92 protein-coding genes and 1 tRNA gene (1 of these 93 running past the window's edge) are annotated in these 115,343 nt (G+C 65.2%); 57 read left to right on the top strand and 36 right to left on the bottom strand.

Annotated features, from left to right (window positions below; genetic code table 11):
• The 13 genes from tolA to AC56LR_RS13435 form a co-directional block, all read left to right on the top strand.
• Positions 1–727, top strand: partial view of a cell envelope integrity protein TolA gene (gene tolA / locus AC56LR_RS13495; protein ID WP_497131062.1) — the 3' portion only. The gene continues 209 nt to the left of window position 1, outside the view; 727 of the gene's 936 nt are visible here — the last part of the coding sequence; its start codon lies beyond the left edge, outside the window; it ends in the stop codon at positions 725–727.
• 26 nt (positions 728–753) lie between these two features.
• The gene (gene tolB / locus AC56LR_RS13490; protein WP_497131060.1) at positions 754–2,016 is read left to right on the top strand and encodes a Tol-Pal system beta propeller repeat protein TolB; all 1,263 of its coding nucleotides are present in this window, start codon (positions 754–756) and stop codon (positions 2,014–2,016) included.
• 49 nt (positions 2,017–2,065) lie between these two features.
• Complete coding sequence (gene pal, locus AC56LR_RS13485; RefSeq protein ID WP_497131058.1) at positions 2,066–2,587, top strand: peptidoglycan-associated lipoprotein Pal; 522 nt, start codon at positions 2,066–2,068, stop codon at positions 2,585–2,587.
• 102 nt (positions 2,588–2,689) lie between these two features.
• A complete protein-coding gene (ybgF, locus tag AC56LR_RS13480; protein ID WP_497131056.1) occupies positions 2,690–3,445 on the top strand; it encodes a tol-pal system protein YbgF in 756 nt (251 codons plus the stop codon).
• A gap of 60 nt (positions 3,446–3,505) precedes the next feature.
• Positions 3,506–3,581 (top strand) — tRNA-Lys (locus AC56LR_RS13475).
• A gap of 127 nt (positions 3,582–3,708) precedes the next feature.
• Complete coding sequence (locus AC56LR_RS13470) at positions 3,709–3,957, top strand: hypothetical protein (protein WP_497131054.1); 249 nt, start codon at positions 3,709–3,711, stop codon at positions 3,955–3,957.
• 914 nt (positions 3,958–4,871) lie between these two features.
• A complete protein-coding gene (locus tag AC56LR_RS13465; RefSeq protein WP_497131052.1) occupies positions 4,872–7,838 on the top strand; it encodes a type VI secretion system Vgr family protein in 2,967 nt (988 codons plus the stop codon).
• Between the two features lie 9 nt (positions 7,839–7,847).
• The gene (locus tag AC56LR_RS13460; RefSeq protein WP_497131050.1) at positions 7,848–12,809 is read left to right on the top strand and encodes an RHS repeat-associated core domain-containing protein; all 4,962 of its coding nucleotides are present in this window, start codon (positions 7,848–7,850) and stop codon (positions 12,807–12,809) included.
• A 3-nt stretch (positions 12,810–12,812) separates the two neighbouring features.
• Entirely contained in the window at positions 12,813–13,064 is a 252-nt protein-coding gene (locus tag AC56LR_RS13455; RefSeq protein ID WP_497131048.1) for an Imm74 family immunity protein, read from the top strand.
• A gap of 28 nt (positions 13,065–13,092) precedes the next feature.
• Positions 13,093–13,500, top strand: a complete 408-nt coding sequence (locus tag AC56LR_RS13450) for a hypothetical protein (protein ID WP_497131046.1) — start codon at positions 13,093–13,095, stop codon at positions 13,498–13,500.
• Between the two features lie 92 nt (positions 13,501–13,592).
• Positions 13,593–13,847 carry an Imm74 family immunity protein gene (locus AC56LR_RS13445; protein ID WP_497131044.1) on the top strand — a complete coding sequence of 85 codons (255 nt, stop codon included), beginning with the start codon at positions 13,593–13,595 and terminating at the stop codon, positions 13,845–13,847.
• Positions 13,848–14,046: 199 nt separating this feature from the next.
• Positions 14,047–14,325, top strand: a complete 279-nt coding sequence (locus AC56LR_RS13440; RefSeq protein ID WP_497131042.1) for a PAAR domain-containing protein — start codon at positions 14,047–14,049, stop codon at positions 14,323–14,325.
• Between the two features lie 79 nt (positions 14,326–14,404).
• The gene (locus AC56LR_RS13435; protein WP_497131040.1) at positions 14,405–14,569 is read left to right on the top strand and encodes a hypothetical protein; all 165 of its coding nucleotides are present in this window, start codon (positions 14,405–14,407) and stop codon (positions 14,567–14,569) included.
• Positions 14,570–14,644: 75 nt separating this feature from the next.
• Here AC56LR_RS13435 and AC56LR_RS13430 read toward each other — a convergent pair whose 3' ends face one another.
• The gene (locus AC56LR_RS13430) at positions 14,645–15,064 is read right to left on the bottom strand and encodes a hypothetical protein (RefSeq protein WP_497131038.1); all 420 of its coding nucleotides are present in this window, start codon (positions 15,062–15,064) and stop codon (positions 14,645–14,647) included.
• Positions 15,065–15,606: 542 nt separating this feature from the next.
• Between AC56LR_RS13430 and AC56LR_RS13425 the strand changes: the two genes are divergently transcribed.
• The gene (locus AC56LR_RS13425; RefSeq protein ID WP_497131036.1) at positions 15,607–15,789 is read left to right on the top strand and encodes a hypothetical protein; all 183 of its coding nucleotides are present in this window, start codon (positions 15,607–15,609) and stop codon (positions 15,787–15,789) included.
• 266 nt (positions 15,790–16,055) lie between these two features.
• Positions 16,056–16,421: a hypothetical protein gene (locus AC56LR_RS13420; protein WP_497131034.1), complete on the top strand. Its 366-nt coding sequence runs from the start codon at positions 16,056–16,058 to the stop codon at positions 16,419–16,421.
• A gap of 241 nt (positions 16,422–16,662) precedes the next feature.
• Here AC56LR_RS13420 and AC56LR_RS13415 read toward each other — a convergent pair whose 3' ends face one another.
• Entirely contained in the window at positions 16,663–18,390 is a 1,728-nt protein-coding gene (locus tag AC56LR_RS13415; protein ID WP_497131033.1) for a methyl-accepting chemotaxis protein, read from the bottom strand.
• A 315-nt stretch (positions 18,391–18,705) separates the two neighbouring features.
• Between AC56LR_RS13415 and AC56LR_RS13410 the strand changes: the two genes are divergently transcribed.
• The 4 genes from AC56LR_RS13410 (at position 18,706) to AC56LR_RS13395 (ending at position 22,652) form a co-directional block, all read left to right on the top strand.
• A complete protein-coding gene (locus AC56LR_RS13410; RefSeq protein WP_497131031.1) occupies positions 18,706–20,106 on the top strand; it encodes an L-cystine transporter in 1,401 nt (466 codons plus the stop codon).
• Between the two features lie 132 nt (positions 20,107–20,238).
• Entirely contained in the window at positions 20,239–21,000 is a 762-nt protein-coding gene (locus AC56LR_RS13405) for a histidine phosphatase family protein (protein ID WP_497131029.1), read from the top strand.
• An 11-nt stretch (positions 21,001–21,011) separates the two neighbouring features.
• Positions 21,012–22,022, top strand: a complete 1,011-nt coding sequence (locus tag AC56LR_RS13400; protein ID WP_497131027.1) for an NAD(P)H-hydrate dehydratase — start codon at positions 21,012–21,014, stop codon at positions 22,020–22,022.
• 258 nt (positions 22,023–22,280) lie between these two features.
• A complete protein-coding gene (locus tag AC56LR_RS13395) occupies positions 22,281–22,652 on the top strand; it encodes a hypothetical protein (RefSeq protein ID WP_497131025.1) in 372 nt (123 codons plus the stop codon).
• A 205-nt stretch (positions 22,653–22,857) separates the two neighbouring features.
• Here the strand turns inward: AC56LR_RS13395 and AC56LR_RS13390 are convergent, their stop codons facing one another.
• The 3 genes from AC56LR_RS13390 to AC56LR_RS13380 form a co-directional block, all read right to left on the bottom strand.
• Entirely contained in the window at positions 22,858–26,058 is a 3,201-nt protein-coding gene (locus AC56LR_RS13390; protein WP_497131023.1) for an efflux RND transporter permease subunit, read from the bottom strand.
• A 4-nt stretch (positions 26,059–26,062) separates the two neighbouring features.
• Entirely contained in the window at positions 26,063–27,247 is a 1,185-nt protein-coding gene (locus AC56LR_RS13385) for an efflux RND transporter periplasmic adaptor subunit (RefSeq protein ID WP_497131022.1), read from the bottom strand.
• A 224-nt stretch (positions 27,248–27,471) separates the two neighbouring features.
• Entirely contained in the window at positions 27,472–27,894 is a 423-nt protein-coding gene (locus AC56LR_RS13380; RefSeq protein ID WP_497131020.1) for a divergent PAP2 family protein, read from the bottom strand.
• A 154-nt stretch (positions 27,895–28,048) separates the two neighbouring features.
• Here AC56LR_RS13380 and AC56LR_RS13375 point away from each other — a divergent pair, with 154 nt between their 5' ends.
• Both AC56LR_RS13375 and AC56LR_RS13370 read left to right on the top strand, forming a co-directional pair.
• Positions 28,049–29,122, top strand: a complete 1,074-nt coding sequence (locus tag AC56LR_RS13375) for a DUF475 domain-containing protein (protein WP_497131019.1) — start codon at positions 28,049–28,051, stop codon at positions 29,120–29,122.
• Between the two features lie 102 nt (positions 29,123–29,224).
• A complete protein-coding gene (locus tag AC56LR_RS13370; RefSeq protein ID WP_497131018.1) occupies positions 29,225–29,626 on the top strand; it encodes a DUF8785 domain-containing protein in 402 nt (133 codons plus the stop codon).
• 85 nt (positions 29,627–29,711) lie between these two features.
• On the opposite strand, the gene AC56LR_RS13365 is transcribed toward AC56LR_RS13370, so the two are convergent.
• Both AC56LR_RS13365 and AC56LR_RS13360 read right to left on the bottom strand, forming a co-directional pair.
• On the bottom strand, positions 29,712–32,066 hold the full coding sequence (locus AC56LR_RS13365) for a coiled-coil domain-containing protein (protein ID WP_497131016.1): 2,355 nt from the start codon (positions 32,064–32,066) through the stop codon (positions 29,712–29,714).
• A gap of 120 nt (positions 32,067–32,186) precedes the next feature.
• Positions 32,187–33,194: a serine/threonine protein kinase gene (locus AC56LR_RS13360; protein ID WP_497131014.1), complete on the bottom strand. Its 1,008-nt coding sequence runs from the start codon at positions 33,192–33,194 to the stop codon at positions 32,187–32,189.
• A gap of 106 nt (positions 33,195–33,300) precedes the next feature.
• Here AC56LR_RS13360 and AC56LR_RS13355 point away from each other — a divergent pair, with 106 nt between their 5' ends.
• Complete coding sequence (locus AC56LR_RS13355; RefSeq protein WP_497131013.1) at positions 33,301–33,996, top strand: UPF0149 family protein; 696 nt, start codon at positions 33,301–33,303, stop codon at positions 33,994–33,996.
• A 260-nt stretch (positions 33,997–34,256) separates the two neighbouring features.
• Positions 34,257–35,207 (top strand): MBL fold metallo-hydrolase, encoded by a 951-nt coding sequence (locus AC56LR_RS13350; protein ID WP_497131012.1) that lies wholly within the window; start codon positions 34,257–34,259, stop codon positions 35,205–35,207.
• Here the strand turns inward: AC56LR_RS13350 and AC56LR_RS13345 are convergent.
• Positions 35,204–37,672, bottom strand: a complete 2,469-nt coding sequence (locus AC56LR_RS13345; RefSeq protein ID WP_497131011.1) for an ATP-binding protein — start codon at positions 37,670–37,672, stop codon at positions 35,204–35,206. The genes AC56LR_RS13350 and AC56LR_RS13345 overlap by 4 nt on opposite strands.
• Before the next feature lie 140 nt (positions 37,673–37,812).
• On the bottom strand, positions 37,813–38,397 hold the full coding sequence (orn, locus tag AC56LR_RS13340) for an oligoribonuclease (protein WP_497131010.1): 585 nt from the start codon (positions 38,395–38,397) through the stop codon (positions 37,813–37,815).
• 72 nt (positions 38,398–38,469) lie between these two features.
• Here orn and AC56LR_RS13335 point away from each other — a divergent pair, with 72 nt between their 5' ends.
• From AC56LR_RS13335 to AC56LR_RS13310, 6 genes are all read left to right on the top strand, one after another.
• Positions 38,470–39,732 carry a M48 family metallopeptidase gene (locus tag AC56LR_RS13335; protein ID WP_497131009.1) on the top strand — a complete coding sequence of 421 codons (1,263 nt, stop codon included), beginning with the start codon at positions 38,470–38,472 and terminating at the stop codon, positions 39,730–39,732.
• The gene (locus AC56LR_RS13330; RefSeq protein WP_497131007.1) at positions 39,729–40,061 is read left to right on the top strand and encodes a 4a-hydroxytetrahydrobiopterin dehydratase; all 333 of its coding nucleotides are present in this window, start codon (positions 39,729–39,731) and stop codon (positions 40,059–40,061) included. The genes AC56LR_RS13335 and AC56LR_RS13330 overlap by 4 nt, the downstream gene beginning before the upstream one ends.
• Positions 40,058–40,960 (top strand): ribosome small subunit-dependent GTPase A, encoded by a 903-nt coding sequence (gene rsgA / locus AC56LR_RS13325; protein ID WP_497131005.1) that lies wholly within the window; start codon positions 40,058–40,060, stop codon positions 40,958–40,960. The genes AC56LR_RS13330 and rsgA overlap by 4 nt, the downstream gene beginning before the upstream one ends.
• Positions 40,961–41,165: 205 nt before the next feature.
• Positions 41,166–42,089: an ornithine carbamoyltransferase gene (argF, locus tag AC56LR_RS13320; protein WP_497131003.1), complete on the top strand. Its 924-nt coding sequence runs from the start codon at positions 41,166–41,168 to the stop codon at positions 42,087–42,089.
• A gap of 89 nt (positions 42,090–42,178) precedes the next feature.
• Positions 42,179–43,411 (top strand): argininosuccinate synthase, encoded by a 1,233-nt coding sequence (locus AC56LR_RS13315; protein ID WP_497131001.1) that lies wholly within the window; start codon positions 42,179–42,181, stop codon positions 43,409–43,411.
• A gap of 173 nt (positions 43,412–43,584) precedes the next feature.
• Positions 43,585–46,236, top strand: coding sequence for a sensor domain-containing protein (locus AC56LR_RS13310; protein WP_497130999.1), 2,652 nt, complete (start codon positions 43,585–43,587; stop codon positions 46,234–46,236).
• 26 nt (positions 46,237–46,262) lie between these two features.
• Here the strand turns inward: AC56LR_RS13310 and AC56LR_RS13305 are convergent, their stop codons facing one another.
• Together AC56LR_RS13305 and murB are read right to left on the bottom strand one after the other, a co-directional pair.
• Positions 46,263–46,973 carry an SDR family oxidoreductase gene (locus tag AC56LR_RS13305; protein ID WP_497130998.1) on the bottom strand — a complete coding sequence of 237 codons (711 nt, stop codon included), beginning with the start codon at positions 46,971–46,973 and terminating at the stop codon, positions 46,263–46,265.
• 9 nt (positions 46,974–46,982) lie between these two features.
• Complete coding sequence (gene murB, locus AC56LR_RS13300; RefSeq protein WP_497130996.1) at positions 46,983–48,011, bottom strand: UDP-N-acetylmuramate dehydrogenase; 1,029 nt, start codon at positions 48,009–48,011, stop codon at positions 46,983–46,985.
• Positions 48,012–48,166: 155 nt separating this feature from the next.
• On the opposite strand from murB, the gene AC56LR_RS13295 reads away from it, so the two are divergent.
• The 3 genes from AC56LR_RS13295 (at position 48,167) to AC56LR_RS13285 (ending at position 52,588) form a co-directional block, all read left to right on the top strand.
• On the top strand, positions 48,167–48,652 hold the full coding sequence (locus AC56LR_RS13295; protein WP_497130994.1) for a YajQ family cyclic di-GMP-binding protein: 486 nt from the start codon (positions 48,167–48,169) through the stop codon (positions 48,650–48,652).
• Positions 48,653–48,796: 144 nt separating this feature from the next.
• A complete protein-coding gene (locus tag AC56LR_RS13290; RefSeq protein WP_497130993.1) occupies positions 48,797–50,065 on the top strand; it encodes a nitronate monooxygenase in 1,269 nt (422 codons plus the stop codon).
• Positions 50,066–50,218: 153 nt separating this feature from the next.
• Complete coding sequence (locus tag AC56LR_RS13285; protein WP_497130992.1) at positions 50,219–52,588, top strand: putative bifunctional diguanylate cyclase/phosphodiesterase; 2,370 nt, start codon at positions 50,219–50,221, stop codon at positions 52,586–52,588.
• Positions 52,589–52,771: 183 nt separating this feature from the next.
• On the opposite strand, the gene AC56LR_RS13280 is transcribed toward AC56LR_RS13285, so the two are convergent.
• Positions 52,772–53,710 carry an exopolyphosphatase gene (locus tag AC56LR_RS13280; protein ID WP_497130990.1) on the bottom strand — a complete coding sequence of 313 codons (939 nt, stop codon included), beginning with the start codon at positions 53,708–53,710 and terminating at the stop codon, positions 52,772–52,774.
• A gap of 321 nt (positions 53,711–54,031) precedes the next feature.
• Here AC56LR_RS13280 and AC56LR_RS13275 point away from each other — a divergent pair, with 321 nt between their 5' ends.
• The 9 genes from AC56LR_RS13275 to crtB all read left to right on the top strand — a co-directional run bounded on the left by AC56LR_RS13275 (position 54,032) and on the right by crtB (position 64,915).
• Positions 54,032–55,279: a sensor histidine kinase gene (locus tag AC56LR_RS13275; RefSeq protein WP_497130988.1), complete on the top strand. Its 1,248-nt coding sequence runs from the start codon at positions 54,032–54,034 to the stop codon at positions 55,277–55,279.
• Between the two features lie 89 nt (positions 55,280–55,368).
• Positions 55,369–56,130 (top strand): LytR/AlgR family response regulator transcription factor, encoded by a 762-nt coding sequence (locus AC56LR_RS13270; RefSeq protein ID WP_497130986.1) that lies wholly within the window; start codon positions 55,369–55,371, stop codon positions 56,128–56,130.
• 120 nt (positions 56,131–56,250) lie between these two features.
• Positions 56,251–57,429: a PAS domain-containing sensor histidine kinase gene (locus tag AC56LR_RS13265; RefSeq protein WP_497130984.1), complete on the top strand. Its 1,179-nt coding sequence runs from the start codon at positions 56,251–56,253 to the stop codon at positions 57,427–57,429.
• Positions 57,430–57,576: 147 nt separating this feature from the next.
• Positions 57,577–58,590, top strand: a complete 1,014-nt coding sequence (locus AC56LR_RS13260; protein WP_497130983.1) for a porin — start codon at positions 57,577–57,579, stop codon at positions 58,588–58,590.
• A 304-nt stretch (positions 58,591–58,894) separates the two neighbouring features.
• Complete coding sequence (locus AC56LR_RS13255) at positions 58,895–59,920, top strand: polyprenyl synthetase family protein (protein WP_497130981.1); 1,026 nt, start codon at positions 58,895–58,897, stop codon at positions 59,918–59,920.
• Between the two features lie 19 nt (positions 59,921–59,939).
• Positions 59,940–61,250, top strand: coding sequence for a glycosyltransferase (locus tag AC56LR_RS13250; RefSeq protein WP_497130979.1), 1,311 nt, complete (start codon positions 59,940–59,942; stop codon positions 61,248–61,250).
• On the top strand, positions 61,243–62,433 hold the full coding sequence (gene crtY, locus AC56LR_RS13245; RefSeq protein ID WP_497130977.1) for a lycopene beta-cyclase CrtY: 1,191 nt from the start codon (positions 61,243–61,245) through the stop codon (positions 62,431–62,433). The genes AC56LR_RS13250 and crtY overlap by 8 nt, the downstream gene beginning before the upstream one ends.
• Complete coding sequence (locus AC56LR_RS13240) at positions 62,430–63,938, top strand: phytoene desaturase (RefSeq protein ID WP_497130975.1); 1,509 nt, start codon at positions 62,430–62,432, stop codon at positions 63,936–63,938. Before crtY ends, AC56LR_RS13240 begins: the two co-directional genes overlap by 4 nt.
• Positions 63,935–64,915, top strand: a complete 981-nt coding sequence (gene crtB / locus AC56LR_RS13235) for a 15-cis-phytoene synthase CrtB (RefSeq protein ID WP_497130973.1) — start codon at positions 63,935–63,937, stop codon at positions 64,913–64,915. Before AC56LR_RS13240 ends, crtB begins: the two co-directional genes overlap by 4 nt.
• Here crtB and AC56LR_RS13230 read toward each other — a convergent pair.
• Positions 64,800–65,345 (bottom strand): sterol desaturase family protein, encoded by a 546-nt coding sequence (locus AC56LR_RS13230; protein ID WP_497130971.1) that lies wholly within the window; start codon positions 65,343–65,345, stop codon positions 64,800–64,802. The genes crtB and AC56LR_RS13230 overlap by 116 nt on opposite strands.
• A 116-nt stretch (positions 65,346–65,461) precedes the next feature.
• Here AC56LR_RS13230 and AC56LR_RS13225 point away from each other — a divergent pair, with 116 nt between their 5' ends.
• Positions 65,462–65,881 carry a DUF2141 domain-containing protein gene (locus tag AC56LR_RS13225; protein ID WP_497130969.1) on the top strand — a complete coding sequence of 140 codons (420 nt, stop codon included), beginning with the start codon at positions 65,462–65,464 and terminating at the stop codon, positions 65,879–65,881.
• Positions 65,882–66,018: 137 nt separating this feature from the next.
• On the top strand, positions 66,019–67,500 hold the full coding sequence (locus tag AC56LR_RS13220) for an alanine/glycine:cation symporter family protein (RefSeq protein ID WP_497130968.1): 1,482 nt from the start codon (positions 66,019–66,021) through the stop codon (positions 67,498–67,500).
• 79 nt (positions 67,501–67,579) lie between these two features.
• Here AC56LR_RS13220 and AC56LR_RS13215 read toward each other — a convergent pair whose 3' ends face one another.
• The 3 genes from AC56LR_RS13215 to AC56LR_RS13205 form a co-directional block, all read right to left on the bottom strand.
• Complete coding sequence (locus tag AC56LR_RS13215) at positions 67,580–69,379, bottom strand: S8 family serine peptidase (protein WP_497130966.1); 1,800 nt, start codon at positions 69,377–69,379, stop codon at positions 67,580–67,582.
• 691 nt (positions 69,380–70,070) lie between these two features.
• Positions 70,071–70,739, bottom strand: a complete 669-nt coding sequence (locus tag AC56LR_RS13210; RefSeq protein ID WP_497130965.1) for a class I SAM-dependent methyltransferase — start codon at positions 70,737–70,739, stop codon at positions 70,071–70,073.
• Between the two features lie 16 nt (positions 70,740–70,755).
• Positions 70,756–71,694 (bottom strand): CysB family HTH-type transcriptional regulator, encoded by a 939-nt coding sequence (locus AC56LR_RS13205; protein WP_497130963.1) that lies wholly within the window; start codon positions 71,692–71,694, stop codon positions 70,756–70,758.
• Between the two features lie 212 nt (positions 71,695–71,906).
• Between AC56LR_RS13205 and AC56LR_RS13200 the strand changes: the two genes are divergently transcribed.
• From AC56LR_RS13200 to cobA, 6 genes are read left to right on the top strand one after another with little or no spacing between them, the layout of a single operon-like run.
• The gene (locus tag AC56LR_RS13200; protein WP_497130961.1) at positions 71,907–73,595 is read left to right on the top strand and encodes a nitrite/sulfite reductase; all 1,689 of its coding nucleotides are present in this window, start codon (positions 71,907–71,909) and stop codon (positions 73,593–73,595) included.
• The gene (locus AC56LR_RS13195) at positions 73,588–74,145 is read left to right on the top strand and encodes a DUF934 domain-containing protein (RefSeq protein WP_497130959.1); all 558 of its coding nucleotides are present in this window, start codon (positions 73,588–73,590) and stop codon (positions 74,143–74,145) included. The genes AC56LR_RS13200 and AC56LR_RS13195 overlap by 8 nt, the downstream gene beginning before the upstream one ends.
• 10 nt (positions 74,146–74,155) lie before the next feature.
• The gene (locus tag AC56LR_RS13190) at positions 74,156–74,872 is read left to right on the top strand and encodes a phosphoadenylyl-sulfate reductase (RefSeq protein ID WP_497130957.1); all 717 of its coding nucleotides are present in this window, start codon (positions 74,156–74,158) and stop codon (positions 74,870–74,872) included.
• Positions 74,873–74,895: 23 nt separating this feature from the next.
• Positions 74,896–75,834, top strand: a complete 939-nt coding sequence (gene cysD / locus AC56LR_RS13185) for a sulfate adenylyltransferase subunit CysD (protein ID WP_497130955.1) — start codon at positions 74,896–74,898, stop codon at positions 75,832–75,834.
• Entirely contained in the window at positions 75,834–77,144 is a 1,311-nt protein-coding gene (locus tag AC56LR_RS13180; protein ID WP_497130954.1) for a sulfate adenylyltransferase subunit 1, read from the top strand. The genes cysD and AC56LR_RS13180 overlap by 1 nt, the downstream gene beginning before the upstream one ends.
• A 16-nt stretch (positions 77,145–77,160) precedes the next feature.
• Positions 77,161–77,883, top strand: coding sequence for a uroporphyrinogen-III C-methyltransferase (cobA, locus tag AC56LR_RS13175; protein ID WP_497130952.1), 723 nt, complete (start codon positions 77,161–77,163; stop codon positions 77,881–77,883).
• Between the two features lie 180 nt (positions 77,884–78,063).
• Here the strand turns inward: cobA and AC56LR_RS13170 are convergent, their stop codons facing one another.
• The 4 genes from AC56LR_RS13170 to lptF form a co-directional block, all read right to left on the bottom strand.
• Positions 78,064–80,325: a DUF4214 domain-containing protein gene (locus AC56LR_RS13170; RefSeq protein WP_497130950.1), complete on the bottom strand. Its 2,262-nt coding sequence runs from the start codon at positions 80,323–80,325 to the stop codon at positions 78,064–78,066.
• 201 nt (positions 80,326–80,526) lie between these two features.
• A complete protein-coding gene (locus AC56LR_RS13165; protein WP_497130948.1) occupies positions 80,527–80,895 on the bottom strand; it encodes a sirohydrochlorin chelatase in 369 nt (122 codons plus the stop codon).
• Positions 80,895–82,079, bottom strand: coding sequence for an LPS export ABC transporter permease LptG (gene lptG, locus AC56LR_RS13160; protein ID WP_497130946.1), 1,185 nt, complete (start codon positions 82,077–82,079; stop codon positions 80,895–80,897). Before lptG ends, AC56LR_RS13165 begins: the two co-directional genes overlap by 1 nt.
• Positions 82,076–83,239: an LPS export ABC transporter permease LptF gene (lptF, locus tag AC56LR_RS13155; protein ID WP_497130944.1), complete on the bottom strand. Its 1,164-nt coding sequence runs from the start codon at positions 83,237–83,239 to the stop codon at positions 82,076–82,078. Before lptF ends, lptG begins: the two co-directional genes overlap by 4 nt.
• A gap of 72 nt (positions 83,240–83,311) precedes the next feature.
• Here lptF and AC56LR_RS13150 point away from each other — a divergent pair, with 72 nt between their 5' ends.
• Positions 83,312–84,814, top strand: coding sequence for a leucyl aminopeptidase (locus AC56LR_RS13150; protein ID WP_497130943.1), 1,503 nt, complete (start codon positions 83,312–83,314; stop codon positions 84,812–84,814).
• A gap of 112 nt (positions 84,815–84,926) precedes the next feature.
• On the opposite strand, the gene AC56LR_RS13145 is transcribed toward AC56LR_RS13150, so the two are convergent.
• The 3 genes from AC56LR_RS13145 to AC56LR_RS13135 are packed head-to-tail and all read right to left on the bottom strand — an operon-like array spanning position 84,927 to position 85,960.
• Entirely contained in the window at positions 84,927–85,373 is a 447-nt protein-coding gene (locus AC56LR_RS13145; protein ID WP_497130942.1) for a hypothetical protein, read from the bottom strand.
• A 42-nt stretch (positions 85,374–85,415) separates the two neighbouring features.
• Complete coding sequence (locus AC56LR_RS13140; protein WP_497130940.1) at positions 85,416–85,610, bottom strand: DUF1653 domain-containing protein; 195 nt, start codon at positions 85,608–85,610, stop codon at positions 85,416–85,418.
• The gene (locus AC56LR_RS13135; protein WP_497130938.1) at positions 85,607–85,960 is read right to left on the bottom strand and encodes a phiTE_015 family protein; all 354 of its coding nucleotides are present in this window, start codon (positions 85,958–85,960) and stop codon (positions 85,607–85,609) included. The genes AC56LR_RS13140 and AC56LR_RS13135 overlap by 4 nt, the downstream gene beginning before the upstream one ends.
• Positions 85,961–86,468: 508 nt before the next feature.
• Here AC56LR_RS13135 and xth point away from each other — a divergent pair.
• Positions 86,469–87,233: an exodeoxyribonuclease III gene (xth, locus tag AC56LR_RS13130; RefSeq protein WP_497131087.1), complete on the top strand. Its 765-nt coding sequence runs from the start codon at positions 86,469–86,471 to the stop codon at positions 87,231–87,233.
• A 33-nt stretch (positions 87,234–87,266) separates the two neighbouring features.
• Here xth and AC56LR_RS13125 read toward each other — a convergent pair whose 3' ends face one another.
• The 7 genes from AC56LR_RS13125 to AC56LR_RS13095 form a co-directional block, all read right to left on the bottom strand.
• Positions 87,267–89,885 carry a sensor domain-containing protein gene (locus tag AC56LR_RS13125; RefSeq protein ID WP_497130936.1) on the bottom strand — a complete coding sequence of 873 codons (2,619 nt, stop codon included), beginning with the start codon at positions 89,883–89,885 and terminating at the stop codon, positions 87,267–87,269.
• A 132-nt stretch (positions 89,886–90,017) separates the two neighbouring features.
• A complete protein-coding gene (gene prpF, locus AC56LR_RS13120) occupies positions 90,018–91,208 on the bottom strand; it encodes a 2-methylaconitate cis-trans isomerase PrpF (protein ID WP_497130934.1) in 1,191 nt (396 codons plus the stop codon).
• Positions 91,209–91,350: 142 nt separating this feature from the next.
• Positions 91,351–93,957 (bottom strand): Fe/S-dependent 2-methylisocitrate dehydratase AcnD, encoded by a 2,607-nt coding sequence (acnD, locus tag AC56LR_RS13115; protein ID WP_497130932.1) that lies wholly within the window; start codon positions 93,955–93,957, stop codon positions 91,351–91,353.
• Between the two features lie 85 nt (positions 93,958–94,042).
• Complete coding sequence (gene prpC, locus AC56LR_RS13110) at positions 94,043–95,203, bottom strand: bifunctional 2-methylcitrate synthase/citrate synthase (protein ID WP_497130930.1); 1,161 nt, start codon at positions 95,201–95,203, stop codon at positions 94,043–94,045.
• A 13-nt stretch (positions 95,204–95,216) separates the two neighbouring features.
• Positions 95,217–96,107 (bottom strand): methylisocitrate lyase, encoded by an 891-nt coding sequence (prpB, locus tag AC56LR_RS13105; protein WP_497130929.1) that lies wholly within the window; start codon positions 96,105–96,107, stop codon positions 95,217–95,219.
• 229 nt (positions 96,108–96,336) lie between these two features.
• Positions 96,337–97,998: a cation acetate symporter gene (locus AC56LR_RS13100; protein WP_497130927.1), complete on the bottom strand. Its 1,662-nt coding sequence runs from the start codon at positions 97,996–97,998 to the stop codon at positions 96,337–96,339.
• Complete coding sequence (locus AC56LR_RS13095; protein WP_497130926.1) at positions 97,995–98,303, bottom strand: DUF485 domain-containing protein; 309 nt, start codon at positions 98,301–98,303, stop codon at positions 97,995–97,997. Before AC56LR_RS13095 ends, AC56LR_RS13100 begins: the two co-directional genes overlap by 4 nt.
• 154 nt (positions 98,304–98,457) lie before the next feature.
• Here AC56LR_RS13095 and prpR point away from each other — a divergent pair, with 154 nt between their 5' ends.
• The 3 genes from prpR to AC56LR_RS13080 all read left to right on the top strand — a co-directional run bounded on the left by prpR (position 98,458) and on the right by AC56LR_RS13080 (position 102,778).
• Positions 98,458–100,065, top strand: a complete 1,608-nt coding sequence (prpR, locus tag AC56LR_RS13090; RefSeq protein ID WP_497130924.1) for a propionate catabolism operon regulatory protein PrpR — start codon at positions 98,458–98,460, stop codon at positions 100,063–100,065.
• Positions 100,066–100,223: 158 nt separating this feature from the next.
• Positions 100,224–101,609, top strand: a complete 1,386-nt coding sequence (locus AC56LR_RS13085) for a pyridoxal-phosphate dependent enzyme (RefSeq protein ID WP_497130922.1) — start codon at positions 100,224–100,226, stop codon at positions 101,607–101,609.
• A complete protein-coding gene (locus AC56LR_RS13080; RefSeq protein WP_497130920.1) occupies positions 101,606–102,778 on the top strand; it encodes a trans-sulfuration enzyme family protein in 1,173 nt (390 codons plus the stop codon). The genes AC56LR_RS13085 and AC56LR_RS13080 overlap by 4 nt, the downstream gene beginning before the upstream one ends.
• Before the next feature lie 19 nt (positions 102,779–102,797).
• On the opposite strand, the gene AC56LR_RS13075 is transcribed toward AC56LR_RS13080, so the two are convergent.
• Positions 102,798–104,105, bottom strand: a complete 1,308-nt coding sequence (locus AC56LR_RS13075) for a family 1 glycosylhydrolase (protein ID WP_497130918.1) — start codon at positions 104,103–104,105, stop codon at positions 102,798–102,800.
• 269 nt (positions 104,106–104,374) lie between these two features.
• Between AC56LR_RS13075 and AC56LR_RS13070 the strand changes: the two genes are divergently transcribed.
• Positions 104,375–104,809 (top strand): diguanylate cyclase domain-containing protein, encoded by a 435-nt coding sequence (locus tag AC56LR_RS13070; RefSeq protein ID WP_497130916.1) that lies wholly within the window; start codon positions 104,375–104,377, stop codon positions 104,807–104,809.
• Here AC56LR_RS13070 and AC56LR_RS13065 read toward each other — a convergent pair.
• The 4 genes from AC56LR_RS13065 to clpS all read right to left on the bottom strand — a co-directional run bounded on the left by AC56LR_RS13065 (position 104,806) and on the right by clpS (position 112,609).
• A complete protein-coding gene (locus AC56LR_RS13065; RefSeq protein WP_497130914.1) occupies positions 104,806–106,389 on the bottom strand; it encodes a methyl-accepting chemotaxis protein in 1,584 nt (527 codons plus the stop codon). The genes AC56LR_RS13070 and AC56LR_RS13065 overlap by 4 nt on opposite strands.
• A 120-nt stretch (positions 106,390–106,509) precedes the next feature.
• Entirely contained in the window at positions 106,510–109,875 is a 3,366-nt protein-coding gene (locus AC56LR_RS13060) for a S41 family peptidase (RefSeq protein WP_497130912.1), read from the bottom strand.
• A gap of 134 nt (positions 109,876–110,009) precedes the next feature.
• Positions 110,010–112,310, bottom strand: coding sequence for an ATP-dependent Clp protease ATP-binding subunit ClpA (gene clpA, locus AC56LR_RS13055; protein ID WP_497130911.1), 2,301 nt, complete (start codon positions 112,308–112,310; stop codon positions 110,010–110,012).
• On the bottom strand, positions 112,307–112,609 hold the full coding sequence (gene clpS, locus AC56LR_RS13050; protein WP_497130909.1) for an ATP-dependent Clp protease adapter ClpS: 303 nt from the start codon (positions 112,607–112,609) through the stop codon (positions 112,307–112,309). The genes clpA and clpS overlap by 4 nt, the downstream gene beginning before the upstream one ends.
• A 319-nt stretch (positions 112,610–112,928) precedes the next feature.
• Between clpS and AC56LR_RS13045 the strand changes: the two genes are divergently transcribed.
• Entirely contained in the window at positions 112,929–113,132 is a 204-nt protein-coding gene (locus AC56LR_RS13045) for a cold-shock protein (protein ID WP_171084635.1), read from the top strand.
• Positions 113,133–113,186: 54 nt separating this feature from the next.
• On the opposite strand, the gene icd is transcribed toward AC56LR_RS13045, so the two are convergent.
• Complete coding sequence (gene icd, locus AC56LR_RS13040) at positions 113,187–114,440, bottom strand: NADP-dependent isocitrate dehydrogenase (protein ID WP_497130907.1); 1,254 nt, start codon at positions 114,438–114,440, stop codon at positions 113,187–113,189.
• Positions 114,441–114,671: 231 nt separating this feature from the next.
• Between icd and AC56LR_RS13035 the strand changes: the two genes are divergently transcribed.
• Entirely contained in the window at positions 114,672–115,220 is a 549-nt protein-coding gene (locus AC56LR_RS13035) for a pseudouridine synthase (RefSeq protein ID WP_497130905.1), read from the top strand.
• Positions 115,221–115,343 lie beyond the last annotated feature (123 nt).

Here is a 115,343-nt window from a genome sequence, read left to right as displayed (position 1 = left end):
GCCGCCCCCGCCGGCGCCGAAGCCCGAGCCGCAACCTGAACCGGAGCCGGCCCCGCCGCCACCGCGCGCGGCCGAGCCGCCGCCCGTCGAGCGCCCTGCCCCGACCCCGCCCGACATCAACCTGCAGCGCGAAAAGAAACTGAAGGAAGAAGCGCGCAAGCAGGAGCTGGCCGAGAAACGCGAACTCGAGCGCAAGGAAGAACAGCGCAAGGAGCTGGCCGAGCAGAAGAAGCGCGACGACGCCGAGCGCAAGGAAAAGGAACTGGCCAAGAAGGAAGCGGACGACAAGAAGAAGCTCGAGAAGCTGGCCGCCGAGAAGGCCGCCAAGGACAAGGCCGAGAAAGCCGAAGCTGCCCAGCTGGCCAAGATCCGTGCTGACGACCTGAAACGCATGGCCGGCGCCATGGGCAGCACCGGCACTGCCGCCAAGTCCACCGCGCCGAAGGCCGATGCCGGCTACGTGGCCGCGATCACCGCCGCGATCAAGAGCGCCACGGCCTACGCCGGCAGCACCAGCATGCCGGGCAACCCGAAGGCGGTGTTCAAGGTCGACCAGCTGCCGACCGGCGAAATCATGTCGGTGCGCCTGGTGAAAAGCAGCGGTGTGCCTGAGTTCGACCGGGCAGTTCAAAATGGTATCAAGAATGCTTCTCCTCTCCCGAAGAAAAAAGACGGGACGGTGGAGCGCACGCTCGACGTCAATTTCTCGATGAAGGATTACGACTGACTAGTTAGTCCAATCAAACGATCAATATGAAAAAACTCCATTTCCTGCTGTTCAGCGCTACCGTCCTGATGGGCTCCGCCCAGGCCCAGCTCAAGGTTGAAATCGCCGGCGTCGGCAGCAACCAGATTCCCGTTGCCGTCGCAGCCTTCGCCGATGAATCGGTGGCCCCGGAACAAGTGTCCGCCATCATCCGAGCCGACCTCGAGCGCAGCGGCCTGTTCAAGGTCACCGATGCGGGCCAGGCTATCAGCGACAGCGCCAGCGTCGACCTCGCCGCCTTCAAGGCGCGCGGCGTGCAGGCGCTGGTGGTGGGCAGCGTGGCGCGCCAGCCGGACGGTCGCCTTGCCGTTCGCTACAAGCTGCACGACACCGTGGGCGGCACCCAGCTGTCCCAGCTCGGTGGCGAAGTCCAGCCGAAGTACACGCGCCTGCAGGCGCACCGCATCGCCGACGACGTCTACGAAAAGCTGACCGGCAGCCGCGGCATCTTCTCGACCCGCATCGCCTACGTGAAGGAAGACCGCGCCAACCGCAACTACACGCTGGCCGTGGCCGATGCCGACGGCGAGAACGAAATCGTCGCCACCCGCGGCCGCGAGCCGATCATTTCGCCGGCCTGGTCGCCTGACGGCAGCAAGGTCGCCTATGTCTCGATGGAAGACCGCAAGCCCGTGGTCTACCTGCAGGACCTGATGACCGGCCGCCGCAACGTGATCTCCAACGTCAAGGGCAACAACTCGGCGCCAAGCTGGGCGCCCAACGGCAACATGCTGGCCGTGGCGCTGTCCAAAGACGGCAATACCGAAATCTATACCGTCGGCTCGGATGGCAGCGGCCATCGCCGCCTGACCAACAGCCCGTCGATCGACACCGAGCCGCAGTTCTCGGCCGACGGCCAGACCATTTACTTCACCAGCGACCGCAGCGGCGGCCCGCAGATCTACAAGATGAGCGTCTCGGGCGGCAATCCGACCCGCGTCACCTTCAACGGCAACTACAACATCAGCCCGCGCGTGTCTTCGGACGGCAAGACCCTGGCATGGATCTCCCAGCGCGGCGGCGGTTTCTCCCTTTATGCGATGGACCTGGCCAGCGGCCAGGAGCTGCGCCTGGCCGATGGGGCCACCGAACCGAGTTTTTCGCCTAACGGCAAGTACATCATGTATGCGACCAAGGGCGGCGGGCGTGTCTCGCTGGCCGTGGTCTCGGTGGACGGACGGGTAAAGCAGCGCTTGACGACCAAAGCGGGAAACATTCGGGAGCCCAGCTGGGGTCCCTTCATGAAGTAATGATGTAAAACAAATGCAACACCCTTTTTATTAGACAAGGAGAAAAACCATGCGCCACTTCCAGAAAGTAGCCCTCATCGCTTCGGCCGCCCTGCTGACCGCTTGCTCGTCGCCGACGAAACTGAACGAGACCCCGGTGGTCGAGAAGAGCCCGACCCCGGCAGCCCAGCCTGCTGATTCGCGCGACATCCGTCCAGTCGAAACCGGCAGCGTCGATCCGCTGAACGATCCAAAAGGCGTGCTGGCCAACCGCAGCGTCTACTTCGACTACGACAGCTTCGTCGTGCGCGAAGACGGCAAGCCGGTCGTCGCCAACCACTCGGGCTACCTGACCAAGAACACCGGCCGCAAGGTCCTGATCCAGGGCAACACCGACGAACGCGGCGGCACCGAGTACAACCTGGCCCTGGGCCAGAAGCGCGCCGAAGCCGTGCGCCGCTCGATGAATTCGCTGGGCGTGTCGGACAACCAGATGGAAGCCGTGTCGCTGGGCGAAGAAAAGCCGAAAGCCACCGGCAGCGACGAAGCCGCATGGGCTGAAAACCGCCGCGCCGATATCGTTTACCAGTAATCGACTTGATTCTGTCGTAGACACGGCCGATTGACAGCGGGGCGGATCGCAGTGCAGACTGCATCCGCCCCGTTTTACTCTGCAACCGGAAAGATTCCCGCCATGATGAAATTGTCCCTGTCCCGCCTCGCCTGCCTGATCCTGATGGCCTGGATGCCATTGCAGGCCTCCGCCGGCCTGCTCGACGACGACGAAGCGCGCAAGGCCATCCTCGACCTGCGCACCAAGGTCGACGCCATTGCCCGCGACCTGAACGCCCGCATCGACACCAAGTCGGACAAGACCGTCCAGCTCGACATGCTGAACCAGCACGAGCAGACCATGCAGGAAATCTCGCGCCTGCGCGGCCAGATCGAAGTGCTGGCCAACGAGATCAGCAAAGCGCAGAACAGCCAGAAGCAGCTCTATGCCGACCTCGACGCGCGCATCAAGAAGATCGAGCCGCAGCAGGAAACCATCGACGGCCAGGCCGCCGAGGTGCTGCCGTCCGAGAAAACCGCCTACGAGAGCGCCACCGCCATGTTCCAGTCGGGCGACTACAAGGGCGCCGCCACCGCGCTGCAGGACTTCGTGCGCCGCTACCCGGAATCGCCCTACGCCTCGAACGCCCAGTACTGGCTCGGCAACGCCTATTACGCGCTGGGCGACTACAAGAAGGCCATCGCGGCCCAGGAAGTCGTCACCAGCACCTATGCCAGCAGTAACAAGGTGCCGGACGCCATGCTGAACATCGCCAGCAGCTATGCCCTGCTCAAGGACAGCAAGAACGCCAGGAAGGCGCTGCAGCAGCTGGTGGCGAAGTATCCGGAGTCCAGCGCCGGCAAGACGGCGAAAGACCGATTGGCTTCGCTGAAATAAGTTCCCGCGCGGGCCGGGATTTGACAGGATGAGTCCAGCATCCTATAATCTCGCTTCTTCGGGTCGTTAGCTCAGCTGGTAGAGCAGCGGACTTTTAATCCGTTGGTCGCAGGTTCGAATCCCGCACGGCCTACCAAGTTTCAGCAAAATCGCCAACCTTCACGGGTTGGCGTTTTTGTTTTCCGATCCCTTTTCCGGTCGATTCGAACGCGCCCCCACCGCCGTAGAATACGATCTCGACCCCTCACGTACAGAACACCAGCATGGAAACCATCGACCAGCGTTACCTCGTCCAGCAAAACAAGCTCGCCGACAAAGAGAACAAGGCGCCCGTCTTCGCCAAAGTCATGCGCAGCAAGGAAGGCAAGTTCGAAGGTGTCTCCTTTATCAGGAACAAGGAAAAAGCCACCGTGATGACGGTGGCCGACGCCCAGGAAGTGATCGATTGGGCCAGCAAGAAAAAGGGCAGCGCCCACGAATACACGACCAAGATCATTTGCGTCGGGCAGTAAGCGGTGTGGTGCAATGAATACCGCGGAGGCGCGGCAAAATAGCACCGTTTCTCAGTGTCACACCGAACATGAGCAGCGCATTCGCGAGTGCAGGTGAGCGGTTAGTTGCTTAAAGCAGCGGGAGAATATTTAGTCAAAGTGTTGCATTTCGGCTATCATTTGGGATCCTGCAAGAACTGATTCATCATCAACAACACGCCGTCGCTCATCGGCAACCGGGCGCGGCTAACTGCATCGAAAACGGCGTCTGGTCGTTCTCTGGTGGAAGCCAGATCATCAGGGGAAAGCGGCATCCATCACCGTCAAGGTCGGGTCGAACCGAGCAAAAACGAGACATTCGGCAATGACACAGGCGCGGCCAGGAAGTCCCTACCGCAATGGCTTCGGCAGCGCCTAGGAACTTCAAGCCAATAGGAGCTGCTTCAGGAACTTTTAATCCCTTGGTCGCAGGTCCAAATCCCACACGGTCTACCACGAATTTGTAGTATCAGATCAAGGCGTTACGAGCAATCGTGACGCCTTTTTTTGTACCCGCAGCAATCCCCTTCTTTACCTACTGTGCCGTATTTGTGGCGCGCAGCAGCCCGTCCACTACGGCCGCGCGACGCGCCATGTGTGCCGGCGCCAGGTGCGCCGCACCATCGCAGCCAACTTCCAACCGCCCATCTCCTGCAGGTCCCGTTGACTTCCGCACTGGCCTATCGTGATGCGTTGTGCTCGATCCCCCCTGAGACTGAAATAAATCGCGGAAACGGCTGCGTGGCGTGACTTCGCAAGGACTTGCGTTTTGTCACTAGCCAATCGCAATTTAATGACTACAGTCAAAAAGTTCGTCGCAAGTTCAGACGCGCTCTCATAGCCACTTCGAGCATCTCGAATTCAACAATGTCCAGCTCAACTAATGGGCAAATACGATGACTGACCTGCAAGCAATGCTGGAAGCCGCCCGAAGCACCCGCCTGTTGCGCTTGTCGTTCCCGAGAGGCGATGGCCCGCAAGCCAAGCTGATGGTGAACCGGTTCGAAGGCACGGAATACCTGTCGCGCGACTTCGAATTCAAGATCGAACTCCTGAGCGACGACGCCGGGATCGAGCTCGAGGCAATGCACGGCAAGCTGCTGTGCGTCTCGCTGGTACAGGACGACGGTAGCCTGCGTCCGTTCACCGGTTATGTCGCTTCATTCAAGCTGGTCGATACGGACGGCGGCGTCGTGTTCTATGAAGCCGTCCTGAAGCCATGGCTGGGCTACACGCGCCTGCGCCGGAACAACCGGTTGTTCCATGCGCAAAGCCTGAGCGAACAGACCGAGACGATCTTCGCCGGCTACGGCAGCCTGCCTGAGTGGGAGTGGAAAGTCGCCGGCGAACAGCCGCAGTTCACGATGTCCACGCAATGGGACGAGACCGACCATAACTACCTGTGCCGACGCTGGGAAGCGGCGGGCTACAGCTATTGGTACGAGCACAGCGGCGAAGGCCATACGCTCATGGTCTGCGACGACACCCGCGCCGCCGCGCCGATCGACGGGCCATCGCCCGGCATCCGCTTCCATGGCGCCGGTGGCGCGGCCGAAGAAAACTCCATCGACCAATGGAGCCCGCTGCGCCGGTGGGCGTCCGGACAGGCAGCGGTGAGCGGCTTCGACTTCAAGAATCCGCACCCGGTACATGCGGATACCGTCACCATCAACCAGCAAGGCGATATTCCGCACCTGGAGGTGCACAGCTATGAGGGGCATTACGGATTCAAGCACCAGTCGGGCGCCGACCAACTTGCGCAGTTGCGCATGGAAGAAATCGAAGCCCGCGGCAAGCTGTACGAAGGAAAGGGCAACAACCGGCAGGTTGCGCCGGGCAGATGGTTCAAGCTGCTAGACCATTACAGCGAGAGTGAAGACTGCGAATTCCTGGTCCTGGAAGTGCATCACGAAGCCAGCAACAACTACCTGCAAGGCAAAGGCGCGGTGGCAGAGTACAAGAACCGCCTGCTCTGCCAGGGCAAGTCCCTGCCCTGGCGTCCGGGACGCGGCTTCAACAGCGCGGACACCAGACTGCTGGCCCTGCAGACCGCCACCGTGGTCGGCGCGGAAGGCCAGGGCAGCCTGAACGTGGACCAGTACGGGCGCATCCAGGTCAAGTTTCACTGGGACCGGGACGAAAGCGGCAGCTGCTGGACACGGGTAAGCAGCAACTGGGCCGGCGGCGAGAAGGGCTTGACCAGCCATCCGCGGGTTGGATCGGAAGTAATCGTGCAATGGCTCGATGGCAATCCCGACCATCCAATCGTGACCGGCTCGGTGTACAACCAGAGTTATATGCCGCCGTGGAAGCTGCCTGACCAGAGGGCGCTGATGGGGATCAGGAGCCGGGAGCTGACCGCCGGGGGCGGCAACACGCCCGGTGGACGCAGCAACCATCTGGTGCTGGATGACACACTGGGGCAGATCCAGGCGCAACTCAAGAGCGACCATCTCGCCAGCCAGCTCAGCCTCGGCCATATCAACCGCATCGAAGACAATGCCGGACGCAAGGACGCGCGCGGCCAGGGCTTCGAGCTGCGCAGCGACGGCATTGGTGCGGTGCGCGCGCAGCAGGGCCTGCTGCTCAGCACCGAAGGACGGCCGAACGCCCGTTCCCATATCGCCGACATGGCCGAGACGGTGGCGCGCATGAAGCAGGGCCAGGAGTTGCACGACAGCCTGTCGCAGGTCGCGCAACAGGCGCAGGCGCACCAGCCGGGCGACCAGGACCAGGTCGTCGCCGCGCTGCAGGCGCAGGTCGAGGCCATCAAAGGCCAGGGGGGCACGCCTAGCCAAGGCGAATTCCCGGAATTCCAGGCTCCCCACCTGCTTCTAGCCAGCCCCGCCGGCATCGAAACCAGCACGCAGGGGTCCACCCACCTGATGAGCGTGGAGCACACCGCCTTGAGCAGCGGCGGCCATGCCAGCCTGAGCGCGGGCAAGAGCCTGCTCGTCAGCGTAAAGGAAGCGGTCCGCATGTTTGCCTACAAGGCCGGCATGAAGCTGGTGGCGGCCAGCGCCGACATCGACATCACCGCCTTGAAGGACAGCATCAACATCCTGGCCAAGCTCAACATCACCCATACCGCCAACCGGATCACGATCACGGCAAAGGAAGAGGTGGTGATCAACGGCGGCACCAGTTTCAGCCGCTGGAACGCATCGGGGATCGTCCATGGCACCAGCGGCAACTGGGTGCAACACGCGGCGCACCACAGCTTCGAGCCCGCCAAGAGCGAAGGCACGCCGAGCCTGCCACAGCCCGTGCAGCTGCCGCCGGGAAAGCTCGACCTGTATCACCAGTACGTGAACCCGGAAGGCGGCAAGAAGCAAGGGATCAGGCAAGGCGACTACACCGTCGTCGACGCCGAAGGTGGCGTCCACCAAGGGACGCTCGATGGCAACGGCTTTGCCAGCGTGGCCGGCCTGCCGATGGGAATGGCCACGGTCAGCTACGGCAAGGACCCGCGCGACCCATGGGATGAAGACAGCTACTTCGGCCAGGGAACCGAATGGCCGACCGTGGCGCTGTCCGAAACTGGCGCCGCTGCCCCTACCGCGCCCACGGCTGACCGGCCAGCGCCAGCGCTTAGGGCGCAGAACCCCGGACTGCCCGTCGGCGCCAAGACTGCGGCAGACAGTCTCAACGGCGCAGCCGGCAAGTTCGGCGCCGTAGCGCAAGCTGCGGAGCAAGCAGCAAACGCGGTGCAGGCGCTGCCAAAAGGCGGCGCGCAAGCATTGCTGGCAGCTGTCGGACAGACGGCCCTGGCGAAAGTCGGATCCCCCCTCGGTTTGCCCGGATCACTGCCGCGCATCGGCGCTGAAGTACCGCCCTCGATCCCGAAAAAATCCGTCATATAAAAAGCCACCATGACTGAACCCACGCAGTCCCCGTCCAAGCCCGCCCAACGCGCGCCGGAAGTCGCAGTCGCCCCGCTCAACACGATAGACCAGCAAGACATAGGCGCCGGCGCCGCCGCCTTCGACAAATGGCTGCGCAAGATCAGCTACGACTATGTGACGCTGGAACGCCTGAGCACCGTGGCTGGCAGCCTGCCGGTGATCGGCAACATCATCGCGCTGATCGACGCCATCATGGACATGGTGCAGGTAACCCAGAAATACATCGCCAGGAAGGAAGTCGATTTCCTGCTATGGGTGAGCCTTGGCATCAATCTGATCGGCGTGGTCCCGGTGCCGCCGGCGATGGGCGCGGCGCGCATGAGCCTGCGGCCGGCACTGCACCTGGTCCGGCAAAAGCTGGCGCTGGGCGTCAAGGATCTCGGCAGCGCGCTGGTTGAGGTGCTGATCGTGCACCTCAACGCCAGGCTGGCCGGCGAGATCGACACCTTTGTCGACAGCGCGATGGGCAAGCTGGCAGGCATCCTTGACGATTGCGCCAATACTGCCGATGGCATTGCCGACGATTTGATCAAGATCCTCAAGCGCTGCATCGGCAAGGAACCGCTGTTCGATGTGACATCCCCAGAGGAAGTGGAGGGAAAGCTGCACGACCCCAAGGTGGAAAGCAGCTGGCGCCGCATGCTTGGCGCCCTTGGCCGACAATACAAGAAGACCGCGAACTACGCTGTCGCTATGGCAGCCAGCCAACTGCCGCAGAGCGCGGTCGTGGGCGTAACAAGCATCATCACCCACCTGACCGCCTTCAAGCCGGCGTTTCGCGGCAAGCTCGCCGCCTTGGCCGACGAACAGGCGCAGATGAGCATCCGGTGGATACTGATGCGGCTGCGCGATGCGCTCAATAAGCACAAGAAGCGGCATCCGGCGATGGTCCCATCAAGCAAGGGCGCGGACCACAAGAAGAACAACCCTGGCCACGAACTGGGCGCCAGCGGCCGGCAAAGCCCGGCCAAGGGCGACGCCAATGCCTGCAAGCTGTGCCCCGCAAAAGGCGGCACCGCGCACTCGATCAGCTTCGCCACCGGCGCCGAAACCTTCACCCACCTTGACTTCGTACTGGACGCGCCGCTCCCTGTCGAGTGGAGCCGCACCTACCGCAGCCAGCTGATCGCCTATGATCGCGGCAACCTCGGCGCGCGCTGGCTCACCCCGTACAGCACGCGCATCGACGTAGTCGGTCAAGGCAAGCCCGCCGCCCTGCTCTATCACGCCGCCGACGGCCGCAGCCACCGCTATCCGTACCTTGGCATCGGCGAGAAGCACCACGACCCGGTCGAGCAAGTCACGCTCACCCGCATGAGCGCCACCCTGCTCACGCTCGACTTCGGCAAGCCGCTGCCAGAGGGCGAACCCAGCCCCTGGCGCGAAACCTACGAGCTGGTCGACACCGTGCGTGCCAAGGCGCTTGAGCTGGGCAAGGAGCATTTCCGGCTGATCGCGCTGCATTCCCGCGACGGCGCGGCCCTCGGCCTACGCTACGATCACGTGGTCGCGAGTGGCCCCCACGCCGGCGAGGAGGTGCTCAGCGACATCATCAGCAAGCAGGGCGAGACCATCGTCGCCCATGTCGGCACCCAGGTCGACCTTGATACCGGATGCATCCGCGCGCTCTGGGAAATCAAGGACGGCAAGCTGGTGCGCCAGCTCGCTGCCTACGACTACGACGACCACGGCGACCTGATCCGCGCCCAGGACGAAAACGCTGCAGCCTGGCAGTACCAGTACGATCGCCACCTCGTCACCCGCTACCTGGATCGCACCGGGCGCGGCATGAACCTCGCCTACGACACCAGCATCGACAGCGGGCTTCACGCCAAAGCGATCCGCGAGTGGCTTGATGACGGCAGCGACGACATCCGGCTCGAATGGGACAAGAACATCCGCCTGACCTACGTCCTTGATGCGCTTGGGCAGGAGACCCGCTACTACTACGACATCGCCGGCTATACCTATCGCATCGTCTATCCGGACGGGCGCGAGGAATGGTTCTTTCGCGACGACGCCAAGAACGTCGTCCGCCACATCCATGTCGACGGCAGCAGCGAGCACCACCACTACGATGCGCTCGGCAACCTGCTTACGCACACACGCGCTGACGGCAGCCAGGTCCACTTCGAGTATGACAGCCAGCACCGCGTCACCGGCATCCGCGACGGCGAAGGCGGCACCTGGAAGCGTGATTACAATGCACAGGGCCATCTGGTCGAGGAAACAGACCCGCGCGGCAACAAGACCCAATACGCGTACGACAAGACCGGCCGGCCGATCGAAGTCACAGACGCCAAGGGCGGCGTCAAGAAACTTGCCTACACCCGGGACGGACTGCCCGCCGGCTACCTTGATTGTTCCGGACACAGCAGTCAATGGGAGTACGATGACCGCAAGCGCCTGGTCAAGAGCATCGACGCCGCCGGCAACGTCACCCGCTATCGCTACACGCCGCTCAGCGCCGAAACGCTGGCACAGGTGCACATCGAAGGCACCGGCGACGGCAACCACCCCGGCCAGCTCGAAGCCATCATCCACCCCGACGGCAGCGAAGAGCGACTACGCCACGACGCCGAAGGCCGGCTGCTTGCGCACACCGACGCACTGCAACGCACCAGCGCCTATCGCTACACCGCGGCCGGACTGATCGCGAAGCGCACCGACGCGCTGGGACACAGCCTGCACTACAAGTGGGATGCGCTCGGCCGCCTGTCCGCGCTGGAAAACGAAAACGGCAGCGTCTACCGCTTCCAGTACGATCCGGTCGGCCGCCTGCTGCAGGAACAGGGTTTCGACGGCAAAGTCACCGAGTACCGCTATGACGAAGCCAGCGGCGTGCTGGCGGAAACCGTCGAAGCCGGCGTGACCACGCGGCTCGACTTCGACCCCATGGGCCGGCTCGTGCAACGCCGGGCCGCAGCCCCCGGCCAGCCCGAGCAGGCCGAAACTTTCGCCTACAACGCCAACGGCCAGCTGGCCGAAGCGAAGAACGAACACGCCAGGCTGCAATGGTTCTACGACGCAGCCGGTAACCTGGTGCGCGAGCACCAGCACTACCAGGGCCCGTTCCACCTTGAGAAGCGCACCGCGGTCTGGCACCATCACCACGACGAACTCAACCAGCGCACCGGCACCACGCGCCCCGACGGCCACCGCGTCGACTGGCTGACCTACGGCGCCGGCCACGTGCACGGCCTGCTGCTCGACGGACAAGACCTTGTCTCCTTCGAGCGCGACGCACTGTACCAGGAAACCGGCCGCACCCAGGCCAACGGTCTGCTGCAAACGATGAAGTACGACCCGCTTGGACGCCTGATCGAACAGAAGCTCGGCGCCATCGCGCAGGTCAGCCGGAAGGACCGGTATTCTTATCCCGACACGTACCGGCCCGACGTCCAGGTCGGCATGCAAGCCGCGATCCTGCGGCGCTACCGCTATGACCCATCCGGCCAACTGGCCAGCCTAGAAGACAGCCGCCGTGGCCGCGTCGAATACCGCTATGACCCGGTCGGACGGCTGCTGGCGGCAAACAGCGCATTGGGCCACGAAACTTTCGCCTTCGATCCGGCCGGCAACATCCTTGCAGCCGATACAGCGCAGCAGGAACCCATTACCCGCCGCGCCCCGCTGCCAAAACTGCTGGACAATCTGCTCAAGGAATATGCCGGCGTCCGCTACCGCTATGACGAACGCGGCAACGTCGTGGAGCGTACCCAGGACGGCCTTCGGTCCGAATATGAATGGGATGCGTTCAACCGGATGACGCGCGCCACGACCTGGCATGGCGTCACCACCTTTGCCTATGATCCGATGGGGCGGCGCATTGCCAAGCATAGCCAGACCGTGGAAGGTACTACCCTCCGGGAGACGGCCCGGACCATGTACGGCTGGGACGGCGACACGCTGGCGTTGGAAAGCAGCGTGCACCGGGGCCACGCGGGGGGCGAACGGACGGTGCACTATGTGTACGAGCGCGACAGCTTCGTGCCGCTGCTGCAGGCTACGCGAAGCCGGGCGCTTCGACTGGCGCCCACCACCGATGTCAAGGCGCTGATGGCGGGCAACGACGGCAAGTATGACATTGCACTCGATCCGCTATGGAACGGGGAATTCGAACAGGAAGCCGAGGCGTTCCGTAAAGATGAGATCGCCTTCTATCAATGCGATCATCTGGGGACGCCGCAGGAGTTGACGGATTGCGACGGCGAGGTCGCCTGGTCGGCGCAGTACAAGGCGTGGGGGCAGGCGAAGGAGGCGATCAGCGCGGCGGCGTACCAGGCCGGGATGCGGAATCCGATACGGTTTCAGGGCCAGTATTTTGACGAAGAGACGGGGCTGCACTATAACAGGTACCGTTACTATGACCCCGATACGACACGGTATCTGACGCAGGATCCAATCCGATTCTTCGGTGGCCACAACTTCTACAAGTACGGACCAAATCCAACTATGTGGGTTGATCCGTTGGGGTTGTCGCCGACGTGGAACTGCAAGACTAACCGATGGCATGAACGTGAGAATGGACGCTTTATTAAGCGACCAACTCATCTTATGAAGACGGAGCCAAACACCGCGTTCTTCTGGTCCGGTAGAACTGAAGGTGTCGGCGGGATGGATATCGCTGCCAACATTGCCAAGACTCACGGTGGAACGACGCTTGAAATGCTGATTGATAGCCAAGAAATACAAATGCCGGCTTGGGATGACAAGAATCCAGTGGTTGTAAAAGAATGGGGTGAAATGTCTCGAGCCTATGCCCAAGGCACGTGCGGACTCGTACGAGGCGTTGTTGGACAAGATTTACGGTCGGGAAATATCTGGGAAGGCTACGAGAAAGGCTCCCTCATGAAAAATCCAGCAGTTAACCAAATCGATATTGTTGACCCGAAATCCGGAAACTCGAAAACCATTTTCAAGAGGTAAAGTATGAATTTTGAAGTCGTTCACGTCTCACGGGGAGACATACGATTAAAGAGTGGAGACAAGCATGTACGTGTTCTAGGCGAAGCACTCATTGCCTTAGCACCCACCGACCCAAGTTACGTCATCTATCTGAACTCATTGAATAACTGGGAGGTGCCACCGGACATTGCCTTGACTGAAAATGAGAGGCAGGAGATCGTTCGCGCAATTCGGAAACATTTTCAGGATCGCGGCTCGGTTGTCGATTTCGAATAGCAGTACGCATCGCGCATAGAAATTAATCATGCATACAATTGAGTTCGATTTAAAACACGGTTCTGCCTCTGCTGATTCGGAAGCCATAGCGATTGACGAAAAAGGTCTTCTCGCGGTATCTGTCGAAAAACTATGCTCGCCACCGATTCAAACAGATGAGGGCCGAACACAATATCGCTTATTGAGAAAAGCCAGTGTTTGCGGACAATCCGCCAATTGCGTGATTGAAGTCGAGGAAGTAAGGAAATTCTCCGTAACGTATTTATTTGATCTAATCGAGTTTTTTGAATCCAACATTCTTGAATCAAAAGTAATAAAAGCATGCAAGAAGGATGTAAATCTAAAGTTTATAAGCAATCATCCAAGCAATGCTTTTCTGGATTCGTGCGAATTGGGAAATGCCATTTTTTCTATGATGCGAAGCAAGGCGATCTAAGTTTAAAGATCAAATTCGAGCGCTATTCAAAAAACTAAGTTTAGAGGCATGATTTATAAAGCATAATTTGGCATCTCTAATAGCACCGCTCGATGAACGATATAAAACTGACAGAAATTGCACGTGGGCACCTTCGGGTGAAGGACGGCGCTAAGAGCGTTACTGTATATGGTGAAGCGCTTTTGAGGGGCTACGGATCTCCCGCCTTCGTGCTGTATCAGAACACCTTCGAAAAGTGGGATGCGCCAAATGACCTAGAAGACGTGACTCCCGCCGAGAAGGAGCAGCTGATTCAGTTCCTAAAGGAGGAGTTCTCCAGAAGAAAAATGTTCTTGGAGATTGAATAGTGAGTCATATAAAGCTGCGTCCGAACCGCGAGCGTTAGCGGTCGATCATCCCTTGCGAGTAAGCGTAACAGGTAGACAAAAATCTTGGCGGCCGGCCGCTGCCACCAGCCGAGCTGCCGCCGCGGCAGGGCATTCAGGACGCAGTAACCCGAGCCGGATGGCCGATCTCCTAACGTCACCGATTCCACCGGAGAGCCAAATGTCATTGAAGATTATTACAGTCGGAGACAAAACCGATCATGGCGGCACAGTAATTAGCGGTTCGCCCAACCACGACATCAGGGGAAAAGCGATCGCCCGACTGGGCGACAAAGTTGACTGTCCGCTGCCCTACCCCGGCGGCAAACCACATGGCGTAAACAAGATCATTACCGCCCACAACACATTGACACTCGACGGGGTGCCCGTTGCCGTCGAAGGATGCACGACGGAATGCGGGTGCAAGCTGATCGGCAGCGTGCCTGCGACGGTTGGTTGAGCCCGAATCGCCATGTGACGTCGTCCAGCAAAACAATCTCGCCGACAAAGAGAACAAGGCGCTTGTCTTCGCCAAAGTCATGCGCAGCAAGGAAGGCAAGTTCGAAGGCGTCTCCTTTATCAGGAACAAGGAAAAAGCCACCGTGATGACGGTGGCCGACGCCCAGGAAGTGATCGACTGGGCCAGCAAGAAAAAGGGCAGCGCCCACGAGTACACGACCAAGATCATTTGCGTCGGGCAGTAAGCGCTGCGGTGCCGGGCCTGAAAAAAAACGCCAACCTTCGGGTTGGCGTTCTTCGTTGCAGCTGGAAGCTGTCGTTCAGCGCTGCGCCAGCGTCGCCCTCACCACGATCACCTGGGCAATCCTCGAGTCGGCCGGAACATAGCTCATCACCATGTCCTCGCCCTGGTCGCCGCGGTTGAAGACCATTTCCACGTTGCCGTCGCGGGACACGAATTTATCCTTCGATAGCGCAACGAGATGGATAGCACGCTGCTTGTCGATGCGCGCGGAAATGCCGCTCGCGGCCGGATCGACCTTCAGGCGCCAGCCATTGGACAAGGCGTACTGGCCGCGGACCGTGTCGAGATCTTCCTGGAAAATGCGGCGTGCCGGGGCCGTCACCTGCACGCTGGAGATGGCGCTGTCGGCCGTTACCGGATACTTGCTTGCCTGGGCGCCGGCGTCGGATGCCAGTACCAGCAGGCTGGCAGAAACTGCCAGGGATAGGGAACGCATGATTGCTCCTTCGCGAAAATGGTTGGGCGTTCGACAGGCATCGGTGCAGGACGGAATCGGGCGCGCTGCCTGGCGGACGGGTCGCGCATCACTGGTCAGGCCAGGGACGGTTAACCCAGTCTAGGGCGGCGTCCGCTGCGCGCAAGGACGGCGTCCCCGACATCACGAAACGGTCTCGAAGCGGCAAAAGTCAGATCGGGACGACATGATCCATGAATCGCCCTGCGTAAGGGTTTTTCGGATCGCGACAGCGTCCGGCAATGCAGTCGGGGCTTGACTTTCTGCGGGCGCGGCAGGATATTGTTGATGAAGGGCAATTAGTTGAGCTTGTAACGAATCGTATGCGGTCTTGAATTCGCTCGCCCGACATGTAAAATGAATAACATATCGTGCAGCTCACCCAACAGCGCGCATTGCAGTGCGGACCGAATGTGAAGTCAAAGCCGGGTACCGGCAAGCGCATGTCCACCTACCCTGGCCTGTTTGCATCCAGCACATCAACCAAGACCAGTCTCCGGTGGAGACGGCAATAAGGAATCATCATGAACACCGAACATTCGCCTCCAAGCATCCATCCAGCCACCGTCGACCGCAGCAACCCTGCCGCGCCGAAGCGCACCTTCGCCAAGAGCATGGTCTCGAACGGCCGCCGCCTGCGCAAGCGCGTGGGCGTGGCGATGGGCCTGTGCCTGGGGCTGGCCGCGCTCGTGATCGTCATGGAATAAGCCGCACCGCCGTCCAGCCGCAGCGCCCGGCCGCCCTTGCGCGGCCCGCCTTATCCGCCACGCATGCTCGACCGGCTGCACCCTCCCCCCCGCACAAGCTGCCCCGCATGAAATGCGGCGGCGGTGCATTTCAGTTGCCGACCATCAAGATTCCCTGGGGAAATTTATTTTACTGTGGTATCAACGCTGAGCCAGCAACACGGCAGCGGCGACTTGAACGGCCCCGACGCCATCGGGGCCGAATCCGCAACCCACAGGAGAATACGATGATTACTTCCAGGTCTTTTGCTCTGGCATGCTTGCTGGCCGCTGGCTGCATGAGCGCGCAGGCAGCTCCACCATCGGCGTCGCGGCCGGCTTCGTTCGACATGAGCGAGCAGCAGATGAAGGAGATCGCGGGCGCATACCGGTTGAGCGATGGACGCACGATGTGGATCCGGCTGGTCGACGACAAGCTGTACGTCGACCTGGGCAGGAATAAACGGCAGACCCTGGCGGCGCGCGACCAGTACACGTTCACGTCGACCGACCGGTCCATTTCGCTCGTCTTCGACCGCAGCGGCAGCGGCCAGGGTGAAGTGCGCGTGGCACAGCATCGCGACGATCCCCTGCTGCGTTTCAGTTCCCTGTAACAGTCCTTCTCCCTAAAAAAACAACTGCAGTGAGCGGTAATGCTGTTCAGTTAGCATGAAAATGTAGGGTGGCCGGCTTCGCCGGCCGCGCGTTCAAATCACCGAGGCGCTGTGGCAGATCACATTGGAGTTGGATGCGCGGCCGTTCGTCGTTCAGGCCACTGGCCTGAACGACCCCGGCCATCCTACGCTCAACTGAACGGCATTACGCAGTGAGCGGTTGTTTTTTTACACGGTATCGTCAGAACTCTTCCCAACCCTCGGTTGCCTGGGCCGCATTCGATGGCGCGCCCTTGCCTGCCGTTCTCGGCGCGGCTGCGGCCTTGGCCGGAGCCGCCGGCTTCTGCACTGCCCGCGCCATATCGATCGCGGCGCGCTGGGCCGGCGCCCGGGCACGGACCGCCTGCACGGCAGGCGCCGCCTGGGTATCGAGCCTGAACGCACCCACCGTCAAGGCCAGCTGGGCCGCTTCATCCTGCAGCGACTGCGCCGCGGCCGAGGCTTCCTCGACCAGCGCTGCGTTCTGCTGTGTCACCTGGTCCATCTGGGTCACGGCGACGTTGATCTGTTCGATGCCCGCGGTCTGCTCCTGGCTGGCAGCGGTGATCTCCGCCATGATGTCGGTGACGCGCCCCACGCTCTCGACGATCTCGGCCATCGTGGCGCCGGCCTGGTCCACCAGCTCCGAGCCATGGTGCACCTTCTGGACCGAATCGTCGATCAAGACCTTGATTTCCTTGGCTGCCGACGCGCTGCGGTGCGCCAGGTTGCGCACTTCGCTCGCCACTACGGCAAAGCCGCGGCCCTGTTCGCCGGCGCGCGCGGCTTCCACTGCGGCATTGAGCGCCAGGATATTGGTCTGGAACGCGATGCCGTCGATGACCGCGATGATGTCGACGATGCGCGTTGCCGAGCTATTGATCTCGCCCATGGTGCGCACTACCTGCTCGACCACCGCGCCGCCCTTGCCCGCCACCTGTTGCGCGGACGCCGCCAGCACATTGGCCTGGCGCGCATTGTCGGCATTCTGCTTGACGGTCGAGGTCAGCTCTTCCATCGACGAGGCGGTCTCTTCCAGCGAGCTGGCTTGCTGTTCGGTACGCGACGACAGGTCGAGGTTGCCTGCGGCAATCTGGCCCGATGCGGTGGCGATGGTGTCGGTGCCGCCGCGCACGCGGGTGACGATGTCCACCAGCGAGCCGTTCATGTCCTTCAGCGCCTGCAGCAGGCGGCCGGTCTCGTCGTTCGAGCTGACCTGGATATCCTGGGTCAGGTCGCCGGCGGCAACCGCGCCGGCGATCTTCACTGCCGCCTCGATCGGGCGCACGATGGCGCGCACCAGCATCCAGCCGACCACGGCCGCCATCAACAGGCCGAACGCGAGGCCGGCCAGGCAGACCAGACGCACGGTCTCATAGGCCGCGAGCGAGCGCGCGTAATCGGCTTTCGCCACGGATTGCTGCAGTTCGATCAGTTCGCCGCCGAGCGCGCCGACCGGCTGGAAGCGGCGCGACATCTCGCCCGCCACCAGCTCGCCCGCACGGGCGCTGTCGTTGGCGCGCACGGCCGCCACTGCCGGCACCAGGCCCTGGGCCAGGAAGGCTTTGCGGGCCTCGACGAACTTGCCGGCGAGGGCGGCTTCCTCGACCGTCAGCTCGGTCTGCTCGTAGCTCTTCCAGGTGGTGGAGACGGCAGCGATATTGGTGTCCACTTCCTGCATGAGGGCGCCGCGCTGGGCATTGTCGTTCACACCGACGGCTTTCGCGACCAGCAGCTGGTTGGTCGTGATCAGCTGCATCACGCGGCTGAGCTGGCCAAGGGCCACCAGGCGGTTGTCGTAGAGGTTCTTCAGCTCGTCGTTCGCCTTGCCCAGGTTATGGATGCCGATCAGGGCTCCGATGACGAGCTCGGCTGCGAGAAAGCTGATGACAAAGATCAGGCGTGACTTGATGGTAAGGTTCTTGAACATGGTGCGCTCGAAAAAAGGTGGGCGAAAAGGACGCGAAGACTATATTGAAGTTTGGAAATAGATTCTCATGCGCAACGCATATTGACGAGTGCGTTTCGTGCAATTCCTGCCCTGCGTCTTCCTCGCACCACGGAACTTTGTCAGGAAAACACTGCCTGTAGCCGGGCTGGCTAGACATCCCCGCAACACCGGCGCGTGCAGCCTCGCCACGGCCGCGGGCGCCTATCCGGCGGCAATATCGGTTTGCCTATAAAATGCCGCGATAGATTTCCGTAGCGCACTAACCGTGAGCAAGGGCTCACACAAAGGCTTCGAATGAACTTCCCTCTTCTGCTCAACCTGGCAGTGGCGCTGGCGGTCTGCGCCCTGCTCTACCGCATGCAGGCAAGCCACGCCTCGTTCACCAGGCGCGTATTCACGGGCCTGGGCCTGGGCGTCGTGTTCGGCGCGGCCCTGCAGGCGATCTACGGGGCGAGCTCGCCCGAGATCGCGGCCACCAATGCCTGGCTGGACGTGATCGGCAGCGGCTATGTGAAACTGCTGCAGATGATCGTCATTCCCCTGATCATGGTGTCGATCGTGCAGGCCATCCTGAAGCTGCGCAACGCGTCCTCGCTCGGCACCATCAGCACGCTGACGATCGGCATCCTCATCGCCACCACCATCGTGGCGGCCGCGATCGGCATCCTGATGGCCAAGCTGTTCGGCCTGAGCGCGGTCGGCCTGACCGCCTCCAGCGCCGAACTGGCGCGCGGCGAATACCTGCAGGGCAACCTGGCCGCGGCGAAGGACATTTCGCTCCCGAGCATGATCCTGTCCTTCATCCCGGCCAACCCCTTCCTCGACATGACCGGCGCGCGCAAGACCTCGACCATCGCGGTGGTGGTGTTCGCGATCTTCATCGGCATCTCGGCCACGGGGATTGCAGGCAAGAAGCCGGAAGTGTTCCGGTCGTTCAGCGACTTCGTGCACATGGCGCACGTGATCGTGATGCGCATGGTGACCCTGGTGCTGCGCCTGACCCCGTTCGGGGTATTCGCGCTGATGGCCATCGTGGTGGCCGGCTCGAGCCTGCAGGATATCCTCAGCCTGGCGAACTTCGTGGTGGCCTCCTACTGCGCGCTGGCGCTGATGTTCTGCGTGCACCTGCTGCTCGTTGCAGGCAGCGGCCTGAACCCGCTGCGCTATGTGCAAAAGATCTTCCCGGTACTGGCCTTCGCCTTCAGCTCGCGCACCAGCGCCGGCTCGATCCCGATGAGCGTGGCGACCCAGACCGCGCGCCTGGGCACGCCGGAAGGCATCGCCAACTTCGCGGCCTCGTTCGGCGCGACCATCGGCCAGAACGGCTGCGCCGGCATCTACCCGGCCATGCTGGCGGTGATGATCGCCCCCACCGTCGGCATCGACCCGATGACGGCGTCCTTCCTGCTGCCGCTGCTGGCGATCGTCGCCTTCGGCTCGATCGGGGTGGCCGGCGTCGGCGGCGGCGCGACCTTTGCCGCGCTGATCGTGCTCTCCGCAATGGACTTGCCGGTGGCGCTGGCGGGCCTCCTGATCTCGGTGGAGCCGCTGATCGACATGGGCCGCACCGCCCTGAACGTGAGCGGCTCGATCGCGGCCGGCACGGTCACCAGCCGGGTGCTTGGACAGACGGACTTGCGCGTGTTTCAGAGCGATGCGGAAATCAACCTGGACAGTGAAACACAGGCTGTTTAATCGCCTGAAAGCAAGCTTGTAAGCCCCCTCCGACGCGGTCGCAAGCCGCTCCGGAAGGGCTGCAATCGTGCGCTTTGCAGCCGTCGAATCCGTCTATGATGACGCCATGTCAACATCATCGACGGACTGTTAATGGAACAGAAGTGGCCGCAAGAAATCTGGCTGGTCAGGCATGGCCAGAGTGCGGGCAACGTGGCACGCGACCTGGCTGAAGCCGCCGCCGGACACCGCATCGACATTGCCGACCGCGACGTCGACGTCCCCCTGTCCGAGCTCGGCGAGCGCCAGTCGCAGGCACTGGGTTCCTGGTTCGCCTCGCTGCCGCCCGATCAGCAGCCGACCGTCGTGCTGCACTCGCCCTATGTGCGCGCCGAGGAAACCGCCAACATCATGATGCAGCGGCTCGACCGCAGCAAGCTGGTGATCGAATCCGACGAGCGCCTGCGCGAAAAAGAATTCGGCATCCTCGACCGGCTCACCACCTACGGCATCGCCCACCATTATCCCGAGCTCTACGAGCAGCGCCAGCACGTCGGCAAGTTCTATTTCCGCCCGCCCGGCGGCGAAAGCTGGTGCGACGTCATCCTGCGCCTGCGCAGCGTGATCGACACGCTCAACCGCGAATACTGCAAGGAGCGCGTCCTGATCGTCGCGCACCAGGTCACGGTCAATTGCTTCCGCTACCTGTTCGAGCGCCTCAGCGAAAAGACCATCCTCGATTTCGACCGCGCCGGCGACGTGCCGAACTGCTCGGTCACGTCCTATCAGTTCGACCCGAGCCTCGGCAAGGGCGGCCACCCTGCCCTGCGCCTCGTGAATTTCGTGGCGCCCCTCGAAGCGACCGGCACCCCGGTTACCGCCAGCAAGGACTTGCCAGCCGCCCCGAAGGCATAAGGCCCACTTCCATGGATAAGCTCATCGATCCGCGCGCAGGCGCGACCGTCCGCACCACCGGCGTGATTGACGTCGACACCGCCCTGCTGCGCAGCTGGCCGGTGCCGATGCCGTCCGAAGAGGGCGACAAGGAAATCCGCGGGCATGTACTGGTGCTCGGCGGCTCCTGCGAAATGCCCGGCGCCATCATCCTGGCTGCGACCGCCGCGCTGCGGGCCGGCGCCGGCAAGCTCACCATCGCCACCGGCCAGAGCGTGGCCCAGCTGGTGGCCCTGGCCATGCCCGAGGCGCGCGTCATCGGCCTGCCCGAACACGCCAGCGCGGGCCTGTGCATCGACGCCGTCGCCAGCCTCGACCCGCTGGCCGACCGCGTGGACGCCGTGCTGATCGGTCCCGGGATGCAGGACGAAGCGGCCACGGCCGAGCTGGTGCATGCGCTGCTGCCGCGCCTGACGGATTCGCGCGTTGCTGTGGTGCTCGATGCCTGCGCCATGGGCGTGCTGCTGCACCCGCCCGCGGGCTGGCCGGAAGGCCGCCCCTGGCGCTTCGCACGCCCCGTCATCGTCACGCCGCACGCGGGCGAAATGGCGCACCTGACCGGCATCGCGAAAGACGACATCAATGCCGGACCCGACCCGAAGGCGCTCGAGGCCGCGCAGGCATGGAATGCGCTGGTCGCATTAAAAGGCGCGCGCACTGTCATCGCAACGCCCGATGGAACGTTGTACCAGCATGAAGGCGGCAATGTCGGCCTGGCGATCTCCGGTTCCGGCGACGTGCTGGCCGGGATCATCGCGGGCCTGGCGGCGCGCGGCGCGCCACTCGACCAGGCCGCCTGCTGGGGCGTGGCCCTGCATGCGCGAGCCGGCGAATGCCTGGCGCAGCGCATGGGTACACTCGGCTATCTGGCGCGGGAAATTTCTCAGGAAATCCCGGCCTTGCTGGAACAGATCGCAGGCAAAGCTGCCGGCGACGGCGAAACCATCCGGCCACAACCGGTGGTTTGGGGAGTGGGCGTGTAGCACCTGCTCTTCGAATACTCCGCAGCAGCACCGCGGAAACGAGTACGAGGTGTGCGGTCCGGCGAACTGGCAGGCTCACCGCCAGTCTTGTATCACAGCCGGGTTCGTGCGCTGATGGGGCCGCGTATTGCGTCGGTTCCCTGATGGTTCCACTGAGGGGTTCAACGGACCCTCGGAGGACCACCCCTGGCGCCGCCGGGACTCCACGGCTGACCGGAGCCTGCGGCACAAGATAGACGTGAACGAGGAGTTTAAACAATGAAAGCACTGACTCAAGCACCAAAAATCCTGCTGACTGCTGCCGTGTTGGCCTCGCTGCTGGGCGCATGCCGCAAGAACGAGCCGGCAACCGACACGACCACCACTACTGACACGTCGGCGACCGCCCCAAGCAGCACCTCGGGCACCACCGGCACCACGGGTGACACCGGCACTGGCGCAACCGGCACCGGCGCGACCGGCACCACCGGCACCATGACCGATCCGGCCACCACGCCACCAACCGGCACCACCACCGATCCGTCCATGACCCCGCCACCGACCGGCACCGGCGCCACCGGCACCACGGGTACGACCGGCACCACCGGCACGTCCACCACGCCGCCGCCGACCGGCACCACCGGCCAGTAAGCATCCGGCTGCAAGTGCAGCAACGGGGTCCGCGACGCGGTGCCCGTTGCTGCCGGATGGCGGGCCCTGTCCCGCGCCTTCGCATGTTCGATCGCCAGCCCTTGAGGCTGGCTTTTTTGTTCCCGGCGCAAAAAAACGGCCAGCGCGTAGCTGGCCGTCAGGCTGTCGGTGGAAGCGGGCAGCCAGCTGGCCGCCCTCCCCCAGGTCAGGCCGGCTGTACCCTGCCGCGGCCAGTGAAGTAGCGGAAGCCGCGCATGATCGAACGGTAGATCAGGCGCACGAACACCAGGGTCAGGATGGCCTCGACGAAGGTCATGAAGAAGGCCGGCAGTCCGCCGAAGCGCTTGGCGCGGCGGCCGAACTTGGCCGCCATGCGGTCGCGGGCGATCTCGATGCTGTCGTAGAAGGTCGGCACGACCAGCAGGGTCAGCAGCGTCGAGGTGATGGTGCCGCCGATGATGGCGATCGCCAGCGGCTGGTAGAACTGGCCCGAATCGCCCAGCGCCATGGCCACCGGCAGCATGCCGGCGATCAGGGCGAAGGTCGTCATCAGGATCGGACGCAGGCGCTTGCGGCCGGCCTGCATCAGTGCCTCTTCGCGGTCGACACCTTCGTGTTCCAGCGCACGGGCGGCGTCGAGCAGCAGGATCGCGTTCTTCGCCACCAGGCCCATCAGCATCAGGACCCCGATCATGCTCATCAGATTGAGCGTGTTCTTGGTCAGGATCAGGGCCAGCACCACGCCGATCAGGGACAGCGGCAACGACAGCATGACGCCCAGCGGTGCGGTGAACGAACCGAACTGCATCACCAGGATCAGGTACATCAGGCCGATGCCCGAACCGAGCGCAATCAGCATCTGGGTGAACAGCTCCGCCTGGTCTTCACCCTGGCCGCCCAGCGCCAGGCCATAGCCCGGTGGGAAGTCGAAGGTCTTGGCCAGCTTCATCGCGTCGGCGGTCACTTCGCCGGCCGAGCGGCCCTGGGCATTGGCCGACACGGTGATCATGCGCTCGCCATCCTTGTGGCGGATACCGGAAGGACCCTTGCCCATGGTGATGGAGGCGATCTGCTCGAGCGGCACCATCATGCCGGTGCCCGCCACCGCGATCGGCAGGCGCTCGATGTTCTCGGTGTTGACGCGGTCTTCCGGATGCAGGCGGACGGCGACGTCGCGGGTTTCGCTGGTCGGGTCGACCCAGTCGCCCACCTCGATGCCGGCGAAGGCCACGCGCAGCGCCTGGGCGGCATCGCTGACCGAGATGCCCATGGCGTTGGCCAGGCCGCGGTCGAGCACGATCTGCAGTTCGTTCTTCGGATCCTGCTCCGACAGCGTGACGTCGACGGCGCCCGGCACCTGGCGCAGCTTGTCCATGTAGGCCGCCGTGATCTCCATCAGCTTGCGCGAATCCGGACCGGTGAACTCGACCTGGACCGGCTTGCCGCCGCCGCTGAGGTCGTCGATGACGACGTATTCGGCGCCGACCAGGGCCGAGATCTTGGTGCGCAGTTCAGTGCCGATCTCGGCAGCGCTGCGCTTGCGGGTGCTGCGTTTGCCGATGTCGATATAGACGCGGCCGCCGTTCGGGTTGATCGAGACGTTGGTGTCCTTGGTCTCCTTGATCTGGTGCGCCATCTCGGCAGCGGCCAGCAGCTTGCGGCGCGAGTATTCGACGCTCGACGAGGCCGGCGTGCGCACCTCGACCATCAGGTTGCCGCCATCCGATTTCGGCAGGAAGCTCGAGCCGCCGAAGAAATGGTGCAGGACCACGGCGCCGACCAGGCTGCCGACGGCGATCAGGGCCATCCACTTGCGGTGGTGCAGCGCCCAGGCGATGACGTTACCGTAGCGGTCGGCCTGGTGGTCGAACCAGACGTTGAAGCGTTCCAGCACGCGGCTCAGGCCCTTCTTCGGGGCGTGGGCATGGCCTGGAGGGTCGCCCCAGTAAGCCGACAGCATCGGATCGAGCGTGAACGAGATGAACAGCGACACGATGACCGAGCAGGTCACGGTGAGCGCGAACGGACGGAACCACTCGCCGGAGACGCCCGGCATGAAGGCCACCGGCACGAACACGGCCATGATCGAGAAGGTGGTCGCGGCCACTGCCATGCCGATCTCGGCAGTACCTTCGAGGGCGGCGGTACGGCGGTCCGAGCCTTTTTCCATGTGGCGCACGATGTTTTCGCGCACCACGATCGCATCGTCGATCAGCACGCCGATCGCCAGCGACAGGCCCAGCAGGGTCATGAAGTTCAGCGTGAAGCCGCACAGCCAGACCGCGATGAACGCGGCCAGCACCGAAGTCGGCAGCGACAGCGCGGTAATCAGGGTCGAGCGCCACGAGTTGAGGAAGGCGTAGACCACGAAAATGGTCAGCACCGCGCCCAGCACCAGCGATTCGATCACGTTGTTCAGGCTGCTTTGCGCTTCTTCGCCGCCGTCGCGCACGACTTCGACTTTCGTGCCAGCCGGCATCTCCTTGTTGGTCTCCTTGACCACCTGGTGCACCTTCTTGGCCAGCGACACGGTCGAGGCGTCGCGCGAGCGGGCAATCATCAGACCGACGTTCGGCTTGCCGCTGCGCATCGACATGCTGTTGACGTCGGCAAAACCGTCCTTGATTTCGGCTACCTGGTTCAGGCGCACGATCTGGTCGCCGTTACGCTTGACCACGACTTGCGAGAAATCTTCCGGACGCTCGATGCGGCCGACCAGGCGGATGCCCTTCTCGTCCAGCTGGCTGCGCAGCTTGCCCACCGGGGCATTGGTGTTCTGGGTGCGCAGCGCGTTGGTCACTTCCGAGACCGACACGTTGAACTCGCGCAGCTTCTCGGCGCGCAGGAGGACCGACAGCTCGCGGCGCAGGGCGCCGTTCACGGTCACGGTCGAGACGCCTTCGATGGCGCGGAACTTGTCGGCCAGCACGTCTTCGGCATAGCGCGAGATCTCGGCATGCGACTGCGCGCTCGAGGACAGCGCCAGCTGCATCACCGGCTCCGAGGCCGGGTCCCAGCGCCGCAGCACCGGTTCGCGCATTTCGAGCGGCAGCTTGTAGCGCACCGCGGCGATCGCGTTGCGTACGTCGTCCGAAGCTTCGATGACGTTGCGGTCGAAGTCGAATTCCATCCAGATCGACACGCCGCCTTCATACGAGTTGGAATTGAGTTCGGTCACGCCCTGGATCGCCAGCATCTGCTTTTCCAGGCGGTTGGTGATCTCGCGCTCGACGGTCTCGGGCGAGGCGCCCGGATACGGGATGTCGACCACGACCACCGGCACTTCGACGTCCGGGTTCTGGTTGACCTTCAGTTTGGACAGGGCAAGCAGGCCCATGGCCATCATCGCCAGGATCAGGACGATGGTCGCTACCGGTTTCTTGACGCTGAAATTGGAGAGGAACATGGTGTTATTTTCCCTGTGCGGCGCCGTTGCCCGCCGCGCTGGAGGCGCTGGCCACGCGCGCGGCCGGCATCTCGACCTTCTGGCCGTCCTTCAGGTTCGAGGTCGGGGCGCGCAGCACGACGTCGCCCGCCACCAGGCCCTGCTTGATCTCGACATTGCCGGTGCGCGGGTCGCGCGCGCCGACCACCAGCGGGACCTTGTTCAGGGTCTTGTCCTTGATGCGCCAGGTGAAGGCGGTGTCGCCGGCCTTGACCAGCGCCGCTTCCGGCAGCATCAGGGCGCTGCTGCTCTGGGCGTCGACGCGCCCTTCCGCGTACAGGCCGGCCACGCGCGGCTGGGCCTTGTCGGCGAACTCGACCAGCACTTCGACCTGGCGGGTGACGGCATTGGCGGCCGGGTCGATGCGCTTGATGTGGCCGGCGAACTGCTGGTCGCCATAGCCGTTGACGCGGAAATTGACCTTCTGGCCCACTTTCAGGGTCGAGATCGAGTCGGCCGAGACGCGCGCTTCGAAGCGCATGCTGTTCGGATCGATCACCTTGACCAGTTCCTTGCCGATGTTGGCGGTGTCGCCGGCCGAGACCTTGCGCTCGGAGACGATGCCGTCGAAAGGCGCGCGCACCACGGTGCGGTTGAGCAGCTGGCGCGCGGTGGCGGCGCGGCTCTTGGCGGCCGACAATTCGCTCTGGGCGCTGTTGCGGCGCACTTCGGCGTCGTCCAGGCCGACGGCCGAGGCCATGCCGGAGGCGCGCAGGGTCTTCATGCGCTCGAGCTGGCGGTTGGCCTGGTCGAGGGCCTGGCTGGACGAGCGCACGGTGGCTTCGGCCGACACCAGGCTGTCGCGGATGGCGGTTTCGTCCAGTCGCACCAGCACGTCGCCGCGCTTGACCGGCTCGCCATTGTCTTTCAGGACCTGCAGCACAACGGCCGAGACTTCGGCGCGCAGGTCGGCCTTGCGTTCCGGCTGGATCGAGCCGGTGACGACCGGGCCGCTGCTCAGGGTGTCGCTCTGGATGGTCAGCACGTCTTCCGAGGCGACCTTCAGCTGCGACGGACGCTTGTCCTTGGGATCTTTGCCATCGGCCGTGGCACTCGTTTCAGCGCCCGGCTTGGCAGGCTCCTTGGCCTCCTTGCTGCAGGCGGCGAGCGCCGTGGCTATGGCAAGGACGAGTAGTGATTTGCGCAGCATTGTGGTTCTCCAGAGAAGGACTCAGTGATCTTGTAAATATTAGAATATGGACAGCCAGCGCGCAGTATCGAGTAGGGACCTGCGGGCGTCAATTGACGACTCTGCATAACGCGGAAATCGTGGGATGAACTGCGGTATTTGGCGATGAGCTGCATTCCGGGTGGCTGGAATGCAGCGCTTTGGCGGACAGGCGGACGTCCGCCCTGTCCGTCCGGCGGGCCGCGTCAGGCCGCGCCGAATACCGCGTTGATCAGGAAGCCCATCCCGATACCGGTGGCGATGCCGCCGGTGATCTCCACCAGGGTGTGGCCCATGCGCTCGCGCAGGACCACGTGCCCGACCGTGTCGCACGCCAGCCGGTTGATCGCCGCCGCCTGGCGGCCGACGTGCTGGCGCAAACTGTTCGCGTCGATCATCACGATGAACGCGAGCGTCACCGCGACCCCGAACGCCGGGTGGCCCATCCCCTCGCGCAGCGCGATCAGGGTGGCCATGCTGCTGACCACGGAGCTATGGTTGCTGGGGAAGCCGCCATTGCCCACGAGGTTGAAGGCCCAACGGCGCTGGCGCGCGCTGGTAATCAAGAACTTGATCGGGCCGACCACCATCCAGGTCAGCACGGGAGTTACGAGGTAAACAAAATCCATGTCTCAGTCCAGGTGAATTGATGCCGGCCGGAATTATCTCAGATGCAAGCCTCGGTAGATACACCTTCCGCCTGCCAACGCGGCATTGCTGCGCCGTCCTCGAGCCTGGAACGGTAATATTCCTCCAACACGACTACACAGGCAAGGGGGCGTCATGCGGCATTTTCGGTTGTCGATCGCGGTCACGGTCATCCTCATGGCCCTTGCGGGGTGGTGGGGCTATGAGCACCGGGGCATCGGCGGCATGCTGCAGGCACTCTGGATCACCGCCGTGCTCGGCGTGCTCGAAGTGTCGCTTTCTTTCGACAATGCGGTCGTGAACGCCTCGGTCCTGCGTGGTTGGAACGAGTTCTGGCGCAAATTGTTCCTCACCGTCGGCATCCTGGTGGCCGTGTTCGGCATGCGGCTGCTGTTCCCGCTCGTGATCGTCTCGGCCGCCACCGGGCTCGGCCTGGTCGAAGTCTGGCAGATGGCCATCGACAACCCGCGCGAGTATTCGCGCCACCTCACCGAAAAGCACGCCGAGGTCGCGTCCTTCGGCGGCGCCTTCCTGATGCTGGTGTTCCTGAATTTTTTATTCGACGAAGAAAAACAATTGCACTGGCTCGGCTGGCTCGAGGAAAAAGTCGGCAAGTACGGCACTGAGGGCCTGGCCATCCTGATCACCCTGTCGGCGGTCTGCGGCGCCATGTCGCTGATGCCCGTCGCGCGCAAGCTGCCGGTGCTGGTGGCCGGCGTCACCGGCGTGCTCATCTATATAGGCGTGCAATGGCTCAGCGGCCTGCTGGAACACCAGGAAGACGAACCGGCGGTGGGCAAGATGATCGCCCAGGGCAGCATCGGCGGCTTCCTCTACCTGGAGGTGCTCGATGCCTCGTTCTCCTTCGACGGCGTGATCGGGGCGTTTGCGATCACCAACGACGTCGTCATCATCATGCTGGGCCTGGCGATCGGCGCCATGTTCGTGCGCTCGATGACCGTGTTCCTGGTCTACAAGGGCACACTGGACGAATTCGTCTTCCTCGAGCATGGCGCGCACTACGCGATCGGCATCCTGGCGCTGATCATGTTCGCCAGCGTCCACTATCACATCCCGGAATGGTTCACCGGGCTGTCGGGGCTGGCCTTCATCCTGGTGTCGCTATGGTCCTCGGTGCGCTACCGGCGCCGGGTCGAGCGCGAGGAGCACGAGGACGAAGCGCGCCGCGCGGCGCTGGGCAAATCCTGAACGCTTGCAGCTGATTTTGTTATTTTGCCAAGCCGTGGCAGAATGGGCGCGGCTGTCCCTTGCCGACTCCCTCACCCACTTTTACCATTGATCACTGCCGCCATGCCCAACGCCCTGCCAAAACGCGCCACCGCCCTCCTGCTCTCCGCCATCGCCGCCGTGCTGGTGCTGTTCGCGCTCTACACCTGGTTCACGCTGAGCTGGTCGTATTCGGAAGGCGAACGGGCGGGCTACCTGCAGAAGTTCTCGAAAAAGGGCTGGCTGTGCAAGACCTGGGAAGGCGAAATTTTGCTGTCGAGCATGCCGGGCGCCATTCCCGAACGCTTCACCTTCTCGGTGCGCGACGAGGCGGTGGTCAAGCAACTGCAGGGCGCGATGGGCCAGCGCGTGCAGATCACCTACGAACAGCACCGCGGGATTCCAACTTCGTGCTTCGGCGAGACGGAATATTTCGCGACCAGGGCGAGCATGGGGCCGGTCAATCCGGTGGGGGCGAGTCAGTGATATGTTGGGCGACTTGATTATGCCCGACTGATATGCGTGGCATATCACGCTTGCTTGGGGCAGCAAACCGCTACTGCGTGCTGCCCTACTCCTGCTCGTTCTTCCTCTGATTCATAATCACCTCCGCCAGCCTGGTCACGGCCTGCGACGCCGATGCCGGCGGCGACTGCTTGAAGCGTCCCAGCACCTCGCGCGTGATGTTCACCGATGCCACCCGGTGCTCGGCTTCGGCCGTGCGGGCGCCGATCGCGCGGTCCAGGGCGGCCAAATCGGCTGACACTTCTTCGAAGCGATGCGTTTCCAGGTCGGCCAGCGCCTTGCGCGCGTCGGCCATGCGCTGTGTTGCCTCGGCCGCCTTGCGCTGCATGCCGGCGTGGCGCTGCGCGTGCTCGAGCAGCAGGCGCTGGGCCTCGCGCTTCTCCACCGACGCCCGCAGCGCATCCTGCTCGGCCGCTTCGCGTTCGCCTGCCAGGCGCGCCTGTTCTTCTTCGGCGGCCGCGCGGGCCAGCGCGGCCTGCGCGGCGGCCTGCTCGGAGGCCAGGCGCGCAGCTGCCGCTTCGGTCGCGCGCGCATCGGCCGCGGCCTGCTGGCGCTGCGCGGCCAGCTTGCGTTCGGTCAGTTCCAGCGATTCGCGCGCCGCTTCGGTCGCGGCGCGTTCGGCCGCGATGGCCTCGTCCACCAGCGCCAGCTGGCGGCGCTCGGCGGCGGCGCGTTCGGCCTGGGCCGCCGCCAATTCGAGCGCACGGCGCGCCCCTTCCTGCTGGGCCGCCGCTGCCGCCTGGGCGTGCCCGGCTTCTTCGATGGCGGCGCGCGCCTGCGCCTGCTGGGCCTCGAGCATGGCCTGCTGCACTGCCTCGGCGCGCCGTTCAGCCCCGGCCTGCTCGCGCAACTGCGCGGCAGCGGCCTGCGCGGCGCGGGCGCGTGCTTCGGCCGCCTGCGCCAGCGCGCGTTCGGCCTGCGCCTGTTCTTGTTCGCGCGCCAGGGCGGCTTCGTCAAGCGCCGCGCGCTCGCGTTCGGCCTCCACCCGCTGCTGCGCAGCCTCGGCGCGGCGCCGGGCGGCGTCCAGCGCCTCCTGCTCGGCCGCGGCCTGCTCGCGCACGGCCAGCATCGCCGCTTCTTCCGCCGCATTGGCGGCGGCGCGGGCTTCAACCGCGGCCCGGGACAGCGCCGCGCGTTCCTCGGCCAGCGCCCGTTCGTGTTCCTGCTCGTCGGCCTCGCGCCGGGCGGCCAGGGCCGCGGCTTCGTCGGCGGCGGCGCGCTCGCGCGCATGGGTCGCGGCCTGCGCTTCGGCTTCCAGCCTTGCGGCTACCTGCGCGCCGGCGTCTTCTTCGGCGCGGGCGCGCTCACCGGCCAGCTCGCGCAGCTTGCGGTCGGCCTCGATCCGCGCTTCGGTCGCGGCCAGGATCCGGGTCTCGGCTTCACGCCGCGCTTCGGCGCCGGCGGCTGCCATCTGTTCCAGGCGCTCGCGGTGGGTGGCGGCGTCGCGCAGTTCCTTTTCGGTCTGCAGGCGCATGCGCATCGATTGGGTGGCGACGCGGTCCGACTCGGCCTGGGCCAGCGCGATCGCTTCGCGTTCCTGCTCGATATGGGCCATGGCGCGCGCTTCTTCCAGCGCGCGCGCCTCGGCCGCCGCGCGGGCGAAGCTCGAGGCCAGCGCCACCTGGTCGGCGCGTTCGCGCTGCAGGGTCAGTTCCAGCGCCTCGGCCTCGGCCTGCACCAGCATCTCGGCGGTCTGGCGGGCGCCCCGTTCGGCGCGCTCGCGCTCGCGCGCCAGGATCGCCACCCGCGCATCGGCGCTGGCGTTGTGCAGCACTTCTTCGCGCGCGGCTTCGACCGCCGCCATCCGCTCGGCCGCCTGGAGGCGGGCGCGCTCGGTCTGGACCATCAATTCGTCGGCCGCCTTTTCGGCCTGCACCGCCATCTCGGCCTGGGCTTCCACCTGGGCGGCGGCGCGGCGGCGCGATTCGTCTTCCTGGCGCGAGCGCGCCTCGGAGGCCATGCGGGTTTCGGTTTCCAGCTGCACGCGCGAGCGCAGCTCGGCGGTTTCCTGGCGAATCGCTTCGAGCCGCTCGCTGGACGCCCTGGCCGCTGCGTGCAGGGACTCGAGGCGCTCGCGGTTGGCGGCAATCGCGTCTTCGGAGGCCTGGGCATTGGCCAGAGCCGCCGCGGTGGCGGCAGCGTCCATCGCGGCGCGCTCCTCGGCCAGCGCGCGGGCGCGCGACTCGGCGTGGGCGCGGCTCTCGGCGGCCACGTTGGCCTTGGCCTCGGCCTCGACCCGGGCGATGGCTTCCTGGATCTCGTGCATCTCCATCGGCGCGCGGCCCGGCGCCTGCGGCGGGGCTGCGGGCGCCAGCTCCAATCCCCTCGGCACGACGCTGCCCGCGTGGGACAGGTCTATCGTGAAATCGATGTCGTCAGGGTCAGGTTTGATGGGTTCCATGGTCGTTCTCGGTGGCGCTGGGCCGCAGGCAAATCTGCGTCGCCAGATTATCCGGCAAATCGCGGCCGCGTGTCACGCCGAACTGGACGGTGAACGCGCGGCTATTCCGTGTTTAAAAGCCTACACCTGCCACAGCGGCGGCTCGTCCATCAGCGCCACCTGCTCGCGCAACTCCAGGATGCGGTCCTGCCAGTAGCGCTGGGTGTTAAACCAGGGGAAGGCCGCCGGGAAGGCCGGATCGTCCCAGCGCATCGCCAGCCAGTACGAATAATGGATCAGGCGCAGCGTGCGCAGGGCCTCGACCAGGTAGAGCTGGCGCGGATGGAATTCGCAGAAGTCGTCATACCCCGCCAGCACGTCGGCCATCTGGCCCACCATCTCGTGGCGCTCGCCCGAGAGCAGCATCCACAGGTCCTGGATCGCCGGGCCCATGCGGCTGTCGTCGAAGTCGACGAAATGCGGGCCATCGGGCGTCCACAGCACGTTGCCGGCGTGGCAGTCGCCGTGCAGGCGCAGCAACGGAAGTTCGCCGGCGCGCTCGTAGCAGCGCGCCACACCCGCCAGCGCCTGCTCGACCACGCTGGCATAGGTCGCAGCCAGCTCCGGCGGAATGAAGCCGTGGCTGCGCAGCCAGGCGAAGGGTTCATGGCCGAAAGTCTGCTGGTTCAGTTCCGGACGCGCCGTGAACGGCTTCAAGGCGCCGACGGCGTGGATGCGTCCGATGAAGCGCCCGATCCATTCCAGCGTGGCCGGATCGCCCAGCTCTGGCGCGCGCCCGCCGCGGCGCGGGAAGACCGAGAAGCGGTAGCCGCCAAAGCTGTGCAGGGTGCGGCCGTCGATGGTATCGGCCGGCACCACCGGAATCTCGCGCTCCGCCAGTTCGGCGACAAACGCGTGTTCTTCCAGGATGGCTTCGTCGCTCCAGCGCTCGGGGCGGTAGAACTTGACGACCACGGGCCCGCCTTCTTCGAGGCCGACCTGGTAGACGCGGTTCTCGTAGCTGTTGAGCGCCAGCAGGCGGCCGTCGCAGTAGAGGCCAAGGCTTTCGACGGCCTCCAGCACGGCCTGGGGATCGAGCCGCGCGTAGGGATGCGCCGCGGTAGTGTCGGGGGAGGTCGGGTTATCCATTTGGACATTGTAAGCGCCGCGCCCCGTCCCGTCCTATCCACAATTTCCGTGCCCTCCCGGCCCGCAGGGGTTAAACTGTCGCCTTCAAACGCAACAAGAGCCCCACATGCATCTCGACCAGCCCCTTACCGACAAAGAATTCGACGAACTCGACCAGTTCCTGCTGTCCGACCGCTCCCCCGAGGATGCGATGACGATGGACACGCTGCACGGCTACCTGACCGCGATCGCGATCGGCCCGGAAACCATCATGCCGGCCGAGTGGCTGCCGCGGGTCTGGGGCCAGGATGGCCAGCAGGCGCCGAAGTGGAAGAACAGCCGCGACGAAGAAAAGATCATCAACCTGATCATGCGCTTCATGAACGAAGTGCTGGTCACCTTCGAGGTCGCCCCGAAAGAATTCGAGCCGCTGTTCTGCGAGCACGAAGTGGGCGGCGCCAACCTGATCGACGCCGAAGCCTGGTGCTGGGGCTTCTGGGAGGGCATGGAGCTGCGACCGGGTTCGTGGGAGCCGATCTGGACCTCCGAGGTCGCCGAACTGATGCGCCCGATCTACCTGCTCGGCGCCGACGAGATCGAAGAGTCCGAATTGCCCGAAGTCGAAGACCCGAAGAAGGCGCACCAGCTGGCCCTGGCCATCGAAGCCAATCTGCCCGCCATCCACCGCTACTGGCTGCCGCTGCGCAAGCCGGCCGTGGAAACCGTCGTGCGCGAGGAGCCGAAGGTCGGCCGCAACGACGATTGCCCTTGCGGCAGCGGGAAGAAGTACAAGAAGTGCTGCGGCGCGGAAGCGGCGGAGTAAGCCAGGCCCGCGGCGGCCACCCTCAGGCCGCCGCCTCCTGCAAGCCCAACTCCAGCCCCACCAGCAAATCCCCCGGCTGCACCATCCCGGTCAGCCTGCCCTCCCCGTCCACCAGGAACACCTGCTGCGCCCCCCGTCATGGAAGCGCGCCAGCTCGCTTGCCCGGTGCTTGGCACAAGCTGAACATCCTGCCCTGCAATCATGTACGATATGCAACGCTCGCGGCCGGCCTGCGCCGCACACAATAAAAAGGACCTGCGATGACACCACGCCTGTACCCTGCCCTCCTCGCCACTGCCGTGGCAGCCGCCTGCCTGGCCGGCCCTGCCTGGGCTGCCGCACCGATGGCCAAGACCCCTGCCCCCGGCTGGTCGCGCCTCATGCTCGGCCAGTTCGAGATTACCCCGCTGTCGGACGGCACGGTCGACCTGCCGGTGGACCAGCTGCTGGCCCAGGACAAGAAGAAAACGCTCGACACGCTGGCGAAAGCGCACCTGAAGGCGCCGCTGGAAACCTCGGCCAACGCCTACCTCATCAATACGGGCAGCAAGCTGGTGATGATCGACGGCGGCGCCGGGTCCTTCTTCGGCCCGACCCTGGGCCGGCTGGCCGCCAACATCAAGGCCGCCGGCTATCAGCCGGAACAGGTCGACGAAATCTACATCACCCACTTCCACGGCGACCACGTGGGCGGCCTGGTCAACGGTGCGCAGCTGGTCTTCCCGAACGCCACGGTACGGGCCAGCAAGAAGGAAGCCGACTACTGGCTGAGCCAGGCGAACATGGACAAGGCCAAGGGCAAGGATGGCTTCAAGGCTGCCATGGCCGCCGTCAACCCGTATGTGAAGGCAGGCAAGTTCAAACCGTTCGAGGGCGACGTCGAACTGGTGCCGGGCATCCGCGCCCAGGCCGCGCCAGGGCACACGCCGGGGCACACCACCTATCTCGTCGAGAGCGGCGGCCGGAAACTGCACCTGGTCGGCGACCTGATCCACGTGGCGGCGGTGCAGATGGAAAATCCGGCCGTGACGATCGAATTCGACAGCGACCAGAAAGCCGCCGCGGCGCCGCGCAAGAAGGCCTTCGACGCCGCGGCCAAGGGCGGCTACCTGATCGGCGGCGCCCACCTGCAGTTCCCGGGGATGGGTTACCTGGCGCTTGACGGCAAGGGCTACCGCTTCATCCCGGTGAACTACACCCAGATGCGCTAAGCGGATTCGGTTCCGGTCCCGGCGCGCACGCCCTCCAGCAGGCGCGCCAGCGCATCCATGTCGACCGGCTTGACCAGGTGGTGCTGGAAGCCGGCCGCGAACGCATCCTCGCGGTCCTGCTGCTGGCCGTAGCCGGTGACGGCCACCAGCACCGTGCTTGCTGTCTCCGGCTGCGCGCGCAGGCGCCGCGCCAGCTCGCGGCCATCGATGTCGGGCAGGCCGATGTCGAGCAGGCAGACGTCCGGCGCCATGGCGCGCGCGCGTTCGAGCGCCGGCAGCGAGCCGTGTTCGACCGCGACCTCGTGCCCATGCGCCGCCAGCAGCAGGCCCAGGGTCTCGGCGGCGTCGACGTTGTCGTCCACCACCAGCACCTTGAGCGGCCCGGATAACAAGGGCGCCGCGGCCTGCGCGGCCAGGGCCGCCGGCACCGCCCCCTGCAGCAGCGGCAGGCGGATCTCGAAGGTAGAGCCCAGCCCCGGGCCGGCGCTGGCGCAGGCCACCGTCCCCCCATGCAGCTCGACCAGGTTCCTGGCCAGCGCCAGTCCGAGGCCAAGGCCGCCCTGCGAGCGGTCGGACGAGCGTTCGGCCTGGGTGAACAGGTCGAATACGCGCCTGGTCAGTTCGCGCTCCATGCCGATGCCCTCGTCGTGCACGCTGATCACGAGGCTGCCCCCAGCCGCCTGCGCGCCCAGGTCGATGCCGCGCCCTTCCGGCGTGTACTTGGTGGCATTGCCGAGGATATTGGCGACCACCTGCACCAGCCGCGCCTTGTCGCCTTCGATGATGGCCCAGGCAGGCGGCAGGTGCACCGCCAGCTTCTGGCGGCGCGCCTCGATCATGGGGCGCACCTGCTCGACCGCTTCCTGGATGACGACGCGCGCCAGCACCTGCGCCCGTTCCAGCGAGATCAGGCCGCGCGTGACGCGCGAGACGTCGAGCAAGTCGTCCACCAGCCGCGTCATGTGGCGCACCTGGCGCCCGATGATGTTGCTGCTCTGGCGCACCCGCGCTTCGTCCATGCGGCCGATGCGCAGCAGCTCGGCGGCCGCGCTGATCGGCGCCAGCGGGTTGCGCAGCTCGTGCGCCAGCATCGCCAGGAACTCGTCCTTGCGGCGGTCGGCTTCCCTGAGCTTTTCTTCGGCCAGCTTGCGGTCGGTGATGTCGCGGAAAAAAGCCGCCAGGCCGCCGTCCTGCATCGGGTAGGCCCGCACCTCGGTCCACAGGCGGGTGCCGTCCGGGAAGACGTGCGCATGCTCGGCGGCGCCGGCCACCCGCGTGCGCATCACCTCGCGGTACATCGGGCCCGGCTCGGCGTCGATCGTGTGCGGGAAGGCGTCCCAGTGGTTGCGGCCCAATACTTCGGCCGCCTCCATGCGGCAGATGCGCAGGCCTTCGGCGTTCATCTCGAGCACGTTCCAGTCGGCGTCGAACACGGCGAAGCCTTCGGCGATGGTGTCGAAGATGTCGCGGCTGCGGTCGCGTTCCGCGCGCAGCTCGGCCTGGGCGCGCGCCGTCTCGACCGCCGACCAGGTGCGCTCGGCCACGTCGCGCGCCAGCTGGATGTCGTCCTCGCTCCAGAAGCGCGGCTGCGGGCAGTCGATGCCCAGGCAGGCCACCAGCCGGTTCGATTTCACCAGCGGCACCACCAGCAGCGCGCCGATGCGCTCGGCCACGTAGGCGCTGCGGTAGCCGATGGTGCGGACGTCGTGCGCCGTGTCGTGGATGCGCACCACGCTGCCTTCGCGCAGCGCCGCGCCCACCGCCGGGCCGAAGGCATCCAGGCTGAAGCCGGGCTGCGGGCTCTTGCGCGCCTGCGGCGGCAGGTTCGGGTGCAGGCTCGCGCGCTCGTCGCGCGTCCACCAGCGCGGCGCGGCGAAGCGCCCGCTGCCCGGATCCAGTTCCGCGTACACCACCCGGTCCGCGTGCAGCTCGCCGCCCAGCAGCGCGCCGGCGGTGATGGCCACTTCGTCGCCCGACGACAGCGCCCGCAGCGCGTCCGATACCGTCAGCTCGAAGGCCGCGCGGCGCTCGGCGGCGACGCGGCGGGTGGTTTCCATCACGGTGCAGAACAGGCCGGCCACCTGGCCGTCGTCGCCCATCAGGGGCGCGTGCGAGAAGGTGAAATTGGCGCGCTCGGGATAGCCGCGCCGGTTCACCGTCATCGGCATGTCCTCGAAATACACGGGCTTACCCGACAGCGCTCGGTCGATCAGGGGCACCATCTCGCCCCAGACCTCGGCCCACAGGTCGCAAAAGCGCTCGCCGAGCGCGCGCCCGTGCTTCTGGCCGAGCAGCGGCACATAGGCGTCGTTGTAGAGGAAAACCAGGTCGGGTCCCCAGGCCAGGAACATGGGGAAGGCCGAGTGCAGCATCATGTCGACCGCGGTGCGCAGGCTGGCCGGCCAGCGCTCGGGCGGACCGAGGGGCGTCTGGTTCCAGTCGTGCCGGCGGATGCGGGAACGCATCGATGCTTCGCCACTGGGGTCAGGAAGCGCGGTCTGCGGAGCGTGGGTCATGCGAATGATTGTCGCATAACTTGTTGCCTGTCACGCATGTTTCATGACAGGCACCAAGGACAGTTGCCGCGGTATTTACGGCTTGCGCATCACAGCTTGATGAAGTGCTCGCGGTAGTAGCGCAGCTCTTCGACCGACTCATGGATGTCGGCCAGCGCCGTATGCTTCTGGTGCTTCTTGAAGCCGGATGCCAGTTCCGGCTTCCAGCGGCGGCACAGTTCCTTGAGCGTGGACACGTCCAGGTTCCGGTAGTGGAAGAAGGCTTCGAGTTTCGGCATGCCGCGCGCCATGAAGCGGCGGTCCTGGCAGATCGAATTGCCGCACATCGGCGACTTGTTGGCCGGCACGTACTGCTTCAGGAAAGCGATCAGCTCGAGCTCGGCCTGCGCTTCGGTCACGGTGGAGGCCTTGACGCGGTCGATCAGGCCCGACTTGCCGTGGGTGCCCTTGTTCCAGTTGTCCATTTTGTTGAGGGTCTCGTCCGACTGGTGGATGGCGAACACCGGGCCTTCGGCGATGATGTTCAGCTCCGGGTCGGTCACGACCACGGCCACTTCGATGATGCGGTCGTTGTCCGGATCGAGGCCGGTCATCTCCATGTCGAGCCAGACCAGGTTGAACTCGTTCGGACGCGCCGGCTTGGCCGCCCCTTCGGTTTGTGTAGCTTGTGACATAATTCTCTCTTTGCCTTATTGGTACTGCACTTCACTGTGCAAGCTTCTCCTGCATTTTCTCACAGGCACAGAATGTCTTCATTCGGGTTTTCGGTTTTGTTCGTTGTTTTCTTTGCGCTGACCCTCGGCCTGCGCTTCTGGCTGGCCAACCGCCACATCCGCCACGTGCTGCGCCACCGCGCGAGCGTTCCGGCCGAGTTCGCTCCAAAGGTGCCGCTGGCGGCGCACCAGAAGGCCGCCGACTATACGGTCGCCAAGACCCGCCTGGGCCTGGTCTCGCTCCTGTGGGGCGCTCTGGTGCTGGTCGGGTTTACCCTGCTGGGCGGCCTGCAGGCGCTGTCGAACGCGCTCTTGACCGTGACCGGCCCCGGGCTCTATCACCAGTTGGCACTGGTGGCCGCCTTCGCCGTGCTCTCCGCGCTGCTGGACCTGCCGCTCGACTGGTACCGCCAGTTCGTGCAGGAAGAGCGCTTCGGCTTCAACAAGATGACCCCTGCCTTGTGGCTGGCCGACATGGTCAAGGGCGCGCTGATGGGCGCCGTGATCGGCCTGCCGCTGCTGTGGGTGATCCTGGCGCTGATGGAGAAAAGCGGCGAACTGTGGTGGCTGTGGGCCTGGTGCGTCTGGAGCGGCTTCCAGCTCCTCATGATGGTGCTCTACCCGACCGTGATCGCGCCGATGTTCAACAAGTTCACGCCGCTCGCCGATGCCAGCCTCGCGGCGCGCATCGAAGGCCTGATGGCGCGCGTGGGATTTGCCTCGAAAGGCCTGTTCGTGATGGACGGCAGCAAGCGCAGCGCCCATGGCAATGCCTATTTCTCCGGCTTCGGCAGCAACAAGCGCATCGTCTTCTTCGACACCCTGCTCTCGCGCCTGGATCCGCACGAGATCGAAGCGGTGCTGGCGCATGAACTGGGCCACTTCAAGCTGCGCCACATCGTCAAGCGCATCGTCGTGATCTTTGCGTTGTCGCTGGGGTTCCTTGCGCTGCTCGGCTACCTGAAGACGCAGGTCTGGTTCTACACCGGCCTGGGCGTGACGCCGCTCATGAATGCCTCGAACGACGGCATGGCCCTGATCCTGTTCATGCTGGTGCTGCCGGTCTTTACGTTCGTGCTCTCGCCGCTCAACTCGATCACCTCGCGCAAGCACGAATTCGAGGCCGATGCCTTCGCCGCCAGGCATACCGACCAGGCGCACCTGGTGTCGGCCCTGGTGAAGATGTACGAAGACAATGCCTCGACCCTCACGCCCGACCCGCTGCATTCGGCATTTTACGATTCCCACCCGCCGGCCTCCGTGCGGGTAAAACATCTCACCATGGCGGCCGCATGAAACTCCTCGAACGCCACTGCACCCACGGCGCGCCCGCGCTCGAGCTTGAGGCCATCCGCGCCCTGCTGGCGCAGGTAGCGGGCTGGCAAGCCAATGGCGGCGCCATCGAACGCGAATTCACCTTCGCCGACTACCGCTCCACCATCGCCTTCGTGAACGCAATCGCGACCATGGCCGAAACCGAGAACCACCATCCGGACATGCGCGTGGGCTACCGCCGCTGCACCCTGGTGTACACCACCCATTCGGCCGGAGGCGCCCTCAGCGCCAACGACTTCATCTGCGCGGCCAAGGCCGGCTGGCTGTACGAACAGGGGCGCGCGGCATGAGCGGATCGAACGACGGCCTGACCGGCACCATTATCGCGGCGCACGGCCGCCACTACCTGGCCGACGCCGATGGCGAAAAGCTCCAGTGCGTCACGCGCGGCAAGAAGACCAACGTGGCCGTGGGCGACATCGTCCACCTCAAGAAGACCTCCGACAACCAGGCCGTGATCGAGCGCATCGCCGACCGCACGACCCTGCTCTACCGCTCGGACCAATACAAATCGAAACTGCTGGCGGCGAACATCACGCGCCTGTTCATCGTCGTCGCCACCGAACCGGGCTTCGCGGATGATCTGGTCTCGCGCTCGCTGGTGGCGGCAGAAGCGGCCGGCATCGAAGCCCACATCATCCTGAACAAGATCGACGTCGAGGCGCTGCTGCCGCGCGCCCGCGAACGGGCCGGCCTGTATGGCTCGCTCGGCTATCCGGTGCACGAGCTGTCGGCCACCGCCAAGCCGGAACACGCGGTCGAGACCCTCATGCCGCTCCTGGCCGGCCAGTCGTCGATCTTCATCGGCCAGTCGGGCATGGGCAAGTCGTCGCTGATCAACCTGCTGGTGCCGGACGCCGACATCGCCGTGCGCGAGATCTCGGAAGCGCTGGACACCGGCAAGCACACCACCACCTTCACCCGCTTGTACTGGCTGCCGGGCGGCGCGTCGATCATCGATTCGCCGGGCTTCCAGGAATTCGGCCTGTACCACCTGAGCGAAGGCATGCTGGAACGGGCCTTCGTCGAATTCAAGCCCTACCTGGGCGGCTGCAAGTACTACAACTGCCGCCACCTGCAGGAGCCGCAGTGCGCGGTGCTCGATGCGGTGGCCGCCGGAAAAATCGCGCGCTACCGCCATGAGCTCTACGGCCAGTTGCTGCACGAGTCGGCGCAGACCCTGTATTGAACTGGAGGGCGGAATCTCGCTTTTGCAGGGTGGGCGGGTTTTCCCGCCCGCGCGTTCAACCGGGGCAAGATCAGCCCCCACTGCTGATCTACCGATAACGATCACCGCGCGGTCGGCGAAGCCGACCACCCTACGAACCCAGCTTTCCCTAGCGTCAAGCAAAAACCCTTATAATTCAAGGGACAAACAGCAAAGCAAAGACGATATGCCAGTCGCAAAAGTAAAGCACTTCCTGCAATTCTCCGATTTTTCCGCCGACGAATTCGAGTACGTCATCGCGCGCGCCAAGGTCATCAAGCGCAAGTTCAAGGCCTATGAGGTCTACCACCCGCTGGTCGACCGCACCCTTGTGATGGTGTTCGAAAAGAGCTCGACCCGCACCCGCCTGAGTTTCGAGGCCGGCATGCACCAGCTGGGCGGCGCCGCGATCTACCTGAACACGCGCGACAGCCAGCTCGGACGCGGCGAGCCGGTGGAAGACGCGGGCCAGGTCATGTCGCGCATGTGCGACATCATCATGGTGCGTACCTTCGGCCAGGAGATCATCGAGCGCTTCGCCGCGCACTCGCGCGTCCCGGTGATCAACGGCCTGACCAACGAACACCATCCCTGCCAGGTGCTGGCCGACATCTTCACTTTCTACGAGCACCGCGGCCCGATCGCCGGCAAGACGGTCGCCTGGATCGGCGACGCCAACAACATGCTGTATTCCTGGCTGCAGGCGGCCGAAGTCTTCGGCTTCCACCTGAACGTCTCGACCCCGAAAGGCTACGAGATCGATCCAAAGCTGGTCGCGACCGAACGCTACACCCTGTTCGAGAACCCATCCAGCGCCTGCGAGGGCGCGCACCTGGTCAGCACCGACGTCTGGACCAGCATGGGCTATGAAAAGGAAAACGCCGAGCGCCTGAAGGCCTTCGACGGCTTCATCGTCGACAGCGCCAAGATGGCGCGCGCCACGCCCGACGCCCTGTTCATGCACTGCCTGCCGGCCCACCGCGGCGAAGAAGTCTCCGCGGAGGTCATCGACGGCCCGCAGTCGGTCGTGTGGGACGAGGCGGAAAACCGCCTGCACGTGCAGAAGGCCCTGATCGAATACCTGCTGCTCGGGCGTATTGAAGACCACTGATTTTTTAGCAGCACCCTTTGTTTGATCGTCGGCGCGCAAGCGCCGGCTGACCATCTCAATCCCACCTCCCCTCCACACTGGAACCATCCATGAGCGACATTAAAAAAGTAGTCCTCGCCTACTCGGGCGGCCTCGATACCTCGGTCATCCTGAAATGGCTGCAAGATCACTACGGCTGCGAGATCGTCACCTTCACCGCCGACCTCGGCCAGGGCGAAGAACTCGAGCCGGCGCGCGCCAAGGCGATCAAGTTCGGCATCAAGCCGGAAAACATCTACATCGACGACGTGCGCGAAGAATTCGTGCGCGACTTCGTGTTCCCGATGTTCCGCGCCAACACCGTCTACGAAGGCGAATACCTGCTGGGCACCTCGATCGCGCGTCCCTTGATCGCCAAGCGCCTGATCGAGATCGCCAACGAGACCGGCGCCGACGCCATCTCGCACGGCGCCACCGGCAAGGGCAACGACCAGGTGCGCTTCGAGCTGGGCGCCTATGCGCTCAAACCCGACGTCAAGATCATCGCTCCATGGCGCGAATGGGACCTGCTCTCGCGCGAGAAGCTGCTGAAGTACGCGGAAGACGCCGGCATCGCGGTGGACATGAAGCACAAGAACGGCGGTGCGCCGTACTCGATGGATGCGAACCTGTTGCACATTTCGTTCGAAGGCCGCCACCTCGAAAACCCGAGCGCCGAAGCCGAGGAATCGATGTGGCGCTGGACCGTGTCGCCGGAAGCGGCGCCGAACGAAGCCGAGTACCTGGACCTCGAATACGAGCGCGGCGACATCGTGGCCCTGAACGGCGTGCGCATGAGCCCCGCCACCGTGCTGACCGAGCTGAACCGCCTGGGCGGCAAGCACGGCATCGGCCGCCTCGACCTGGTGGAAAACCGCTACGTCGGCATGAAGTCGCGCGGCTGCTACGAAACCCCGGGCGGCACCATCATGCTCAAGGGCCACCGCGCGATCGAATCGATTACCCTGGACCGCGAAGTGGCGCACCTGAAGGACGACCTGATGCCGCGCTACGCGAGCCTGATCTATAACGGCTACTGGTGGGCGCCGGAACGCGTCGCGCTGCAGACCCTGATCGACCACACCCAGGCCACCGTCAACGGCTGGGTGCGCGTCAAGCTCTACAAGGGCAACGTGATCGTGGTCTCGCGCGACTCGAAGACCGATTCGCTGTTCGACATGAACATCGCTACGTTTGACGAAGACGGCGGCGCGTACAACCAGGCCGATGCGGGCGGCTTCATCAAGCTCAACGCGCTGCGGATGCGGATCGCGGCGAAGGCAAGGGCCAAGCGCGGGCAGTAAGCGCCTTGGTTCGAGAGCCGCCTGAGGGCGGCTTTTTTTATGGTTGTGCGAGCCGGGGTGGCAAACGATACCCGCGCTCGCCACCTGAGCCGCCTGCCGGCGCCGTGCCACGCGCGCCTGCCATTTCCGGTTCCGGCTAGAATCGGTTCTGGCACCGACCACAGCGAGCACGCATGCGTTCCGACGACGAACCCGACCGCGCCAACGCGCCCTGGCGCGACTTCTCCCCCCACCCGCCGGCGCTGCCGGCCGGCCTGGCCCGCGAAGATGCGTTTGCCATCATCTATCGCAATATCGAGGATGTCATCTACCGGCTCGCCGTCGAGGTGAACGGCTTTCGCTTCGTCAACGTCAATCCGGCCTTCTACAAGATCACGCAGCTGCGTCCCGAGCAGGTCATCGGCAAGCTGGTGGACGACGTGATCCCCGAACCTTCGCTGGCGCTGGTGCTCGGCCATTACCGCCGGGCGATCGCAACCGGCCAGACCCAGCGCTGGGAGGAGGCCAGCGACTTCCCGGCCGGACGCAAGGTGGGCCAGGTATCGATCACGCCGGTGTTCGATGCCGCCGGCCGCTGCACCGACCTGGTGGGCACGGTGCACGATATTTCCGACCTGATCCAGCGCGAGGACAAGCTGCAGCAGGCCAACCGGGCGCTGGAGCAGGCCTTCGCCACCCAGGGCCGGCTGGCCGAATCGCTGCGGCGCGAGGAAGAGCGCCTGGTGCTGGCGCTGGACGGCACCGGCGAAGGGGTCTGGGACTGGCGCATGGACGAGAATTCCACGACCTTCTCGAACAAGTGGAAAGAGATCATGGGCGTCACGGGCGACATGGGCGATTCCACGCCGCGGGAGTGGACCAGCCGCATCCATCCCGATGACGCCGCCCATGTGCGCGATACCGTTGCGCGCTACCTCAGGGGCGACACCCCGCTCTACACCTGCGAATACCGGATCCGCCGCGCCACTGGAGAATGGATCCGGGTGCGCTCGCGCGGCAGCGTGGTCGAGCGCGACGCGGCCGGCCAGCCGCTGCGCATGATCGGCACCATGACCGACATCACCGAGGCCTACCGGATGCGCCAGGCACTGGCCGACAGCAACCAGCGGCTGGCCCAGCTGGCGCAGCAGGTTCCGGGCGCCCTGTTCGAACTGGTGCGGGGCGCCGACGGCGGCATCGGCTGCCCCTTCATCAGCGACATGGCGCGGCCGCTGTTCGGCCTGGCCCCGGCGGAGATCCAGGCCGACCTGTCTTGCCTGGAGCGCCGCATCCCGCAAGGGCAGCGCGCCCGCCTGCGGCGCGCGCTCGAATGGTCGGCCGCGCAGCTGCAGCCGCTGCAGGCCGAGTTCCAGGTCGAGCTGCCCGGCGGCGAACACTGCTGGCGCGAAGTGATCGCCACCCCGACCCGCGCCGCGAATGGCGACACCGTCTGGTATGGCTTCACCGACGACATCTCGGGCCGCAAGCACAGCGAAGACATGATCCGCCAGTTCACCCGGAAGCTCGAGCGGCGCGCCAACTACGACGCCCTCACCGGGCTGCCCAACCGCGCCCTGTTCCGCGACCGCCTTGAGCAGGCGATCCGCCGCGCCGAAGACGACCGGGGCGGCGAGGACGGCCGCGCAGGCCGTGAAGTGGCGCTGCTGTTCATCGATCTCGACCGCTTCAAGGAAGTCAACGACCTGCTCGGCCACGGCGCCGGCGACCTGCTGCTGGTGGAGGCGGCGCGCCGCATCCAGGCCTGCGTGCTCAAGAGCGATACCGTGGCCCGCCTGGGCGGCGACGAGTTTACCGTGATCCTGACCGAAGCGCGCGAGCTGGCGCACGTCGAGGCGGTCGCGCAGGCGATCCTGGACGCGCTGGCCCTGCCCTTCCAGGTCCAGGCCGAGGTGCTGCACATCGCCGGCAGCATCGGCATCGCCCGCTTCCCCGGCGACGCCGCCGACCCGGACGAGCTGATGCGCAATGCCGACCATGCCATGTACCGCTCCAAGTCCGCCGGCCGCAACCAGCTCACCTTTTTCGAGGCGGACATGCAGGTTGCGGCGATCCACCGCCTCAAGCTGCTCGCCGAGCTGCGCCGCGCCGTCCCCGAAGGCCAGCTCGAACTGTACTTCCAGCCCATCGTCGACCTGGCCTCAGGCCGGATCGTCAAGGCCGAGGCCCTGCTGCGCTGGCACCATGCCTCGGGCGCCCTGCTGGGGCCGGACACCTTCATCGAGGTGGCCGAGGAATCGGGGCTGATCCATGACATCGGCGACTGGGTATTTCGCAACGCGGCGGACCATGCGAAGCGCTGGTCCGGCCTGCTGGGGCGGGATCTCCAGGTGAGCATCAACAAATCGCCCGTCCAGTTCCAGCCCCAGGCCCAGGCCTACGGCGCCGACTGGGTGGCCTACCTGGAGCAGATCGGGCTGCGCACGCGCTGCATCAACGTCGAGATCACCGAAGGCCTGCTGCTGAACCTGTCGGATACCGTGCTGTCGAAGCTGGCGGCCCTGCAGGCCAGCGGCATGCAGGTGTCGATCGACGATTTCGGCACCGGCTATTCGTCGATGAGCTACCTGAAGCGTCTCGATATCGACTACCTGAAGATCGACCAGTCCTTCGTTGCGGAGCTGGTGCACGACAACTTCAGCCGCACGATCACCGAGACCATCATCGTCATGGCCCACAAGCTGGGGCTGAAGGTGATTGCCGAAGGCGTGGAAACCGCCGAGCAGCGCGACTGCCTGTGCCAGTCCGGGTGCGACTACGCCCAGGGCTTCCTGTTCTCGCGGCCGCTGCCGGCGGCGGCCTTCGAGGCGCTGCTGGTGCAGCAGTAAGCGGGCGCCGGCGCCCGGGTGGCATATCAGTTGCGCAGGTCGTCCACCGGCTCCTGCCCGAAGCGCTTGGCCAGCAGGTAATCCACCAGCGCGGCCGCGCAATCGCCTGGCGCCACCAGCGCCCCGCCCTCCTTCATCTCCACAAAACGCTGCCTGAGCGGGAAGCGTTCTCCGGGCGTGGCGCGGATCTCGGCCTGCATGTCGGTGTCGATCACGCCGGGCGCCAGGCTGCAGGCCAGCACGCGCGGGTCGGCGTCGAGGCTTACTGCGCGCGCGTGCTGGTCGAGCGCCGCCTTGGTCGCGCAGTACACGCTCCAGCCGGGATAGGCGCTGCGCGCTGCGCCGCTGGACACATGCAGGATGCGCCGTTCGCCCCCCGGCGCGGCCTGCACGAAGGCGGCCGACAAAGCCAGCGGCGCGCCGACGTTGATGATGGCCGCGCGCAGGCTTGCTACCGGATCCTGCGCGGCCAGCGGGCCCACGGGACTGACGACGCCGGCATTGTTCACCAGCAGCGCGGTGTCGCAGCCGGCCAGGAAACTGCGCAGCGCATGCCCTTGCAGCCAGGCCGCCAGCGCCGTGGCGTCGCCCAGGTCGACGACGGCCTGCTCCATGCCCTCGCCGATTTCAGCGTGCCCGCGCGCCACGCCCAGCACCGGAATGCCGCGCGCCACCAGTTCGGCCGCCACCGCGGCGCCCAGGCCCCGGGTGTGGCCCGTCACGACTGCCTTGATCATGTCGCCTCCTTAAATGAATACCGGTTCCGGCTCCAGTTCCACGCCATAGCGCGCCGCCACGTCGGCCTGGATCGCGCGCGCCAGGCGCACCACATCCTCCCCCAGCGCTCCGCCCAGGTTGACCAGCACCAGCGCCTGCTTCGGATACACGCCCGCAGCACCCAGCGCCCTGCCCTTCCAGCCGCACTGGTCGATCAGCCAGCCGGCGGCCAGTTTTTCGGTTCCGTCCGGCTGGGCGTGGTGCACCAGCGCCGGATACCGCGCCAGCAGTTGCGCGCACTGCTCGTTTGATACCACCGGGTTCTTGAAGAAGCTGCCGGCGTTGCCGATCTCCGCCGGGTCGGGCAGCTTGCGGCGCCGGATCGCTTCGACCGCCTGCCCGATGTCGCGGGGCGTGGGAGAGAGCACGCCAGCCGCCTCCACCGCATTGGCCAGTTCGGCATAGCGCAGATTCGGGGTCCAGGCGAGCGGCAGCGCGAAGGTGACGTCCAGCACCACCAGCGTGCTGCCTTCCGGATGCTTGAAGATGCTGTCGCGGTAGCCGAAGCGGCAGGCCGCGGCGTCGAGCGTGCGCGTCTCGCCGCTGGCCATGTCGTAGGCCGTGAGCGAATGAAACGTATCCCTGGTTTCGGTGCCGTAGGCACCCACGTTCTGGATCGGCGCCGCGCCCACGGTGCCCGGGATCAGCGACAGGTTTTCCAGCCCGCCGAAGCCCTGGGCCAGCGTCCACTGCACGAATGCATGCCAGTTTTCGCCGGCCTGGGCGCGCACCAGCAGCTTGCCATCGTGCTCGCCCAGCACTTCCTTGCCCAGGCCCGTCATGTGCAGCACGATGCCGTCGACATCGCGCGTGAACAGCATGTTGCTGCCGCCGCCGAGCACGAGGCGCGGCAGCGCGGCAAGCAGAGGGTCGCACCGCACCGCCTCCAGTTCGGCGGCGCCCGTTACCTGCAGGTAATGCCGGGCCCGCGCCGGGATGCGGAAGGTGTTGAGGGAAGCGAGCGGATAGTCGTCGAGGATGGGGAGTCGTGGGTGCATGGCGTCATGGTGTTTTTGCTCATTATAGGGGCAAGCCGGGGCCGGGGCCGGGCGCACCTGTTGCCCACAAGGCAAATTGTGGTCGCGTGCGGGCGCCGTTGTCCGTTAAAATAGAGGGATTCATCTATTAGCAACATCAGAAAAAGGAACCCGCCATGCCATCGTTTGATGTCGTCTGCGAAGCAGACATGGTCGAAGTAAAGAATGCCGTTGAACAATCGAACAAGGAAATCACCACCCGCTTCGACTTCAAGGGCAGCTCGGCCAACGTCGAGCAGAAGGACAAGGAACTGACCCTGTTCGCCGATTCCGACTTCCAGCTCAGCCAGGTCAAGGACGTCCTCATCAACAAGATGGCCAAGCGCAAGGTCGACGTGCGCTTCCTCGACGAAGGCAAGGTCGAGAAGATCGGCGGCGACAAGGTCAAGCAGGTCATCAAGGTGCGCAACGGCATCGAGACCGAGGACGCCAAGAAGATCACCAAGCTGGTCAAGGAAAGCAAGATGAAGGTGCAGGCCAGCATCCAGGGCGAATCGGTGCGCATCACCGGCGCCAAGCGCGACGACCTGCAGACCGCCATGGCCATGCTGCGCAAGGATGTCGAAGACCTGCCGCTGGCGTTCAACAACTTCCGCGACTGAACCACCGGGCCGGCCTGCCGGTCCTGCCGCGCGGTGAACGCTGCGCAAGCCATGTCCCGCCTTGGGGTAGAATGACGACCGTGTACGCGCACGGCCGTTGATGCATTTGTACGCGTAGGAAACTACGGTAGTCTAAGGATTGCAATGAAACGTGTTGATGATTTCCGCCTGCGAATGGGCAACAAGGAATATGTGCCCATCATGATCGGCGGGATGGGCGTGGATATCTCGACCTCGGAGCTGGCGCTGGAAGCGGCCCGCCTGGGCGGCATCGGCCACATTTCCGATGCGATGGTGCAGGATGTGTCCGACCGCAAGTTCGACACCAGCTTCGTCAAGGAAAAGACCAAGCTCTACAAGTTCAACATCAACAACATGAACAAGGCGGTGGTGCAGTTCGACCTCGACCGCCTGGCCGAAGCGACCCGCCTGCACGTGGGCGCGACCATGCAGGCGAAAAAGGGCAACGGCCTGATCTTCGTGAACTGCATGGAGAAGCTGACCATGAACGCACCGAAGGAAACCCTGCGCACGCGCCTGTCGTCGGCGCTGGACGCCGGCATCGACGGCATCACCATGTCGGCCGGCCTGCACCTCGGTTCCTTCGAACTCATCAAAGACCACCCGCGCTTCCGCGACGCCAAGCTGGGCATCATCGTGTCCTCGGTGCGCGCGCTGCAACTGTTCCTGCGCAAGGTGTCGCGCCTTGACCGCCTGCCCGACTACATCATCGTCGAAGGCCCGCTGGCCGGCGGCCACCTGGGCTTCGGCATCGACGACTGGAAGCAGTACGACCTGCACACCATCATGGACGAAATCCATGCCTACATGCGCGCCGAGCAGCTCGACATTCCGGTGATCGCCGCGGGCGGCATCTTCACCGGCACGGACGCGGCCGGCTTCATGGAAAAAGGCGCGGCCGGCGTGCAGGTGGCGACCCGCTTCACCGTGACCCACGAATGCGGCATGCCGGATCACGTCAAGCAGGAATACTTCCGCGCCAGCGAAGAAGACATCATCGTCAACGGCGTCTCGCCGACCGGCTACCCGATGCGTATGCTCAAGAGCACGCCGGCAATCGGTTCCGGCATCCGCCCTGGCTGCGAATCCTATGGCTACCTGCTGGACGCCACCGGCAATTGCGCCTACATCAATTCGTACAACCGCGAAGTGCAGGCCAGCCCGGACGGCAAGAACATCTCGGTGCTCGATAAAACCTGCCTGTGCACGCATATGCGCAATTTCAATTGCTGGACCTGCGGCCATACGACCTACCGCCTGAAGGACACCACGCACCGTCTGTCCGACGGCAGCTACCAGATCCTGTCGGCCGAGCACGTGTTCCAGGACTACCAGTTCAGCGTCGACAACCAGGTTGCCTTGCCGCCGAAACAGGAAATCGTGGCGGCCTGAGCGTGATGGCCTGAGGCGCCTGGCGCGGCAGGTCTGTTCCACTGCTCCCTTCCCCAGAAGCCACGGCCTGCCGTGGCTTTCTTGTTTGCGCCACCTCCGTGCGAACGCGTGTAAGCTGAGAACCATCGAGCGCTTTTCACGAAGGGTGCCGGCATGACCACCATCGATCCATCTGCCCAGGTCGTTTTCCTGACCGACGACGAAGGCAAGGTCATCACGTGGAATACTGCCTGCGCGCGCCTGTTAGGATGGACGCTGGCCGGCGCTCCCGGCCGCTCCCTCCTCGATCTCCTCGTGGGCGATGCCCCCTGGCCGGCGCTGGCCGCAGCCGGCGGCGCCCGGGTCCGGCTGCGTTTTTCCGGCGGCCGCGACGGTCCCGCCACCCTGAGCCTGGCACGCCAGTACGACGCCGCCGGCGAACCCTGCGGCTGGAGCGCCGGCATCGTCATCGATCCGTCCGAATCCGTGCGCGAATCCGACCGCGTCGGCAGCACGCCGTTGTCCCAGGTGGTCGACCTGCTGCCCGGCACCTTCTATGCGATCAACCGCGAGGGCCGCTTCATCCTCTGGAACCATAACCTCGAACGCCTCACCGAAATGACGCCGGACGAACTGGCGGCGGCCCAGGTGCTCGACATGTTCGAGCCGCACGAACGCGAGATGGCGGTGGAGAACATGCGCCGTGTCTTCGACGAAGGCGCCGAGGTCTCGATGGAAATGAATTACGTCGCCCGCAGCGGCCGCGAAACGCCGATGATGGTGGGCGGTGCGCTGGTCAGCTGCAACGGCGACCAGTACCTGTTCGGGATGGGTGTGAACATCGCCAAGCGGCGCGACAAGGAGCGCCGCCTGCTCCTGAGCGAGCGCGCGCTGCACGCGGCCAGCAACGGCATCGTCATCACCCGCTGCTGCGGGCCCGACAACATCATCGAATACGTCAACCCGGCCTTCGAGCGCATCGCCGGCTATCCGGCATCTGAAGCCATCGGTCGCGACCCGCGCTTCATGGCCGCGCCCCATTTCGACACCAACGAGCGCAGCCAGATCCGCGTCGCCCTGGCCGAACGGCGCCCGGTGAGCGTGGTGTTCCGCAACCTGCGCAAGAACGGCGAGCTGTTCTGGAACGACCTGAGCGTGACCCCGGTGCGCGACGAGTATGGCGAAGTCACCCACTTCATCGGCATCCTGCAGGACGTCACCGCCACCAAGCAGCGCGCCGACCATCTCGAGCACGAGATCAACCACGACGCCCTTACCGGCCTGGCCAACCGCACCCTGCTCTGGGACCGGCTCGACCATGCGGTGCACCTGGCCCACCGCCACGAGGCCATGGTGGCGGTCGTCCTGATCGACCTGAACAACTTCAAGACCATCAACGACACCTTCGGCCACGAGGCCGGCGACGTGGTGCTCAAGGTGGTGGCGCGGCGCCTGCAATCGGCGGTGCGCGAGAGCGATACGGTGGCGCGCATGTCGGGCGACGAGTTCGTACTGGTGCTGGTGGACCAGCCTTCGCTGCGCTTTACCCTGCGCATGGTCGAGCGCTTGCGGCACTCCATAACGATGCCCGTAGCGTTTGGGGGCAACGAGATTCCCGTGGGCGCCAGCCTGGGCGTGGCGACCTACCCGCACGACGGCCTGTCGCCGACCGAACTGGTGCGCTCGGCCGACATGGCCATGTACCACGCCAAGGGCAATGGCGGCGGCGTGCACTTCTTTTCGCCCGAGATGCGCTCGGCCAACGAGAAGCGCGCCGCGCTGGCCGACGGCATCCGGGCCGCGCTCGACCACGACGAATTGTTCCTGCTGTTCCAGCCGCGCATGGACGCCAGGAGCGGCAAGGTGCGCGGCTTCGAGGCCCTGCTGCGCTGGCGCCATCCCAAGAACGGGGTCATGCTGCCGGCCACCTTCCTGGCCGAGGCCGAGGAATCCGGCCAGATGGTCGAGATCGGCAACTGGGTGCTGGACCAGGCCTGCGCCTTCCAGCAAAACTTGCGCCAGCTCGGCTACACGGGCCTGCCGGTGTCGGTCAACGTCTCGCACCGCGAATACAGCCAGCACGGTTTTGTCGCCGGCATCGCCGAGCGCATGCAGCGCCATAACCTGCCGCCCGGCAGCCTCGAAATCGAGATCCCCGAAGCCGACCTGATCCGCAACCCCGGCCTGGGGCGCGACCTGTCGGACCAGCTGCGCGAGACCGGCGCGGCGCTGTCGATCGACGAATTCGGCAAGGGCATTTCCGACCTGTCCTTCCTGCAGCAGCTGTCGGTGCAGCAGGTCAAGCTGTCGAAAACAGCCGTGCACGACATCGCCGGCGAGGGCCGCGGCAGCATGCTGGCCAAGACCCTGATCGACATCGGCCACAACCTCGATCTGTCGGTGGTCGGCGAGGCGGTCGAGACCGAGGCCCAGATGGCCTTCCTCACCTCGCACGGCTGCGACCAGTTGCAAGGGCAATGGTTCAGCGAGCCGCTGGCGGCGGAGGCGGTGCGGCAGTTGCTGGAACAGCGTTATCACGCGTAGTGAACCTGGCACGCGGCCTGATAACGGACGATTAGAGAGAACTGTAGCGTGGGCAGGTTTCCTGCCCACGCGGTGATAGTTAGCGTAGGAAAAAACGCACCGCGTCCGTGCTACCGCTGGTTGAACGCGCGGGCGGGAAACCCGCCCGCCCTACGAGACAGTGGCGGCTATTGAGTGACCGACTCAACCGTCCTTGTTGATCCGGTTGATCAGCGCCCCCAGCACGTCTTCCGCCAAGTCGTTATCCACCTGGCAGGTGCCGGCATTCTCGTGCCCGCCGCCGCCATACTCCAGCATCAGGGTGCCGATATTCGTGTTCGAGGTCCGGTTCAGGATCGACTTGCCGGTGGCGAACACGGTGTTCTGCTGCTTGACGCCCCACAGCACGTGGATCGAGATATTGGTTTCCGGGAAGAGCGCGTAGATGATGAATCGGTTGCCGGCATAGATGGTCGCCTCGTTGCGCAGGTCGAGCACCACCAGGTTCTTGTGCACGCTGGCGCAGCGGCGGATCTGCTCCTTGCACAGCTGGCTGTGCTCGAAGTAGAGCGCGGTGCGCTCGCGCACGTCGGGCAGCTCCATGATCTGCTCGATCGAGTGCTGGGCGCAGTAGTCGATCAGGGCCATCATCAGCTGGTAGTTCGAGATGCGGAATTCATGGAAGCGGCCCAGGCCGGTGCGGGCGTCCATCAGGAAGTTCAGCAGGTTCCAGCCCTGCGGGAACAGCACCTCGTCGCGCGAGAAGCGCGCGGCGTCGCCCTTGTCGACCGCCGCCATCATGTCGCCCCAGGCTGCCGGGAAGGTTTTCGCGCCGCCGTAGTGGTCGTAGACGACGCGTGCGGCCGACGGGGCTTCCGGATGGATGATGTGGTTCGCGCGGATGCCCGTGTTGCGGATGGTCTCGGACAAATGGTGGTCGAACGACAAGTGCGCCGCCGCCACATAAGGCAGGTTGGTCGTGATGTCGCGACCGGAAATGGCGATTTTGCCGTCCTGCATGTCCTTCGGATGCACGAACAGGATGTCGTCGATCAGGTCGAGGTGCTTGAGCAGGACCGCGCACACCAGGCCGTCGAAATCGCTGCGGGTAACGAGTCGGAATGTTTCGTGAACGGCTGACATCGGCACATCCTTTCGAGAACGGGAATCGGATTGCGAAGCGTGGACTGCCGAACGGCGGACCGGACCTCAAAGATCATACCTTGCAATGTTTCCAAATGACAGCCTTTGCGTTGGCGCATTCTGGCTTGACGAAGCGCAGCCTGTGCCCCGGATCGTGCAGGCTGTCGCACGGGGCTGGCTCCCGGGCGGCGGCGGGGGTAAAGTTGCATCATCCCAACAGTCATGGGTGCCGGCGATGTTGTATTTCCGGCACGCGCTCGCAGCGACGCGGTACACTCGCCGCTTGCTCCAGCACCCCACGACAAGAAACACACAGTAATCATGCAAGCACGGAATACAAGCCAGCATTATTTTTCCAGCGTCCTGTCGTGGATCTTCCGCGGCTTCGATGCCGTGGCGACCTGGGTCACCCAGCTGTCGTGGTGGAAGTTTTTCCTGTTCGCGCTCCTGACCCTGGCCGCCGGCGCCATCCTGCAGGAAGAATTATTCTCCGGCCCGGCGGAGGAAGATATCGCGCGTGCCGAGCGCGATGCCGGCCGCCGCAGCGATGCCGCCATCCTGATCGACGAGAGCGGCATCCGCTTCAACCCGCGCCGCAAACCCCGCAGCGGCGCGGCAAACGTGCCGCCCGAGCCGCCGCCGGCGCCGGACGCCCCCGCCGCGCCGGCGCCGAGCACGACGCCCTCCCCCGCTATTTATCCGAACGGCGAATCGGTGCACATCGAGCTGCCGCCGCAGATCGGCGAGGAACTCTCGAACGCGATCGAGATGGCGGTCGAAGACGCCGCCGAGCAGAAGGTGTCGCGCTACCACAAGCAGGCCTCGACCTGGTTCATGAACTTCGTGCTGCTGTTCGTGCTGGCGCTGTTCGGCACCAAGGCCCTGGTCGGCGGCAAGAAGCGCGCCGTGGCCGAAGCCCAGGTCGCCAATGCCGCCGCCGAGCGCGAAGCGATGCAGCGCCAGCTGTCGGAAACCAAAATGCAGATGATGCAGGCCCAGGTCGAGCCGCATTTCCTGTTCAACACCCTGGCCTCGGTCGAGCACCTGATCCAGGTCGACCCGCCGCGCGCCTCGGCCATGCAGCGCAGCCTGATCCAGTACCTGCGCGCAGTGCTGCCGCAAATGCGCGACAACGCCGTGGTCACGGGCCTGGGGCGCGAAGTCGACATGGTCACGGCCTACCTGGCCCTGCTCAAGATGCGCATGGAAGAGCGCCTGAACGTGATCATGCAGATTCCCGACGGCCTGCGCACCGCGGCCTTCCCGCCGATGATGCTGCAGTCGATGGTCGAGAACGCGATCAAGCACGGCCTCGAGTGCAAGCCCGAAGGCGGCACCCTCAAGATCACCGCCGAAGTGGCCGACAGCAAGCTGCGCGTGACCGTCGCCGACGACGGCGTGGGCTTCGGCGTGGTGCCGAGCGACGGCACGGGCCTCGGCCTGCAGACCATCCGCGACCGCCTCAAGCTGCTGCACGGCGACGCCGGCCAGCTGCACATCGCCGCCAACAGCCCGAGCGGCGTGATCGCGATGATCGAAGTGCCCTACCAGCTGTCCAGGCAGGCTTAAGCCCCTGCTCCTGGGGCGCATGCAGGGTGACTTGCCTGCCGCGCTGTTTCGTTGAATAATTGTCACCTTCCTTCTGCCACGAGAGAACCATGCCTACCGCGATTATTGCCGACGATGAAAGACTGATGCGCGACCAGCTGCGCATGCGCCTGTCCGAGGCCTGGCCGGAACTGGAGATCCTGGGCGAAGCCAAGAACGGCGAGGAAGCGGTGGAACTGGTCGACCAGCTGCGGCCCGACCTGACTTTTCTCGACATCCGCATGCCCGGCAAGACCGGCATGGAAGCGGCGCGCGACATCGGCGAGCGCAGCCAGGTCGTGTTCGTCACCGCCTACGACCAGTATGCGGTCGAAGCCTTCGAACGCGGCGCGGTCGACTACGTGCTCAAGCCGACCGAACCCGACCGCCTGAAGATCACCGTCGACCGCCTCAAGCAGCGCCTGCAGCAGCCCGCCGCGAAGGTCAACGACAGCGTGCAGGCCATGCTCTCGCAACTGGCCGAGAAGATCGGTGCGCCAAAACCCAAGCACCTGCAATGGATCCAGGCCAGCATCGGCCAGGACCTGCGCATGATCCCGGTGGAAGACATCCTGTTCTTCCGCTCGGACGAAAAATACACCTGCGTGCAGACCGCCGGCTTCGAGGCCCTGATCCGCAAGCCGGTGCGCGACCTGGCCGACGAGCTCGACCCCTCGCTGTTCTGGCAGATCCACCGCGCCACCCTGGTCAATGTCAACGCGATCGAAGGCGTGACCCGCGACATCCGCGGGCGCCACCTGGTGCTGGTCAAGGGGCGTCCCGAGAAGCTGGAAGTGAGCCGCAGTTTCCTGCACCTGTTCAAGCAGATGTAAGCGTCCGTGGCGGCCCTGTACGGGCCGCCCGCCCCCTTTGTGGGGCATCAACGCCCCTCCCCGCCCCGCCACGTAATGTAGAGCTTCCGGCCTCCCCGGCCATCTTCATGGCATTCCCGCATGACTCCTCAGCGACGCCAACGCCGCGGCCGCGCGGGCACGGCGGTCCTCGTGTTCGGCTTTCTCAGCGGTTATTGCACCGGCACGGGCGTCGCTGCGCTGCGCCGTGCCCGCAGCGTGCGCCGCACCGTGCGCGAGCTCGACGGCCGCCGCATCGTCCATAGCGCGAGCGACGCCATCCTCTCGATCGACGAGCAGGCCTTCATCCTGTTCGCCAACCCGGCGGCGGCCCACATGTTCGCCACCAGCGTCACCGCCATGCAGGGACATTCGCTGGCGCGCTTCATCCAGGCGCCCGGAAGGGACGCGCGCAGTCCGCTCGACTATTTCTCGGCCGGCGCGGGCCGTGCCGGCCGGCGCGCCACCGACTACGCGGTCACCGGCATCCGCGCCAACGGCCAGCTGTTCCCGATCGAAGGTTCGATCTCCAGCGTTCTCCAGGACGGCCAGGAAATCTGCACCGTGATCCTGCGCGACGTGTCGGAACGCCACCTGGTGCAGCAAAAACTGTCGCGCTCGCACGACCAGCTGCGCCAGCTGTCCTCGGCGCTGCAGACCATCCGCGAAGAAGAACGCACCCATATCGCACGCGAACTGCACGACGACCTCGGCCAGCTGCTGGCCTCGCTGCGCATGGACCTGACCCTGCTCCAGCGCAGCGACAACCTGCCCGATCCGGGGCGGCGCCTGATCGAAGGCATGGAGTCGAACCTGCTCACGGCCATCATCTCGCTGCGCCGCATCGCCACCAACCTGCGCCCGCGCGCGCTGGACGAAGGCGGCCTGTATTTCGCGCTGCAGGGCCTGCGCGACGAGTTCGTCGAACGGCATGACATTTCCTGCATCCTGATGGCCGACGAGAACGAACTGCGCCTCGACGACGGCGCCAGCACCGCGATCTTCCGCATCGTGCAGGAAGCGCTGACCAATATCGCGCGCCATGCCCAGGCCACCAGCGTGGTGCTCAACCTCGGCCGCATCGACGGCGAACTGCTGGTCACGATCCGCGACGACGGCCGCGGCATCCGCGCCGAAGACATGGAAAAAGCCGCCTCGCTCGGCCTGGTCGGCATGCGCGAGCGGGTCTGGGCCATGGACGGCGAGATCACCATCAGCGCCGACGAGCCGTCCGGCACCCGCATCGACATCGTGCTGCCGCTCGCCGAGCGCACGATCTAGCCTTTTCTCCCGGCTGCCCGGGCGGCTGCCGTATCGCCCGTTCGATATGAAGCTGTCACTAAGCGGACATATTCACTGGTTAAGATTCGGGTCGATCCGGGCTCATCCACGAGCCCGGCGCCCTGTCCAAACCAACTGGAGATCTGCATGAAGTTCAAGACCCTGGCAGCTGCGCTGCTGTCCACCCTCCCGCTGTTCGCCCACGCCCAGAGCAACGTCACCATCTATGGCGTGATGGACGCAGCGGTCGCCGTGGAAGACACCGACGCACCGGGAGAAGACCGCCGCACCGTAATCAATTCGGGCAACCAGTCGAGCAGCCGCCTCGGCTTTCGCGGCACCGAAGACCTGGGTAACGGCCTGAAGGCGCTGTTCAACATCGAAGCCGGCGTCGCCCTCGACACCGGCGCCGCCGATTCGGCGCTGTTCGGCCGCCGCGCCGTGGTCGGCCTGCAGGGCGCCTTCGGCACCGTCACCGTCGGCCGCGAATACAGCCCGATCGCCGCGGTTGCTGCAGCCAGCGACATCATGGGCCAGGGCATGTTCGGCACCAACCTGTCGGCCTTCGCCACCAACCGCCTGACCCGCCGCCTGGCCAATTCGGTCAACTACAAGAGCGACGCGATGAGCGGCTTCACCGTCAACGCCGCCTACTCGGCCGGCGAGCGCGTCGTCGACCCATCGGGCAACCTGGTGGGCGTGTCGCTTGAGTACAAGACCGGCGGCCTCTACCTGGGCGCTGGCTACCACGCAATCGAGCGCCTGGCCACGGGCGACGACAAGGAACTCGCCTTCGGCGCCGGCTACAGCTTCGGCGCCTTCGAGATCAAGGGCAATTACCTGCAGGCCGACCAGACCGGCGCCAACAACGAGTACACCAACGCCAACCTGGGCGCGGCCTTCACCACCGGCCCGAACAAGTTCTTCCTGAACTTCCAGCAGCAAAAGATCGAGACCGGCGCCAAGGGCAATACCGTGTCGCTGGCCTACACCTACGCACTGTCCAAGCGCACCAACATCTACTCGACCTACGCCCAGCTGCGCAATAACGGCCGCGCGGTGTTCGGGATCAGCTCCTCGTCGACCGCGGTCACCCCGCCGGCTAGCGCGCTGGGCGCCGATCCGTCGGTGTTCACCGTGGGCGTGCGCCACTCGTTCTGAGCGTCCCCTCTGCCGTGCCGCTCCTGCGGCGCGGCCAGCCTCCGGTCCCGCGCGGACCGGCCCGATGCCGGCGCCTGCCGGCATCGTCTTTCTTGTCCCAAGTTTGACCCACAAAGCTGTTTCCAGCCGCCCAAACGCGGGGCCGTGGTATTTTGTTCAAGCTTACTATGTCGGCACGGCCCTGCGGCCAGATGCGCAGGCATCCGCACGATTGAACTAATCGTGATTCGTTGACATTTTGATCATGTATCATCGGCCTCGAATTCATCGATTTTGATTCCTGCACCCGGCAAAGGAGTAGCGCATGACAACAGCGACACGGCGATTGGATGGGATCGGCGGACTCGGCGAGTTCGCCCGGCCTGGGCATGGCGACGACCATCACGCCGACCTGGAGCGCATGCGCAGCACCATCGAAGAGCGCATCACCCAGCTGCTGGCCGACTCCGGCAGCCAGGCGGACATGCTCGCTGCCGCCATGCGCGCCGGGGCGCTGAGCGCCGGCAAGCGCATGCGTCCCCTCCTGGTGATGCTGGTGGCGCGCGACCTCGGCTGCACCTCGCCGGCGCTGGTCGACGTTGCCTGCGCGGTCGAGATGGTGCATGCCGCTTCGCTGATGCTTGACGACATGCCCTGCATGGACAATGCCCAGCTGCGCCGCGGCATGCCTGCAATCCATGTGGAGTATGGCGAAGACGTCGCCATCCTGGCCTCGGTCGCCCTGCTCAGCCGCGCCTTCGGCGTGCTGGCCGCGGCCCAGGACATTCCGCCGGTCACCCGCACCCGCCTGGTGGCGCGCCTGGCCGAGACCATCGGTACGCAAGGCCTGGTGCGCGGCCAGTACGAAGACCTGCACGGCGCCGGCGCGCGCACGGCCGACGCCATCGCCACCACCAACGAGCTCAAAACCGGCGTGCTGCTGGGCGTGGCGGTCGACATGGCCGCGATCATCGCCCAGACCTGCGAGGGCGTGTCGCAGTCGCTGCGCGCCTTTGCGCTGGCGGCCGGCCACGCCTTCCAGATCCGCGACGACTTCCACGACCTGCCCGGCACCGACAGCGCGGTCACCGGCAAGGACACCGGCAAGGACCTGGGCAAGGCGACCCTGCTGGCCTCGCTCGGCCAGGAGGAAGCGCAGCGCCTTTTGGCCGCCTACCTGATGGATGCCGACCGCCATCTGGGCGATGCCCTCGGCGCCGGCGGCGGTACCCGCCGCTTCATCGACAGCCTGTTCGCCCAGGGCCGCTCGCGCATGCGCCTGGCGGCCGAAGCCGGCCTGGCCTACTCCGAGACGGTGGCCGCGCGCGTGCGCGAAGTCCACGTCAACTGAGCCCGACGGGAAACGATCCATGGCGCATTTCGGGGTCGTTGCACCTGCGTTCTACAGCCACTTCAACGCCCTCGAAGCGCTTGCCGGCGAGCTGGTGGAGCGCGGCCACCGCGTGACCTTCCTGCACCGCCCGGACGCGAGCCGTTTTTTGAACACTGTGCGCGACCCGCGCGTGGCCTTTCACGCCATCGGCGCGGCCACCCATCCTCCCGGTTCGCTGGACGCTTCCCTGCAGCTGGCGGCGAACCCCGGCGGGCCGCTGGGGCTGCGCCGCGTGATCCTCGACATGGCTGCCGGCACGGACATGCTGTGCCGCGAACTGCCGCGCGCCATCGAAGCCCTCGAAATCGACACCCTGATTGCCGACCAGATGGAAGCGGCCGGTGGCCTGGTGGCCGAGGGCCTGGGCATGCCTTTCGTGTCGGTGGCCTGCGCGCTGCCGGTCAACCGCGAGCCGGGCATCCCGCTGCCGGTGATGCCCTTCGGGTACGAGGACAGCGAGCGCGCCCACCAGGTCGTCGAGGGCAGCACCCGCGTCTACGACTGGATGATGGCGCCGCACCGCCGCAGCATCGAAGCCAATGCAAAGCGCCTCAAACTGCCCGTGCGCGGCGCCTTGCACGATTGCCTGTCGCCGCTGCTGCAGCTGAGCCAGACGGTCGAGGGCTACGATTTCCCGCGCCGCGCGCTGCCGGCGCATTTTCATCAGGTCGGGCCGCTGCGGGCCTCCCAGCCGCGCAGCGATGTCGCGCCGCTGCCGGACATCGCGCCCGGCCGCCCCTTCATCTTTGCGTCGCTCGGCACCCTGCAGGGCCAGCGCCTGGCGCTGTTCAAACGCATCGCGGCGGCCTGCCGCCGGCTCGACGCCCAGCTGTTGATTGCCCATTGCGGCGGCCTCGATGCCGCCCAGGAACGCGCCCTCGAACGCGCCGGCGCCACCTGGGTCTGCGCCTTCGCGCCCCAGCAGGCCGCGCTGGCGCGCGCCGACGCCGTCGTGTCGCACGCCGGCCTGAATACGGTGATGGACGCGATCGCGGCGCGCACCCCGATCCTGGCCTTGCCGATCGCCTTCGACCAGCCGGGGGCGGCGGCGCGCATCGTCCACGCCGGTATCGGCCTGAAGGCCTCGGCCCATTTCTCCGGCAGCGCCCACCTCGCGTCGCAGCTGCGCCGGCTGCTCCATGAAAACAGCTTCGCCACCCGGCTGGAGGCGCTGGCCGGCAGCGTGGCGGCCAGCGGCGGCGCGCCGCGCGCGGCCGACCTGATCGAAGGCGCCCTGCGCCTGCGCCGCAGGCCGCAGGCAGAACAGGGCGTAACCAGCGGTGGATAAGCCCTACGACCTGATCCTGGCCGGCGGCGGCCTCGCCAACGGCTTGACCGCCTGGCGCCTGCGCAGCCTGCACCCGGGCCTGCGCATCCTGCTGCTCGAAGCCGGCGAACATATCGGCGGCAACCATACCTGGTCCTTCCACGATGCCGACCTCACGCAGGCAGAACAGGCCTGGATCGCGCCGCTCGTGTCGCAGCGCTGGCCACGCTACGACGTGGTCTTCCCCGATCTCGCGCGCACCCTGGAGGGCGGCTATGCCAGCATCGCATCGAGCGATTTCGCGCGCGTGATCGAAGCCGCGCTGGGCCCGGACCTACGCCTGAATGCCCGCATCGAACACCTGACCCCGACCACGGTGCGCCTGGCCGGCGGCGAGACGCTGGCGGCGCGGGCCGTCATCGACGGCCGCGGCCCGCGTCCGACCCCGCACATGTCGCTCGGCTACCAGACCTTCCTGGGCCAGGAGCTGCGCTTGAGCGCGCCGCATGGCTTGAGCGCGCCGGTGATCATGGACGCCGGCGTCGAGCAGGATGGCGGCTACCGCTTCGTCTACCTGCTGCCTTTCGGCCCGGACCGCATCCTGGTCGAGGACACGCATTACGTCGATACCGCCGCCTGGGAGCCCGAGCGCCTGCGCGCGAACATCGCGACCTATGTGCGCGGGCGCGGCTGGGAGGTGTTAGAAGTGCTGCGCGAGGAACACGGCTCGCTGCCGATCGTGCTGGCGGGCGATGTCGACGCGTACTGGGCGGCCTTGAACGGCCAGCCCACGGCCGGCCTGCGCGCCGGATTGTTCCACCCCACCACCGGCTATTCGCTGCCGCATGCGGTGCGCCTGGCCGACCGCATCGCCAGCCTGGCCGTCGATCCGGCAGCCTTGCAGGCGCCGGCGCTGTTCGCCGCGATCCGCCTCGAAGCGCAGCAGGCATGGCAGGGCCAGCGCTTCTTCCGGCTGCTCAACCGCATGCTGTTCCTTGCCGGCCGCCCCGAACAGCGCTGGCGCGTGATGCAGCGCTTTTACCATTTGCCGGCGCCGCTCATCGCGCGCTTCTACGCCGGGCGCCTGCGCCTGCGCGACAAGGCGCGGCTGCTCAGCGGCAAGCCGCCGGTGCCGGTCGGACAAGCCCTGTCCGCCGCCCTCAAAATCCATCCCGACCAGATCAGGAAAGCCGCACAAGCATGAGCAACAACGACAAGAAACAGGCCGTGGTGATAGGCGCCGGCTTCGGCGGGCTGGCCCTGGCGATCCGCCTGCAGGCCGGCGGCACGCAGGTCACCCTGCTGGAAAAGCGCGACAAGCCGGGCGGACGCGCCTATGTCTATGAAGACCAGGGCTTCGTATTCGACGCCGGTCCCACCGTGATTACCGATCCCTCCTGCATCGAAGAGCTGTTCACCGCCGCCGGCAAGCGCATGAGCGATTATGTCGAGATGCTGCCGGTCGCGCCCTTCTACCGCCTGTGCTGGGAAGACGGCAGCCATTTCGACTACGTCAACGACCAGGAGGCGCTGGACCGCCAGATCCATGCGCTCAATCCTGCCGACGTCGAAGGCTACAAGCGCTTCCTGGCCTATTCGAAGGCCGTGTTCGAGGAAGGCTACGTAAAACTGGGCGCCGTGCCCTTTCTTACCTTCCGCGACATGATCGCGGCCGGCCCGCAGCTGGCGCGCCTGCAGGCCTGGCGCAGCGTCTACAGCCTGGTGGCCAAGTTCATCCAGGACGAGCACCTGCGCCAGGCTTTCTCCTTCCACTCGCTGCTGGTGGGCGGCAATCCGTTTGCGACCAGCTCGATCTACACCCTGATCCACGCGCTGGAACGCAAATGGGGCGTCTGGTTCCCGCGCGGCGGCACCGGCGCCCTGGTGCAGGCGATGGTCAAGCTGTTCGAGGACATCGGCGGGCGCATCGAACTCAATGCCCCGGTGGCGCGGATCGAAGCGAGCGGCACGCGCGTCTCCGGCGTGCGCCTCGAGGACGGGCGCCTGTTCCCGGCCGACGCGGTGGCCTCGAACGCCGACGTGGTGCACACCTATGCTTCGCTGCTGGGCGCGCACCCGCGCGGCGCATCCGAAGGCCAGGCGCTGCAAAAAAAGCGCTTTTCCAATTCGCTGTTCGTGCTCTATTTTGGCCTGGACCACCACCACCAGCAGCTGCAGCACCACACGGTCTGCTTCGGCCCGCGCTACCGCGAGCTGATCAAGGACATCTTCAATGGCGAAACCCTGGCCGACGATTTCTCGCTCTACCTGCATGCGCCTTGCGTGACCGACCCCTCTCTGGCCCCGCCCGGCTGCGGCAGCCATTACGTGCTGGCGCCCGTGCCGCACCTGGGCAATGCGCCGATCGACTGGGAAGTCGAAGGCCCGCGCTACCGCGACCGCATCTTCGAGTACCTGGAAAAGCGCTACATGCCGGGCCTGCGCAGCCAGCTGGTGACCAGCCGCATCTTCACGCCCTTCGACTTCCGCGACCAGCTCAACGCCCACGTCGGCTCGGCCTTCTCGCTGGAGCCGATCCTGACCCAGAGCGCCTGGTTCCGGCCGCATAACCGCGACAGCGAATTGTCCAACCTCTACCTGGTCGGCGCCGGCACCCATCCGGGCGCGGGCGTGCCCGGCGTGATCGGCTCGGCCAAGGCCACCGCCGGCCTGATGGTGGAGGACTTGAAGGCGAGGATCCCGGCATGAGCGAAGCGCTGATGGAGCATGCGACCCGCACCATCGAGGTCGGCTCGAAGAGCTTCGCCGCGGCGGCGCGCCTGTTCGATCCGGCCACCCGGCGCAGCGTGTTGATGCTGTATGCCTGGTGCCGCCATTGCGACGACGTGGTCGACGGCCAGGAGCTGGGTTTCCATGTCGCGCCACAACAGCCGCACGACCCGGCGGCCGAACTGGCCATGCTGGAGGCGCAGACCCGCCGCGCCTATGCGGGCGAGCCGATGCAGGACCCGGCCTTCGCCGCCTTCCAGGAAGTGGCGCTGCGCCACCGCATCGAGCCGCGCTATGCGCTGGACCACCTGGCCGGCTTTGCGATGGACGTGCAAGACGTGCGCTACGAAACGTTTGAGGACACCCTGCGCTACTGCTACCACGTGGCCGGCGTGGTCGGCCTGATGATGGCCTCGATCATGGGCGCGCAAGATGCGCGCGTGCTCGACCGCGCCTGCGACCTGGGCCTGGCCTTCCAGCTGACGAATATCGCGCGCGACATCGTCGAAGACGCGCGCATGGGCCGCTGCTACGTGCCGGCCCAGTGGCTGGTCGAGGCCGGCATTCCCGCGGACGAAGTGGCCGACCCGCGCCACCGCGCGGCATTGGCACGCGTCGCGGCGCGCCTGGTCGATGAAGCCGAACCGTATTACGACTCGGCGCTGGAAGGCATCGCGTTCCTGCCGCTGCGCTCGGCCTGGGCGATCGCCAGCGCGCGCAATGTGTACCGCCAGATCGGGATTGTCGTGAAGCGCCGCGGCGCGCAGGCCTGGGACGAGCGCGCCGGCACCGGCAAGGCGATGAAACTATGGCTGCTGGCCAGGGGCGCGGCGCTGGCGCTCAGCTCGCGCGCTCGCCCAGCGGGTGTGCTGGCGCGTCCCCGTCCTGCGGGGCTGTGGCAGCGTCCGGGTGGCGCTGCAGGCGCCCACCATGGAGCGCCTGCAACTGCCGCTTGAGGCGGTCCACGGGCGGCGCATATAAAAATCCGAAGGACACCGCGCCGTCCTTGCCCTCCACCGCATGGTGCATGCGGTGGGCCTGGTACAGGCGCTTGAGGTAGCCGCTGCGCGGGGTCACCTTGAACGGCCAGCGGCGGTGCACCAGGCCGTCGTGGGCGATGAAATACAGCAGGCCGTAGGCGGTCATGCCGGCGCCGATCCACTCTAACGGATGGGCGCCTTTGGTGCCGAACCAGATCAGCGCGATGGCGACGCCCGCGAACACGAGGGCGTACAGGTCGTTCTTCTCGAACCAGCCGGTGCGCGGCTCGTGGTGCGACTTGTGCCAGCCCCAGCCGAAGCCGTGCATGACGTACTTGTGCGCGACGATGGAAAATACTTCCATCAGCACGACGGTGAGCACGACGATGAAGGCATTGAGCAACATGGGGCGACCTGTGAATACAATGGCAAGAGCCTACCATAAGGACCTCGCTGCGCGCCCGGTGGCGCAGATAGCGTGCGGGTCATCGACGGTACACACATATCAATCACGAAAGGAAGATGATGCGAATCCAGGTTACCGCCCTCCTCTGCAGCACGCTGCTGCTGGCAGCCGCCCCGGCCTCCAGCGCCACCGTGGAAGTCCGGGTATCGGGCGTGACGGCCGGCAAAGGCAAGGTCAATGTCGCCGTGTGCGACCGCGAGCGCTTCCTCAAGCAATGCCTGTTCAGCGCCTCGGTGCCGGCCCAGGGCACGGAAGCCGTCGTCAGCCTGAAGGACATCCCGCCCGGCACCTGGGCCGTGCTGGCCTACCAGGACGCGAACGAGAACGGCGAACTGGACCGCAACTTCATCGGCATCCCGCGCGAGAACTACGGTTTCAGCCGCAACGCCGCCGGCCGCTTCGGGCCGCCCGGCTTCGACGATGCCGCTATCGAGGTGGGCGAAGGCACGACGACGGCGCCGGTCCGCCTGCGCTGAGCCGGCTCGCGAAAAATATCGATAGGAAACAGTTAACTCTTCAGGTATCTTTGTGACCCACAAGCGGCCGGGCAGCGTTCCCGGCCATGATCGATCACCGGCACGCATCTGCGTTGCCAGCTACGGGGAACAAAGCAATGAACGAGTTGGTCACTGCCATCAACGGCTATGTCTGGAGTCCTGCGCTGATCGCGCTCTGCCTGGGCGCCGGCCTGTATTTTTCCATCCGCTCGCGCTTCCTGCAATTGCGCCACCTGGGGGAAATGGTGCGTCTGATGTGGGATGGTAAAAGTTCCGAGCAAGGCGTGTCCTCGTTCCAGGCGCTGACGATGACCCTGGCGGGCCGTGTCGGCACCGGCAACATCGCCGGCGTGGCCACGGCGATCACCTTCGGCGGCCCCGGCGCCGTGTTCTGGATGTGGATGGTGGCCTTCCTGGGCGCCAGCTCGGCCTTCGTGGAATCGACCCTCGGCCAGGTGTACAAGGAATCGATCAACAAGGAATTCCGCGGCGGACCGGCCTTCTATATTGAAAAAGGCCTCGGCATCAAATGGTATGCCGTGCTGTTCGCGGTGACCACCATCCTGGCCACCGGCGTGCTGCTGCCGGGCGTACAGGCCAACTCGATCGCCGAAAGCCTCAAGACCGCCGCCGGCATCGACACCACCTACACGGGCGTGGCCCTGGCCGTGGTGCTCGCCTTCATCATCTTCGGCGGCGTCAAGCGCATTGCGCGCTTTGCCGAGTTCGTCGTTCCGTTCATGGCGCTGGGCTATATCCTGGTGGCCTGCGTGATCGTCGCCATGAACATCGAGCAACTCCCGGGCGTGCTCAAACTCATCTTCACGTCCGCCTTCGGCATGGACGCCGCCTTCGGCGCCATCATCGGCATGGCCATCATGTGGGGCGTCAAGCGCGGCGTGTACTCGAACGAAGCCGGCCAGGGCACGGGCCCGCACGCATCGAGCGCCGCGGAAGTGAGCCACCCGGCCAAGCAGGGCCTGGTGCAGGGCTTCTCGGTGTATATCGACACCCTGTTCGTCTGCTCGGCCACCGCCTTCATGCTATTGATTACCGGCCAGTACAACGTGGAAGCACCGAACGGCACCCCGATGTTCGTCGGCGTGCAGGGCGTGGCGTCCGGCCCCGGTTACGTGCAGACCGCGCTGGAAAACGTGATGCCGGGCTTCGGCTCGCTGTTCGTCGCGATCGCCCTGCTGTTCTTCGCCGGCACCACCATCGTCGCCTATTACTACATCGCCGAAACCAATATCGCCTACCTGAACCGCGCCACCAACCGTCCGTGGATGGGTGTCGCGCTCAAGCTGGCCATGATCGGCGCCACCATCTACGGCGCGGTCAAGACCGCCGACGTGGCCTGGGCGCTGGGCGACCTGGGCGTGGGCCTGATGGCCTGGCTGAACCTGATCGCCATCCTCCTGATGCGCGACGTGGCCTTCAAATGCCTGCGCGACTACGAGGCGCAGAAGAAGCTGGGCAAGGATCCGGTGTTCGATCCCGCCGCGCTGGGCATCAAGAATGCGCATTTCTGGGAACAGCGCGTGGCGCTGGGCAAGAAGAAGTCGGGCGATGTCGTCGAGGCCGACGTCGTCGGATGAGTCCGATCTGAGCGTAAAAAAAGCTGCTACCGAGGTAGCAGCTTTTTTTTGGGCGCCCGTCACGCCCGCGTGGATCGGGTCAGCGCGTGATGCTGGAATAGCTGCACGACTTGAGCACGCCCGAAATCGGATCACCGAACACCGCATTGGTGCAGGCGGTTGCGCCGGCAATGATTTTCGAGGCGAATACGCTGGACGTACCGTAACGCACTTCGCGCGTGCCGGTGAACGAGCAGGTGGCGCCTTCAGTGCCGCACGCGGTCCAGGTCTCGACCACCGGCGTCGGCGCCGGCGCAGGGGCGGGAGCCGTGGTGGTTGCGCTTGCATACTCGCAGGTCTTGGCCATGCCCGGCATCGGATCGCCGAACACGGTGTTGCTGCAAGCGATCGAACCCGTGGCGGTCTGCGTTGCGTAGCTGTTGTTGGCGCCATAGCGAACCTGGCGCGTACTGCTGAAGCTGCACACGCCGCCCTCGCTTGCACACCTGGTCCAGGTAAGCGGGGAAACCGGCGCTACGAGGTTCGCCACTTTCACGCCCACCGATGCGGACGACCCGGCATTGCCGGCCAGGTCATAAGCGACCGCCACCAGTGTCGCCGTGCCATTCGCCGCCCCTGCCGAGTCCCACGAGAACTGGTACGGCGCGGCCTGGTCAACCCCGACCGCGGTGCCGTTGACCTTCAGTTCGACGCGGTTGACACCGACATTGTCGCTGGCCGTCACGGTCACCGCGACCAGGCCGCTGACGTTGGCACCGTTGCCGGGCGAACCGATCGCAACCGCAGGCGCGGCCGTGTCGGACGGGGTGCGCTTCGCCACCGCCGCCGCCACGGCAGCCGCCGCGTTCACGCGTCCATAACCGAAATAGGTATCGCGCCCGTTCGACCCCAGGTCCACTGCCGTGGAATACAGCAGGCTTTCCACCGTCTGGTTATCCAGCGACGGGTTGGCGGCCATTACCAGGGCGCCCACGCCGGCGGCGACCGGGCTGGAGAACGAGGTACCGTTCCACTGCTGGTAGAGATTGCCCTTTGTCGTGGTCCAGATGCCCGCGCCCGGTGCGGCGAGCGTGACGAAGGACCCGAAATTCGACCAGCTGGTGCGGCTGTCGCCGGAATCGGTCGCCGACACGACGATCATCGATGAGGTCGGCGCAATGGCGGCATCCACGCCGCTATTGCCTGCGGAGACAAACAACAAACCGCCTTTGCTCTTCAGGTACTGCGCAGCGTTCTGGATCGAGGCGCTACCGGCGAGCGGCCCGAAACTGACGTTGACGATGCGCGCGCCGCGGTCGGCCGCGTAGGTAATGCCGCTGACAATCGTGCTCAGGTAAGCGGTGCACCCACCCGTGGCGTCCATCGCGCCAATCCGGATCGGCATGATCTTCGCCTGGCCGGCCACGCCCGCGACACCCAGGGCGTTGTTGCTCGACGCGGCAGCACTGCCGGCAACCGCGGTACCGTGGCCGCAGGTATCGGCCGTATTCGTGTTGTTGTCGACAAAGTTATAGCCCGGCACCATGTTGGGCGCCAGGTCAGGATGGGCACCATCGACCCCGGTATCCAGGATGGCGATGGTGACGCCGGCGCCCTGCGTGCTGTCCCATGCGCTCGGGGTGCCGATTTTGGCCAGGTGATATTCGCTGGCGTAGTAGGGGTCGTTCGGCACCGCCGATGCCCTCACCTTGCGGTCGAGTTCGACCCGCTTCAGGTGAGGATGCTTCGACAATTTGGCAAGCACGGCCTTTGCGGAAACTCCCGAAGGCAGGTCGATGACGTTCAGGCTGCTCTTGCCGATCCTGCGGGCACGCCCGCCGTGTGGGGCCATGATGGCGGCCAGGTTGGACGGCGACAGGCCGGCCGCCGGCACCACCATCAAGCGATTGGCGGCATAGCGGCCAAGCGCATCGGATTCTTCAATCGTGGGAGGAAGGGCTGCATTGGCGACACTTCGCGCCGGAGGCGCTGCCGTCGCAATCGCGGGTACGGCAATGGCAGTGAAGGCACTGCAAAAGACAACACGGGCAAGGGTAGTCGACAGGGCTGATCTGGTCATTTTCGCCTAAATGTGAAGAACTGCGGAAGATGAAACGAAGGGAGAAATCAGTGCGGAACCGCGTACTGGGGCTTCTTGAACAAAGCGAGGCGTGATGTTACCCGAGAATGTTCCGAATCAAAGAAAACAGAAATAATTTGCAACAAAAAAGATGTGCATCTATAGTTTTATTAATAAGAAATTGAACAAATCAAAATAGATTTCACTATCGTTTTAATAAAACATCGGCATTATTGATGGCGTTTCGCTAACGACTCTCGGCTGGAACGCTGGACGTATTGACGATGGAGTTGGGTTATCGCTACCGGTTGATCGAGCCTGGATAAAAAAACCGGCACCACCGGGGTCAGGTCTGACATTGAGACACGGGCTCAACTGAAGTAAGGCTGGGCTCGTGTCCGAATGTCAGACCTGACCCTGAAGTTGCTTTTTGCTCGGACAAAAAAAGGGGCGCCCGCAGGCGCCCTTCAGGAATTGCAGCCGATGGCAAGCCGGCTCACTTCCTCACTGGTTATTTCAACCGGCAGGTCAGCGCCCAGCACGAATCCCAGCGCCCGATCTTGATCTCGCGGACCGCCGTGCCCAGGCGCTTGCGCAGTGCGCTGTCGGTTGGATAATTCTTCGGCAGTTCGTGGCGCTTGCCCTCGGCATCGGTGAAATTGGCCCAGGTATTGCCCTGCGCGTCGGTGCGGCAGACCGTCGGGCTCACGCCCTCGACATACTCGTCGTCGATCAGCACCAGCAGCACGTCCTTGCCGATGCGGGAGCGCAGGCCGGCAAGGAAGGCGTCCTGCTGCTCGCGCCGGAGGTGCGACCACAGGAAGCCGGCGAACACGGCAGTGATCTTCTCGTCGGCGGCGATGTCCGGCGGGATGTCCAGCGCATCGACCACGCGGTAGAGCACGTTGTCCAGTCCGTCGCCATGCTCGCGCGCTACGGCCAGCATCGCCTCGCTGATGTCGGTGGCGATTACCGACTTGGCGCTCTCGGCCAGCACGTCGGTCCAGTAGCCGGTGCCGCAGCCCAGCTCCAGCACGGTGTGCCCGCGCATCAGTTCGGTGACCTGCTCGGCGACGTCGTCGAGGTCGTCCTGGCGGTCCTCGTCGGCTTCGTCGTGGAACTGGCTGTCGTAGTGCTCCGCGATGGCGGTGAAGAATTCCGCGACCGGATTCGTATTCATGGTGTTTCCTTGGTTCTTAAAGTTCGTAGTTCTCGCCGCCGCGCATCGCCGACTCGACCATCTTGCGGTTGAGCGTCGGTGCCAGCAGTTCAATGAAGGTATAGATATAGCTGCGCAGGTAGGCGCCCTGCTTGACCGCCACCCGCGAAACGTTCATGCCGAACAGCTGGCCCACGGGAATCGCGCGCAAATTGCGGTCGCGCTCGGGGTCGAAGGCCATGCCGGCGATGATGCCCACGCCCATGCCCAGCTCGACATAGGTCTTGATCACGTCGGCGTCGATGGCTTCCAGCAGCACGTCCGGCTTCAGGCTGCGCAAGCCGAAGGCATGGTCGATCTTGCTGCGCCCGGCAAAGGCGGCATCATACGTAATCACCGGGTAACTGGCGATCTCTTCGAGCGACACCGCCTTGGAGCGGGTCAGCGGATGCTCATGCGGCACCACCAGCACGTGTTCCCACTGGTAGCAAGGCAAGGTGATCAGGCCGTCGATGGAGGCGATCGATTCGGTGGCGATGGCCAGGTCGGCCTGGTCGTTCTTGACCATGTCGGCGATCTGCTTCGGATTGCCTTGCAATAAAGACAAGCGCACCTTCGGGTATTTCTGCATGAAGGCCTGCACCACCTTGGGCAGCATGTAGCGCGCCTGGGTATGGGTGGTGGCGATCGTGAAGCTGCCGCTGTCGTGAGCCGCGTATTCCTTGCCGATGCGCTTGAGGCTTTCGATCTCCTGCATGATCAGCTCGACCGACTGCAGCACCAGGCGGCCCGGCTCGGTCAGCCCGCGGATGCGCTTGCCGTGGCGGGTGAAGATGTCGACGCCGAGTTCTTCCTCGAGCTCGATGATGGCTTTCGAGACGCCCGGCTGGGAAGTGAACAGCGACTTGGCCGCATCGGTCAGGTTGTAGTTCTGGCGGACGGCTTCGCGCACGAAGCGCAGCTGGTGAAGATTCATGAAGTGGTGGTGTTCTCTTGACTGTTCGCGTGGCAATGTTTTGCAAATCCTGCATCAGACGACATTTTAAGATGCTTATTCAGGTTACGCATATAAGCAAATGAATTCTCCGTAGTTTGGAATATATAGAGCGGTCCGTACACTGGGTTCAACCATTTAACGGGTAGACAATGTTTGTCGCGTTGGCAAGGTCTGCCCCTCAGGAAGAAACCATGTACCGCTACGACCACTACGACCATCTCATCGTGCGCGAACGCATCGCACAATACCGCGACCAGGTGCAGCGCCGCCTGAACGGTGAGCTGCTTGAAGAAGAATTCCTGCCCCTGCGCCTGCAAAACGGCCTCTACATGCAGCGCCACGCCTACATGTTGCGCGTGGCCGTGCCCTATGGCCTGCTGTCCTCAAGCCAGGTGCGCATGTTCGCTCATATTGCCCGTAAGTACGACCGCGGATACGGCCATTTCACTACCCGCCAGAACATCCAGTACAACTGGATTGAGCTGGAACAAACCCCGAACATCCTGGAAGACCTGGCCTCGGTCGAGATGCACGCCATCCAGACCTCGGGCAATTGCATCCGCAACATCACCACCGACGAATTTGCCGGCGTCGCGGCCGACGAGATCATCGATCCGCGCCCGTTTGCCGAGATCCTGCGCCAGTGGAGCACCTTCCACCCCGAATTCATCGCCCTGCCCCGCAAGTTCAAGGTCGCGATCAACGGCGCCGTCGAAGACCGCGCCGCGATCGCCATCCACGACATCGGCCTGACCCTCGTGCACAACGAGGCGGGCGAAGTCGGCTTCAAGTTCATGGCCGGCGGCGGCATGGGCCGTACCCCGATTCTGGGTTCGGTCATCCGCGACTTCCTGCCGTGGCGCCACCTGCTGACCTATACCGAAGCCGTGATGCGCGTGTACAACCAGTACGGCCGCCGCGACAACAAGTACAAGGCCCGCATCAAGATCTTGTTGAAAGCCCTGGGTGTCGAGGAATTCACGCGCCAGGTCGAGGCTGAATGGCTCGATTTGAAGGACGGCCCGGAAACCCTGACCCAGGAAGAATTCGACCGCGTGGCAGCCTGGTTCCAGCCGCACGGCTACGCCCAGCTCGAAGACAGCGATCAGGCAGCCGCCCACCCGGACAACCGCGCCTTTGCCAACTGGCTCAATCGCAACGTCAAGCCGCACAAGATGCCCGGCTATGCGGCCGTGCTGCTGTCGCTGAAGAAAACCGGCGTGCCGCCGGGCGACGCCACCGCCGAGCAGATGGATTTCGTGGCCGACCTGGCCGACAAGTACAGCTTCGGCGAAGTGCGCGTGACGCACGAGCAGAACCTGGTGCTGGCCGACGTCGAGCAAGGCAAGTTGTTCGAACTGTGGCAGCTGGTAAAAGCCAAGGGCCTGGCCACGCCGAACATCGGCCTGCTCACCGACATGATCGCCTGCCCGGGCGGCGACTTCTGCTCGCTGGCCAACGCCAAGTCGCTGCCGATTGCCGCCGCGATTGGCGAGCGCTTCGACAACCTCGACTTCCAGCACGATATCGGCGACATCGAACTGAATATCTCGGGCTGCATCAATGCCTGCGGCCACCACCACGTGGGCGCCATCGGCATCCTGGGCGTGGACAAGGACGGCAGCGAGTGGTACCAGGTCTCGATCGGCGGCTCGCAAGGCAATAACGCGGCCATCGGCAAGATCATCGGGCCCTCGTTCTCTGCCTTGCAGATGCCGGAAGTGGTCGGCCGCCTGCTCGAAGTCTACGTGCGCGAGCGCTTCGAAGGCGAGCGTTTCGTCGACACGGCCCAGCGCCTCGGGGTCGCGCCATTCAAGGAACACGTCTATGCCACGCCGATCACGGCAGGCGCACTGGTTGGGGAAGACCACTATGCTTAATACCCACAAGCAGATCATCAAGGGCCGCGAAGTGGTCGACGACGACTGGAGCGTGCTGAGGCTCGACGAGGGCGACGCTCCCGAGACCGTCGCCGTCCCGGAAGGCAAGGTCATCGTGCCGCTCGCCGTGTGGCAGGCGCAGCGCGAGGTGCTGGACAAGCGCCTCGAGGTCGGCGTCTGGCTGGCGGCCGACGAACAGGCCGCTTCGATCCGCGACGACCTGGGGCGCTTTGCCGTGGTCGCGGTGGACTTCCCGAAATTCTCGGATGGCCGTGGCTATTCGATCGCCTTCAATTTGCGCCGCCGCCTGAACTACACGGGCGAGCTGCGCGCGATCGGCGACGTGCTGCGCGACCAGCTGTGGCCATTGTCGCGGGTCGGCTTCGACGCGTTTGCCACGCGCCAGGACCGCAGCATCCACGATGCGCTCAAGGGCCTGACCGTGTTCTCGGAAACCTACCAGGCCTCCGTGGACCAGCCGCAGCCGCTGTTCCGCCGTGCGCCACGCGGCACGCCGCCCGATCATACCGATCTTGGCGCGTGCATCTGAGGACCTCGAGATGAGCGACCTCCATCATCGTGTCGAAGAAACCCAAGCCATCCTGGCGCGCATCGCCCGCGATTTTTCCCCAAGCGTATTCGCGTCCAGCCTGGCGGCCGAAGACATGGTCCTCACCGACCTGATTTTGAAAGCGCAGCTGCCGATCGCGATCTTCTCGCTCGAGACCGGCCGCCTGCATGCCGAGACCCTCGACATGCTCGAGCGCGTGCGCGAGACCTACGGTGTCGAGATCGCGCTGTACAAACCGCAGCCCGAAGTAGTCGAGGCCTATGTGGCCCGGAACGGCCTGAACGCCTTCTACGACAGCGTCGAGATGCGCAAGGAATGCTGCCGTATCCGCAAGGTCGAGCCCCTGGGCCGTGCCCTCGCAGGCAAGCAGGCATGGATCACCGGGCAACGCCGTTCGCAATCGACCACCCGCGCCGAACTGGCGGTGCAGGAGATTGATACGGCCCACGGCCTGCAGAAGTTCAATCCACTGGCCGACTGGTCGGAAGAAAACGTCTGGGAATACCTGCGAGAGAACCAGGTGCCGTACAACGCCCTGCACGACCGCGGCTATCCGTCGATCGGCTGCGAACCCTGCACCCGCGCGGTCCAGCCGGGCGAGGACGTGCGCGCCGGGCGCTGGTGGTGGGAGAACCCCGAATCCAAGGAATGCGGCCTGCACGTGGTCGACGGCAAACTCATACGCATCAAACCCGTGGCTGCGTAAGCACTCACACAAAGGCAGACAACATGACGACAGTATTCGACAATCCAGGCGTGCTCACCGCGGTGAACGCGCGCCACCTTGACGCCCTGGAATCCGAGGCCATCCACATCCTGCGCGAAGTGGCGGCGGAATGCAGCAACCCTGCCCTGCTGTTCTCGGGCGGCAAAGACTCCGTCGTGCTGCTGCGCCTGGCCGAGAAGGCTTTCCGCCCCGGCAAATTCCCCTTCCCGCTGGTGCACATCGATACCGGCCACAATTTCGACGAAGTGATCGCCTTCCGCGATGCGCGCGTGGCGGAACTCGGCGAGCGCCTGATCGTCGGCAGCGTGGAAGACTCCATCAAGCGCGGCACGGTGCGCCTGCGTCATCCGGCCACGGACTCGCGCAATGCCGCGCAAGCCGTGACGCTGCTGGAGACCATCGCCGAACACGGTTTCGACGCCTGCATCGGCGGCGCCCGCCGCGACGAGGAAAAAGCGCGCGCCAAAGAGCGCATCTTCTCCTTCCGCGACGAATTCGGCCAGTGGGACCCGAAGGCCCAGCGCCCGGAACTGTGGGACCTGTATAACACCCGCGTGCACCCGGGCGAGAACATGCGCGTGTTCCCGATCTCGAACTGGACCGAGCTGGACGTGTGGCAGTACATCGCGCGCGAACAGCTGGCGCTGCCGCCGATTTATTTCGCGCACGAGCGCCAGGTGATTGCGCGTAACGGCCTGCTGGTGCCGCTCACCCCCCTGACCCCGGCGCGCGAGGGCGAGACGATCGAGACCCGCACCGTGCGCTTCCGGACCGTGGGCGACATCTCCTGCACCTGCCCGGTGGCCTCGCATGCCAGCACGGTCGAACACATCATCGCCGAAACGGCGGTCACCGACGTGACCGAGCGCGGCGCGACGCGGATGGACGACCAGACCTCCGAAGCCTCGATGGAAAAACGCAAGAAGCAAGGGTATTTCTGATGAACGCGATGACCGACAACCTGAATCAAAGCGGCCTGCTGCGCTTCATCACCGCAGGCTCCGTCGATGACGGCAAGAGCACCCTGATCGGCCGCCTGCTGTTCGACAGCAAGGGCATCTTCGCCGACCAGCTGGCCGCCGTCTCGCGCTCGAAGCACAAACGCACCGTGGGCGACACCATCGACCTGTCGCTGCTGACCGACGGCCTGGAAGCCGAGCGCGAACAGGGCATCACCATCGACGTGGCCTACCGCTACTTCGCTACCCCGAAGCGCAAGTTCATCATCGCCGATACCCCGGGCCACGAGCAGTACACCCGCAACATGGTCACCGGCGCCTCGACCGCCGACGCCGTGATCATCCTGGTGGACGTCTCGAAAGTGAAGCTGGGTGACGACGGGAGCGTGGAGCTGCTTACCCAGACCAAGCGCCACTCGACCATCGCCAAGCTGCTGCAGATCGAGCACGTGATCGTCGCCGTCAACAAGATGGACCTGGTGAATTACGACCAGGCCGTCTACGACCGCATCGTCGCGGCCTATGGCGAATTCGCGGCCTCGCTCGGCCTGAAGGATGTCACCCCGATCCCGCTGTCGGCCCTCAGCGGCGACAACGTGGTCAGCCTGTCCGCCAACATGCCGTGGTACGAAGGCCCGCCCCTGATCGAGCTGCTCGAATCCCTGTCGGTCTACGACGAGTCGCACGCCGCGCCCTTCCGCTTCCCGGTGCAGCTGGTGGCGCGCCATAACGGCCACGAGGCGAACGACTTCCGCGGCTACATGGGCCGCATCGAATCGGGCCGGGTGGCGGTCGGCGACAAGCTGGTGGTGCAGCCCTCCGGCCAGGCCGCCACCGTCAAGGAGATCGTGACCTTTGACGGCTCGCTGCAGTCTGCCGCGGCCGGCCAGTCGGTGACCCTGCTGCTGAACGAATACCTCGACATCTCGCGCGGCGACCTGCTGGCCAGCAGCAGTAGTCCGGCGACGCAACTGAAACAGGTGGTGGCGGACGTGTGCTGGATGTCGGACGAGCCGCTCGATGCGCGCCGCAAGTACTGGATCAAGCACGGCACCCGCCAGACCGGCGCCAAGGTCACCAAGGTGGACAGCATCCTGGATGTGAATACCCAGCAGCGCCATGCGGCAGAGGGCCTGAAGCTCAACGACATCGCGCGCGTGCACCTCACCGTGCAGCAGCCGCTGGCGGCCGACGCCTATGCCGACAACCGCGCCACGGGGGCCTTCATCCTGATCGACGAAGTCACGCACCAGACCGTCGCAGCGGGTATGATCCGTCTGGATCAGGCGTAAACAGCGAAGGAGTCGTATGGGGCAGGCACTGGGGAAAGTCTATCTGGTTGGCGCCGGCCCCGGTGCGGCAGACCTGATCACGGTGCGCGGCGCGCGCCTGCTGGCCCAGGCCGATGTCGTGCTCTACGACGCCCTGGTCATCCCCGAAATGCTCGCGCTGTGCGCCCAGGCCGACCTGATCTCGGTCGGCAAGCGCTCGGGCCAGCGCTCGATGGCGCAAACCCTGATCAACGAGCAGCTGGTCGACTGCGCCGGCAAGTACAAACTCATCGTGCGCCTGAAGGGCGGCGACCCGATGCTGTTCGGCCGTGCCGACGAAGAATTGCGCGCGCTGGAAGCGGCCGGGATCGAAGTCGAAGTGGTCCCCGGGATCACCACCGCGGTGGCGGCGGCGGCAGCGACAAAACAGCCGCTCACCAAAAGGGGCGTCGCGCGCAGCGTCGCCTTCTTCACGTCCAGCACCGCCCCCGATCACCCTGAACACCCGGCGCTGCCGGAAACCGACACCCTGGTCCAGTACATGGGCGGGCGCGAAGCCGCGGCCACCGCCGAGCGCCTGCTGGCAGAAGGCCGGCGCGGGGATTTGCCGGTTGTCGTCGTGGAGAATTGCAGCCGGATCGATCAGCGCATCTTGCGGATGTCGCTGGCGGATCTGGCGCACGGGCTGGAGCCGGGGCATGGGCCGGTGCTGGTGATGCTGGGCGAGGCGCTGGCGGCGCGGGAGCACCAACCTTTGTAGGGTGGGCGGGTCTCCCGCCCGCGCGTTCAATCAACACAAGATCTGCCGATCCGTCTGATCGATCGCTACCTATCACCGCGCGGGCGGGTCTCCCGCCCACCCTACGATTCGCGGATAACGGCCCCGTCAACACCCGCGCGTTAGTTCAATCCCATTCCGATTCGCACATAAGGGTTCGGTTCAGCCCCAGGGCGTAAATTCAATCCCGTTCGCGATCGACCCAATCACCTGCGCCTGGTTCTCTGCACTCTCGCTGAACAAGCCCAGCACGTGCTCGCGCGGCATGTCGCCCGCCAGCACGCCCATCCAGTAGTCGCGCCCCGCGCCTTCGGCACTGCGGTGCAGCACGTTCTGGTACAGCAGTTCGACGAACTGGGCGTCGCTGGCGTTGGCGCCGTACAGGTCCGCGAACTCGCGGCTGTTCGTGAAGCCCGCCGCCACCTGGTCCAGGGCCTGGCCGCCATCCATCATCTTGATCCAGTAACCGAGCCCGCCCTTGTCGGGTGCGCGGTTGAAGGCGGCGGTGTACAGGCGGTAGGCCTGGCCGGCGATGCCGTCGACGTCCAGGGCCACCGCGGTGTCCAGGAATTGCAGGCGCTCGACGTTGACCAGGGTGTCGACGCCGCCGCTGCCGAAGCGATCAATCACGGTGACGCCGGCCGCGGTGCGCTCGATGTCGAACAGGCCCTTGTAGCCAAGGTATTCCATCGTGTCGATGCCGCCCAGGCCATCGATCTTCTGGCTGCCCGCGGCTGCCTTGAGCAGGTTGGCGCCGTCGCTGCCGCTGATGGCCGCTCCGGTGGACGAGCCGCCGCCGGAGCTGACCGGGGCCGGCGCGCCGCTGCCCGATGGAGCAGGAGACGGCGCAGGCGCGGGTGCCGGCGCCGGCGCCGGTGCAGGAGCCGGTGCCGGCACCGGCGCCGGGGCCGCCGACACCACCACGCTCGGCAGGGTCGCCACGGTGACGGCGCCGTGCAGCACGCGCGCCTCGACCTGCACGGCGCCGTCGGCCTGGGTATCGATCCAGGCCGTGGCGAAGCCCCCGTCGGCCAGGGCGGTGAGCACCGGGGCGGTCTGGTCGCCCTGGCGCATTTCGTTGATCGCGAATTCGCGCGCGTCGAAGGTGCTGCCGTCGGCGCCGAAGCGGCGCCCAAACACGCCGTTGGCGTCGAAGTCGCCCGACTGGGCCTGCCAGGCGATGACGAAGCCGCCATCGGCCAGGGCCGTTGCCGACGCATCGAAGCGGCCGGCGCCGGCGTCGACATTGGCCTGCACCGTCTCGCCGGCGCGCGCGCCGGCAGCGGTAAAGCGCTGGAAGAAGATGTCGCTGCCGCCGAAACCCCAGGGGTTGTTGGCATAGCTGTCCCAGGCCACCACGAAGCCGCCGCCGGCCAGGCCGGTGACGGTCGGCAGCGGGGCTGCCGTCGACAGGCTGGCGGCAAGGCCGTCGCCGCTCACCAGCAGCGGCGCGCCGCCGGCGGTGGCGGCATACACGTTGCCGTCGTTGATCTCGCCCCAGGCCAGCACATAGCTGTTGCCGCTTGCCGCGATGCTCGGGCTGAAGGCGCTGCCGATCGTGCCGTAGACCTGCTCGCCGCCCTGAAGGTTGCCGTTGGCGTCGGCCGTGCGCACGTGCACCTGGCCGTTGCTGCGCCACGCGATGGCGAACGAGCCGTCGGCCAGCACCGCCACGTCGGGCATGGCGGTGTCCGCCGTGATGCCGCTCACGCCGATCTCGGCGCCCGCGACCCCGCCGGCGTCCACGATGCGGTAGGCGATGTGGGTGCCGCCGGCGTCCGTGCTGGTATAGGCCACCACCGAGCGTCCGCCAGATAGCGCGGCCACCGCCGGAGCGCCCTCGACGGCGGCATCGATGGCCGAGCTGATGGCGAAGGTCGCGCCGCCGGCCGCACCAAGCGCGGTGCGCAACTGGCCCATGATGGCGCCGCCGCCGCTTGCTGCCTGCCACACCGACATGAAGCTGCCGCTGCTCAGGGTGGCCAGGTCCGGCCCCGCGGACGGAGTGGCCGCGCCGAGCGCGAAGTCGCTGCCGAATCCTGCCAGGGCGCGCATGCTGCCCGCTTCGAACGTGTAGACCAGGGTTTCGGCCACGCCCTTGCCGGGCAGCGGGTTGCCGTTGCCGTCGAGCTGGTAGCGGTCGTAGTAATGCACGGTGATCGTCGCCGCGCTGCCCGGCTCGGGCAGCAGGTTGGCGTTGTTGATCACCAGGCGCGCCGCCTCGTCCGTCGCCGGATTGTAGGAGAGCGAAAACAGGCCCGGCACCGATTGCGCGTCGATCACCCAGCGCCCGCCCCAGAGCTGGCCCCAGTCGATCGGGGTCAGGGTCGCGGCGACCTCGCCGGTGCGCAGGCTCGTTAACAGGACGTCGCGGTTGTCGACGATGCCGGCGGGTGCGTAATCAGTAGTGTCGGTAGTGCTCATGGGGCGCATTTCTGTAGGACCGGGCCCGCGCAGGAAGCAGGGGCCGCAACAGAAACGATGATGCCCGACGACAACTTTTATTTAAAGAGGGAAATCAAATTCCTTTGGGCAATATGGCGGCGATCCAACGGAATCTTGCCCCTTTTGCCAAGGGTGTTAGCGCCGCATTATCAAGAAACGCGACCTGCGTGATGCGTCCTGCTACCCGAGCGAGCGCAGGCAGTAATCGAGCATCGCGGCCTGCACGCCCGGGTCTTCGCCGATCGCCCCGGCGACCTGCAGGCGCAGGCCGGGATGTTCCGTGCGGATGGCGTCGGCCAGCAGCGGCAGGTCGCGCAGCAGGTGCCCGCCCTGCCCCAGGAAGACCGGGACCACGGTGATGTCGTCGACGCCCTCCTGCACCAGCGCGTCGACCGTGGCCGGCAGGCGCGGCTCCATCAGTTCGAGGAAGGCCAGCTGCACGCGGCAATCGGGCAGGCGCGCGGCGGTGGCGTCGCGCAGGCGCTCGAAAGGCGCGGCCCAGGAGGCGGCGCGGGCGCCGTGGGCGAACAGGACCAGGGCGCGTGTCATCAATGCCTTTCCACCCACCACAGGGCGCCCAGCGCCAGCAGCAGGAACAGGGTACTGGGCGCGGCAGCCGTGAAGAAGGCCGGCAGCGTGGCCAGTACGCCAAGGTGGGCGAACAAGGCATTGAGCAGCAGGAAGCTCACGCCGATCATGATGCCGACAAAAATCTTCAGGCTCACGCCGCCGCTGCGCGTGTGCAGGTAGGCGAAGGGCAGCGCCAGCGCCATCAGCACCAGGATCGACAGCGGGTCGATGATCTTCTTCCAGAAGGCCATCTTGAAGCGCTCGGTCTCCTGGCGGTTCTCGGCCAGGTGGCGGGTGTAGACCGCCAGCTCGTTGGCCGACATGCGCTCGGGGTCGGAGCGCGACACCGACAGGATCTTGGGCGTGATTTCCGAGGCCAGGTCGAAGGAGGCCAGCTTGCGCGTGCTGACGGCCGCCGTGTCCTGGCCGAAGCTGGCCTGCAGGCTTTGTCCCTGCGGCCGCGGGCTTCCCGGCGCCGGCAGACTGCGGCTGTTCGAGAACATGGTCTCGGTGACGCCGGTCAGGCGCCAGGTGTTGTTGCCGCTATAGCTGCCGCCGCTGGCGGTGATCAGGGCGCGCATGCGCATGTTGGCGTCGAACTCGTACAGGCGCACGTCGACCAGCTGGCCGTCGGGACGGATCTGGCGCACGTTGAAGAAGCGGGTGCCGACGACCGGGCCGCGCACGCCCTCGGCGTGGATGCTGTCCTTGGTCCACATGCCGGAGCGGAAATCGGCCGACAGCGTCGAGCCCTTGGCGGCCAGGCGCACGCGCTCGGCCAGCGGCGCGGTGCGCGGGGTAATCAGCTCGCCGAACACGAAGGTGATCACGACGAACACGATGCCGATCCTGAACAGCATCCAGGCCGCCATCCGGGTCGACATCGAGGACGCGCGCATGATGGTGAATTCGGAGCTGGCGGCGAACTGCGCCATCGTATAGATGGTGCCGATCAGGGCCGCCACCGGCATCACCTGGTAGACGTTGCCGGGCACCAGCAGCAGCACGTAGAGCAGCGCATGCTGGATTTCGTAACCGCCCTTGCCTACCGAGGGCAGTTCGCCGGTCAGGTCCATGAAGGAGATCAGGGCCAGGAAGGCCACCAGCACGAAGGCGACCGCCTGCGCGATGCTGACCGCGAAATAGCGTTGCAGGGTTTTCATTCGGCCTCCGCCTTTGCCAGCGGCGCGCCTGCCCTCGACCGGGTGTTCGCCATCCTGCGGCGCTTCCAGGCATTGAACAGCACCAGCGGATGCCAGCGGTGGTTGACGTTCAGGCGCCAGGCGAACAGCGCCAGCACGGTGAGCGCGGCGGCCAGGTGCAGCGGCCACCAGGCCACGGCGAATTCGAGCTTGCCGCGCTTGACGCTGTTCTCCAGCAGCTTGTTCAGGTTGTTATAGGTGAAGAAGATCAGCAGCGCCAGGATCATGTTGGCCGAGCTGCCCGCGCGCGGATTCACGAAGCCGAGCGGGATCGCCAGCAGCATCAGCACCAGGCAGACGATCGGCGCGGACATCCGCGCCAGCAGTTCGGCGCGCGTGTACTGGTTCTCGACCTTGAGCAGCGCGGAGGTGGGCAGCGCATTGATCGGCGTGTCGGCGCCGAGCACCGGCACCTTGGTCGCCACCCGCATCTTGTAGCGCTCGAATTCCATCGACTGGAAATCGGCCTGGCCCGGCGTGCCCTGGTAGCGGCGGCCGTTGGTGAGCACCAGGTACTGGCCGCCCTTGGCGTCGGACTCGATCACGCCCTCCTTGGCCACCACGATCGAATTGGCCTTGCCGTCGTTCGAGTTGACGAAGACGTTCTGCACCACGGTGGCGCCGGCGGTGGAGCGCTCCACGAAGAACACGCGGTCGGCGGACGACGATTCGCGGAACTGGCCCGGGGCCACGCGCTTGAGGTCTTCGCGCTTCTGGAAGCGCTCGACGAATTCGGTGCGCTTGAACGCTGCCCAGGGCGCGACATACATCGACAGCACCGCCACCAGCAGCATGATCGGCAGCCCGAAGCCGAGTACCGGACGGATCCAGCGCCGCAGCGACATGCCCGAGGCGAACCACACGACCATCTCGGAATCGCGGTAGCTGCGCGTGACCGCGGCCAGCACCGAAATAAAAGTGGTGAGCGTGAGGATGGTTGGCAGATAATTCAGAATGGCGAAACCGATGAGGGCCAGCACGTCGCTCGAGGCGACCTTGCCGCCGGCGGCCTTGCCGAGGACGGAAATCAGGGTCCAGGTGACGAGGACGGTGAACAGCACCGTGAAGGTGGCCCCGGCCGAACTAAGCAATTCACGTTGCAGGGCGCGTCGAAAGATCATTCAATAGATATAATTGCAGGTTAGGCACGGCGGTAGGCAGCACGCCGCAGACATCAAAACGGAGAACCAAAAATGGACTTTAGCATAAAAGCATTCGACACCAAGAACACCCTGGCCGCTGCAAAAGCCGGCGTGCTGGCAGTGGCTGTGTTCGAAAACAAGAAACTGTCGCAGGCTGCAAAAGCCCTGGATGCCAGCGGCGAGATCACCGCGGCGGTCAAGTCCGGCGACATCAGCGGCAAGGCCGGTTCCACCCTGCTGCTGCGCGGTGTCGCCGGCGTGGCCGCGGCGCGCGTGCTGCTGGTGGGCATGGGCACCGATGAAGCCGTGAGCGAGAAAAGCTTCAGCTCCGCCATCGGCGCGGCCATGAAGGTCTTCGGCACCCTGGGCAGCCAGGATGCCATTATCGCATTCCCGGTAGCGGATGTGAAAGAGCGCGACATCAACTGGGCAGTGCGCGCACTCGTGATCGCGGCCAACGAAACCGAACACCGCACCGACACGCAAAAGAGCAAGAAGGATCCAGCCGTCGCCGGCGTACGCAAGATCACCATCGCGGTGGACGCCGCCAACGCCGTCACGCAGCTCAAGCCGGTGCTGGCGCAGGCCGTGGCGATCTCGAACGGCATGGCGCTGACCAAGGAACTGGGCAACCTGTCGCCGAACGTCTGCACCCCGACCTACCTGGCCAACACCGCGCGCGAGCTGGCCGGCGAATTCGGCTTCGACATCGAAGTCCTGGAGCGCAAGCAGCTCGAGGCGCTGAAGATGGGCAGCTTCCTGTCGGTGGCCAAGGGCAGCGACGAAGCGCCGAAGTTCATCGTCCTCAAGCACATGGGCGGCAACAAAAAGGACGCGCCTGTGGTCCTGGTCGGCAAGGGCATCACCTTCGACACCGGCGGCATTTCGATCAAGGCCGGTCCCGGCATGGACGAGATGAAGTACGACATGTGCGGCGCCGGCTCGGTGCTGGGCACCTTCCGCGCGATCGGCGAGATGGGCCTGAAGCTCAATGTCATCGGCATCGTGGCCGCCTGCGAGAACATGCCCTCGGGCCGCGCTTCGAAGCCGGGCGACATCGTCACCTCGATGAACGGCCTGACCATCGAAATCCTGAACACCGACGCCGAAGGCCGCCTGATCCTGTGCGACGCCCTGACCTATGCCGAGCGCTTCAAGCCTGCGGCGGTGGTGGACATCGCGACCCTGACCGGCGCCTGCATCGTCGCGCTGGGCCACCACACCAGCGGCCTGTTCACCCGCCACGACGACGCCAGCGACGCGCTGGCCGAGGAGCTGATGGACGCGGGCAAGCAGGCCGGCGACGTCGCATGGCGCTTCCCGCTGGGCGAGATCTACAACGAGCAGCTCAAGTCGAACTTCGCCGACCTGGCCAATATCGGCAGCCCGGGCGCGGCCTCGATCACGGCGGCCTGCTTCCTCGAGAACTTCACCCGCAACTACACCTGGGCCCACCTGGATATCGCAGGCACGGCCTGGAAGTCGGGCGCGGCCAAGGGCGCGACCGGCCGTCCGGTGCCGCTGCTGACGACTTTCCTGATGAATCGCGTGTGATGCGATGACGCGCTGGGGTGAAATATTCTTTCACCACAGCGCTTGCGGTGAAATTTTATTTCACCAATGAAAACAGCCCCGCTTGCGGGGCTGTTTCTTTTCTGGAGCGCGCTCAGAACATGGGGCTGTCGACGCGTTGCGCCACGGCCAGCTCATCGCGCGGCTTCACCGGCACCATCAACACCGTCATATTCGCCGGATACGCATACCCCGCCCCAGAATGCCGGTCCACCAGCTGCCCCAGCCCCGCGGTGAAGACGACATTGCCCATCAGGCTGCTTGTATCCGCGCGTGAGCCGACCGATTCCTGGGCCAGTCCCAGGCCCTCTTTCCTGCAGCTGACGGCCAGCGGCTGCGTGCTGCGGCTGACGGTGACGCGCCCCGGCAGGACGACGAACCAGCGGCCCATGTCGTTGCTCAGCACGCAGCCTACCCCGCCGACTTCCTGATAGTCGAGCACGGCATGCAGTTCGAGTTGCTGTTGGGGAGAATCGGACAGCGTCGCGCAGCCGCCCAGGACGAGCGGCGCGGCGAGCAAAAGGGAAAGATAAGGCTTCATGCCCCTATTAACGGCAGGCAATAGCAAATGCTGAAGGGTGGCTCAGGATGCCAGCGGCGCGAAGCGCGGCACGGCCACGCCGTCGACCATGAGGGTCTCGAAGAATGCGTCTTTCGGACGCACCCAGACGGCGCCGTCGGCGCCGCGGTAGACCATCACGGGTGTATGGTCCGCTTCCAGCACGGCTTCGCAGACCAGCTCGTAGAGACCGCCCTTGTAGTGGCGGTAGCTCGTCAAGCCTTGGCTTCTTCCAGCGCCTTCTGCTTCTTCTTGAGGCCCTGGATCACCTTGAGCACGCCTTCGATGCCGGCGGCTTCATCCAGTTCGCTGAAGGCGTCGAGGACTTCGTTGAGCACGCGGTTGCGAACCATCGCTTCATCCTGCGTGAGGGCAGGCTTGTGCTCGGGTTCCTTGGCGACGAACTTCGATGGTGCTTCGGCCGCAGCCTTGGCGCCATGGGTCAGGGCCGCTTGCCAGATCACCCAGCGGCGCTGGGTTTCATACACGAGGTATTCCTCGGGCTTGTCTTCGCGGCGGCGAACGATATGGCCTTCGCGTTGGGCCCACGCTTCGAATGCAGTGCGCATTTCAGTCCTTTGTAAATCGTCGTTCGGTTTCATTTGCTATTGAAAAAACAATGTTTTCAAATAGTACCATGTTGCATTGTGCCAAACGGTCCGCACGATTGCGCAAAAGCATGATGGCGTCCGAACATGTTTCAATCTGCAAATAGTACAACGTTAGTTGCACCAACGCAATAACTTTATTCCCGCACAGAAACAGTGTTAAATTCTGTGATGCTAGTTTAATGCTTTTACGAATGGTTTTACAGCCCCGCTCGTAAGAGCACCAAGAATATTTATTTTCTACTAATTTATTCTAGCACAGCAGATTGCCGGCGACACAAGCATATAGGCGTTTTAGCAACAATAATAGTTATACTCGCATAAATACAAGTGTTACATCATGCAGATTATTCCAGATGCCTAGCCAAAAGAAATAGGCGCCGGACAAATCGGGCCTGGCGTAGGGATCGGTACGGAAGCCCGGCTAGCGGTTATCATGCCGCTTTTACATCACGACACGCTGCTGACCATGAAGATCGCCACCTGGAACGTCAATTCGCTGAAAGTGCGCCTGCCGCACCTGCTCACCTGGCTCGAAGCCAATCCGGTCGACGTGCTCTGCATTCAGGAGACCAAGCTCACCGACGATAAGTTCCCGGTGGCGGAAATCAATGCGGCGGGCTACCAGGTCGCCTTCAGCGGACAAAAGACCTATAACGGCGTGGCGATCCTGTCCAGGCACCCGATCGAAGACGTGCAGAAGAACAATCCGCATTTCGCCGACGAGCAGCAGCGCCTCATCGCCGCCACCATCAAGGGCATGCGCATCATCTGCGCCTATGTCGTCAATGGCCAGGAAATCGGCAGCGACAAATTCGCCTACAAGATGGCGTGGTTCGCGGGACTGCAGGCCTGGGTCGCCGAGGAGATGCGCGCGCACCCGCAGCTGGCCGTGCTGGGCGACTACAACATCGCGCCGGAAGCGCGCGACGTGCACGACCCGGCGGAGTGGGAAAACCACATCCACTTCACGCCGCCCGAGCGCGAGATCCTGCAGAATTTCATGGCGCTCGGCCTGGCGGACGCCTTCCGCCTGTTCGAGCAGCCCGAGAAGCAGTACAGCTGGTGGGATTACCGCCAGATGGCCTTCCGCCGCAACCGCGGGCTGCGCATCGACCACATCCTGCTGAGCGAGGCGCTGGCCAAACGCTGCACGGCCTGCCACATCGACCGCGAGACCCGCAAGTGGGAGCAGCCGTCGGACCACGCGCCGGTGGTGGCGACGCTGGAATAAGCGCAGTGCAAGCGGTCGGCGAAGCCGACCACCCTACACGCCCAGCAGCCGCGCCGCCGCCGCCGCCGGCAGCGGCCGCGCAAACAGATAGCCCTGCGCGAACTGGCAGCCATGGCTCTTCAGGAGCGCGTACTGCCCTTCCGTCTCCACGCCTTCGGCCACGACCGACAGCTGCAGGCTGTTGGCCAGCGCCATCACGGCCGCGACGATGGCGCGGTCTTCCGCGCTGGCCTCGATCTCGCGCACGAAGGCGCGGTCGATCTTGATCTTGCGGACCGGGAAGCGCTTCAGGTAGGCCAGGCTCGAATAGCCGGTGCCGAAGTCGTCGATCGACAGGCGCATGCCCATGCCGTTAATCTGGCGCAGGATCTCGAGCGTGCGCCCGCCATGCTGCATCAGCGCCGTTTCCGTGATCTCGAACTCCACCAGCGACGGGTCGATGCCGGTCTCGCCCAGGATGCGGCGCATCGAGTCGACCAGGCCGTCGTGCATGAACTGGCGCGCCGACAGGTTGATCGCGAGCGGCACCGCGCCCAGGCCCTGGGACTGCCAGGCCATGCTCTGCTCGCAGGCGCTGCGGATCACCCACTCGCCGACCGGCACGATCATCCCGTTCTCTTCCAGGATCGGGATGAATTCGTCCGGCCCCACCAGCAGGTCGCCGCCGCCCTTCCGCCAGCGCAGCAGCACCTCGAGTGCATGCAGGCGGCGCGTGGCGGTGTCGATGATCGGCTGGTAGTGCAGCTCGAACTCGCTGCGCGCCAGCGCGTTGCGCAGGTTCGATTCGAGCTCGAAGCGGTGCGCGGCGGCCTGGTTCAGGCGCTGGTCGAAGAACTGGTAGTTGTTGCGGCCGGCCGCCTTGGCGTGGTACATCGCCGCGTCGGCATGGCGCATCAGGGTGTCCACATCCTCGCCATTGTCCGGGCACAGGCAGATGCCGATCGAGGGCGTGATGTGCAGGCTGTGGCCGTCCAGCGCGAAGGGCGTGGCCAGCGCCTGGATGATCTTGTCGGCGACCTGCGCGCATTCCTGGGCCCCGCCGGCCTCGGGCAGCAGCACCACGAATTCATCCCCGCCCAGGCGCGCCACGGTGTCGCTCTCGCGCACCGCCGCGCACAGGCGCCGCGCGACTTCGCGCAGCAGATGGTCGCCGGTGGCGTGGCCGAGCGAATCGTTGATGGTCTTGAAGCGGTCGAGGTCGAGGAACATCACGGCCAGCTTGCGGCCGCTGCGCTGGCTTGCCTTCAGCGCGCAGTCGATGCGGTCGGACAGCAGCGCGCGGTTAGGCAGCCCGGTCAGGCTGTCGTGGTAGGCCATGTGGTGCACGCGCGCCTCGGCCTGGCGCCGTTCGTTGATTTCTTCCTGCAGCAGCGCGTTCGCCCCGGCCAGTTCGGCGGTGCGTTCGGCCACCCGGACTTCCAGCTCGTCGCGCGCGCGGCGGATCGCATCGGCCGCTTCGCGCCGCGCGGTGACGTCGTCCAGCAGCCAGACGCTGCGACCGCGCTTTTCCGAAGCGTCGAACAAACGCCCCGACAGGCGCGCCCAGAAGCGGGTGCCGTCACGCCGCGTCAACCGGTATTCGGCGGTATGCACCTGGCCGGCGCCGAAGCTGCGCGCGGTCTCCACCCGCGCCAGGCGCCAGGTGGCTTCGTCCGGATACAGGGCGCGCACCGGCGTGCCGTCCATGCCGCCGGCCGGGCTGCCGAACAGCTCTTCCATCTTGGCGTTGCAGTGCAGGGTCACGCCCTCTTCCACCACCGCGATGCCGAGCACGGCGTTGTCGAGGATGGCGCGGTTCTCCAGCAGGGCGTTGCGCAGCTGGATCTCGTCGCAACGCTCGCGCCTTCGGTCTTCGAACATCCAGATCGTGCCCAGTTCCGGATCGTCCTGGTTGAACAGATAGCCGTGGAGCTGTCCCCAGATGCGCGAGCCGTCCTTGCATACCAGCTCGGTCTCGCTGCGGTAGGGAATGCCGCGCGCCAGCTGCGGGTAGGCGGTGGCGCCGAAATCCTGGAAGGCCTGCTCGTCAGGATAGACGATGCGGGTGGAACGGCCCAGCGCCTCGCCGTCGCGGTAGCCGAACATGCGGGCAAAGGCCGGGTTGTAGCGCTGGATGACGCGGTTACGGACGAACATGATGCCGACCGTCGCATTGGTCATGATCGCCTGTACCTCGATCAGGGTCTGGCGCACGTCGGTGACGTCTTCCACGATCCAGATGGTGCCGGCTTCGCGCGCGCCGGGATCGACCGCGCGGCCGCGCAGGCGCGCCCACATCATCGAGCCGTCGCGGCGGCGGAACGGATGCTCGCCTTTTTCGAACAGGCCGCCGGCGGCCAGCACCGGATAGGCTTCGGTCACCAGCGCCTGGTAATCGGGCGGCGATCCGAAGACCTCCATCGGATGCAGGCGCGACAGCTCGGCATGGGTGTAGCCCAGCATTTCGCAGATGCGCGGATTGCAGGACTTGAACTGGCCCGGCAGCGTGAAGACGATGCCGACCGGGGCGTTCTCCAGGATGGCGCGCTGCTCGCGCAGCGCGATCTGCAGCATCTCCTGCTCGATGGCGGCCGCCTCCAGCGGGGTGCGCCGGGGAAGGTCGGTGGCGGTGCTCCCTGCCGTGAGCGGGTGCTTGGTCGAGAGTCGGTGCATGGTGATTCTTGTTTGCCAGGGCTACGTTGCCTTTTAGCAATCATAAACCACAAAGGGCCGATGCTCCAAAACTAACAAGCACGAAAGAGCGACCGTGTTGTTGCGGCCCCTCACGCAACTTCAGTTAACCGTTCAGAAACAGTCGCCGGGCACCCGCACCCAGCCTTCCATCAGCACCCGCGCGCTGCGGCTCATGATGGCCTTGGACACGCTCCACTGGCCGTCCGCCTCTACCGCATCGGCGCCGACCCGCAGCGTGCCGGACGGGTGGCCGAAGCGCACCGCCGTACGGGCGCCGCCGCCGGCCGCCAGATTGACCAGGGTGCCGGGAATGGCGGCCGCGGTGCCGATCGCCACAGCGGCCGTGCCCATCATCGCGTGGTGCAGCTTGCCCATCGACAGGGCCCGCACCAGGAGGTCGACGTCGCCCTGGGCCACCTGCTTGCCGCTGGAGGCGACATAGCCGGCCGGCCTGGCGACAAACGCCACCTTCGGGGTGTGCTGGCGCTTGCCGGCTTCCTCGATGCTCGCGATCAGGCCCATGCGCAGCGCGCCATGGGCGCGGATGGTCTCGAACATGGCCAGCGCACGCGCGTCGCCGTTGATCGCGTCCTGCAGCTCGGTGCCGTCGTAGCCGAGCGCCTCGGCATTGACGAAGATGGTCGGGATGCCGGCGTTGATCATGGTCGCCTTGAGCGTACCGACGCCGGGGACGTCGAGTTCGTCGACCAGGTTCCCGGTCGGGAACATGGCCCCTCCGGCACCGTCTTCCTCGGCTGCGGGGTCGAGGAATTCGAGCTGCACTTCGGCCGCCGGGAAGGTCACGCCATCGAGTTCGAAGTCGCCGGTTTCCTGCACCTGCCCGTTGGTGACCGGGACGTGGGCGATGATGGTCTTGCCGATGTTGGCCTGCCAGATGCGCACCAATGCCATGCCTTGTTGTGGAATGCGTCCAGGGTCCACCAGGCCGCCGGCGATGGCGAACGAGCCGACCGCCGAGGACAGGTTGCCGCAGTTGCCGCTCCAGTCCACGAAAGGCTTGTCGATCGAGACCTGGCCGAACAGGTAGTCGACGTCGTGGTCCTGCTTCGTGCTCTTTGCGACGATGACGGTCTTGCTGGTGCTGGAGGTGGCGCCGCCCATGCCGTCGATCTGCTTGGCATAGGGGTCGGGGCTGCCGATCACGCGCAGCAAGAGCGCGTCGCGCGCCGGGCCGGGCACGCGCGCGGCTTCGGGCAGGTCGTCGAGGCGGAAGAAGACGCCCTTGCTGGTGCCGCCTCGCATGTAGGTGGCGGGGATCTTGATTTGGGGGGTGTGAGGCATGACGTAATCCGGGAAATTGGAATGGACGAGGAACGTAGGGTGGTCGGCTCCGCCGACCGCGCGTTCAAATCACATCTGAATTGTGGCGCGGCTGTCCAAACGCCGCTTGAACGCGCGGGCGGGGAATCCGCCCACCCTACGATTACGCAGCGGCTTTAGGCGCCGACGACTCGAGGAAGTCCTGCGCGAAGCGCTGCAGCACGCCGCCCGCCTCGTAGATCGCCACTTCCTCGGCCGTGTCGAGCCGGCAGGTGACCGGCACCTCGAGACGCTCGCCGCTGCGGCGATGGATCACGAGCAGCAGGTCGGTACGCGGCGTGCACTTGCCCACCACATCAAACGTTTCGGTGCCGTCGATGCCAAGCGTGAGGCGGTTCACGCCCGGCTTGAACTCCAGCGGCAGCACGCCCATGCCCACCAGGTTGGTGCGGTGGATGCGCTCGAAGCCTTCAGCCACGATCGCCTCCACGCCCGCCAGGCGCACGCCCTTGGCCGCCCAGTCACGCGACGAACCCTGGCCGTAGTCGGCGCCGGCGATCACGATCAGCGGCTGCTTGCGCTCCAAATAGGTCTCGATGGCTTCCCACATGCGGGTCACCTGCCCTTCCGGCTCGATGCGCGCCAGGGAACCCGCCTTCACGCTGCCGTCCTCGCCCCGCACCATCTCGTTCTTGAGCGTCGGATTCGCGAAAGTAGCGCGCTGCGCCGTCAGGTGGTCGCCCCGGTGGGTGGCGTAGGAGTTGAAGTCTTCTTCGGGCAGGCCCATCTTCGCCAGGTATTCGCCGGCGGCGGAGTCCAGCATGATCGCGTTCGACGGCGACAGGTGGTCGGTGGTGATGTTGTCGCCCAGGACCGCCAGCGGACGCATGCCAGAGAGCGAACGCTCGCCGGCCAGCGCGCCTTCCCAGTACGGTGGACGGCGGATGTAGGTGCTCATGGGGCGCCAGTCGTACAGCGGGCTGACCTTGACGCCGTCATCAAGCACGCGCGCGAACATCGGCGTGTACACCTTGCGGAACTGGTCCGGCTTGACGCTGGATTCGACGATGGCGTCGATTTCCTCGTCGCTCGGCCACAGGTCGGCCAGGCGGATCTCGCGGCCATTGGCGTCCAGGCCCAGCACGTCCTTTTCGATATCGAAGCGGATGGTGCCGGCAATCGCATAGGCCACCACCAGCGGCGGCGAGGCCAGGAAGGCCTGCTTGGCGTAGGGGTGGATGCGGCCGTCGAAATTGCGGTTGCCCGACAGGACGGCGGTCGCGTACAGGTCGCGGTCGATGATCTCCTGCTGGATGCTCGGATCGAGCGCGCCGCTCATGCCGTTGCAGGTGGTGCAGGCGAAGGCGACCACGCCGAAGCCGAGCTTTTCGAGCTCCGGCATCAGGTTTGCTTCTTCGAGGTAGAGCGCGACGGCCTTGGAGCCCGGCGCCAGCGAGCTTTTCACCCAGGGCTTGCGCGTGAGGCCTGCGCGGTTGGCGTTGCGCGCGATCAGGCCGGCCGCGATCATGTTGCGCGGGTTATTCGTGTTGGTGCAGCTGGTGATCGCCGCGATGATCACCGCACCGTCCGGCATCAGGCCCGGCTCATTCTCGACCACGCCCGAGATGCCGCGTGCGGCCAGCTCGGACGTCGGCACCCGCTTGTGCGGGTTCGACGGGCCGGCGATGTTGCGCACCACACTGGACAGATCGAAACTCAGCACGCGCTCGTACTGCGCGGTCTTGAGGCTGTCGGCCCACAGGCCTGCTTCCCTCGCATAGGTCTCGACCAGGTGCACGGTCTCTTCCTCGCGGCCGGTGAGGCGCAGGTATTTGATGGTCTGCTCGTCGATGTAGAACATCGCGGCGGTCGCGCCGAATTCCGGGGCCATGTTCGAGATCGTCGCGCGGTCGCCCAGGGTCAGGCTGGATGCGCCCGCACCGTAGAACTCGAGATAGCTCGACACGACTTTCGAATTGCGCAGGAATTCGGTCAGCGCCAGCACGATGTCGGTGGCGGTGATGCCGGGCTGCGCCCTGCCCGTCAGCTCCACGCCGATGATGTCCGGCAGGCGCATCCAGGAGGCGCGGCCCAGCATCACGCTTTCGGCTTCCAGGCCGCCCACGCCGATGGCGATCACGCCCAGGGCGTCGACCATCGGGGTGTGCGAGTCGGTGCCGACCAGGGTGTCGGGGTAAGCCACGCCCTGCTCCGACTGGATCACCGGCGACATGCGCTCGAGGTTGATCTGGTGCAGGATGCCGTTCCCCGGCGGGATCACGTCGACGTTCTGGAAGGCCTTCTTGGTCCACTCGATGAAGTGGAAGCGGTCTTCGTTGCGGCGGTCTTCGATGGCGCGGTTCTTGGCAAACGCGTCCGGATCGAAGCCGCCGCATTCCACGGCCAGCGAGTGGTCGACCACCAGCTGGGTCGGCACCACCGGGTTGACCAGGGCCGGGTCGCCGCCCTGCAGGGCGATGGCGTCGCGCAGGCCGGCCAGGTCGACCAGGGCGGTCTGGCCAAGGATGTCGTGGCAGACCACGCGCGCCGGGAACCACGGGAAATCGAGGTCCTGCTTGCGCTCGATGAGCTGCTTGAGCGAATCAAGCATGGTGGCCGGGTCGCAGCGGCGCAACAGGTTCTCGGCCAGCACCCGCGAGGTGTAGGGCAGCGTGTCGTAGGCGCCGGGCTGGATCGCGTCGATCGCGCCGCGCGTGTCGAAATAGTCCAGGGCGGTGCCAGGGAGGGGTTTGCGGTGATTGGTGTTCATGGCGGTGCTCGTTTAATTAGCTGACCGTGAAACCGTCATCCCGGCCTTCGCCGGCACGACGGTCTTGAGGCTGGTGATTCTGCGATTACTTCCGATCCGCGATCGGCACGAACTGCAGGTCTTCCGGACCGACGTAGTTCGCGCTCGGGCGGATGATCTTGTTGTCGATGCGCTGCTCGATCACGTGCGCGGCCCAGCCGGAAGTGCGCGAGATGACGAACAGCGGCGTGAACATGGCGGTCGGCACGCCCATCATGTGGTACGAGACGGCCGAGAACCAGTCCAGGTTCGGGAACATCTTTTTCACTTCCCACATGACCGATTCCAGGCGCTCGGCGATGTCGAACATCTTCATCGAACCACCCTCCGCCGACAGCGAACGCGCCACTTCCTTGATCACCACGTTGCGCGGGTCGCTGATGGTGTAGACCGGGTGGCCGAAGCCGATCACGACTTCCTTGTTGGCCACGCGGTTGCGGATATCGGCTTCGGCTTCGTCCGCGTTTTCGTAGCGCTTCTGGATGTCCAGCGCCACTTCGTTGGCGCCGCCGTGCTTCGGGCCGCGCAGCGCGCCGATCGCGCCGGTGATGGCCGAGTGCATGTCCGAGCCGGTGCCGGCGATGACGCGGGCGGTGAAGGTCGAGGCGTTGAATTCGTGCTCGGCATACAGGATGAGCGAGGTGTGCATGGCGCGCACCCACTCCTCTTTCGGTGCGTGGCCGTGCAGCAGGTGCAGGAAGTGGCCGCCGATCGAATCGTCGTCGGTCTCGACTTCGATGCGGCGGCCAGCGTGGCTGAAGTGGTACCAGTACAGCAGCATCGAGCCGAACGAGGCCATCAGGCGGTCGGCGATGTCGCGCGCGCCGGGGATGTTGTGGTCGTCCTTCTCGGGCAAGGTGCAGCCCAGGGTCGACACGCCGGTGCGCATCACGTCCATCGGGTGGGCGCCGGCCGGCAGCGCCTCGAGCGCGCTCTTGACCGCTTGCGGCAGGCCGCGCAGCGATTTCAGCCTGGCCTTGTAGCCTTTCAGTTCTGCCTGGGTAGGCAGCTTGCCGTGCACCAGCAGGTAGGCGATTTCCTCGAATTCGCAGCTGGTCGCGACGTCCAGGATGTCGTAGCCGCGGTAATGCAGGTCGTTGCCCGACTTGCCGACCGAGCACAGCGCGGTATTGCCGGCGGCGACGCCGGACAGGGCCACCGATTTCTTCGGCTTGAAGGTAGGGGTGTCGTTGTTCTGGGTGCTCATGCGGTCTCCTGGATCACTTGGTTTTTTTCTGGGCGAACAGCGCGTCGAGCTTCTGTTCATAGCTGTGGTAGTCGATGCGGTCGTACAGCTCGGCGCGGGTCTGCATCGTGTCCAGCACGTTCTGCTGGGTGCCGTCGCGGCGAATCGCGTTATACACGTTTTCGGCCGCCTTGTTCATGGCGCGGAAGGCCGACAGCGGGTATAGGGCCAGGGCGACGTGGGCGCTTTTCAGCTCCTCGACGGTGAACAGCGGAGTCGCGCCGAATTCGGTGATGTTGGCCAGCACCGGCACCTTCACGGCGTCGGCGAACTGCCGGTACATCTCGAGGCTGGTCATGGCTTCCGGGAAGATCATGTCGGCGCCGGCTTCGACGCAGGCCACGGCGCGTTCGATCGCGGCGTCCAGGCCTTCGACGGCCAGCGCATCGGTGCGCGCCATGATGACGAAGTCGGGATCGAGGCGGGCGTCGGCGGCCGCTTTCACGCGGTCCACCATTTCGTCCAGGCCGACGATTTCCTTGCCCGGACGGTGGCCGCAGCGCTTGGCGCCGACCTGGTCTTCGATATGGCAGGCGGCCGCGCCGGCCTTCGATAACGAGCGCACCGTGCGCGCGACGTTGAACGCAGAGGCGCCAAAACCGGTGTCGATGTCGACCAGCAGCGGCAGGTCGCACACATCGGTGATGCGGCGCACGTCGACCAGCACGTCGTCCAGGTTCGAGATGCCCAGGTCCGGCAGGCCCAGCGAGCCGGCCGCGACGCCGCCGCCGGACAGGTAGATCGCCTTGAAACCGGCGCGCTTGGCCAGCAGGGCGTGGTTGGCATTGATGGCGCCGACGACCTGCAGCGGGAATTCTTCCTGGACTGCCTTGCGGAATGCCGCACCGGCGGAATACTGGCTCATGCGAAACCTTTCAATTGATACGTTGAACGAATACCAGCCCACTAATGCAAGGGGCGTGCCAGCGTGTGCGGGCAGGCGATTGGACGGAAATTCAAGCACTTAAGCGCGTTCCTGCGGTTTTTCTCGCCTGTTGCGTTTCACCATGTTTCACACTGAAACAGCAAATGGAACATCATAGCAATAAAAAACCCCGCCGTAGCGGGGTTGGGCGGCTGTTTCCAGCCCGGGCTCAATGCCCGCTGGCGCCCGATGCGCCGATGCCGGTTTCCGACCGTACTTCCTGTGCCTCGAAGCCGGCCCTGTCGATGGCCGCGCGCGGGCTCTTGTCCATTACCGAGAACAGCCAGATGCCGAAGAAGCCGATCGGCATCGAGAAGATCGCCGGCGAGGTGTAGGGGAAGATCGCTTGCGCATTGCCCAGCACGTCGACCCAGACCGACTTCGATACCACCGTCAGGAGCACCGCCGTGCCCAGGCCGAGGAAGCCGCCGACCGTCGCGCCGCGCGTGGTGCAGTCTTTCCAGAGCACCGACATGAACAGCACCGGGAAATTGGCCGAGGCCGCGATGGCGAACGCCAGCGACACCATGAAGGCCACGTTCTGCTTTTCAAAGGCGATACCGAGCAGCACCGCAATGAAGCCGAGGCAAACGGTGGTGATCCTCGAGACCCGCAGCTCGCTGCTGCTGGTGGCCGTGCCCTTGGCGAACACGGTGGCGTACAGGTCGTGCGAGACGGCCGAGGCCCCGGACAGGGTCAGGCCGGCCACCACCGCGAGGATGGTCGCGAAGGCCACCGCCGAGATGAAGCCGAGGAAGATGTCGCCGCCCACGGCCTTGGCCAGGTGCACCGCCGCCATGTTGTTCCCGCCCAGCAGCTTGCCGGCGGCATCCTTGAAGTCGGGATTGGTCCCGACCAGCACGATCGCGCCGAAGCCGATGATGAAGGTGAGGATGTAGAAATAGCCGATCCAGGTGGTGGCCCAGAGCACCGACTTGCGCGCTTCCTTGGCGCTCGGGACGGTAAAGAAGCGCATCAGGATGTGCGGCAGGCCGGCGGTGCCGAACATCAAGGCCATGCCGAAGGAAATCGCCGAGATCGGGTCTTTGACGAAGTTACCCGGCCCCATGATGGAAAAGCCCTTGTCGTGCAGCTCGGTCGCGGTGGCGAACAATTTCTCCGGGCTGAAGTTGAACTGCGCCAGGACCGCGAAGGCCATGTACGAGGCGCCCGACAGCAGCAGCACGGCCTTGATGATCTGCACCCAGGTGGTGGCGGTCATGCCGCCGAACAGCACGTAGACCATCATCAGCACGCCGACGATCACCACCGCGATCCAGTAGTCCAGCCCGAACAGCAGCTTGATGAGCTGGCCTGCGCCGACCATCTGGGCGATGAGATAGAACAGCACCACGACCAGGGTGCCCGAGGCGGCGAACACGCGGATGGGTTTTTGGTGGAAGCGGTAGGCGGCGACGTCGGCAAAGGTGAAGCGCCCCAGGTTGCGCAGGCGTTCGGCCATTAAAAAGGTGATGACGGGCCAGCCGACCAGGAAGCCGATGGCGTAGATCAGCCCGTCGAATCCGTCGAGGAAGACGGCCGCCGAAATGCCGAGGAAGGAAGCGGCCGACATGAAGTCGCCCGCGATTGCCAGCCCGTTCTGGAAACCGGTGATGCCGCCGCCCGCGGTGTAGAAATCGGAGGCGGAACGGGTTTTCGACGCCGCCCACTTGGTGATGAAGAGCGTGAAGATGACGAAGGCCGCGAACATGGTGATCGCGGTCCAGTTGGTGGCCTGCCGGGTGGCCTGGCCCAGGTCGGGTGCGGCCATGGCGATGCCGGACAGCGCGAACAGGGCCGGCGTGGCCAGGAAACGGAGCGGGTGTTTCATGCTCCCACCTTCTTGCGGATGGCCTCGGTCAGCTCATCGTACAAGCCGTTGGCGCGGCGCACGTAGATGCCGGTGATCGCGATGGTGAACAGGATGACGAACAGGCCGAGCGGGATGCCCCAGGTCGTGACGCCCTGGCCGATGCGGGTGCCCAGGAACTCCTTGTTGAAGGCGACCAGCAGCGTGAAGCCGTAGTAGACGATCATCATCGCCCAGGTGAGGGTCCAGCCGAAGCGCGAACGCGTCCTGACCAGCTTGTGATAATCGGGATCAGCCTTGATCCGCCGTACGAGGTCTTGTTCCATGTTGTCTCCTGATGTTCTGGTGTTGCCTTGTCAAGGGCTTGCCCCACCCTACCCCCGCGCGCTTACCACTTGCTTACGCAGCCGCCGCCCTGCGCCGCAGTGCAACAATGTTTCAGGATGAAACGCCGCGCATGAAATCGACTACACTTGAAACATGCCTTATTCCTCCCGCAACCCGGCCACAAGCGCCGCTGACAGCGACAAACCGGTGATCTGGACCGTGTCGGTATCGCGCCTGTCCGACCTGTTCCGCGACATCACCCTCGAATACGATCACCTGGCTTTGATCGAACCACTGCACCTCGGGTTCGATGAAGCTGCACGACATCTGCGCGAGCGCATGGCCACCGAGCGTTGCGACGTCGTGATCGCGGCCGGATCGAACGCCGCCTACCTCAAGGGACGCGTCTCGGCGCCGGTGGTCGTGGCCAAGGCCAGCGGCTTCGACGTGATGCAGGCGCTCTCGCGCGCACGGCAAGTGTCCGGGCGCATCGGCGTGATCACCTACCAGGAACCCCTGCGCGAACTGGCCGAGTTCGCCACCACCTTCGGCATCGCCATCGCCCAGCGCACCTATGTCACCGAAGAAGACGCACGGGCCGGCATCCAGGCCCTGAAGGCGGCCGGCATCGAAGTCATCGTCGGCGCCGGCCTGATCACCGACCTGGCCGAGGAAGCGGGCTTGCACGCCGTCTTCCTGTATTCGGCCGCCTCGATCCGCCAGGCCTTCGACGACGCGCTGGAAATGGCGCGCCTGACCCAGCTCGAAGCCAGCCGCGGGCGCCGCACCCCGGCCCCCGAGACCCGGCGCGCGCGGCGCGGCCTGCACGACCTGCGCGGGGAATCCGCCGCCATGGAGCGGCTGCGCCAGACGGTGGTGCTGTATGCGCGCTCGCCCGCCACGGTGCTGATCCACGGCGAAACCGGCAGCGGCAAGGAACTGGTGGCGCAAGCCATCCACCGCGAGGGGCCGCGCCGTGGGGCCAACCGGCCCTTCGTGGCGGTGAACTGCGGGGCGATTGCCGAATCGCTGCTGGAATCCGAACTGTTCGGCCACGAAGAAGGCGCGTTCACGGGCGCCCGCCGCGGCGGCCACGCGGGCCTGTTCGAGGCGGCCAATACGGGCACCCTCTTCCTGGATGAAATCGGCGAGATGCCCCTCGGCCTGCAGACCCGGCTCTTGCGGGTGCTGGAAGAACGTGAAGTCATGCGCGTCGGCGGCACGCGCCCGGTGCCGATCGACGTGCGCGTGGTCAGCGCCACCCACTGCGACCTGGAAGCGCGCGTGCGCGAAGGGCGCTTCCGCGCCGACCTGTTCTACCGCCTGGCCGTGCTGCGCCTGGGGCTGCCGCCGCTGCGCGAGCGCCTCGCCGACATCGTGCCGCTGGCCGAATGGTCGCTCAAGCATGCGCTGGCGGCGCTGGACGCGCGGCCGCATCCGAATCTGCATGCCGAGATTGGCGCCTGTGCGCCGCTGCTGGAGGCCTATGCGTGGCCGGGCAATGTGCGCGAACTGCGCAACCTGATGGAGCGGCTGGCGCTGTTCCTGGCGGCCGAGCCGCTGCAGGCCCTGACGCCGAGTTTCCTGCTGACGATTGCTCCTGAACTAGGGATGCAGGCGGCGCTGCCCCTTTCGGCGCCAGGGACGGAAAGCATTGCTGCCGTGCTGGCACGCTATGGTGGCCAGCGCGATGCAGCGGCCAAGCACCTGGGCATCAGCCGCACGACCCTGTGGCGCCGCCTGAAGACCGACAACCCGTAGAGGTGGGCAAGTTCCTTGCCCACCTCTACGAGATCAACACCAGTTGAGCCAAACGCATTATCATGACTTTTTTACATGGCTTGGCGCCCATCACGCACCCCTAAGCGCCAGCTCTTCGCAAGCACTGCCCGGGCCCTGCCCGGCCTTCCGGAGGCAATATGCAACATGCGTCGCAAGCTGCACTGTTTTCGCTGATTGGCGACACCCCGCTGATCGAGGTGACCCGGATCGACACCGGTCCCTGCCAGCTGTTCCTGAAACTCGAATCGCAAAACCCCGGCGGCTCCATCAAGGACCGGATCGGGCGCGCCATGATCGAGCAGGCCGAGCACGATGGCCACCTGCAGCCGGGCGGCACCGTGGTCGAAGCCACGGCCGGCAATACCGGCCTGGGGCTGGCGCTGGTGGCGCGCATCAAGGGCTACCGGGTGGTGCTGGTGGTGCCGGACAAAATGGCGGCCGAAAAAATCCTGCACCTCAAGGCGCTGGGCGCCGAGATCCACCTGACGCGCTCCGACGTCGGCAAGGGTCATCCCGAGTATTACCAGGATTATGCGGCGCGGCTGGCCAGGGAAATTCCCGGCGCCTGGTTCGCCGACCAGTTCAACAACCCGGCCAACCCGCGCGCCCACGAAACCACCACCGGCCCGGAGATCTGGGACCAGGTCAACCACCGGCTCGACACCATCGTGGTCGGCGTCGGATCGTCCGGCACCCTGACCGGCCTGTCGCGCTATTTCCGCAAGACCCAGCCGAATCTCGAATTCGTGCTGGCCGATCCGAAGGGCTCGATCCTGGCCGATTACATCAACACGGGCGTGCTGCGCACCGACGCCGGTTCGTGGGCGGTGGAAGGCATCGGCGAAGATTTCATTCCGGGCATCGCCGACCTGTCGCGCGTGAAGAAGGCCTATACGATCACCGACGAAGAAAGCTTCACCACCGCGCGCCTGCTGCTGCAGCAGGAAGGCATCCTGGGCGGCTCGTCCACCGGCACCCTGCTGGCGGCGGCGCTGCGCTACTGCCGCGAGCAGACCCGTCCCAAGCGCGTGGTCACGTTTGTGTGCGACACCGGCACCCGCTACCTCACCAAGGTGTACAGCGACGGCTGGATGGTCGACCAGGGCCTGCTCACGCGCCCGAAACTGGGCGACCTGCGCGACCTGATCGGCCGCCGTTTCGATGACGGCGAAGTGGTGACCGTCTCGCCCACCGACACCCTGCTCACCGCCTTCAACCGCATGCGCAGCAGCGACCTGCAGCAGCTGCCGGTGATCGACCGCGACGGGCGCCTGGCCGGCCTGATCGACGAATCCGACCTGCTGCTGCACGTCACCTCGACCAACGAAGCCGGCCAGTTCAATGCGCCGGTTTCCACCACCATGACCTCGACGCTCCAGACCCTGCACCCATCGTCCAGCATGGGCCAGCTGCGCGAGATCCTCGACCGCGGGCTGACCGCCGTCATCGCCGACGGCGACCGCTTCTACGGCCTGATCACCCGCTTCGACCTGCTCAACCATCTCCGAAGGACGCTCTCGTGACCGATCAGAAAAAACACATCTCCACCCGCGTGATCCATGGCGGCCAGTCGCCCGAGCCAAGCACCGGCGCCGTCATGCCGCCGATCTTCGCCACCTCGACCTTCCGCCAGGAGAGCCCGGGCGTGCACAAGGGCCTGGACTACGGCCGCTCGCACAACCCGACCCGCTGGGCCCTGGAGCGCTGCGTGGCCGACATCGAAAGCGGCGGCGCGGCCTTTGCCTTCGCCTCGGGCCTGGCCGCGATCGCGGCGGTGCTCGAACTGCTGCCGGCCAATTCGCACATCGTGGCCGGCGACGACATGTACGGCGGCACCTTCCGCCTGTTCGAGCGCGTGCGCCGGAAAAGCGCGGGCCACAGCTTCGCCTATGCCGACCTGACCGATCCGGACGCGCTGGCCCGCACGATCACGCCCGAGACGAAGCTGGTGTGGGTCGAAACGCCGACCAACCCGATGCTCAAACTCGCCGACCTGGCCGCGATCGCGCAGCTGTGCCGCGCGCGCGGCATCATCACGGTCTGCGACAACACCTTCGCCAGCCCGATCGTCCAGCGCCCGCTGGAACTGGGCTTCGACATCGTCGTGCACTCGACCACCAAATACATGAACGGGCACTCCGACGTGATCGGCGGCGTGGCCGTGGTCGGCACGCAGCCGCACCACAAGGAACTGGGCGAGCAGCTCGGCTTCATCCAGAACGCCGTGGGCGCCATCCAGGGGCCTTTCGACAGCTTCCTGGTGCTGCGCGGGATCAAGACCCTGGCCCTGCGCGTGGAGCGCAGCAGCGCCAATGCGCTGGCGCTGGCGCAGTGGCTGCAGCAGCAGCCGAAGGTAGGCAAGGTGTTTTACCCGGGACTGGAATCGCACCCCCAGCACGCGCTGGCGCGGCGCCAGATGAATGGCTTCGGCGGCATCGTGTCGATCGACCTGGCCACCGACCTTGCCGGGGCGCGCCGATTCCTGGAAACCTGTGAAGTCTTCACGCTGGCCGAAAGCCTGGGCGGCGTCGAAAGCCTGATCGAGCACCCTGCGCTGATGACCCATGCCAGCATCCCGGCCGAGCAGCGTGCGGAGCTGGGCATCGGCGACGGCCTGATCCGGCTGTCGGTGGGCATCGAGCACCTGGCGGACCAGCAGGAAGATTTGCGGCGCGCGCTGGCTGCGATCTGAAGCGCGCGGTCGGCCAGGCCTATTCCGCATTCCGGGGAGCGCTGGTTGCCTCATCCAGATGCGGCAAGGGATGCGGGCAGCTCAGGTCCATGTCAGGATAATCCTGGGCCAGCGCCAGCGGCACCTGCAGGCAGACGCTCTGGGTCGGCAGCACTTCGGTCCAGTCCCGGATCAGGTCGCGGTAGGCCAGCCCGACCGGACGCAGCTTGCGCTCGAGGTCGGCCAGTCCCAGGGCGTTCACATGCCCATTGTTCTCGCGCAGGCCCGTGTCCCAGTCCACCTGGTCGGTCAGCGAATACCAGGTAAAGCCGACCAGGGGCACGCCGTTGTTGCGTACCCGGAGCACGTTGGCCCATTCCTTGCGCAGCCACTTCACCGCCTCGTCGCCGCAGGGTCCCTGGCACGAATTGGTTTCGGTGTGCATCACCGGCAGGCGGTAGCGGTTGTAGTACTGGTGCGTGATCACGGCATACCCGAAGATTTCCCCGGACGCCACCGTCGAGCCGTCGGCCGACACGTGATGCTCGTTGGTCTGGTAATAATCGTTGCCCATGATGCAGTGGTGCTTCAGGTTGTTGTTCAGGAAGAAGTGGTACTCCTCGCGCGTCATGCCGTTGTCGAGCAGGTATTCGTACATGGTGGAGTCCACCCGGCGGCCGTAGTTCAGGTCCAGCGACAGGAAGCGGCGCGCGTTGCGGGTCTCGGCCGGGCCGATCGCGGCGGGCGACATGGCATGGAAATACTCGGTCGATTCGCTCTGGACGAACAGCGCATCCGGGCGCACCTCCAGGATCGCGCGCATGGCCAGCAGGTTGGCCTTGACGACGTGCTTGAGCGCCGTCACGAAGGCCTGGTCGCTGCGCAGCTGCTCGTTCCACCAGCCGTACAGGGCCGAGAACAGCGCGCAGATCGACATCTCGTTGACCGGCGTGTACAGCTGGATCCAGGGAAAGCGCAGCGCAAAGGCGCGCGCATAGTCGGCGAACATGGCGGGAAAGTCCGGGTTCTGGAAACTGCCGAGGAAATCGGGCAGGCCGAAATGGCAGAGGTCGACGATCGGCACCAGGCCGCGCCGGCGCAGGTCGGGGAATACCTCGTCGGCGAACGACCAGTCGTGGCGGCCGGCGCCCAGCAGGGTCGTGTGCAGCGGCGGGCCGTAACGCAGGAAGCGGATGCCGATGTCCTGCACCAGGTCGAAATCGCGCCGCCAGTGGCGGTAGTGGCCGCACAAGGCCATCTCATCCATGCGGACCCTGCCGCCATCGATGGTGGGGATGCTGTTCTCGATGCCGGTTGCAAAGAGAAAACCGGGTTGATTCGTGACCATGTGCAGCCTCGCAGGGCTTGCCGGCGGCAGCGCCGGCCGAAGCGTAACGTGCATGGCCATTGTCGGCACGATTGTCCCGGTAGTCAACGGGTATGGGTGGTCTCGACCCGCTCGTCCTCATTTACAACAGGCAGCTTACTTGCATGCCTCTTGCATATGACCGCGCCCCTCCTCGAGTCCCAGCCCGTCGCCTGCGACGATCCCGGCGTCTTCCGCACGCTGCTCGAATCGACCCGGACCATCCCCTGGCGCATCGACTGGAGCACGTGGTGCGGCGCCCGGACGGCGGCGTGGATTCGCTGGTCGGCTTCATGTTCGACATCACCGCGCGCACGCAGGCCGAGGCCAAGATCCTGCAGCTGCAGCGTGAACCCGAAGTGCTGTCCTACCGCGACAGCCTGACCGGCGTGGCCAACCGCCGCAAGTTCGACACCCTGTGCGCGCCTCGGTGGCGAGGAATTCGTCCTGCTGCTGCCGGCCACCGATGCGGAAGCGGCGCGCAACGCTGCCGCAAGCTGCTCGCGAACGAAGCGCTCCCTCATGCCCGTTCCGGCGTGGGCCGCCTGGCGACCATCAGCATGGGCGTCGGCACCATCGTGCCGGGCGCGCAGGACGACCCGGAGGTCTTCCTGGACCGGGTCGACCGCCGCCTGTACCAGGCCAAGTCGGCGGGGCGCGAGCGGGTCTGCGACGTCGAGGCTTAAGCTTCCAGGGAGAGTGCAAGCGGCGCAGGCACGGCCGCGCGCAGCCTGAAGGTCCCGACCAGTTCCGACAGGTCGGCCGCCTGCCGCCGCATCGACTGCGCCGCCGCCGCGGCCTGCTCCACCATCGCGGCGTTCTGCCGGGTCGACTCGTCCATCTCCGCGATTGCCTGCCTCACCTGGGTCACGCCCCTGTCCTGGCCGGCGCCGGCGCTGTGGATGGTGTCGAGGATTCCGGCCACCTGGTGCACGTGCCCCAGCACCGCGCGCATGGTCTGGCCGGCCGCGCCGGCGATGCCGGTGCCGGCCTCGATCTCGCCGCGCGACGCGCCGATCAGCCCCTTGATTTCCTTCGCCGCCGTCGCCGAGTGCTGGGCCAGGCTGCGCACCTCGGCCGCCACCACCGCGAAACCGCGCCCTTCGGCGCCGGCGCGCGCCGCTTCCACGGCCGCGTTCAGGGCCAGGATATTGGTCTGGAAGGCGATGCTGTCGATCATGCCGGTGATGTCGACAATGCGCTCGGCCGAGGCCTTGATCGCCTCCATGCGCTCCACCACCTGTTCGACCGCCTGGGCGCCCTGGGCCGCCACCGTGGACGCCGACTTGGCCAGCGCATTGGCCTGCTGCGCGCTGGCGTTGTTCCGCGCGATCGCGCCGGTCAACTCGCTTATCGCGGCCACCGTTTCGCTCAGCGCGCTGGCCTGGCGTTCGGTCCGGCGCGACAGGTCCTGGTTGCCGGCGGCGATGTCGCCGGAAGCTGCATCGATCGCCTGCGCGCCCTGCAGCACCTGCGACACGGTGCTGGACACGCCGTGCGTCATGCCGTTGAGTGCATCGAACAGGCGGCCGATCTCGTCGCCGCGCGCATGCTCGATGAATGGTCGCAGGTCGCCGTGCGCCACCTGCTCGGCCAGCCCCACGGCCTGCTGCAGCGGGCCGACGATGTTGCGGGTCAGCGTCCAGGCCAGCAGTGCGCCGACCGCCAGCGCCCCGCCACCGAGCCCCAGCAGCAGCGCCTTGCCGAAGAGGGACGCGGCGCCCGACTCCTCGGCCAGGCGGTGCGCTTCCGCGCTCTCGAATGCAAGCAGCGCTTCCAGGGCGGCGGCATAGGCCTTGTCGGCCTGCTCCCAGCTGCCGCTGACGAGCTGCTCGACGACGCCGGTCTGGCCGAACTCCTTGGCCTGGAACAGCGCGGCCTGGACCTTCGCCAGCGCCGCCTTGTTGTTGGCTGCCGCGTCCATCAGGGCGCGTTCGCGTTCGCTGCGGGGCAGCTGCGCCAGTTTGGCTTCGATGGCGGCAGCCGCCTTGGCGCCTACCGCCAACTGGGCCTGGAAATAGTCCGCCAGCTCGAGGCTGTCGCTGCGTGCGATCGAGATCGTGCGCGAGCCGTTCAGTCGCTCGATGCCGAGCAGGTCGGAGGTGAGCTGCTGCTTGGCCAGCTTGTCGTAGACGAGGTCTGTGGTCAGCGCATCCAGCGCCTGCATGCGCCACAGCGCGACGGCGCAGGTGATCAGCAGGAGGAAGGAGACGATGCCGAAGGCGCCGAGGATCTTGGTGCCGGTCTGGAGCTTCGTAAGGTGCATGGCAAGTATCGGAGTGGATCGGATACTTGCAGTTTAGAAACTTAGTATGACCGGGTGATGAAATTGGATGACATCGGCGGCGGGCGAATGTCACGCACCGCCGAATGCCATACGGCCCGCTTACTGCGTGGAGCGCTTCAAGGCTGGAATCGCCGCCGGCTTCCACTGCTTGACCGGCTGCTCCAGCATCTTCTTCTGCAGCAGTTCGATCGCCACTTCCAGCTGGCGGTCGCGGCCCGCGAAGGTCTCGTGCGGCAGGTTGTCGACCTCGACGTCCGGGCTCACGCCCACGCCCTCGATCAGCCATTCGCCGTCCGCCCCGAACTGGCCGAATTCGGCCACGCGCGCCATGCCGTTATCCGACAGGCCGTTGCCGTCGCTGAGCCAGACGCCGGCGCCGGCGGTGCGCTTGCCCACCAGCGGGCCGAGCTTCAGGGCCTTGACGCCGGCGGCGAAGGTTTCGCCATCGGAATAGGTCAGCTCGTCCATCAGCACCACCAGGTGGCCGCGGAAGGTGTTCTGCATGTTCGACTGCGGCAGGTTGCCGTTCGCGCTCCAGAAGGCCCACGAGCGGCGCAGCAGCTTCTCGATGATCCAGCTGTCGATGTTGCCGCCGGTATTGCGGCGCACGTCGATCACCAGGCCTTCCTTGTTGATGTTGGCGTAGAAGTCGCGGGCAAAGGCGTTGATGTCGCGCGCCGACATCGCGCGCAGGTGCAGGTAGCCGATCTTGCCTTTCGACGCCGCGTCGGCCTGCTGCGCCCTGCCCTGTTCCCAGTCGGCGTAGCGCAGCGCGGCGTGGCGCGCCATCGACACCGGGGTGACGATGGTCGCGCGCGCCTTGGCGCCGGGTGTCTTCACCTGCAGCAGCACCTGCTTGTCGGCCTGGTCGAGCAGCAGGTCGGCGATGTCGCGGCTTTCCACCAGCGACTTGCCGTTGACCGCGAGGATGGTGTCGCCTTCCTTGATGCCGACGTCGGGCGCGGACAGCGGGCCACGCTCGCCCGGCAGTTCGGGTTCGCTGCGGTAGACGCGCTCGACCCGGAAGCCATCAAGCGTGCGCGCCAGCACGGCGCCCAGGCTGGAAGGCACGCCCTCGCCGACGGCGCGGCGCTGGTCGCCCGGACGGATCTGCGAGTGCAGCGCGCCGACCTCGCCCACCATCATGCCCAGCACGTCGTCCAGCTCGGCGCGGTCGGTCACGCGCTCGACCAGCGGCGCGTAGCGGGCGCGCGCGGCGTTCCAGTCGACGCCGCGCATGTTGGCGTCGTACAGGAAGTCGCGGTGCATGCGCCAGGCGTCGTTGAACATCTGCTTCCATTCCAGGCGCGGGTTGGTGCTCACCGCCCAGTCGTCGATCTTGACCTTGGCCTTGCTGAGATCGGCCGGGGCCTTGGCGCCGGCGGCGACGATCAGCATGTCGCCGGGACCGGCGGCCGAGAAGCTACGATAAAACACGTGCTTGCGGTCCGTGCTCAGGCCGAACTCGCGCACATTGGCCGCGAAGACTTCCGGCTGCGGGCTGCTGCGGGCGATCTCCAGCGTCTTGATGGCGCCGCTGCGGCCGTTGTCCGATTCGAGGATGTACAGGCGCTTGTCGTCGATGGCCAGCGCCCGGTAGTTGCCCGGGGCGATGGGCACTTCGTACAGGCGCTCGCGCAGGCCGGCATAGTCGACCGCCGGCACCGGCGCCCTGGCCTTGTCGGGCGCGGCGGCGGTGGCCGCGGTGGCGGCGGCAGTGGCGGCGGCCACCGCCGCGTTCTTGTCCGCTTCGTCCGTGCCCGGCGCCTTCACGGCCGCCTTGGCCGCCGCTTCCGGCGACGCCGCTTCCGGCTTGGTCAATTCGTCTTCGGGCTTGAACGGGAAGCGCACGCCCGGCTGCAGGGCCAGCGCGTAGACGCCGACGCGGCGGTCGAACACCGGTCCCATGTTGCGGTCGCCCCAGGGTCCTGCATTGCCGACGTTGAAATGGCGCGCCGACAGGAAGTACAGCCACTTGCCGTCCGAGGAAAACACTGGCGAATCGGCCGTGTAGCGGTCGGTCGTCACAAAAGCCATGGTCTTCGACGGCAGGTGGTACATGCCGATCTGCTCGCGCTGCTCGCTGCTGCCGACCCGCACGAAAGCCAGGTTGCGGCTGTCCGGCGACCATACCACCTGGTCAGGGCGATCGGCGCCGGCCTGCTTGGCGTCGTCGATGATGACATTGGTTTTCGCCGCCAAATCCAGCAGCCAGGTGCGTCCCTTCTTGTCGGTGTGGGCCAGCCATTTGCCGTCGGGCGAAGGATAGATGCCGGAGCGGTGGCTGGCACCGTCGATGGTCAGGCGCTCGCCCTTGCCCGAACCGTCGGCGGCATAGCGCCAGATCTCGTTCTCGCCGGTGCTGTCCACAAAAGCGTAGACCCATTTGTCGTCGTGGCTGAAGACCGCGCTGCGGGCACGCGCGCCTTCCGGCACGGCGATCTCGACGCGGCGGTGGCTGCCGGTGCCGGCGATGGTCACACGGCCGCGCGCGGTCAGCACGATGCGCTCCAGCTTGTTGGCCAGCTCGATGCCGGTGAGTGCGTCGAGCGGCGAGCGCACCCGGCGCGTGCGCTGCTGGTCGAAGTCCGAGACCAGGCTGGCCTGCAGTCGGGTATCGAGCCCGCTGGCGATGTCGAGCACGCGCAGGTCGGCGCCCAGCTGGTAGGCGATGCGCCCGTCCCCCAGCGAAGCGGTGCGCACATCCCATTCGCTGTGATTGGTGTGGGCGCGGCGATCGCACCCGTCGGGCAGCGCGGACCAGATGTTGTCGGCGCCGCCGCTGTCGCTGATGAAATAGATGCGGCCCTGCCACCACATGGCGCGGCGGTTGTTGCCGGTATCGCCCTTGAACAGCGGGACTGCTTCAAGCTTCGAGCCGAGGTCGAAGCGCCACAGCTGGGCATGCGCGCCGCCACGGTAGGCGCGCACGTTATCGTTGGTCATCGACAGGCCCATGCGCGTGAAGAAGACGATCTTCCCGTCGTCCGACAGTGCGGCGTCGTTGGCGTCGGCCAGCGGCAGCACGCGGCGCGCCAGCTTCACCGGGTCGAGCGCCGCGACCACGCGGTGCCTGGAGGGGCCGACCGAGTTTTCTGTGCTGACCAGTACTTCGCCCTGCGCGGTCCAGCCCAGCACCGTCACACCGCCATTCTCGAAGGTAATGCGCTTGGGCAGGCCGCCCTCGATCGGCATCACATAGGCTTCCTGCGCGCCCTCGTACGAGGCGGCAAAGGCGACGAACTTGCCGTCGTGCGAGATCGCGGCATGCGTCTCCGCCGACGGGTGGGTGGTCAGGCGCGTGGCCTTGCCGCCCGCTGTCGTGGTGCGCCACAAGTCGCCCTCGGCCGTGAACACGATGGTGTCGCCGCGTACGGCGGGAAAACGGAAATAAGGATCGGCGGCGGCGGCCTGGCTGCCGATGAGCGCGAGGGACAGGGCGAGGATGGTGCGGGACACGATCATGTTTTACTGTGGCGAGGGTTGCTGAAGAGGAAGAGTTTGCCACAGGAATACGGTCTGTACGACGTGCATACGTGCAAAAAGACGGGCGAAAAAAAACCGCGCCTTGATGGCGCGGTTTTCTGGCGCAGACCGATTTACTCGATCTCGACCGTCTCGGCAGGGGCCGGCGGCGGCAGTGCGTCGCCTTCGGGGAACTCGAGGACGACCTCGTCCTTCTCGTTCAGGTCGACCGTGATGCGCCCGCCGTTGACCAGGCGGCCGAACAGCAGCTCGTCGGCCAGCGCCTTGCGGATCATGTCCTGGATCAGGCGCGACATCGGGCGCGCGCCCATCAGCGGATCGAAGCCCTTCTTCGACAGGAACTTGCGCAGCTTCTCGGTGAAGACGGCTTCCACCTTCTTCTCGTGCAGCTGCTCTTCGAGCTGCATCAGGAACTTGTCCACGACGCGCAGGATGATGTCTTCGTCCAGCGCGCGGAAGCTGATGGTCGCGTCCAGGCGGTTGCGGAACTCCGGCGTGAACATGCGCTTGATGTCGGCCATCTCGTCGCCGGCCTGCTTGGAGTCGACGAAGCCCACCGAGCGCTTGGTCAGGCTTTCGGCGCCCGCATTCGTGGTCATGATGATGATCACGTTGCGGAAGTCGGCCTTGCGTCCGTTGTTGTCGGTCAGCGTGCCGTGATCCATCACCTGCAGCAGGATGTTGAAAATGTCCGGGTGGGCTTTTTCAATCTCGTCCAGCAGCAGCACCGCATGCGGCTTCTTGGTGATGGCTTCGGTCAGCAGACCGCCCTGGTCGAAGCCGACATAACCCGGCGGCGCACCGATCAGGCGCGATACCGCGTGGCGCTCCATGTACTCGGACATATCGAAGCGGATCAGCTCGATGCCGAGGATGAAGGCCAGCTGCTTGGCCACCTCGGTCTTGCCGACACCGGTCGGGCCCGAGAACAGGAAGGAGCCGATCGGCTTGTCCTGCTTGCCCAGGCCGGCGCGCGCCATCTTGATGGCCGATGCCAGCGCATCGATCGCAGGATCCTGGCCGAACACCACGTTGCGCAGGTCGCGGTCGATGGTCTGCAGCTTGCTGCGGTCGTCCTGGTTGACCGTTTGCGGCGGGATCCGCGCGATCTTCGCGATGATGTCCTCGATCTCGGTCTTGCCGATGGTTTTCTTCTGCTTCGACTTCGGCAGGATGCGCTGGGCTGCGCCCGCCTCGTCGATCACGTCGATGGCTTTATCGGGCAGGTGGCGGTCGTTGATGAAGCGCGCCGCCAGCTCGGCCGCGGTAGTGAGCGCCGACGCCGAATATTTGACGCCGTGGTGCTCTTCGAAGCGCGATTTCAGGCCGCGCAGGATCGCCACGGTCTGCTCGACCGACGGTTCGTTGACGTCCACTTTCTGGAAGCGGCGGGAGAGCGCATGGTCTTTCTCGAACACGCCGCGGAATTCCGTGAACGTGGTCGCGCCGATGCACTTGAGCTGGCCGTTGGCCAGGGCCGGCTTGAGCAGGTTCGAGGCGTCGAGCGTGCCGCCCGAAGCGGAACCCGCGCCGATGATCGTATGGATCTCGTCGATGAACAGCACGCCGTTCGGGGTGTCCTTGAGCTGCTTGAGCACGGCCTTCAGGCGCTGCTCGAAGTCGCCGCGGTACTTGGTGCCGGCCAGCAGCGCGCCCATGTCGAGCGAATACACGACGGCGTTCTGCAGGATTTCCGGGACGTCTTCCTGGACGATGCGCCATGCCAGGCCTTCGGCAATCGCCGTCTTGCCCACGCCAGCCTCGCCGACCAGCAGCGGGTTGTTCTTGCGGCGGCGGCACAGGATCTGGATCACGCGGTCGACTTCTTCCTCGCGCCCGATCAGCGGATCGATCTTGCCGTCGGCAGCCGACTTGTTCAGGTTCTGGGTGAACTGGTCGAGCGGGCTTTCCTTGGCCTGGCCTTCGACCTGCGCTTCTTCCACGCCCTCGGACGCCTTGGAGGTGTCGAGCTGCTGGTCCTTGCGCACGCCGTGCGAGATGAAGTTGACCACGTCGAGACGCGTCACGCCCTGCTGGTGCAGGTAGTAGACGGCGTGCGAGTCTTTCTCGCCGAAGATCGCCACCAGCACGTTGGCGCCGGTGACTTCCTTCTTGCCATTGGACGCCGACTGCACGTGCATGATCGCACGCTGGATCACGCGCTGGAAGCCGAGCGTCGGCTGGGTGTCGACCTCGCCGGTGCCCGGTACGGTCGGGGTGTTATCCCCGATAAAATTAGTCAGGGTCTTGCGCAGGTCTTCAATATTGACCGCGCACGCACGCAGGACTTCGGCGGCCGAAGGATTGTCGAGCAGCGCGAGCAGCAGGTGCTCCACGGTGATGAACTCGTGGCGTGCCTGGCGCGCCTCGACAAAGGCCATGTGTAGGGATACTTCAAGTTCCTGCGCAATCATACTTCCTCCATCACGCATTGCAGGGGATGCCCCGCCTTACGCGCATGCGTTAAGACAAACTCCACTTTGGTACACGCTATATCTTTGGAAAACACCCCACAGACCCCTCTCCCATGACGGTGCACGGAAAGCATGATCTGGGTGGCCGTTTCGCGGTCCTTGTTGAAATACTCCTGGATCACCGCTACCACGAATTCCATCGGCGTGTAGTCGTCGTTCAGCAATGCCACCTGGTACAAAGGTGGCGGTTTTACGGTCTGCCGCTCCAGCAGCTGTTCGGTGTCATGCTTCGTAGCCATGGGCGTATTCTAATGCTTTCGGTATCGGTGCCAAGCGTAAACATCAGCTCGTTCTCATGTGCTTTCCATCTTACTTGTTTTCTCTTGAATGCGCAGATGGCGATCCAATTGGCGAAATCAAGAGCAGCGTTAGCTCAGCTGTAGGAAATTTGGCAACAGCCGCTCAAAAGCGCTTGACTTGCGTGGTTATTCCACCAACAATGCAGTTATCAACATTGTACTTATAGTCTTGTTGATAAGAAGTGAGCAGGCTAGGAGGGGGCAAGAGGCTTCTTGCTTTTATGGCTCGTGTGATTTGTTTTTACTTGAAGGTTCTTTTATGGCAACTGGTACTGTTAAGTGGTTCAATGATTCCAAAGGCTTTGGCTTCATCACTCCTGATGACGGCGGCGAAGATCTGTTCGCGCACTTTTCCGCAATCAACATGAACGGTTTTAAGACCCTCAAAGAAGGTCAAAAAGTCCAATTCGAAGTCACGCAAGGCCCGAAAGGCAAGCAAGCTTCCAACATCCAGGGTAACTAATCGTTCCCCTCCCGGAAGTAAAAAACCCCGCAGCTGCGGGGTTTTTTTTCGCCCTTACATCTGCTCGATCATCACTTCGCCAAAGCCCGAGCACGAGACCTGGGTCGCGCCTTCCATCAGGCGTGCGAAGTCGTAGGTGACTTTCTTGGACGTGATCGCCTTCTCCATGGAGCTGATGATCAGGTCGGCCGCTTCAAGCCAGCCCATGTGGCGCAGCATCATCTCGGCCGAGAGAATCAGCGAACCCGGGTTCACGTAATCCTTGCCGGCATATTTCGGCGCGGTGCCGTGGGTGGCTTCGAACATCGCCACCGAATCGGACATGTTGGCGCCGGGCGCGATGCCGATGCCGCCCACCTGGGCCGCCAGCGCGTCCGAAATATAGTCGCCGTTCAGGTTCAGGGTGGCGATCACGCTGTACTCGGCCGGGCGCAGCAGGATCTGCTGCAGGAAGGCGTCGGCGATCGAATCCTTGACCGTGATCTCGCGTCCCGTCCGTGGGTTCTTGATCTTGCACCATGGGCCGCCATCGACCAGCTCGGCGCCGAATTCCTTTTGCGCCAGCGCGTAGGCCCAGTCGCGGAAGCCGCCTTCGGTGTACTTCATGATATTGCCCTTGTGGACAATCGTGACCGAAGGCTTGTCGTTGTCGAGCGCGTACTGGATCGCCTTGCGCACCAGGCGCTCGGTGCCTTCGCGCGAGACCGGCTTGACGCCCAGGCCCGAGGACTCCGGGAAGCGGATCTTCTTGACGCCCATCTCTTCGGTCAGGAACTTGATCACCTTTTTGACTTCCGGCGAGCCTTCGGCCCATTCGATGCCGGCGTAGATGTCTTCCGAGTTCTCGCGGAAGATGACCATGTCGGTTTTTTCCGGATTCTTCAGCGGCGAAGGCACGCCGGCGAAATAGCGTACCGGACGCAGGCAAACGTAGAGGTCGAGTTCCTGGCGCAGCGCGACGTTGAGCGAGCGGATGCCGCCGCCCACCGGCGTAGTAAGGGGGCCCTTGATCGAGACCACGTAGTCTTTCAGCACCTCGAGGGTTTCCGCGGGCAGCCACACGTCCGGGCCATACACGCCGGTCGATTTTTCGCCGGCATAGATTTCCATCCAGCTGATCTTGCGCGCGCCGGCATAGGCCTTGCTGACGGCCGCATCGACCACCTTGATCATGACCGGGGTGATGTCCACGCCGGTGCCGTCGCCCTCGATATAGGGAAGGACAGGATTATCCGGCACACTCAGCGAAAAATCGGCGTTGACGGTGATTTTCTGGCCGTCGGCCGGGACCTTGATATGTTGGTACATCGTCGTCTCCCAAGTGGTCGCGGGGGCAGGCCGAAGGCAGAGCCTCAGGCTCGGCCTGCCAGATGAACTAAAATGCGGAATTACCCTGCGCGGACTGATAAAACCTGCGGCTGCAAGTCTTGTATAAGACAGCCCCATTACGTCTTGCATTATGCACCAGTATTTTCCGAGGCGCCATGCCATGGCGCTTCCCTGCCCCATTCGACATCCATTCATACGCATTTGCATTTCATGGCACTGATACTCTTCAATAAACCCTTCCAGGTCCTGTGCCAGTTCTCGAGCCAGGACGGCCGCGAAACCCTCGCCAATTACGTCAGGATTCCGAACATCTATCCTGCCGGCCGGCTCGACGCCGACAGCGAAGGCCTGATGCTGCTGACCGACGACGGCAAGCTGCAGCACAAGATCGCCCATCCCGACCACAAGGAAGCCAAAACGTATTTGGTGCAGGTCGATGGCGTGCCGGATGCGGCTGCGCTGGCGCGCCTGCAGGCGCCGCTCGACCTGGGCGATTTCGTCACCAAGCCTTGCCGCGCCGTACGCATCGCCGAGCCCGAATGGCTGTGGCCGCGCAACCCGCCGATCCGCGCGCGCGCCGACAAGCCGACGAGCTGGCTCGCGATCACGCTGGAAGAAGGCAAGAACCGCCAGGTGCGCCGGATGACGGCGGCGGTCGGGCTGCCGACCTTGCGGCTGGTGCGCAGCAGCATCGGGCCGTTTTCGCTGGCCACGCATCCCCTGATGCCGGGAGAATTCATCGAAGTCCGGTATCCGTAGAGAGCCATCGGGATAGGGGCGGCCAGTTATCCAGCCGGTCCCCTCCCACACCACCCGGCATGCGGGTCCGCACCGGGCGGTTCGAGTAGTTGAGGTCAAGTGAGTCGAGGCATGCCAAGGCGG

The organism is Telluria sp. ZT3P39, from assembly GCF_059685935.1.
Note: the sequence above shows the minus strand (reverse complement) of the source record. Positions and strands in the feature narration are given on the sequence as shown.

Bases quoted from the DNA above. Each gene is read 5' to 3' on its own strand.
- AC56LR_RS13345 (WP_497131011.1), bottom strand. From the start codon at position 37,672: ATGCGTTCCCGCATCCGCCGGCACGACTGGAACCAGACGCCCCTCGGT.
- AC56LR_RS13135 (WP_497130938.1), bottom strand. From the start codon at position 85,960: ATGCGCACTGCATTCGAAGCGTGGGCCCAACGCGAAGGCCATATCGTT.
- AC56LR_RS13290 (WP_497130993.1), top strand. From the start codon at position 48,797: ATGAAACGTGTTGATGATTTCCGCCTGCGAATGGGCAACAAGGAATAT.
- AC56LR_RS13060 (WP_497130912.1), bottom strand. From the start codon at position 109,875: ATGATCGTGTCCCGCACCATCCTCGCCCTGTCCCTCGCGCTCATCGGC.
- AC56LR_RS13095 (WP_497130926.1), bottom strand. From the start codon at position 98,303: ATGGAACAAGACCTCGTACGGCGGATCAAGGCTGATCCCGATTATCAC.
- argF (WP_497131003.1), top strand. From the start codon at position 41,166: ATGCCAGTCGCAAAAGTAAAGCACTTCCTGCAATTCTCCGATTTTTCC.
- crtB (WP_497130973.1), top strand. From the start codon at position 63,935: ATGAGCGAAGCGCTGATGGAGCATGCGACCCGCACCATCGAGGTCGGC.
- AC56LR_RS13165 (WP_497130948.1), bottom strand. From the start codon at position 80,895: ATGACACGCGCCCTGGTCCTGTTCGCCCACGGCGCCCGCGCCGCCTCC.
- AC56LR_RS13380 (WP_497131020.1), bottom strand. From the start codon at position 27,894: ATGGATTTTGTTTACCTCGTAACTCCCGTGCTGACCTGGATGGTGGTC.
- AC56LR_RS13470 (WP_497131054.1), top strand. From the start codon at position 3,709: ATGGAAACCATCGACCAGCGTTACCTCGTCCAGCAAAACAAGCTCGCC.
- AC56LR_RS13440 (WP_497131042.1), top strand. From the start codon at position 14,047: ATGTCATTGAAGATTATTACAGTCGGAGACAAAACCGATCATGGCGGC.
- AC56LR_RS13275 (WP_497130988.1), top strand. From the start codon at position 54,032: ATGCAAGCACGGAATACAAGCCAGCATTATTTTTCCAGCGTCCTGTCG.
- AC56LR_RS13270 (WP_497130986.1), top strand. From the start codon at position 55,369: ATGCCTACCGCGATTATTGCCGACGATGAAAGACTGATGCGCGACCAG.
- AC56LR_RS13445 (WP_497131044.1), top strand. From the start codon at position 13,593: ATGAACGATATAAAACTGACAGAAATTGCACGTGGGCACCTTCGGGTG.
- AC56LR_RS13355 (WP_497131013.1), top strand. From the start codon at position 33,301: ATGCATCTCGACCAGCCCCTTACCGACAAAGAATTCGACGAACTCGAC.
- lptG (WP_497130946.1), bottom strand. From the start codon at position 82,079: ATGAAAACCCTGCAACGCTATTTCGCGGTCAGCATCGCGCAGGCGGTC.
- AC56LR_RS13450 (WP_497131046.1), top strand. From the start codon at position 13,093: ATGCATACAATTGAGTTCGATTTAAAACACGGTTCTGCCTCTGCTGAT.
- AC56LR_RS13250 (WP_497130979.1), top strand. From the start codon at position 59,940: ATGGCGCATTTCGGGGTCGTTGCACCTGCGTTCTACAGCCACTTCAAC.
- AC56LR_RS13255 (WP_497130981.1), top strand. From the start codon at position 58,895: ATGACAACAGCGACACGGCGATTGGATGGGATCGGCGGACTCGGCGAG.
- AC56LR_RS13125 (WP_497130936.1), bottom strand. From the start codon at position 89,885: ATGCACCGACTCTCGACCAAGCACCCGCTCACGGCAGGGAGCACCGCC.
- AC56LR_RS13430 (WP_497131038.1), bottom strand. From the start codon at position 15,064: ATGCGTTCCCTATCCCTGGCAGTTTCTGCCAGCCTGCTGGTACTGGCA.
- AC56LR_RS13260 (WP_497130983.1), top strand. From the start codon at position 57,577: ATGAAGTTCAAGACCCTGGCAGCTGCGCTGCTGTCCACCCTCCCGCTG.
- rsgA (WP_497131005.1), top strand. From the start codon at position 40,058: ATGAGCGGATCGAACGACGGCCTGACCGGCACCATTATCGCGGCGCAC.
- AC56LR_RS13330 (WP_497131007.1), top strand. From the start codon at position 39,729: ATGAAACTCCTCGAACGCCACTGCACCCACGGCGCGCCCGCGCTCGAG.
- AC56LR_RS13365 (WP_497131016.1), bottom strand. From the start codon at position 32,066: ATGGAACCCATCAAACCTGACCCTGACGACATCGATTTCACGATAGAC.
- AC56LR_RS13035 (WP_497130905.1), top strand. From the start codon at position 114,672: ATGGCACTGATACTCTTCAATAAACCCTTCCAGGTCCTGTGCCAGTTC.
- acnD (WP_497130932.1), bottom strand. From the start codon at position 93,957: ATGAACACCAATCACCGCAAACCCCTCCCTGGCACCGCCCTGGACTAT.
- pal (WP_497131058.1), top strand. From the start codon at position 2,066: ATGCGCCACTTCCAGAAAGTAGCCCTCATCGCTTCGGCCGCCCTGCTG.
- AC56LR_RS13375 (WP_497131019.1), top strand. From the start codon at position 28,049: ATGCGGCATTTTCGGTTGTCGATCGCGGTCACGGTCATCCTCATGGCC.
- cobA (WP_497130952.1), top strand. From the start codon at position 77,161: ATGGGGCAGGCACTGGGGAAAGTCTATCTGGTTGGCGCCGGCCCCGGT.
- AC56LR_RS13410 (WP_497131031.1), top strand. From the start codon at position 18,706: ATGAACTTCCCTCTTCTGCTCAACCTGGCAGTGGCGCTGGCGGTCTGC.
- AC56LR_RS13265 (WP_497130984.1), top strand. From the start codon at position 56,251: ATGACTCCTCAGCGACGCCAACGCCGCGGCCGCGCGGGCACGGCGGTC.
- AC56LR_RS13465 (WP_497131052.1), top strand. From the start codon at position 4,872: ATGACTGACCTGCAAGCAATGCTGGAAGCCGCCCGAAGCACCCGCCTG.
- AC56LR_RS13405 (WP_497131029.1), top strand. From the start codon at position 20,239: ATGGAACAGAAGTGGCCGCAAGAAATCTGGCTGGTCAGGCATGGCCAG.
- AC56LR_RS13230 (WP_497130971.1), bottom strand. From the start codon at position 65,345: ATGTTGCTCAATGCCTTCATCGTCGTGCTCACCGTCGTGCTGATGGAA.
- AC56LR_RS13310 (WP_497130999.1), top strand. From the start codon at position 43,585: ATGCGTTCCGACGACGAACCCGACCGCGCCAACGCGCCCTGGCGCGAC.
- AC56LR_RS13315 (WP_497131001.1), top strand. From the start codon at position 42,179: ATGAGCGACATTAAAAAAGTAGTCCTCGCCTACTCGGGCGGCCTCGAT.
- AC56LR_RS13335 (WP_497131009.1), top strand. From the start codon at position 38,470: ATGTCTTCATTCGGGTTTTCGGTTTTGTTCGTTGTTTTCTTTGCGCTG.
- prpC (WP_497130930.1), bottom strand. From the start codon at position 95,203: ATGAGCACCCAGAACAACGACACCCCTACCTTCAAGCCGAAGAAATCG.
- AC56LR_RS13295 (WP_497130994.1), top strand. From the start codon at position 48,167: ATGCCATCGTTTGATGTCGTCTGCGAAGCAGACATGGTCGAAGTAAAG.
- AC56LR_RS13200 (WP_497130961.1), top strand. From the start codon at position 71,907: ATGTACCGCTACGACCACTACGACCATCTCATCGTGCGCGAACGCATC.
- AC56LR_RS13145 (WP_497130942.1), bottom strand. From the start codon at position 85,373: ATGAAGCCTTATCTTTCCCTTTTGCTCGCCGCGCCGCTCGTCCTGGGC.
- AC56LR_RS13385 (WP_497131022.1), bottom strand. From the start codon at position 27,247: ATGCTGCGCAAATCACTACTCGTCCTTGCCATAGCCACGGCGCTCGCC.
- AC56LR_RS13425 (WP_497131036.1), top strand. From the start codon at position 15,607: ATGAACACCGAACATTCGCCTCCAAGCATCCATCCAGCCACCGTCGAC.
- AC56LR_RS13085 (WP_497130922.1), top strand. From the start codon at position 100,224: ATGCAACATGCGTCGCAAGCTGCACTGTTTTCGCTGATTGGCGACACC.
- AC56LR_RS13100 (WP_497130927.1), bottom strand. From the start codon at position 97,998: ATGAAACACCCGCTCCGTTTCCTGGCCACGCCGGCCCTGTTCGCGCTG.
- AC56LR_RS13370 (WP_497131018.1), top strand. From the start codon at position 29,225: ATGCCCAACGCCCTGCCAAAACGCGCCACCGCCCTCCTGCTCTCCGCC.
- lptF (WP_497130944.1), bottom strand. From the start codon at position 83,239: ATGATCTTTCGACGCGCCCTGCAACGTGAATTGCTTAGTTCGGCCGGG.
- AC56LR_RS13225 (WP_497130969.1), top strand. From the start codon at position 65,462: ATGATGCGAATCCAGGTTACCGCCCTCCTCTGCAGCACGCTGCTGCTG.
- AC56LR_RS13170 (WP_497130950.1), bottom strand. From the start codon at position 80,325: ATGAGCACTACCGACACTACTGATTACGCACCCGCCGGCATCGTCGAC.
- AC56LR_RS13210 (WP_497130965.1), bottom strand. From the start codon at position 70,739: ATGAATACGAATCCGGTCGCGGAATTCTTCACCGCCATCGCGGAGCAC.
- prpF (WP_497130934.1), bottom strand. From the start codon at position 91,208: ATGCCTCACACCCCCCAAATCAAGATCCCCGCCACCTACATGCGAGGC.
- murB (WP_497130996.1), bottom strand. From the start codon at position 48,011: ATGCACCCACGACTCCCCATCCTCGACGACTATCCGCTCGCTTCCCTC.
- orn (WP_497131010.1), bottom strand. From the start codon at position 38,397: ATGTCACAAGCTACACAAACCGAAGGGGCGGCCAAGCCGGCGCGTCCG.
- AC56LR_RS13045 (WP_171084635.1), top strand. From the start codon at position 112,929: ATGGCAACTGGTACTGTTAAGTGGTTCAATGATTCCAAAGGCTTTGGC.
- AC56LR_RS13305 (WP_497130998.1), bottom strand. From the start codon at position 46,973: ATGATCAAGGCAGTCGTGACGGGCCACACCCGGGGCCTGGGCGCCGCG.
- xth (WP_497131087.1), top strand. From the start codon at position 86,469: ATGAAGATCGCCACCTGGAACGTCAATTCGCTGAAAGTGCGCCTGCCG.
- icd (WP_497130907.1), bottom strand. From the start codon at position 114,440: ATGTACCAACATATCAAGGTCCCGGCCGACGGCCAGAAAATCACCGTC.
- AC56LR_RS13180 (WP_497130954.1), top strand. From the start codon at position 75,834: ATGAACGCGATGACCGACAACCTGAATCAAAGCGGCCTGCTGCGCTTC.
- AC56LR_RS13400 (WP_497131027.1), top strand. From the start codon at position 21,012: ATGGATAAGCTCATCGATCCGCGCGCAGGCGCGACCGTCCGCACCACC.
- prpB (WP_497130929.1), bottom strand. From the start codon at position 96,107: ATGAGCCAGTATTCCGCCGGTGCGGCATTCCGCAAGGCAGTCCAGGAA.
- AC56LR_RS13395 (WP_497131025.1), top strand. From the start codon at position 22,281: ATGAAAGCACTGACTCAAGCACCAAAAATCCTGCTGACTGCTGCCGTG.
- AC56LR_RS13220 (WP_497130968.1), top strand. From the start codon at position 66,019: ATGAACGAGTTGGTCACTGCCATCAACGGCTATGTCTGGAGTCCTGCG.
- AC56LR_RS13240 (WP_497130975.1), top strand. From the start codon at position 62,430: ATGAGCAACAACGACAAGAAACAGGCCGTGGTGATAGGCGCCGGCTTC.
- cysD (WP_497130955.1), top strand. From the start codon at position 74,896: ATGACGACAGTATTCGACAATCCAGGCGTGCTCACCGCGGTGAACGCG.
- AC56LR_RS13150 (WP_497130943.1), top strand. From the start codon at position 83,312: ATGGACTTTAGCATAAAAGCATTCGACACCAAGAACACCCTGGCCGCT.
- AC56LR_RS13280 (WP_497130990.1), bottom strand. From the start codon at position 53,710: ATGTCAGCCGTTCACGAAACATTCCGACTCGTTACCCGCAGCGATTTC.
- AC56LR_RS13415 (WP_497131033.1), bottom strand. From the start codon at position 18,390: ATGTTCAAGAACCTTACCATCAAGTCACGCCTGATCTTTGTCATCAGC.
- prpR (WP_497130924.1), top strand. From the start codon at position 98,458: ATGCCTTATTCCTCCCGCAACCCGGCCACAAGCGCCGCTGACAGCGAC.
- clpA (WP_497130911.1), bottom strand. From the start codon at position 112,310: ATGATTGCGCAGGAACTTGAAGTATCCCTACACATGGCCTTTGTCGAG.
- AC56LR_RS13285 (WP_497130992.1), top strand. From the start codon at position 50,219: ATGACCACCATCGATCCATCTGCCCAGGTCGTTTTCCTGACCGACGAC.
- AC56LR_RS13350 (WP_497131012.1), top strand. From the start codon at position 34,257: ATGACACCACGCCTGTACCCTGCCCTCCTCGCCACTGCCGTGGCAGCC.
- AC56LR_RS13190 (WP_497130957.1), top strand. From the start codon at position 74,156: ATGAGCGACCTCCATCATCGTGTCGAAGAAACCCAAGCCATCCTGGCG.
- AC56LR_RS13460 (WP_497131050.1), top strand. From the start codon at position 7,848: ATGACTGAACCCACGCAGTCCCCGTCCAAGCCCGCCCAACGCGCGCCG.
- AC56LR_RS13435 (WP_497131040.1), top strand. From the start codon at position 14,405: ATGCGCAGCAAGGAAGGCAAGTTCGAAGGCGTCTCCTTTATCAGGAAC.
- AC56LR_RS13455 (WP_497131048.1), top strand. From the start codon at position 12,813: ATGAATTTTGAAGTCGTTCACGTCTCACGGGGAGACATACGATTAAAG.
- tolB (WP_497131060.1), top strand. From the start codon at position 754: ATGAAAAAACTCCATTTCCTGCTGTTCAGCGCTACCGTCCTGATGGGC.
- AC56LR_RS13390 (WP_497131023.1), bottom strand. From the start codon at position 26,058: ATGTTCCTCTCCAATTTCAGCGTCAAGAAACCGGTAGCGACCATCGTC.
- AC56LR_RS13195 (WP_497130959.1), top strand. From the start codon at position 73,588: ATGCTTAATACCCACAAGCAGATCATCAAGGGCCGCGAAGTGGTCGAC.
- AC56LR_RS13065 (WP_497130914.1), bottom strand. From the start codon at position 106,389: ATGCACCTTACGAAGCTCCAGACCGGCACCAAGATCCTCGGCGCCTTC.
- AC56LR_RS13205 (WP_497130963.1), bottom strand. From the start codon at position 71,694: ATGAATCTTCACCAGCTGCGCTTCGTGCGCGAAGCCGTCCGCCAGAAC.
- AC56LR_RS13360 (WP_497131014.1), bottom strand. From the start codon at position 33,194: ATGGATAACCCGACCTCCCCCGACACTACCGCGGCGCATCCCTACGCG.
- AC56LR_RS13075 (WP_497130918.1), bottom strand. From the start codon at position 104,105: ATGGTCACGAATCAACCCGGTTTTCTCTTTGCAACCGGCATCGAGAAC.
- AC56LR_RS13215 (WP_497130966.1), bottom strand. From the start codon at position 69,379: ATGGTGGTGCCGGCGGCCGGCCTGTCGCCGTCCAACCTGGCCGCCATC.
- clpS (WP_497130909.1), bottom strand. From the start codon at position 112,609: ATGGCTACGAAGCATGACACCGAACAGCTGCTGGAGCGGCAGACCGTA.
- AC56LR_RS13420 (WP_497131034.1), top strand. From the start codon at position 16,056: ATGATTACTTCCAGGTCTTTTGCTCTGGCATGCTTGCTGGCCGCTGGC.
- ybgF (WP_497131056.1), top strand. From the start codon at position 2,690: ATGATGAAATTGTCCCTGTCCCGCCTCGCCTGCCTGATCCTGATGGCC.